105 protein-coding genes and 1 pseudogene (2 of these 106 running past the window's edge) are annotated in these 115,343 nt (G+C 45.3%); 64 read left to right on the top strand and 42 right to left on the bottom strand.

Annotation, left to right across the window (positions count from 1 at the left end):
• The 7 genes in view from ACO0KZ_RS10435 to ACO0KZ_RS10405 are tightly spaced (at most 18 nt apart) and all read right to left on the bottom strand, a layout consistent with a single transcriptional unit that may run on beyond the window.
• On the bottom strand, positions 1 to 124 hold the 5' portion of the coding sequence (locus ACO0KZ_RS10435; protein WP_422995096.1) for an SDR family NAD(P)-dependent oxidoreductase. It extends 692 nt beyond the left edge of the window; only the first 124 of its 816 coding nucleotides appear in the window; the start codon lies at positions 122 to 124; its stop codon lies off the left edge, out of view.
• The gene (locus ACO0KZ_RS10430; protein WP_422995095.1) at positions 124 to 651 is read right to left on the bottom strand and encodes a DUF3833 domain-containing protein; all 528 of its coding nucleotides are present in this window, start codon (positions 649 to 651) and stop codon (positions 124 to 126) included. The genes ACO0KZ_RS10435 and ACO0KZ_RS10430 overlap by 1 nt, the downstream gene beginning before the upstream one ends.
• Entirely contained in the window at positions 648 to 1,928 is a 1,281-nt protein-coding gene (locus tag ACO0KZ_RS10425; protein ID WP_422995094.1) for an MFS transporter, read from the bottom strand. The genes ACO0KZ_RS10430 and ACO0KZ_RS10425 overlap by 4 nt, the downstream gene beginning before the upstream one ends.
• Positions 1,929 to 2,486: a chalcone isomerase family protein gene (locus ACO0KZ_RS10420; protein ID WP_422995093.1), complete on the bottom strand. Its 558-nt coding sequence runs from the start codon at positions 2,484 to 2,486 to the stop codon at positions 1,929 to 1,931. It lies immediately after the preceding gene.
• Between the two features lie 18 nt (positions 2,487 to 2,504).
• On the bottom strand, positions 2,505 to 3,725 hold the full coding sequence (locus tag ACO0KZ_RS10415; protein ID WP_422995302.1) for a class I SAM-dependent methyltransferase: 1,221 nt from the start codon (positions 3,723 to 3,725) through the stop codon (positions 2,505 to 2,507).
• A gap of 14 nt (positions 3,726 to 3,739) precedes the next feature.
• The gene (locus tag ACO0KZ_RS10410) at positions 3,740 to 4,555 is read right to left on the bottom strand and encodes a DUF1365 domain-containing protein (protein ID WP_422995092.1); all 816 of its coding nucleotides are present in this window, start codon (positions 4,553 to 4,555) and stop codon (positions 3,740 to 3,742) included.
• A gap of 1 nt (position 4,556) precedes the next feature.
• On the bottom strand, positions 4,557 to 5,843 hold the full coding sequence (locus tag ACO0KZ_RS10405; RefSeq protein ID WP_422995091.1) for an NAD(P)/FAD-dependent oxidoreductase: 1,287 nt from the start codon (positions 5,841 to 5,843) through the stop codon (positions 4,557 to 4,559).
• Positions 5,844 to 5,979: 136 nt separating this feature from the next.
• Here ACO0KZ_RS10405 and ACO0KZ_RS10400 point away from each other — a divergent pair, with 136 nt between their 5' ends.
• On the top strand, positions 5,980 to 6,588 hold the full coding sequence (locus ACO0KZ_RS10400) for a TetR/AcrR family transcriptional regulator (RefSeq protein WP_422995090.1): 609 nt from the start codon (positions 5,980 to 5,982) through the stop codon (positions 6,586 to 6,588).
• 68 nt (positions 6,589 to 6,656) lie between these two features.
• Here ACO0KZ_RS10400 and ACO0KZ_RS10395 read toward each other — a convergent pair whose 3' ends face one another.
• The 11 genes from ACO0KZ_RS10395 to ACO0KZ_RS10345 all read right to left on the bottom strand — a co-directional run bounded on the left by ACO0KZ_RS10395 (position 6,657) and on the right by ACO0KZ_RS10345 (position 21,096).
• The gene (locus tag ACO0KZ_RS10395; protein WP_422995089.1) at positions 6,657 to 8,918 is read right to left on the bottom strand and encodes a putative bifunctional diguanylate cyclase/phosphodiesterase; all 2,262 of its coding nucleotides are present in this window, start codon (positions 8,916 to 8,918) and stop codon (positions 6,657 to 6,659) included.
• A gap of 247 nt (positions 8,919 to 9,165) precedes the next feature.
• Entirely contained in the window at positions 9,166 to 10,878 is a 1,713-nt protein-coding gene (locus ACO0KZ_RS10390) for a PhoH family protein (protein WP_422995088.1), read from the bottom strand.
• 135 nt (positions 10,879 to 11,013) lie between these two features.
• Positions 11,014 to 11,508, bottom strand: coding sequence for a peroxiredoxin (locus ACO0KZ_RS10385; RefSeq protein WP_422995301.1), 495 nt, complete (start codon positions 11,506 to 11,508; stop codon positions 11,014 to 11,016).
• A 67-nt stretch (positions 11,509 to 11,575) separates the two neighbouring features.
• Positions 11,576 to 12,520, bottom strand: a complete 945-nt coding sequence (locus ACO0KZ_RS10380; protein WP_422995087.1) for a polysaccharide deacetylase family protein — start codon at positions 12,518 to 12,520, stop codon at positions 11,576 to 11,578.
• A gap of 86 nt (positions 12,521 to 12,606) precedes the next feature.
• On the bottom strand, positions 12,607 to 13,647 hold the full coding sequence (locus tag ACO0KZ_RS10375; protein ID WP_422995086.1) for a bifunctional UDP-4-keto-pentose/UDP-xylose synthase: 1,041 nt from the start codon (positions 13,645 to 13,647) through the stop codon (positions 12,607 to 12,609).
• Positions 13,648 to 13,764: 117 nt separating this feature from the next.
• Positions 13,765 to 14,676, bottom strand: coding sequence for a formyltransferase (locus ACO0KZ_RS10370; RefSeq protein WP_422995300.1), 912 nt, complete (start codon positions 14,674 to 14,676; stop codon positions 13,765 to 13,767).
• 40 nt (positions 14,677 to 14,716) lie between these two features.
• Entirely contained in the window at positions 14,717 to 15,673 is a 957-nt protein-coding gene (locus tag ACO0KZ_RS10365; protein WP_422995085.1) for a glycosyltransferase, read from the bottom strand.
• Positions 15,674 to 15,693: 20 nt separating this feature from the next.
• Positions 15,694 to 16,821, bottom strand: a complete 1,128-nt coding sequence (locus ACO0KZ_RS10360; protein WP_422995084.1) for a DegT/DnrJ/EryC1/StrS family aminotransferase — start codon at positions 16,819 to 16,821, stop codon at positions 15,694 to 15,696.
• A 58-nt stretch (positions 16,822 to 16,879) separates the two neighbouring features.
• Complete coding sequence (locus ACO0KZ_RS10355) at positions 16,880 to 18,556, bottom strand: glycosyltransferase family 39 protein (protein WP_422995083.1); 1,677 nt, start codon at positions 18,554 to 18,556, stop codon at positions 16,880 to 16,882.
• Complete coding sequence (locus ACO0KZ_RS10350) at positions 18,553 to 18,930, bottom strand: Mth938-like domain-containing protein (protein ID WP_422995082.1); 378 nt, start codon at positions 18,928 to 18,930, stop codon at positions 18,553 to 18,555. The genes ACO0KZ_RS10355 and ACO0KZ_RS10350 overlap by 4 nt, the downstream gene beginning before the upstream one ends.
• Before the next feature lie 150 nt (positions 18,931 to 19,080).
• On the bottom strand, positions 19,081 to 21,096 hold the full coding sequence (locus ACO0KZ_RS10345; RefSeq protein WP_422995081.1) for a recombinase: 2,016 nt from the start codon (positions 21,094 to 21,096) through the stop codon (positions 19,081 to 19,083).
• A 394-nt stretch (positions 21,097 to 21,490) separates the two neighbouring features.
• Between ACO0KZ_RS10345 and ACO0KZ_RS10340 the strand changes: the two genes are divergently transcribed.
• Positions 21,491 to 22,747, top strand: coding sequence for a pyridoxal phosphate-dependent aminotransferase (locus ACO0KZ_RS10340; RefSeq protein ID WP_422995080.1), 1,257 nt, complete (start codon positions 21,491 to 21,493; stop codon positions 22,745 to 22,747).
• Between the two features lie 36 nt (positions 22,748 to 22,783).
• Positions 22,784 to 24,094 carry a homoserine dehydrogenase gene (locus ACO0KZ_RS10335; protein WP_422995079.1) on the top strand — a complete coding sequence of 437 codons (1,311 nt, stop codon included), beginning with the start codon at positions 22,784 to 22,786 and terminating at the stop codon, positions 24,092 to 24,094.
• Between the two features lie 120 nt (positions 24,095 to 24,214).
• Here the strand turns inward: ACO0KZ_RS10335 and ACO0KZ_RS10330 are convergent, their stop codons facing one another.
• Positions 24,215 to 24,517 (bottom strand): DUF4936 family protein, encoded by a 303-nt coding sequence (locus ACO0KZ_RS10330; protein WP_422995078.1) that lies wholly within the window; start codon positions 24,515 to 24,517, stop codon positions 24,215 to 24,217.
• A gap of 9 nt (positions 24,518 to 24,526) precedes the next feature.
• On the bottom strand, positions 24,527 to 25,546 hold the full coding sequence (locus ACO0KZ_RS10325; RefSeq protein ID WP_422995077.1) for a YgfZ/GcvT domain-containing protein: 1,020 nt from the start codon (positions 25,544 to 25,546) through the stop codon (positions 24,527 to 24,529).
• A 103-nt stretch (positions 25,547 to 25,649) separates the two neighbouring features.
• On the opposite strand from ACO0KZ_RS10325, the gene mltG reads away from it, so the two are divergent.
• The 12 genes and pseudogenes from mltG to ACO0KZ_RS10265 all read left to right on the top strand — a co-directional run bounded on the left by mltG (position 25,650) and on the right by ACO0KZ_RS10265 (position 38,032).
• Positions 25,650 to 26,645, top strand: a complete 996-nt coding sequence (gene mltG / locus ACO0KZ_RS10320; protein ID WP_422995076.1) for an endolytic transglycosylase MltG — start codon at positions 25,650 to 25,652, stop codon at positions 26,643 to 26,645.
• Between the two features lie 70 nt (positions 26,646 to 26,715).
• Positions 26,716 to 27,357 (top strand): dTMP kinase, encoded by a 642-nt coding sequence (gene tmk, locus ACO0KZ_RS10315; protein ID WP_422995075.1) that lies wholly within the window; start codon positions 26,716 to 26,718, stop codon positions 27,355 to 27,357.
• A gap of 33 nt (positions 27,358 to 27,390) precedes the next feature.
• Positions 27,391 to 28,434, top strand: a complete 1,044-nt coding sequence (holB, locus tag ACO0KZ_RS10310; RefSeq protein ID WP_422995074.1) for a DNA polymerase III subunit delta' — start codon at positions 27,391 to 27,393, stop codon at positions 28,432 to 28,434.
• Between the two features lie 85 nt (positions 28,435 to 28,519).
• Positions 28,520 to 28,909, top strand: coding sequence for a PilZ domain-containing protein (locus ACO0KZ_RS10305; protein WP_422995073.1), 390 nt, complete (start codon positions 28,520 to 28,522; stop codon positions 28,907 to 28,909).
• Positions 28,910 to 29,039: 130 nt separating this feature from the next.
• Complete coding sequence (locus ACO0KZ_RS10300; RefSeq protein WP_422995299.1) at positions 29,040 to 29,588, top strand: GNAT family N-acetyltransferase; 549 nt, start codon at positions 29,040 to 29,042, stop codon at positions 29,586 to 29,588.
• Between the two features lie 189 nt (positions 29,589 to 29,777).
• Positions 29,778 to 30,659: pseudogene (locus tag ACO0KZ_RS10295) on the top strand (23S rRNA (adenine(2030)-N(6))-methyltransferase RlmJ); the annotation flags it as partial.
• Positions 30,660 to 30,984: 325 nt separating this feature from the next.
• Positions 30,985 to 32,223 carry a branched-chain amino acid ABC transporter substrate-binding protein gene (locus ACO0KZ_RS10290; protein WP_422995072.1) on the top strand — a complete coding sequence of 413 codons (1,239 nt, stop codon included), beginning with the start codon at positions 30,985 to 30,987 and terminating at the stop codon, positions 32,221 to 32,223.
• Between the two features lie 108 nt (positions 32,224 to 32,331).
• Entirely contained in the window at positions 32,332 to 33,222 is an 891-nt protein-coding gene (locus tag ACO0KZ_RS10285; RefSeq protein ID WP_422995298.1) for a branched-chain amino acid ABC transporter permease, read from the top strand.
• A complete protein-coding gene (locus tag ACO0KZ_RS10280) occupies positions 33,215 to 34,465 on the top strand; it encodes a branched-chain amino acid ABC transporter permease (protein ID WP_422995071.1) in 1,251 nt (416 codons plus the stop codon). Before ACO0KZ_RS10285 ends, ACO0KZ_RS10280 begins: the two co-directional genes overlap by 8 nt.
• Entirely contained in the window at positions 34,462 to 35,223 is a 762-nt protein-coding gene (locus ACO0KZ_RS10275; RefSeq protein WP_422995070.1) for an ABC transporter ATP-binding protein, read from the top strand. Before ACO0KZ_RS10280 ends, ACO0KZ_RS10275 begins: the two co-directional genes overlap by 4 nt.
• Before the next feature lie 5 nt (positions 35,224 to 35,228).
• Positions 35,229 to 35,927 carry an ABC transporter ATP-binding protein gene (locus ACO0KZ_RS10270; protein WP_422995297.1) on the top strand — a complete coding sequence of 233 codons (699 nt, stop codon included), beginning with the start codon at positions 35,229 to 35,231 and terminating at the stop codon, positions 35,925 to 35,927.
• Positions 35,928 to 35,989: 62 nt separating this feature from the next.
• Positions 35,990 to 38,032, top strand: coding sequence for a 3-hydroxyacyl-CoA dehydrogenase NAD-binding domain-containing protein (locus ACO0KZ_RS10265; protein WP_422995069.1), 2,043 nt, complete (start codon positions 35,990 to 35,992; stop codon positions 38,030 to 38,032).
• A 292-nt stretch (positions 38,033 to 38,324) separates the two neighbouring features.
• Here ACO0KZ_RS10265 and ACO0KZ_RS10260 read toward each other — a convergent pair whose 3' ends face one another.
• Positions 38,325 to 39,566 carry an HD-GYP domain-containing protein gene (locus ACO0KZ_RS10260; RefSeq protein ID WP_422995068.1) on the bottom strand — a complete coding sequence of 414 codons (1,242 nt, stop codon included), beginning with the start codon at positions 39,564 to 39,566 and terminating at the stop codon, positions 38,325 to 38,327.
• A 765-nt stretch (positions 39,567 to 40,331) separates the two neighbouring features.
• Between ACO0KZ_RS10260 and ACO0KZ_RS10255 the strand changes: the two genes are divergently transcribed.
• Positions 40,332 to 41,933 carry an ABC-F family ATPase gene (locus ACO0KZ_RS10255; protein ID WP_422995067.1) on the top strand — a complete coding sequence of 534 codons (1,602 nt, stop codon included), beginning with the start codon at positions 40,332 to 40,334 and terminating at the stop codon, positions 41,931 to 41,933.
• Positions 41,934 to 41,994: 61 nt separating this feature from the next.
• On the opposite strand, the gene ACO0KZ_RS10250 is transcribed toward ACO0KZ_RS10255, so the two are convergent.
• Positions 41,995 to 42,663 carry a hypothetical protein gene (locus ACO0KZ_RS10250; RefSeq protein WP_422995066.1) on the bottom strand — a complete coding sequence of 223 codons (669 nt, stop codon included), beginning with the start codon at positions 42,661 to 42,663 and terminating at the stop codon, positions 41,995 to 41,997.
• A gap of 502 nt (positions 42,664 to 43,165) precedes the next feature.
• On the opposite strand from ACO0KZ_RS10250, the gene ACO0KZ_RS10245 reads away from it, so the two are divergent.
• From ACO0KZ_RS10245 to ACO0KZ_RS10230, 4 genes are all read left to right on the top strand, one after another.
• Positions 43,166 to 43,429, top strand: coding sequence for a hypothetical protein (locus ACO0KZ_RS10245; protein ID WP_422995065.1), 264 nt, complete (start codon positions 43,166 to 43,168; stop codon positions 43,427 to 43,429).
• 158 nt (positions 43,430 to 43,587) lie between these two features.
• Positions 43,588 to 44,970 carry an FHA domain-containing protein gene (locus ACO0KZ_RS10240; protein ID WP_422995064.1) on the top strand — a complete coding sequence of 461 codons (1,383 nt, stop codon included), beginning with the start codon at positions 43,588 to 43,590 and terminating at the stop codon, positions 44,968 to 44,970.
• Between the two features lie 266 nt (positions 44,971 to 45,236).
• Positions 45,237 to 47,303 carry a hypothetical protein gene (locus tag ACO0KZ_RS10235; RefSeq protein ID WP_422995063.1) on the top strand — a complete coding sequence of 689 codons (2,067 nt, stop codon included), beginning with the start codon at positions 45,237 to 45,239 and terminating at the stop codon, positions 47,301 to 47,303.
• Between the two features lie 159 nt (positions 47,304 to 47,462).
• Positions 47,463 to 48,824 carry a protein kinase domain-containing protein gene (locus ACO0KZ_RS10230; RefSeq protein ID WP_422995062.1) on the top strand — a complete coding sequence of 454 codons (1,362 nt, stop codon included), beginning with the start codon at positions 47,463 to 47,465 and terminating at the stop codon, positions 48,822 to 48,824.
• A 179-nt stretch (positions 48,825 to 49,003) separates the two neighbouring features.
• Here ACO0KZ_RS10230 and ACO0KZ_RS10225 read toward each other — a convergent pair whose 3' ends face one another.
• The 6 genes from ACO0KZ_RS10225 to map all read right to left on the bottom strand — a co-directional run bounded on the left by ACO0KZ_RS10225 (position 49,004) and on the right by map (position 57,459).
• The gene (locus ACO0KZ_RS10225; protein WP_422995061.1) at positions 49,004 to 51,268 is read right to left on the bottom strand and encodes a molybdopterin cofactor-binding domain-containing protein; all 2,265 of its coding nucleotides are present in this window, start codon (positions 51,266 to 51,268) and stop codon (positions 49,004 to 49,006) included.
• 45 nt (positions 51,269 to 51,313) lie between these two features.
• Entirely contained in the window at positions 51,314 to 51,772 is a 459-nt protein-coding gene (locus ACO0KZ_RS10220; protein WP_422995060.1) for a (2Fe-2S)-binding protein, read from the bottom strand.
• A 145-nt stretch (positions 51,773 to 51,917) separates the two neighbouring features.
• A complete protein-coding gene (locus tag ACO0KZ_RS10215; protein WP_422995059.1) occupies positions 51,918 to 52,910 on the bottom strand; it encodes a threo-3-hydroxy-L-aspartate ammonia-lyase in 993 nt (330 codons plus the stop codon).
• 378 nt (positions 52,911 to 53,288) lie between these two features.
• Entirely contained in the window at positions 53,289 to 54,035 is a 747-nt protein-coding gene (locus ACO0KZ_RS10210; RefSeq protein ID WP_422995058.1) for a pseudouridine synthase, read from the bottom strand.
• A gap of 32 nt (positions 54,036 to 54,067) precedes the next feature.
• Positions 54,068 to 56,629: a [protein-PII] uridylyltransferase gene (locus ACO0KZ_RS10205; RefSeq protein WP_422995057.1), complete on the bottom strand. Its 2,562-nt coding sequence runs from the start codon at positions 56,627 to 56,629 to the stop codon at positions 54,068 to 54,070.
• Entirely contained in the window at positions 56,629 to 57,459 is an 831-nt protein-coding gene (map, locus tag ACO0KZ_RS10200) for a type I methionyl aminopeptidase (RefSeq protein ID WP_422995056.1), read from the bottom strand. Before map ends, ACO0KZ_RS10205 begins: the two co-directional genes overlap by 1 nt.
• A 365-nt stretch (positions 57,460 to 57,824) precedes the next feature.
• Between map and rpsB the strand changes: the two genes are divergently transcribed.
• The 16 genes from rpsB (at position 57,825) to ACO0KZ_RS10120 (ending at position 73,740) form a co-directional block, all read left to right on the top strand.
• Complete coding sequence (rpsB, locus tag ACO0KZ_RS10195; RefSeq protein ID WP_395009447.1) at positions 57,825 to 58,568, top strand: 30S ribosomal protein S2; 744 nt, start codon at positions 57,825 to 57,827, stop codon at positions 58,566 to 58,568.
• A gap of 134 nt (positions 58,569 to 58,702) precedes the next feature.
• Positions 58,703 to 59,584, top strand: a complete 882-nt coding sequence (gene tsf, locus ACO0KZ_RS10190) for a translation elongation factor Ts (protein ID WP_422995055.1) — start codon at positions 58,703 to 58,705, stop codon at positions 59,582 to 59,584.
• Positions 59,585 to 59,800: 216 nt separating this feature from the next.
• Positions 59,801 to 60,517, top strand: a complete 717-nt coding sequence (gene pyrH, locus ACO0KZ_RS10185) for a UMP kinase (protein ID WP_422995054.1) — start codon at positions 59,801 to 59,803, stop codon at positions 60,515 to 60,517.
• A gap of 109 nt (positions 60,518 to 60,626) precedes the next feature.
• Positions 60,627 to 61,187, top strand: coding sequence for a ribosome recycling factor (gene frr / locus ACO0KZ_RS10180; RefSeq protein ID WP_186942319.1), 561 nt, complete (start codon positions 60,627 to 60,629; stop codon positions 61,185 to 61,187).
• Positions 61,188 to 61,228: 41 nt separating this feature from the next.
• Positions 61,229 to 61,984: a polyprenyl diphosphate synthase gene (gene uppS / locus ACO0KZ_RS10175; RefSeq protein WP_422995053.1), complete on the top strand. Its 756-nt coding sequence runs from the start codon at positions 61,229 to 61,231 to the stop codon at positions 61,982 to 61,984.
• A gap of 73 nt (positions 61,985 to 62,057) precedes the next feature.
• On the top strand, positions 62,058 to 62,882 hold the full coding sequence (locus ACO0KZ_RS10170; protein ID WP_422995052.1) for a phosphatidate cytidylyltransferase: 825 nt from the start codon (positions 62,058 to 62,060) through the stop codon (positions 62,880 to 62,882).
• Positions 62,883 to 63,005: 123 nt separating this feature from the next.
• Positions 63,006 to 64,193, top strand: coding sequence for a 1-deoxy-D-xylulose-5-phosphate reductoisomerase (gene ispC, locus ACO0KZ_RS10165; RefSeq protein ID WP_422995051.1), 1,188 nt, complete (start codon positions 63,006 to 63,008; stop codon positions 64,191 to 64,193).
• A gap of 11 nt (positions 64,194 to 64,204) precedes the next feature.
• Positions 64,205 to 65,566: an RIP metalloprotease RseP gene (rseP, locus tag ACO0KZ_RS10160; protein WP_422995050.1), complete on the top strand. Its 1,362-nt coding sequence runs from the start codon at positions 64,205 to 64,207 to the stop codon at positions 65,564 to 65,566.
• A 104-nt stretch (positions 65,567 to 65,670) separates the two neighbouring features.
• On the top strand, positions 65,671 to 68,025 hold the full coding sequence (bamA, locus tag ACO0KZ_RS10155; RefSeq protein WP_422995049.1) for an outer membrane protein assembly factor BamA: 2,355 nt from the start codon (positions 65,671 to 65,673) through the stop codon (positions 68,023 to 68,025).
• 85 nt (positions 68,026 to 68,110) lie between these two features.
• The gene (locus ACO0KZ_RS10150; RefSeq protein WP_422995048.1) at positions 68,111 to 68,629 is read left to right on the top strand and encodes an OmpH family outer membrane protein; all 519 of its coding nucleotides are present in this window, start codon (positions 68,111 to 68,113) and stop codon (positions 68,627 to 68,629) included.
• A gap of 11 nt (positions 68,630 to 68,640) precedes the next feature.
• A complete protein-coding gene (gene lpxD, locus ACO0KZ_RS10145) occupies positions 68,641 to 69,726 on the top strand; it encodes a UDP-3-O-(3-hydroxymyristoyl)glucosamine N-acyltransferase (protein WP_422995296.1) in 1,086 nt (361 codons plus the stop codon).
• Between the two features lies 1 nt (position 69,727).
• The gene (fabZ, locus tag ACO0KZ_RS10140) at positions 69,728 to 70,243 is read left to right on the top strand and encodes a 3-hydroxyacyl-ACP dehydratase FabZ (protein WP_422995047.1); all 516 of its coding nucleotides are present in this window, start codon (positions 69,728 to 69,730) and stop codon (positions 70,241 to 70,243) included.
• A 2-nt stretch (positions 70,244 to 70,245) separates the two neighbouring features.
• A complete protein-coding gene (lpxA, locus tag ACO0KZ_RS10135; RefSeq protein ID WP_422995046.1) occupies positions 70,246 to 71,034 on the top strand; it encodes an acyl-ACP--UDP-N-acetylglucosamine O-acyltransferase in 789 nt (262 codons plus the stop codon).
• A 5-nt stretch (positions 71,035 to 71,039) separates the two neighbouring features.
• Positions 71,040 to 72,200, top strand: a complete 1,161-nt coding sequence (gene lpxB / locus ACO0KZ_RS10130) for a lipid-A-disaccharide synthase (protein WP_422995045.1) — start codon at positions 71,040 to 71,042, stop codon at positions 72,198 to 72,200.
• A 44-nt stretch (positions 72,201 to 72,244) separates the two neighbouring features.
• Positions 72,245 to 73,024 carry a TatD family hydrolase gene (locus ACO0KZ_RS10125; RefSeq protein ID WP_422995044.1) on the top strand — a complete coding sequence of 260 codons (780 nt, stop codon included), beginning with the start codon at positions 72,245 to 72,247 and terminating at the stop codon, positions 73,022 to 73,024.
• A gap of 26 nt (positions 73,025 to 73,050) precedes the next feature.
• On the top strand, positions 73,051 to 73,740 hold the full coding sequence (locus tag ACO0KZ_RS10120) for an ankyrin repeat domain-containing protein (protein WP_422995043.1): 690 nt from the start codon (positions 73,051 to 73,053) through the stop codon (positions 73,738 to 73,740).
• Between the two features lie 65 nt (positions 73,741 to 73,805).
• Here ACO0KZ_RS10120 and ACO0KZ_RS10115 read toward each other — a convergent pair whose 3' ends face one another.
• Positions 73,806 to 74,756 (bottom strand): MBL fold metallo-hydrolase, encoded by a 951-nt coding sequence (locus ACO0KZ_RS10115; RefSeq protein ID WP_422995042.1) that lies wholly within the window; start codon positions 74,754 to 74,756, stop codon positions 73,806 to 73,808.
• A 257-nt stretch (positions 74,757 to 75,013) separates the two neighbouring features.
• Here ACO0KZ_RS10115 and ACO0KZ_RS10110 point away from each other — a divergent pair, with 257 nt between their 5' ends.
• Genes ACO0KZ_RS10110 through ACO0KZ_RS10100 form a run of 3 tightly spaced genes read left to right on the top strand, consistent with a single transcriptional unit; the run spans position 75,014 to position 78,564 of the window.
• Complete coding sequence (locus tag ACO0KZ_RS10110; RefSeq protein ID WP_422995041.1) at positions 75,014 to 76,267, top strand: sensor histidine kinase; 1,254 nt, start codon at positions 75,014 to 75,016, stop codon at positions 76,265 to 76,267.
• Positions 76,260 to 77,042: a LytR/AlgR family response regulator transcription factor gene (locus tag ACO0KZ_RS10105; protein ID WP_422995040.1), complete on the top strand. Its 783-nt coding sequence runs from the start codon at positions 76,260 to 76,262 to the stop codon at positions 77,040 to 77,042. Before ACO0KZ_RS10110 ends, ACO0KZ_RS10105 begins: the two co-directional genes overlap by 8 nt.
• Before the next feature lie 7 nt (positions 77,043 to 77,049).
• Entirely contained in the window at positions 77,050 to 78,564 is a 1,515-nt protein-coding gene (locus ACO0KZ_RS10100; RefSeq protein ID WP_422995039.1) for a DUF4407 domain-containing protein, read from the top strand.
• A gap of 155 nt (positions 78,565 to 78,719) precedes the next feature.
• Here ACO0KZ_RS10100 and ACO0KZ_RS10095 read toward each other — a convergent pair whose 3' ends face one another.
• Both ACO0KZ_RS10095 and ACO0KZ_RS10090 read right to left on the bottom strand, forming a co-directional pair.
• Positions 78,720 to 79,526 (bottom strand): alpha/beta fold hydrolase, encoded by an 807-nt coding sequence (locus ACO0KZ_RS10095; protein WP_422995038.1) that lies wholly within the window; start codon positions 79,524 to 79,526, stop codon positions 78,720 to 78,722.
• A gap of 1 nt (position 79,527) precedes the next feature.
• Positions 79,528 to 80,838, bottom strand: a complete 1,311-nt coding sequence (locus ACO0KZ_RS10090; RefSeq protein ID WP_422995037.1) for an O-acetylhomoserine aminocarboxypropyltransferase — start codon at positions 80,836 to 80,838, stop codon at positions 79,528 to 79,530.
• Positions 80,839 to 81,119: 281 nt separating this feature from the next.
• Here ACO0KZ_RS10090 and ACO0KZ_RS10085 point away from each other — a divergent pair, with 281 nt between their 5' ends.
• The 3 genes from ACO0KZ_RS10085 (at position 81,120) to ACO0KZ_RS10075 (ending at position 83,477) form a co-directional block, all read left to right on the top strand.
• A complete protein-coding gene (locus tag ACO0KZ_RS10085; protein ID WP_314862372.1) occupies positions 81,120 to 81,572 on the top strand; it encodes a CBS domain-containing protein in 453 nt (150 codons plus the stop codon).
• Between the two features lie 138 nt (positions 81,573 to 81,710).
• Positions 81,711 to 82,703: an NAD(P)/FAD-dependent oxidoreductase gene (locus tag ACO0KZ_RS10080; protein WP_422995036.1), complete on the top strand. Its 993-nt coding sequence runs from the start codon at positions 81,711 to 81,713 to the stop codon at positions 82,701 to 82,703.
• Positions 82,704 to 83,207: 504 nt separating this feature from the next.
• A complete protein-coding gene (locus tag ACO0KZ_RS10075) occupies positions 83,208 to 83,477 on the top strand; it encodes a hypothetical protein (protein ID WP_422995035.1) in 270 nt (89 codons plus the stop codon).
• A 139-nt stretch (positions 83,478 to 83,616) separates the two neighbouring features.
• Here ACO0KZ_RS10075 and lysS read toward each other — a convergent pair whose 3' ends face one another.
• The 4 genes from lysS to ACO0KZ_RS10055 all read right to left on the bottom strand — a co-directional run bounded on the left by lysS (position 83,617) and on the right by ACO0KZ_RS10055 (position 89,339).
• A complete protein-coding gene (gene lysS / locus ACO0KZ_RS10070; RefSeq protein ID WP_422995034.1) occupies positions 83,617 to 85,149 on the bottom strand; it encodes a lysine--tRNA ligase in 1,533 nt (510 codons plus the stop codon).
• A gap of 55 nt (positions 85,150 to 85,204) precedes the next feature.
• A protein-coding gene (gene prfB / locus ACO0KZ_RS10065) for a peptide chain release factor 2 (RefSeq protein WP_422995033.1) occupies positions 85,205 to 86,309 on the bottom strand; the annotation gives its coding sequence in 2 pieces (ribosomal slippage) (positions 85,205 to 86,227 and positions 86,229 to 86,309; 1,104 coding nt in all).
• A gap of 174 nt (positions 86,310 to 86,483) precedes the next feature.
• Positions 86,484 to 88,700 (bottom strand): YgiQ family radical SAM protein, encoded by a 2,217-nt coding sequence (locus ACO0KZ_RS10060; RefSeq protein WP_422995295.1) that lies wholly within the window; start codon positions 88,698 to 88,700, stop codon positions 86,484 to 86,486.
• 267 nt (positions 88,701 to 88,967) lie between these two features.
• Entirely contained in the window at positions 88,968 to 89,339 is a 372-nt protein-coding gene (locus ACO0KZ_RS10055; RefSeq protein WP_422995032.1) for a hypothetical protein, read from the bottom strand.
• Positions 89,340 to 89,806: 467 nt separating this feature from the next.
• On the opposite strand from ACO0KZ_RS10055, the gene ACO0KZ_RS10050 reads away from it, so the two are divergent.
• Together ACO0KZ_RS10050 and ACO0KZ_RS10045 are read left to right on the top strand one after the other, a co-directional pair.
• Positions 89,807 to 90,451 (top strand): hypothetical protein, encoded by a 645-nt coding sequence (locus ACO0KZ_RS10050; RefSeq protein ID WP_422995031.1) that lies wholly within the window; start codon positions 89,807 to 89,809, stop codon positions 90,449 to 90,451.
• A gap of 171 nt (positions 90,452 to 90,622) precedes the next feature.
• Positions 90,623 to 92,158 carry a trypsin-like peptidase domain-containing protein gene (locus tag ACO0KZ_RS10045; protein WP_422995030.1) on the top strand — a complete coding sequence of 512 codons (1,536 nt, stop codon included), beginning with the start codon at positions 90,623 to 90,625 and terminating at the stop codon, positions 92,156 to 92,158.
• Positions 92,159 to 92,255: 97 nt separating this feature from the next.
• On the opposite strand, the gene ACO0KZ_RS10040 is transcribed toward ACO0KZ_RS10045, so the two are convergent.
• Positions 92,256 to 92,867, bottom strand: coding sequence for a hypothetical protein (locus tag ACO0KZ_RS10040; protein ID WP_422995029.1), 612 nt, complete (start codon positions 92,865 to 92,867; stop codon positions 92,256 to 92,258).
• 203 nt (positions 92,868 to 93,070) lie between these two features.
• On the opposite strand from ACO0KZ_RS10040, the gene ACO0KZ_RS10035 reads away from it, so the two are divergent.
• Both ACO0KZ_RS10035 and ACO0KZ_RS10030 read left to right on the top strand, forming a co-directional pair.
• Positions 93,071 to 93,580, top strand: a complete 510-nt coding sequence (locus ACO0KZ_RS10035; protein ID WP_422995028.1) for a hypothetical protein — start codon at positions 93,071 to 93,073, stop codon at positions 93,578 to 93,580.
• 11 nt (positions 93,581 to 93,591) lie between these two features.
• The gene (locus tag ACO0KZ_RS10030; protein WP_422995027.1) at positions 93,592 to 93,828 is read left to right on the top strand and encodes a helix-turn-helix domain-containing protein; all 237 of its coding nucleotides are present in this window, start codon (positions 93,592 to 93,594) and stop codon (positions 93,826 to 93,828) included.
• Here ACO0KZ_RS10030 and recJ read toward each other — a convergent pair.
• Together recJ and ACO0KZ_RS10020 are read right to left on the bottom strand one after the other, a co-directional pair.
• Positions 93,825 to 95,519, bottom strand: coding sequence for a single-stranded-DNA-specific exonuclease RecJ (gene recJ / locus ACO0KZ_RS10025; RefSeq protein WP_422995026.1), 1,695 nt, complete (start codon positions 95,517 to 95,519; stop codon positions 93,825 to 93,827). The genes ACO0KZ_RS10030 and recJ overlap by 4 nt on opposite strands.
• 48 nt (positions 95,520 to 95,567) lie before the next feature.
• Entirely contained in the window at positions 95,568 to 96,623 is a 1,056-nt protein-coding gene (locus ACO0KZ_RS10020; RefSeq protein ID WP_422995025.1) for a hypothetical protein, read from the bottom strand.
• A gap of 113 nt (positions 96,624 to 96,736) precedes the next feature.
• Between ACO0KZ_RS10020 and ACO0KZ_RS10015 the strand changes: the two genes are divergently transcribed.
• The 4 genes from ACO0KZ_RS10015 to ACO0KZ_RS10000 all read left to right on the top strand — a co-directional run bounded on the left by ACO0KZ_RS10015 (position 96,737) and on the right by ACO0KZ_RS10000 (position 100,868).
• A complete protein-coding gene (locus ACO0KZ_RS10015) occupies positions 96,737 to 97,993 on the top strand; it encodes a lipoprotein-releasing ABC transporter permease subunit (protein WP_422995024.1) in 1,257 nt (418 codons plus the stop codon).
• A complete protein-coding gene (gene lolD / locus ACO0KZ_RS10010) occupies positions 97,986 to 98,672 on the top strand; it encodes a lipoprotein-releasing ABC transporter ATP-binding protein LolD (protein WP_422995023.1) in 687 nt (228 codons plus the stop codon). Before ACO0KZ_RS10015 ends, lolD begins: the two co-directional genes overlap by 8 nt.
• A 76-nt stretch (positions 98,673 to 98,748) precedes the next feature.
• On the top strand, positions 98,749 to 100,383 hold the full coding sequence (locus tag ACO0KZ_RS10005; RefSeq protein ID WP_422995022.1) for a serine hydrolase: 1,635 nt from the start codon (positions 98,749 to 98,751) through the stop codon (positions 100,381 to 100,383).
• Between the two features lie 257 nt (positions 100,384 to 100,640).
• The gene (locus ACO0KZ_RS10000) at positions 100,641 to 100,868 is read left to right on the top strand and encodes a hypothetical protein (RefSeq protein WP_422995021.1); all 228 of its coding nucleotides are present in this window, start codon (positions 100,641 to 100,643) and stop codon (positions 100,866 to 100,868) included.
• 116 nt (positions 100,869 to 100,984) lie between these two features.
• Here the strand turns inward: ACO0KZ_RS10000 and ACO0KZ_RS09995 are convergent, their stop codons facing one another.
• Positions 100,985 to 101,626 (bottom strand): protein phosphatase CheZ, encoded by a 642-nt coding sequence (locus tag ACO0KZ_RS09995; protein WP_422995020.1) that lies wholly within the window; start codon positions 101,624 to 101,626, stop codon positions 100,985 to 100,987.
• A gap of 226 nt (positions 101,627 to 101,852) precedes the next feature.
• Between ACO0KZ_RS09995 and ACO0KZ_RS09990 the strand changes: the two genes are divergently transcribed.
• Complete coding sequence (locus ACO0KZ_RS09990) at positions 101,853 to 102,026, top strand: hypothetical protein (protein ID WP_422995019.1); 174 nt, start codon at positions 101,853 to 101,855, stop codon at positions 102,024 to 102,026.
• Between the two features lie 167 nt (positions 102,027 to 102,193).
• Here ACO0KZ_RS09990 and ACO0KZ_RS09985 read toward each other — a convergent pair whose 3' ends face one another.
• Positions 102,194 to 102,775, bottom strand: a complete 582-nt coding sequence (locus ACO0KZ_RS09985; protein ID WP_422995018.1) for a hypothetical protein — start codon at positions 102,773 to 102,775, stop codon at positions 102,194 to 102,196.
• A gap of 287 nt (positions 102,776 to 103,062) precedes the next feature.
• On the opposite strand from ACO0KZ_RS09985, the gene ACO0KZ_RS09980 reads away from it, so the two are divergent.
• The gene (locus ACO0KZ_RS09980) at positions 103,063 to 103,404 is read left to right on the top strand and encodes an ArsR/SmtB family transcription factor (protein ID WP_422995017.1); all 342 of its coding nucleotides are present in this window, start codon (positions 103,063 to 103,065) and stop codon (positions 103,402 to 103,404) included.
• 108 nt (positions 103,405 to 103,512) lie between these two features.
• On the opposite strand, the gene ACO0KZ_RS09975 is transcribed toward ACO0KZ_RS09980, so the two are convergent.
• Positions 103,513 to 104,088: a DUF302 domain-containing protein gene (locus ACO0KZ_RS09975; RefSeq protein WP_422995016.1), complete on the bottom strand. Its 576-nt coding sequence runs from the start codon at positions 104,086 to 104,088 to the stop codon at positions 103,513 to 103,515.
• Positions 104,089 to 104,419: 331 nt separating this feature from the next.
• On the opposite strand from ACO0KZ_RS09975, the gene soxC reads away from it, so the two are divergent.
• From soxC to ACO0KZ_RS09915, 12 genes are all read left to right on the top strand, one after another.
• Positions 104,420 to 105,754 carry a sulfite dehydrogenase gene (gene soxC, locus ACO0KZ_RS09970; protein WP_422995015.1) on the top strand — a complete coding sequence of 445 codons (1,335 nt, stop codon included), beginning with the start codon at positions 104,420 to 104,422 and terminating at the stop codon, positions 105,752 to 105,754.
• 11 nt (positions 105,755 to 105,765) lie between these two features.
• A complete protein-coding gene (locus tag ACO0KZ_RS09965; RefSeq protein WP_422995014.1) occupies positions 105,766 to 106,869 on the top strand; it encodes a c-type cytochrome in 1,104 nt (367 codons plus the stop codon).
• A 104-nt stretch (positions 106,870 to 106,973) separates the two neighbouring features.
• Entirely contained in the window at positions 106,974 to 107,429 is a 456-nt protein-coding gene (gene soxY / locus ACO0KZ_RS09960) for a thiosulfate oxidation carrier protein SoxY (RefSeq protein ID WP_422995013.1), read from the top strand.
• 94 nt (positions 107,430 to 107,523) lie between these two features.
• Positions 107,524 to 107,835, top strand: coding sequence for a thiosulfate oxidation carrier complex protein SoxZ (gene soxZ / locus ACO0KZ_RS09955; protein WP_422995012.1), 312 nt, complete (start codon positions 107,524 to 107,526; stop codon positions 107,833 to 107,835).
• Positions 107,836 to 107,930: 95 nt separating this feature from the next.
• Positions 107,931 to 108,740 (top strand): sulfur oxidation c-type cytochrome SoxA, encoded by an 810-nt coding sequence (soxA, locus tag ACO0KZ_RS09950; RefSeq protein WP_422995011.1) that lies wholly within the window; start codon positions 107,931 to 107,933, stop codon positions 108,738 to 108,740.
• A gap of 45 nt (positions 108,741 to 108,785) precedes the next feature.
• A complete protein-coding gene (gene soxX, locus ACO0KZ_RS09945; protein WP_422995010.1) occupies positions 108,786 to 109,409 on the top strand; it encodes a sulfur oxidation c-type cytochrome SoxX in 624 nt (207 codons plus the stop codon).
• A 137-nt stretch (positions 109,410 to 109,546) separates the two neighbouring features.
• Entirely contained in the window at positions 109,547 to 111,271 is a 1,725-nt protein-coding gene (gene soxB, locus ACO0KZ_RS09940; protein WP_422995009.1) for a thiosulfohydrolase SoxB, read from the top strand.
• Positions 111,268 to 111,801, top strand: coding sequence for a GlcG/HbpS family heme-binding protein (locus ACO0KZ_RS09935; RefSeq protein ID WP_422995008.1), 534 nt, complete (start codon positions 111,268 to 111,270; stop codon positions 111,799 to 111,801). Before soxB ends, ACO0KZ_RS09935 begins: the two co-directional genes overlap by 4 nt.
• Before the next feature lie 180 nt (positions 111,802 to 111,981).
• Positions 111,982 to 112,242, top strand: coding sequence for a hypothetical protein (locus tag ACO0KZ_RS09930; RefSeq protein ID WP_422995007.1), 261 nt, complete (start codon positions 111,982 to 111,984; stop codon positions 112,240 to 112,242).
• Between the two features lie 153 nt (positions 112,243 to 112,395).
• The gene (locus ACO0KZ_RS09925; protein WP_422995006.1) at positions 112,396 to 113,316 is read left to right on the top strand and encodes an MBL fold metallo-hydrolase; all 921 of its coding nucleotides are present in this window, start codon (positions 112,396 to 112,398) and stop codon (positions 113,314 to 113,316) included.
• Positions 113,317 to 113,439: 123 nt separating this feature from the next.
• Positions 113,440 to 113,844, top strand: coding sequence for a DsrE family protein (locus ACO0KZ_RS09920; protein WP_422995294.1), 405 nt, complete (start codon positions 113,440 to 113,442; stop codon positions 113,842 to 113,844).
• 38 nt (positions 113,845 to 113,882) lie between these two features.
• Positions 113,883 to 114,581 carry a YeeE/YedE thiosulfate transporter family protein gene (locus ACO0KZ_RS09915; RefSeq protein ID WP_422995005.1) on the top strand — a complete coding sequence of 233 codons (699 nt, stop codon included), beginning with the start codon at positions 113,883 to 113,885 and terminating at the stop codon, positions 114,579 to 114,581.
• 25 nt (positions 114,582 to 114,606) lie between these two features.
• Here ACO0KZ_RS09915 and ACO0KZ_RS09910 read toward each other — a convergent pair whose 3' ends face one another.
• On the bottom strand, positions 114,607 to 115,343 hold the end of the coding sequence (locus tag ACO0KZ_RS09910) for a Tn3 family transposase (protein ID WP_422995004.1). 2,245 nt of this gene lie beyond the right edge of the window; only the last 737 of its 2,982 coding nucleotides appear in the window; the start codon falls outside the window, past its right edge — the gene reads right to left on this strand; it ends in the stop codon at positions 114,607 to 114,609.

Genomic DNA, 115,343 nt, shown 5'->3' with positions numbered 1-115,343 from the left:
CAGCGCCAATGCCGCTTGACGCTCCCACTAACCAGACGGTTTTATTGTGCCAGCTTTCTATTGGCTGGTTGAGCGTACCAAATAGTTTTCTTAAAACTTTAGTAGGCCAGTTGACGTTATGCATTATGTTCTCCGGCGGAAGAACAGCGTAACTTCACCTACATCTATGCCGAATTTACTCATGCGGGCGCGATTCACCATTGTTTGTTCATCGATTAAATACATCCAGTCGTCCATTTGCATCGCATAGGTCGTGCCATCGACAGGTAGCAATAGTGTGTATTGCCACTTAAACGCATTGCCCGCAGCTTCACCGATCGCGTCGCCTTGCACATCGCCGGCATTGCCTATCCATCGACCATCAGGATTTTTTTTAAGTTTCCAAATACGCTGCTGCTTAGTTCCGTCGTCGTACACGAATTGTTCATCGAGAATCAATTCGTCAGCGACTTTCTTACCTTCGATAACCACATGAAAGCGTTTAACCACTGCACCATTGCGTTGTTGGAACATTCCCCAGGCATCCGTGGTGCCGGTAAAGTATTTTTCTAAATCTAACTTTGGTTTGACGTCCTTATAGTGATTGACATCGGTAATCGCACAGGCACTTAATGCAAAAGCGACTAGCAGCAGCAGACATTTCTTGATCATGATCTTGACCTTCTAAGGAGTTGAAATGCGATGAGTTTGCAAAGACAAGGTATCAATGCGTAGGTGATGATGAGAGCCAATTGCGACTGGTCTTTTATCGCGTTTGTTGAAGACTGAAGTGCTGATTGAAATCCTAACAAATGCAGGAGTGGTAAACTTAAACCCGCCAAAGCCAAGCTTAATTTGCCGATGAGAGACCAAACGCCGTAATAGCTACCTAAACTACTTTTGTCTGCAACACTTTCCGCTAGCAAAACCGGAGGTAGAGCTAAATCTGCGCCAAGCACCAAGCCAGAAACAATGCAAACGAAAAGGAAAGCCGTGCTATCACCAGCACCTAGAAATGCTGCGCCAACGAAACTGCAAACCGCCAATAACATACTGCTTTGCCAGGCGAATCGGGTGGTGTATTTTCTTGCAAATTTAATCCATAGCGGCAAACCGCAAGCCCCTGCAAAAAAGTACCCAGCCAGAAAGAGGCCGGTTTTCTCTGGTGTGCGAATTTGGTCATTAATGAAAAATAACAACAAGGTCGCGGGGATTGCAACAGACAATGAATTAAAAAAATAGACGATGGCTAATCTGCGAAAAATGGGTGCAGCGAGTATTTGTTGTAAGTGAATTTTGGCTTGTAACATGTGGTGTGCTGGCTTAGGAGACGCGCCAACTAAAGTCCAAATTGAGGCCGTCAAGATAAAACCAAAACCTAAGCTGTATTGCCAGAGATAATCTTGTCTCTGATCTGCAGGCGTTTGTAGAATCCATGCTGGCAGAATACTTGCCAAAATGACGCCAATCAGACCAAACCCCTCGCGCCATGCGGCGGCACCTAATAGCGATGGGTTTTCCCCTGTTAAATTTATTTCGGTGGCTTGGGTTCCGAGACCCGCACCCCAGGTCAGGTAGGCAATGTTTAACATACTGTGCGCGGTATAAGCAAGAATCAGCATCAAGCCCAGCCATAGTAGCAAAAGGAATTCTTGTTGACGTACATACTCAGGCGGTAGCCATAAACCATAAAATGCAGCACACAACAACATACCAGAAGCGACCAACCAATACGGATTGTCGGATCTGATTTTGTCGACTATTTTTCCCAGAAAAGGATCTTGTACCGTATCGATTAAGCGCGCAAAAAATAACATTAAGCCCGTTCCAGCTAAAGGCAATCCCAATTGCGTTGTATAGTAGTTAGGGATCTGCACGTAGACAGGTAGTGCCGCCATCGCCAGCGGCAGTCCTAAAAGTCCATAACACAAGAGGGCTGTGATTTTCACTTATTTGCTTCCATTACTCTGTCCGGTGAGTTTGGTCCGGAGTTGATTATCTTTACTGCGTGGATCAAGCCAGATTGAGAAAAAAGCTTTTGAAAATTTCTCATCAGGTATCTCGGCCAAAAGTTTTGATTGGCTATAGAAGCGGCATCCGAATTGGGGTATGTGTACGCCAATCAGCTGATCTCCAATTTTTACATCGGTAAATGCTTTGGCCATGTAGCTGCGCCATTGCTGCATTTGTTCCGCGTTGAAACTGTCACCATGGAGTCGCTTAATTTCATCTATGCTGGTATCAACAAAACGTTCGCGACTTATTGACTTGTGATAAGTAATTTCCAGTGCGAAGCTTTGCTGTGGGTTGAAAGTGATCGGACTAATGCCAGATTCTTGCCACAATCGAGCTGAGTATATTGACAATCCCCACCAGGTAAATTCTCCACTGCCGACCAGCTTGGCCTGCGGTAGGTCTTTTCTCCAGACATCTGCTTGCGCTGATAGAGCTGAGCAGATAACTACTGTTGCGGTGATCAACTTGATCAGCTTAATAAATAATTTCATAGGTATTTTTTGTTTGAATTACGACTGCTTTTGCAACAGAAATTGATAGACGTCAGTGCGCCCTTCATCAAATCCTGCTTCACAGTAAGAGAAATACAGCTGCCAAATGCGCTGGAAGGCTGTTCCAAATCCTAGCTGTTGAATACTGTCTTTGCGATCCTCAAAATCCTTATTCCATCGACGTAAAGTTTCCGCATAGTCTTTGCCGAAAGCAAATTGATCTAAAGTTTGCAGTCCATTTTTTTCCGCTAACTGCGTGAAACGCACCGGACTAGGTAGCATCCCACCAGGGAAAATGTATTGTTGAATGAAGTCGGTACCTGCGCGATAGCGCTCAAAACGAGCTTCATCGATGGTGATGGTTTGGACCAGTGCTTTGCCCTGTGGTTTTAGCCGCGATTGCAAGCATGAGAAATAGGCTGGCCAATATTCTTCTCCTACAGCTTCAAACATTTCGATAGAGACGATGGCGTCGTAGGTTCCGGTCAAGTCGCGATAGTCACAGAGCTCCAGTTGAACTAAATTTTGCAAGTTTTTTTCTTTGATTCTTTGCTCGGCAATTTCTAATTGAGCTGTGGAGATGGTAATTCCGTGTACAGAAATACCGCGGCTCGCCGCATGCTCTGCAAATCCGCCCCAACCACATCCGACTTCAAGAACGCGATCGCCGGTCTTGAGATTTAAGACGTCAATGATGCGTTGATACTTGCGATACTGCGCTTCTTGTAAGCTGATTTGATAGTCACCAAAAAACACGGCACTGGAATATGTCCAGCTGGGATCTAGCCATAACTGATAAAACGGATTGCCAATATCGTAGTGAGCGTGAATATTCTTACGACTGCCCTTGCGGGTATTCGGACGCATAAGATGCTTTAACTTGTACCACAGCCCCATTAATTTTCCACCGAAAATGGCTTTGTCCAGGGCAGCTTCGTTTTTAATCGCTAGGCGGAGCAGGGCGGTTAAATCGCTGGTGCTGAGCCATCCGGCTTCAAAGCTTTCCGCAAAACCTATATCCCCACCTTGCAGGATTTTTTTGCAAGCTTGCCAGTCATGTATGTATAAGCTGACTGCTTGCGCTAGATTCTGCTCGCCAAATTTATGTACGGCACCTGAAGGCGTGATTAAATGCAAATTGCCGTATTTGATCTTCGCCAGCATGCGCATAAATAGCTGCGCACTGGCGGGTATCGAAGTGGATGCTCCTTGCTCGTTTGAGCCTATTGAAGTTGCCATGTCGGGAAGAGAACTCACTTTATCTGCTCCTGTTTGCTAGGAATGCCTATGGTTAATTGAGAAGGTGATGCAGGTGCTTGTCGGAAAAATGGAACCCGTTTTCGCCATAAAATAAGGGCTTGCCAATGAATGCGAAAAAATACCCCAAAGGTAAGGAAGGGTTGTTTAATAAGTGCGGACAATAAATTGGCATTGGTTAAGGCCATCTTATGTCCAACGATTGCCGTGTGAATCAACGCAGACTGATGTTCGGCATTTTGAATCTGATCGTGATAGTCTATTTTTACAGATAATCTGTTCACCGATTCTTTGAAGTTGAACTGGTAATGACCTTTCACTTCACAAAATGGTGAGACGTGCATCATCTTTTGGCTGATTAAGACGGTGCCTGACGTGATCAACTGATGGTTTTCTGCATATAACAGATAAAAGTGGTGCTCTCCAAATGTGTTGTTCACTTCCGCTAATATAGCTTTCAGGCCCAGCTGTTTGTCATAGCAATACCACAGGCAAATTGGATTGAAGGCATAACCAAACACCCTAGGAAAACTTTGTAGCTCGATTTCTGTGATGTCGTTGATGGATTCTGAGTGCAGAATTTGCTGTAACCAATTGATTAAATTGCTGCCATCGCGCGGCCCATAATCTTTGAAATAAATTGTCAGTGGTCGCCACTGATTTAAACCGAGCAAAAAGCTCTTAAATGGGACTTTCTCGCTGTATGCCTCACGCAAGTTAATTCTGAGCATAAACACGGGATAAACAAAGCGATGCCAGACTGGTCTCAGTCGCAGGTGCATCACATTCGCTTTGATTAAAAGTGATTTCATTTCAGCGCGCCGTCGACCAAAAAGGTGCAGCGTCAAAGTCGCGTAATACCCGCAGTGCGGACTTCAAACCATCTTCGTGAAAACCATAGCCAGTCCATGCTCCAGCAAACCATGTGCGTTGTTGACCTTGTATCCTGTGCAATTCTTGTTGTGTATCGATCGCGGGTTGGTCGAATATCGGATGATCGTATTCGAAGCGCGCCAATTGCTTTTCGACCGAGGGTGCCTCAGGCGGATTGAGTGTCACCATGACCGGCGTTTGTATCTGTAGGTCTTGCAATTGATTGAGTAAATAGCTGACACAAACTGGCTGTGCACCTGTATCGCCGTTTTTCTTGGCGCTTAGATAATTCCATGCTGACCATACTTTGCGATTGCGTGGCATCAAATTAAGATCAGTATGCAAATAAGCGATATTCGCTTGATAGCGTACTTGTGATAGCAAACGGTTTTCGTCTTTACTCGCATCTGAAAGCATACGCAAAGTGTCTGGTGCATGAGTGGCAAAAATCATCGCATCAAATTCTTCGCTGCCTTGAACGCTATTAATAACGACTGAATGGTCGTTGCGTCTTACAGTGTGAACTGGGCAATTGAGGCGCACATCAGTCAGCGTCGCGGCAATTTTACGCACGTAATTTCTCGCACCACCCGACACTGTTCGCCATTGAGGACGATCATTGACCTGTAGTAAAGCGTGATTCAAACAAAAGCGTAAGAAAGTGCTAGCAGGGAACTGCAAAATGTCTTTTGGTGAGCTCGACCAGATTGCCGCCGCCATTGGTATCAAGTATTGATCGCGGAATGCCTGATTGTAATTTTGTTGATCGAGTAGTGTACCCAAACTAATTTTACTATTTTCACTTTCCGTTAGATTTTGTTCAGCATTGCGATTGAAGCGCAGTATATCTTTTAGCATTAGTAAGAAACTCAAAGAAAATAAGTTCTTTCTTTGCGCGAAAACAGTATCTAAACTCGTTCCAGCCCATTCCAACTTGGCGTCGTCTAGCGAAACGCCAAAAGACATATCAGTAGCGTAACTGGGGACATCAAGTTCTTTAAATAAAGCGATTAGGTTAGGATAGGTTTTATCGTTAAAAACAAGAAAACCGGTATCAACAGCCTGTGTTTTACCTTCAAGTTCAATCTCCACGGTATTAGTGTGTCCACCTAGATAATTCTTAGCTTCAAATAGCGTAACTTGATATTTTTTTTGTAAAAAATAAGCACTCGCCAAGCCAGAGATGCCGGATCCAATCACTGCAATTTTTTTGACTTGATGCTTCATATGGTCTACTTTCTGATCCCTTAATCTCTGGCAAATGCGTAAGAATTCATCTGATTTAATTGTCCCTATCGTACTTCAGTGTTAATATTAATACCGATCCGATAAAAACGCTACTAATTAGTAGATATTAATACTTATGAGTATCTTTAGTAAACTAAATTTTAAAGATCAGGCATTTCGCCTGAGGGAAGATGCAATTCTTGATGCGACGACGACAGTGCTCGCAAGCAAGGGTTTTGATTTGATGACCATGGATGATGTTGCCAATCTGATCGGCATTTCCAAACCTAGTTTGTATAAGCATTTTAAGTCCAAGGAAGATTTGGTTGGTGCAGCAATGATCCGATTGTTGGAGGGGGCGACAACTCAATTGGACTCCTTTCCTGCAGAATACACTGCCAAAGAAAAGCTATCTGCCTTGTTAGAATGGGCTCTACGTGTACGTTTGGATGGTGGTTTACCGTTTCTACCTTCGACTAGCAATGCCGTCCGTGATATGTTGATGCGTAATCTTAAATATGTCGGCAAAGTGATTAAGCTAAATTCACAGTTGGAGAAATTGGTAGTCATGGCACAGAAAGAAGGCGCGTTAAGTAAGAATTTAAGCGCTGATGTCATTCTGTATAGTTATTATGCACGTAGCTGTGATCCTGCTGTTGAATATTTACAACGTTTTAGCAAAATGGATAGTGACATGATTGTAGAGAACATGTTGCGCATTTGCTTCCAGGGCTTAGAGGATTAATTCAGCAGTTGGTTGTTTTTTTAGGTAGTGGCGCAAAAGACTAACAATGTACGTTTGTCGTCTGATTTCTATTTGGGGAGTAATTGAGCGCGACTTAACCAATCCTTAAATTCTGTGTGGATTTTTGGCTTGGAGTAGTAAAATCCCTGTGCAAAAACGCAACCAAAAGACATTAGTAAATCAGCTTGTTCTTGGGTTTCTACACCTTCAGCAATAACGTCAATGTTGAGACTTTGACTCAGTTGCACAATCATTTTGGCAATACTAGCGTTGTGGCTGGTGCTGCTCATTTGATTGACAAAAGTGCGGTCGATTTTCAATTTATCGACTTTCAGCTTTTGTAAATGACTTAAGGACGAGAAACCTGTGCCAAAATCATCGATTGATACTCTTACTCCCATCGTTTTTAATTTTGCGATACTTTCTATCAAAACTTCAGGATCGGTCATCGCCATCGATTCCGTTATTTCAAGTTCAAGACGATCAGGTGGAATATTTGAATCAACTACGGCACGAGCTACACTTTGTAAAAATAAAGGATGTGAGAATTGTGCTTGGGATACATTGACTGCGATCCTGAACGAGGCGTCTGCATGCTCGCTCAATTGCTTCCATTCAAAGCACGCACTACGTAATACCCATTCACCAATATTTACAATTAATCCAGAATATTCAGCGATAGGGATAAACTGATCTGGGGGAATGAATGAGCCATCCTCGGCGCGCCACCTTAACAGCGCTTCAGCACCCACAGTCTTGCCTGTTTGCATGTTGACTTGCGGTTGATAGACCACGAACAGTCGGTCTCTTTCGAACGCAGCGCGCAAGGCGTGCATCATCCGAACCCGTTCACGGATTTCGACTCCGAGATCCTTGGTAAAGTAGGTGTATCTCGACCTGTTATGAATTTTTGAGCGTTTTAAGGCTATGTTGGCATCTTTTAATGCATCGGCTGCTTGCAGTTCGTAATCAGAAAGTTTAATTAAGCCTAAACTGACAGAAATCTGCATCTTTTGCCCATCGACCAAAAATGGCTTGGTGAACAAGCTCAAAATCATTTCGGGTGCAACCATTTCCTCGTGGCCTAACATGCCGAAAATATCATTCCCTATACGTGCGATCTGACAGGCATCTCCGAAATGATCCAATAAGCGACGTGCGACAGCACATAGTAAAAAGTCGCCAAAATGATGTCCCAATGCATCATTCGTTTCAGAAAAATGATCGATGTCGACCAGAACAAGCACACTGTCATATTTCTTATGCGAACGTAAACTGGCGCTCAAAGTTTGTAGAAGATGTAAGCGATTGGATAGACCGGTAAGAGGATCGAAAAAAGCCAAGTTATGCATGCGAGAGCTCAAGGCAACATTTTCTAGGCAAACGGAGGCGTTGCTACAAAACATATCAAGCAAGCGAATCTGGCTGGTTGTTATATCGAAACCAGTATCAAAGTACATCCCCATGCTAACGCTCTCGTGATTGCTAAAGTACAGCACTACACTATCGACTTCATATACATGTTTACGTTCGAACAGGGCTTTTTGCACCATCGCTTGCTGCTTGCGTTCGGCGACTTGCACGAATGCTTGATTATTCCAATCCAAATATTTGCCTTTGCTGGCGATAATATGGGCGCCTTTACTCAGGTCCTCTCCACCATGAGAAAAATCAGAGAAATTAATAGCACAAATAAATGCATCTGCATCATGTAAGATTAAGTCTAAGACTTGCTCTAAAATGGTTTCGGCAAATTCTTGTATGTCGCTAAGTGCCATCAACCGCGCACTTGCTTTGATAATTGCCTCAAGCCCTAACCTATTAGACGAAACCGTGCAGATTTGTTCATAGGAACGGATCGCGGAGGTGACGGTAGTGAAAAGTTTTGCCTGCGTTAGTTCAGTCTTATTTTTGTAGTCGTTAATGTCGTAATCGCGGATCGCTTCCACCTCAGGTGCATATCCAGCCTGACCTGTTCTTAAAATAATCCGTACATCTCTCATAAGCAAGTCTTGCCGTATATAACTTACCAATTGAAGCCCAGCGTTTTCATCTGTCATGACCACATCAAGCAAAATGACGGCAATCGCTTCACTATGTATAAGCAGGTGTCTCGCTTCCGAGGCTGAATAGGCGTGCAAGTAATGTAGATTTCGATTTTGAATTTTTAAGCCGTTCAGGGCAAACATGGTGGCAGTATGAACATCCGGATCGTCATCGATGATTAGGATATTCCAATCGGGCAATTGCGTATTTTGAGAAACATCACTTGGTATCGTATCGTCTTCAACGAAAAAAAGTGCGTCATCTTGCTGGGTGTGGTCGCTCATCGCTACTTGTATCTCGGTTAATATGACTAAACTACTCGAGTTTGAGGTGCCAAAATTTCGACTTAATCTACGGTGTTTTTTGTTTAAGTATAGGATCGGAACGAGCAAGCTCAAATTTAAATACTAAAACCCTTCGGAAATTCTTACTTATCATCAGTGAATTGTAAAGTTTATTTCTCTAGATAAACTAGCAGGGTAAAAATAAAGGCGCATTACGCGCCTTTATGTTGTTTAATTTTTAGGTTTGTTAGAGAATTTCGCTGGCATGATCCGCCAGTCTAGATCGCTCACCTCTGGCTAAAGTCACGTGTCCGCTATGGGACCAACCTTTGAATCTGTCCACTACATAGGTCAAACCACTAGAGCCTTCAGTTAAATACGGTGTGTCAATTTGAGCGATGTTACCTAGGCAAATAATTTTAGTTCCAGGGCCGGCACGGGTTACCAATGTTTTGACTTGTTTCGGCGTAAGATTTTGTGCCTCATCAATAATTAAGAATTTATTGACAAAGGTACGACCACGCATGAAGTTAAGCGATTTAATTTTGATTTTTGAACGTATCAAATCTTGGGTTGCTGCACGCCCCCAATCACCTGCGTCGTTATCGGATTTGTTCAAAACTTCGAGATTATCGTCAAAGGCACCCATCCAAGGTGACATTTTTTCTTCTTCCGTGCCTGGCAAGAAACCGATATCTTCACCGACAGGAACGGTGACGCGGGTCACGATGATTTCGTTGTAAGTCTTGGTCTCCAATACTTGAGCCAAGCCAGCTGCCAACGCCAATAAAGTTTTGCCGGTTCCAGCCTGACCCAGCAAAGTGACAAAATCACACTCAGGATCCATCAGTAGATTCAGTGCAAAATTCTGTTCACGGTTGCGTGATGTGACGCCCCAAACGCTGTGTTTGGAGTGGCCATAATCGCGCAAGGTTTGTAGCACAGCGGTCTTGCCGTTGATTTGGCGAACTTGTCCATAAAATGAGGCTTCACCGTTGTTCGGCTCCATGTAGACAAATTGATTCACCAAAAGGCTGGGAATGAGCGGCCCTGTAATTCGATAAAAAGTGGTACTGATACCATTACGATTTTCTTGCCAGGTTTCTATCCCTTTTCCATGCTTGCTCCAGAAATCGTTGGGTAATTGCACAATGCCCGTGTAAAGCAAATCGGAGTCTTCTAACACATGATCGTTGAAATAATCTTCTGCAGGTAAGCCCAAGGCGCGTGCTTTAATGCGCATATTGATGTCTTTTGATACTAAGACGATAGGGCGCCCCGGGAATTCAGCTTCTAAGGCCCGGACCACACCGAGAATCTGATTATCTGCTTTACCCTGCGGCAAACCTTGCGGCAGCGAGCCTCCTTGTAATTTGGTTTGGAAGAATAAACGACCTTTGGCGTCTTTGTTGCCGAGCTTAGACAACTCTATGCCTTGCTCAATGTCTTCGTTCTCGATTTCGCCTACCAACGCATCGAGTGAGCGGGAAATTTGACGAGCATTGCGGGCAACCTCTGACATACCTTTCTTGTGATCATCGAGCTCTTCCAAGGTAATCATGGGAAGATAGATATCATGTTCTTCAAAGCGGAATAATGAGGTTGGATCATGCATCAAGACATTAGTATCCAAGACAAAGAGCTTGGCAATGCCCTTTTTATCGGCCGCTTTGCTGACAGGTGATTTTGCTGGATTGTGCTTTGATTTGTTAATAGTTGTCGGTTGTTGTGTGGTTTTTGTTAAGGTAGTGGTAGCAACCCTCGCCACTTCTTTAGCTGGTGATACAGGTGTTTTTAAGTTTGGTACTGGTAACACTTTGACATTAACTTTAGACTTACTATTGGTTGCCGTTTTTAATTCAGATTCTGTCGTTTTTTTATGTGTTCCCTGGCTTGCTTTTGGATAGTCTTTTGGAGAAAGCAGGGCCGCTGGTTTAGTCGGCAATTTTGGTAAAGGCATTCGAACCTCTTAATAAAGTTGAATTACGAAGTAAAAAAAGACGGAAGTAAAATAACAAAAACAAAAGCCGCTTAAGAAGACTGCTTGGTCTTCTGAAACGGCTTTCCTTTGATTCTGATAGATAATGACGTGATTTCAATTAGGTTTGCTACTCACAAAATCTAACACAGCTTGAGCGTGGTCGGCGACCTTCACTCCACGCCATTCTTTCACTAATCTGCCAGATTCGTCAATAACAAACGTGCTGCGTTCGATGCCACGGACTTGTTTACCGTACATGTTTTTCATTTTCATCACATTAAACATCAGGCAAAGTGTCTCATCTGGATCGGAAATCAGTTCAAATGGAAGTTCCAATTTGTTCTTAAAGCCTTCATGTGAACGCAAACTGTCTCGGCTAATGCCAAAAATCACCGCATTACTGGCTAGCAATTGAGAGTGAATATCGCGGAAGGCAATGCTTTCTGTTGTACAGCCAGGCGTATTGTCTTTTGGATAGAAATAGAGAATGATTTTTTTGCCCGCATGAGCGCTTAACTTAAATTCTGTCGCACCAGTCATCGCTGCGGAAAATTGCGGAACCTCACAACCTAACGCACTAACTGCTTCGTTGTTGGTGTTATTGAGGATACTGAGATTTTCTGACACAAGGTTCTCCTGGAAAATGATTTGTGGAGAAATCTAAACGCCTAGTCGCTTATTTGGCATCTAGTGCGAGCAATTCTCCTGAGCGTCCGGGGAGCTCAGCCCATGTCAATGGATGAACCGGTAGTTCTTGCTCACGAATATTGGCAAAATATTGCCCCATCGAGATACACAAATAACCTTGTTCGCTCCAACCATTGAGCAATTCGACTAATATGGGGGCAAGTTTTTGCCCTTCAAGCTCTGCATGCATCGTAAACACATGATTTTTCGGTTCAGCCGTCAAACCCAAAATAACCGAGGCAATGGTGGATTCGGTAACGACAGCCCCATCAATTTCTACGCCGAGCAATTCGTCTAGGGTGGGTAGGGTGGTTGGCAATTGTACGCAGTCAAAAACCTGATCACCATGACTTAGGCGATACGGTCCCGCAGCCGGGTTCGCCAGGGATCCATCTTCCTTTAACAACGCCCGCGTGTCGGACGAATAGTGCATACCAAATTGATCCAATTGCGCGAAAGCATGCGGATTCATCTGCCAGCCTGCCGCACCATATGTTTTTGGCGGTGCACCAAAAATCTCGTTGTAGCGCTCGTAAGCAGCTAGCATTTGCTTTTTTGTCCATGCCTCGCCACGATGACGGACATTGTCTTGCCACACGACATGATCCCAACAGTGAATTCCGCATTCAAAGCCAGCACGTTTCGCGGCACGCATTTCTTCGACACACTCCTTGCCAATATCTGGAGCAGGCAAAAATACACCGTACATTAAAGTTTTAGGACCGTAATGTTCGAGCACCGAAGTTCTAGAGACTTTCTTGAAAAAACCTGGGCGAAATGCGCGGCGTAAAGCCCATCCTGTGTGATCCTTACCCAAGGAAAACAAGAACGTGGCATTAGCTTGGTGTTGCTTAAGGATGCGCACCAGATTCGGCACTCCTTCACGAGTGCCTCGGTAGGTGTCCACATCAATCTTTAATACGATAGTGGGCATCAATGACTTTTTTTGTTTAAGACAGTATTCGAATACAGAAAACGTCAGGACTCGCTGATTTTGCAAATCCTGGCGCGGACAGAAACTTAGTCCATCAAGGCGCGTGCTTGCGCCACTTGACCGCGGTAAGCATCAAAAATATGACGCATAGAGTCTGCCATCGTCGTGGTTGGTGCCCATCCTAATTCTTCGCAAGTATTGGTGATTTTCGGCACGCGATTTTGTACGTCTTGATAGCCACCGCCGTAATAAGCTGCAGAAGTAGTTTCAGTCAATTGCACTTTTTTCGCCGACTCAGCGTACTCGGGATACTCTGCCGCCAAGTCCAACATCATGTGTGCCAATTCACGGATAGAGTGATTATTGGTTGGATTGCCGATATTGTAGATTTTTCCGGAAGCGACACCGTCTTTATTGGCGATGATACGTACCAATGCGTCAATTCCATCGTCGATATACGTGAACGCACGTTTTTGCGCACCGCCATCGACTAGGGAAATATTCTCACCACGAACGATGTGACCGAAAAATTGTGTCACCACACGTGAAGATCCTTCTTTTGGTGTGTGAATGGAATCCAAACCAGCTCCGATCCAGTTAAACGGGCGGAACAGTGTGAAATTCAAACCTTCCATGCCATAGCCCCAGATGACACGATCCATCAATTGCTTAGCGCAAGAATAAATCCAACGTGGTTTATTGATAGGGCCGCAAATCAATTCGGAATTTTCCGGATCAAATTCTTCGTCATGACACATGCCATACACTTCGGACGTGGATGGGAATACCAAGTGTTTGCCGTATTTCGCTGCGGAACGGACGATAGGTAAATTCGCTTCAAAATCGAGTTCGAACACACGCAAAGGTTGTTTTACATAAGTCGATGGTGTTGCGATCGCGACCAAAGGCAAAATCACATCACATTTTTTAACATGGTATTCAACCCATTCTTTGTTGATTGTGATATCGCCTTCGAAGAAATGCATACGTGGATGGTTGAGTAAATCACCCAAACGTTCAGTTTGCATATCCATGCCATACACTTCCCAATCCGTCGTTTCGAGAATGCGTTTGGACAGGTGGTGACCGATAAAACCATTCACGCCAAGGATAAGGACTTTTTTCATAGTAGTTTCTCTGAGAAATTAATTATAGTAGATTCGTATAGTAGATTCGGATATTGGATTCGGCTAGCGTCATGCTATATAAACGATGCATCATCGATTCGTAGCGAGGTCAAGGATTTAGGCAAACAGAAGCTTCAAAGCGGCTTCGTCCATCGTTTTACCTTCGTGCTGTAAGGCCAAAATCTCAATCGCCTTACCATCACCACAGACGCCAAAAATGACATTATCCACTACAGATAGTCCTTGCGGCAAATTTGCAGGAACTTTTGTGGTGGAATGATTAATTAGACGTGCTTTTTCTATAATGAAACGTTTGCCATTGATGTCGGTGAAAGCGCCGGGATAAGGCGGTGCTACAGCCCTGTGCAAGTTATAGACGTCTTGTGCAGATTTAGTCCAGTCTATGCGCCCGTCTTCAGGTTTGCGTCCGCCAAAATAGCTGCCTTTGCTTAAATCATTGGGAATGCGTGGTGCATTTCCTGCAATCATCGCTGGCAAAGCATTCCATAAAGTTTGCTCAGCGGCGACGGTTAATTTGCCAAATACTTCAAATGCCGTGTCATCGGGCAAGATCGGTACTGCTGTTTGTCCAATAATTGCGCCGGCATCTGGTTTTACCGTCATTTCGTGCAGAGTCGCACCGGTTTCGGTTTCGCCATGTAGCACTGCCCAATTTACTGGGACACGACCGCGGTACTTCGGCAATAAAGAACCGTGTAAATTGTAAGCGCCGCGTTTTGCAAGTGCCAAAATGTCGTTTGACAACATATTGCGGTAATAGAAGCTGAAGATGAAATCTGGCTGTAATGCCGCAATTTGCGCAATCACCTCAGGTGTATTCGGATTGTCCGGCGTAATGCGTGCAATGCCACGCTCTTCGCACAGTGCTGCGACTGATTCAAACCAGATAGTTTCCGTCGCACTGTCTTCATGACTGACGACCAATTTGATATCGATTCCGCGCGCCAGTAAGGTTTTGATGCTGCGCACACCAACGCTGTGGTAGGCGAAGACGACTGCAGACGGCATTGCCGGATTAGCGGCATCCTTAGTTTCGGAGGCAATCATATTAAGCTTGATCTCCGGACTTTTCTTCCAAAATAGTTTGTACCACAAAGCGCGGTCGGCCTTGTACTTGCTGGTAAATGCGGCCAACATATTCGCCTAACAAACCAATGCCGAACAAAATCACACCCATCATAAAGAAGGCAATCGCGAACAAAGTGAACAAGCCTTCGGCTTCTGCACCGAGCAAAAAGCGGCGGATCAACAACAGAACCACCAAGCCGCCTGACAACCCCGACAAAATCATCCCCATCATAGAAAACAACTGCAAAGGCATGATGGAAAAGCCCGTCATCAAGTCAAAATTCAAGCGAATCAGACTGTAGAAAGAATACTTAGATTCACCCGCCGTGCGCTCTTCATGCTCCACCACAATTTCGGTCGGCTTACGCGCAAAGGTATAGGCGAGGGCGGGGACAAAGGTGTTGACTTCGGTACATTGATTAATCAGATTAATCACATTGCGACCGTAGGCACGCAACATATTGCCTTGATCCGTAATTTTAATGCGGGTGATTTTTTCACGAATGCGATTCATCGCTTTTGACAAGTAAGTGCGCCAAGCGGCATCCTGACGTTTGCGGCGAATTGAGCCAACATAGTCGTAGCCTTCTCGCATCTTGTCGACCAAGGCACCAATTTCTTCCGGCGGATTTTGTAGATCAGCATCTAATGTGACTACGATTTCACCGCGACTAGCCTGAAAACCTGCCAAGATCGCCATGTGCTGACCGTAGTTGCCATTAAATAAAACAGCGCGAGTCACATCAGGGCGCAAGCGAAATTGATCCGCCAGGATTTCAGCGGATCGATCACGACTGCCGTCATTAACAAAAACAATTTCGTAAGTGATGCCGCGCTCTGCAAGTTTATCCAAAGCTGGGTAAAGTCGCGCATATAAATTGGCAAGGCCAGCTTCTTCGTTGTATACAGGAATGACGACGGAAAGTTCAGGATGCATTGTGATTTTCTGTCCGGAAATTAAAGTAGGCAGGATTTTACCGCAGACACCACGCGTTCGACATCACTTTCGCTCATGGCTGGGAAAAGCGGTAGTGTTACAATTTGCTTGCCAACACGTTCTGCGATCGGGAACATACCATCGGTAAAGCCGCGTTCACGGTACAAGGTGAACAAATGAATAGCGCGATAGTGGTAACCAAGTCCAATCCCCATATCCAACATTTTTTGCATAAATTCCGCGCGATTGACGCGCTCAGGCAAAACAATGTGGAACATGTGCCAGTTCGAATTCGTAAAATCAGCGACCGGTAATTCAGCGCCAGTCAGTGTTTCAAAATCGGTACCGAAGCTTGTGAAGTAATGATGCGCGAGTGCTTTGCGCTTAGCATTGAACTCTTCCAAGCGCTTCATTTGCCCAAGACCGATCACGGCTGAAATATCCGTCATATTGTATTTGCCACCCAAGACATCGACGTCAATACCGTCGAGTCCTGTGCGTGAAACACCTTGCAGGCGATATTTTTCAGCCAATTTCGCTTCGTCTTCGTTATTCAATACGAGGCAACCACCTTCGGCCGTCATCACGTTTTTATTCACTTGAAAACTGAAGGACGCGAAATCACCGAACGCGCCTATGCGTTGGCCTTTCCAAGTTGAACCGATAGCTTGCGCCGCGTCTTCGACGACACGTAAATTGTGTTTCTTTGCAATGGCGTACAACTGATCCATGTCGCAAGGCAGGCCGCACATGTGAACCGGAATAATGCCTTTGGTGCGCGGTGTAATCGCTGCCTCGACTTTGTTCAGGTCAATATTGTGTGTTTTCGGATCAATATCCACAAACACAGGCGTAGCCCCAACTTCGATAATTACGTTGGCAGTGGCAACCCAGGAATTTGGCGTCGTAATGACCTCATCGCCAGCGCCGATACCCGCAATACGCAAAGCGATCTCCATCGTGCAAGTGCCGGAGTTAAAGGTGCGTACCGGACGACCGCCAAAGTAAGTCGACAATTGTGCTTCCAAGGCTTTTACATTGGGACCACTCGTGAGCCATCCCGAGCGCAGTACTTCAGCCACGGCACTGATGGTCTCTTCGTCGATTGTTGGCTTAGTAAATGGAAGAAATGCCTGGTTAGTGCTCATAGTATTCTTTCGTAAAACAAATAGTGTTGATCAGTGCGGACGTGAATGACAACTTAGATTAAGGAATTGCGACGATAATCCGCTTAGGGTCTTCACCGATAACTTTCATCGGCACCGCTTCATCTTGCATCGCTTTATAGACAGTGGGATTCAGGAAAGCTACTGCCTTTTCACCTTTTGCATGCATCGCTCGCCACTTGAGAATGAAGTCAGCGCGTTTTGGTATCCATAATTCTGGTTGTATGCCAACGCCAAATTGCATTTCGTCTGGATGCTCAACCAAAATTGTCGTACGGCGCAAGTAAAATGGTAGTGATTGTTCGTAGCGACCCACCGCAAAAATCGGTGTGTCAGCTCTTAATTCAGCTTGAATGGCAGGTAGGTGATAGACACCCGCACTGTATTTGCCCCATTGATCGTGACCGATGAAAACCACTTGGCCGCCGAGATAGCCACCAATTGCTATCGCGAGTACAGCTATATCTTTATTGCGTTTCGCGAACAGGATGCCTACTAAGCCACCAGCTAATGCAATGGTGGCAGCGGCATAGGCCCAAGGTATCATTGCTTCGTAAAATGGTAGCTCGTATGGTGCTTTAGCAATATCTGCGATTTTTGGAGAGAACAGCAACGAGGCCACGCCAATTAGAGCCAATAGACCTGCATTGATGCGCAAACTCATCACAGATATTTTCTCTAATTCACAGGCAATCAAAATCGCCAAGGCTGGAAATACCGGCAAAATATAAGACGGTAATTTTGAACCTGAAACACTAAAGAAAAAGAAAATAAAGACTGTCCAGATCGTCAACATTTTTTTAGCTTGGAACTGACTTTGTTCTTTGCGCACCGATGCCAATAAGCTTTGTAATAACAAGCCTAGCCAAGGCACGATACCGATGATCAACAATGGAAAGAAATAGTACCAAGCGCCACCGCGTTTATGCACGGTGCTGGTGAAGCGTTGAAAATGTTCGTGGATAAAGAAGAAGTGTGGGTGCTCAGGATTCGCTTGCCACACTAATATAAACCATGGAACGGTAATCGCAAAAAACAGAAGCAAGCCTTTGCCCAAATGTAGACGTAACCACAAGCCAAAATCGCGTGTCCAAACCGTATACAAAACCAGCACAGCGCCCGGTAACACAAAGCCGATTAGGCCTTTAGACATCGTTGCTAGAGCCATACCCGCCCAGCACAGTAGCATGCCATTTCTTTGCTCTTTGTCGCTAGCACCATCACGTTGTGCTAATAACAAACCGCACAATGCCAAGGTCATCATGCCGGATAAGCCCATATCCAAGGTGTTGATGTGTCCCATCGCAGCCCAGTAAAAACTAGAACCCAAAATCAAAGTCGTACTAATTGCTACTCGACGGCCATAGATTTTGAATGCCGTATAACTCGCCGCTAAAATGCCAATCAGACCGCACAGGCCCGTCCACAAACGTGCTTGCCAATCGCCTAGGCCGAATAGGCTAAACGTCAACGCATTCATCCAATTTTGTAGTGGTGGCTTTTCGAAATATTTGATGCCGTTTAAGCGTTGCGTAATCCAATCACCAGTCGCCACCATTTCACGCGCCATTTCAGCGTAACGACCTTCGTCGGTTGGTACTAGCGTACGTGCACCGAGCATGTAAAACCAGATAACTAAGAATCCTACCAATATTGTCCAAAGTGTTCGAACTGAGTCATAAGGAGTCTTTAAGTAAGAGGATTGTGACTGATTCATAGTTTCTCCAGAATCAAAGCTAACGCAACTTTACGACCTTCGGCCATCAAAATATTGTAGGTGCGGCAGGCGGCTTGGTTGTCCATGCATTCGACGCCCTTGTGCTTAGCGCTGAGCGCGGTGATTATTTTAGGATGGATGAATTTTTGTTTTTTTCCTGTGCCCAAGATGACGACATCAGGTTCGGTAGCTGCGATTTGCTCAAAATGCGCAGCAGTTAATGCTTCGAAGTTCGCCACATTCCAAGCAACAGGCATTACTTCAGGCAGAACGATCAGGCTGTGTTCATAGCGAATCGCATTAAATTCGACACCAGCGTCATCATAGGCGGTAACAGTTTGATATTGTTGGGTATTGGTCGCGTGGAGCTTCATGTAATTTTATGTTGAAGTTTGAAAAATGCGCGTTAAGCAGCGCTTCTGGAATAACACTTAAGTACCAATTTTAGTGTCACTTAAGAAAGCTGCGGCATTGTAGCTTTTTTCTTGTATTTGCTCAAAGGAAAGGCATACTGCAAGAAATAACTAAATCTCTTTTCTTGGTGGTAACAGGAACTCTCTGGGACTCTTAATAAAGCGACGGCCTAGCGCTTTGCCCAAACTCAATCGCTGGGTAAAGTCGACGCCGCGGGCGCGTAAAGCAACTGAAAGGGCCAGATAAAAACTCACACCTAGATTCATAATGCCTATTCCCAAAAAGCCGAGTGCCGTAGTAAGAATTAATTGCCAAGGCAGTTGAAAATCGAGCGCAAACAGGGAGTAGCCCCACATGGCGGATGATAGTGTTGTATGACGTACATCCAGCGGCAAACCTAACAATGCTCCCAGGCCCGCCGCTCCACCTAATAAAAAACCTAGAAAGAAATTGCCAGCTAAAACACCAAGATTATTGCGTATGTATTCGCTGACACGTCCCCAGCGCGCTTTGCCGAATAGTTTTTGTGCCCATTGCAGGCGGTTCAAGCGTTCAGGAATGCGACTATAGCTACAAAGGTTGTCGTAATAGCCAGCGATTAAACCTGCTAAGAATAAACAAACGCCTGCGATGCCAGCGAAAATTAAGGTTCCAGCACTGAGCAAATCAATGTCATGCAATAAATGCTTGGCTTTCGCGGGCGTGATGAAGTGTGCACCACTGACCTGTTGCACCAAATAAGCGATTAGGAGTGCAACGGGAATGGCTAAACCTATATTGCCCGCAATGGCAGCTAATTGTGTGCGTATGGTGCGTGCGATCAGGGTAACTAAAGGCTCCAGGTCTCGTTGTCGTTCGCGTGTGTTTCCTTGTATCTCGCCAATTGCCGCCGCGATCGCGTTGGCGGTCATTGCCGGTTGTTTAGTCGCGACCGAGAAATGCAGCAAATGTATTAAGACAAAACCCAATCCATAATTGAGGCAATTGGCCAATACTTCAGCCAAAGGTGCCAAACCACGAGTTCCAATATTAATCTTAATCGCAGCTACCAAGGCAACTGCAAGACCGCCACCGGCAGCCGCTTTTAACATGGCAAAGTAGTCACTGCGTGTTTCGGTAATGTAGTGTTCACCGCTACGACCTGCGTTTTCGGTGACACGCAAGGCAACCAGTTCGGCATTCTGACGCCAAAATTGACGAATATTATTTTGACTACACTCAGCGATCGCGAGTTCGCACCATAAATCGGCTATTTGGGTGCTGATTTCTTCATCGTTCTGACTGATGTAGGCGGCCAGTAGCGCCGTAAGCCTATCTAATCTATCTAAATGTTGTTGCAATCGACGTAAGCGAAAGGTTAGGTAAAAACTAGCACCTTGTTGCTGTGCACGGCGACGTACGCGGTCTATTGTGGCGCTGGCCTGATTAATTAAAACGTCAAGATGACGCGCGTCAATGTGTTGCATGTCTGCGCTGTCGCCCCTACTGATCTGATTTTCTATCTCCCTACTGAGTTGTAGTGCTTCTTCGCAGACGCCGAGAAATGGGGATGCATGGTTTTCCAGACTGGGATCAAGTCGCAGCATTTCTGGCTCTAAGCCAGCTGCTGCGATACGATGCGCGACAACACGCAAAGCCTCGAGTACGTCTGAGAGCAGTGGTTTTGTGGTGCTGGTTATCTGAATTTCCTTGGGTGCTTGGGAGAAATTCAGAAGCATGACCAAATCTTTCCAGTCTTTCAGGTCGCTGCTCGCGAGCCAGTCTGCATCGCTGACTTTGAGCATTTCGCGCAGTGCATCCTTCAATTGTTTGTCGTTGTCGACTTCCGGTAATAGTTTGTGCGAAAGTCGGCGTAGCGTTTCAGCGAAGACGCCAGTTCCAGGGTAAATGCCTGAGGTCGCCAATAGCAAAACAGAATGACGCTGACCTAACAACAACAAAATATGGGTGCGCAAGCCGTTTGCCAAAGTGGGTTCCGTTTGCAATAGTTGGTTTAAGACTGACAATTGCGATGGTCTTGATGTGGAAGTTGGCCGGATCGCATCTAATAAAAGCATTAAATTTGGTAAAGGGTCAAAATTTTCTTCCTGTGGCGCTTGCAGTTGTAGTAATAATTCTCTGAGCATTTAATCGTCCTGGCTTGTGTTGTTCGTGCTTGTTGGTGCTCATCGGTGCGGCTCATTCATGCTTATACCAGCTCTTACAGTTGAATGAAGGAAGGTACACACGTCTTAGAGGTGCTGCAGAAACGCAATCATTAAATTGAGCCTTGTGTCGAATCTTGCCTGATTTATCAAAAAATGGTTGATAGAATTCGCTTGTAGCCTTGAATAGGACAAGCAATGTTCTTATTTCCTGTGGAAAATCATCAAATTTTGTTCATTTAATTGTGCCGTAAGCGCAGGAAACAAGACTTAATTGAATATTTTGCCAAAACACATTGATAAAATAGGGCGCTTTGGGCAGAATGGATCATTCGGCAGTGCAGCATTTTATAATTTACCTTTTGAAAGCAGTCTCGTGCGCCCCATCCAAAAATCCCAAAAACTTGCAGACGTTTGTTATGACATCCGCGGCCCCGTTATGGAAAAGGCCAAGCAGATGGAAGACGAAGGTCATAAAATCATCAAGTTAAACATCGGCAACCTGGCCGTGTTTAACTTTGGTCCACCGGACGAGATCGTCCAGGATATGATTTTAAACATGCAAAGCGCCGCGGGTTACACGGACTCAAAAGGCATGTTTGCGCCGCGCAAAGCGATTATGCATTACACCCAGGAAAAGAAAATTCGTGGTGTCACGATAGATGATATTTACATCGGCAATGGCGCGTCAGAGTTGATCGTGATGGGGATGAATGCCCTGTTAAATTCAGGTGACGAAGTCTTGGTGCCTGCGCCAGATTATCCATTATGGACAGCAGCAGTGAGCCTATCTGGTGGCAAACCAGTACACTATATCTGTGACGAGAGTGCCGATTGGATGCCAGATATTGAAGATATCAAGCGCAAAATCACGCCCAATACTAAAGCGATAGTCGTGATCAATCCTAATAATCCAACTGGTGCTTTGTATCCCGTTGAAATTCTGCAAAAGATTATTGATGTTGCCCGCGAAAAACAATTAATTGTTTTTGCAGATGAAATCTACGACAAAACCTTGTATGACGACGCTGAGCATGTCTCGATCGCGTCTTTAGCGGATGACGTGTTGTGCTTGACGCTCAATGGCCTCTCAAAAAATTACCGGTCTTGCGGTTATCGCGCAGGTTGGATGGTGATTTCTGGTGAAAAACGCCATGCCAAAGACTATATTGAAGGTCTAAATATGTTGGCGTCTATGCGCTTATGTTCAAATGCGCCCGGACAATTTGCGATCCAGACTGCACTGGGCGGATATCAAAGTATCAAAGACTTAGTCGGCCCAGGCGGTCGACTTTTGAAGCAGCGCGATCTGGCGCACAAACTATTAACAGCAATTCCCGGGGTTACATGCGTTAAGCCAAAAGCTGCACTGTATATGTTCCCCAAGCTTGATCCTGCTATTTATCCAATCGTAGATGATCAGTCTTTTATCCAAGATCTTTTGGTTGAGCAACGCGTCTTATTAGTGCAAGGCACAGGTTTCAATTGGATCGCGCCGGATCATTTCCGCGTCGTCTTCTTGCCAAATACCGATGATTTGACTGACGCCGTCGCGCGCATTGCGAGATTCCTCGAAGGCTATCGCCGTCGCCATGGAACGGGCGAATTTGCAGCCAAGCAGACAAAAGAATAATTTATAATCAATCTTTTCACATTAATTTAAGCATATATGAAACCCATCAAAGTTGGCCTATTAGGATTAGGCACAGTCGGCTCCGGCACCTTCAATGTTCTCAAGCGCAATCAAGAAGAGATTATGCGCCGTGCCGGTCGTGCGATTGAAATTACGATGGTGGCCGTACGCAATGTTGAGCGTGCAAGAGAAATCGTCAAAGACGAAGTGGAAATTGTGACTGATGGCAATCTGGTTGTGAATCATCCTGACATTGATATTGTGATCGAACTTATTGGTGGTAACGATGTGGCCAAAGACCTGGTATTAAAAGCGATCGCGAATGGCAAACATGTTGTGACTGCGAATAAAGCTTTAATTGCCAAGCACGGCAATGAAGTGTTCACAGCTGCGCAAGATAAAGGCGTGATGGTCGCATTCGAAGCTGCGGTAGCAGGTGGTATTCCTATCATCAAAGCCCTACGCGAAGGTTTGACCGCGAATCGCATTCAATGGATCGCAGGCATTATTAATGGCACTACGAATTTCATCTTGTCCGAAATGCGTGATAAAGGGCTGGATTTCGCCACTGTTTTGAAACAGGCACAAGCGCTCGGTTACGCTGAAGCAGATCCGACTTTTGATATCGAAGGGATCGATGCTGCTCACAAGTTGACCATAATGGCGTCCATCGCATTTGGTATTCCTACGCAATTCGACAAGGCCTACGTCGAAGGCATCACCAAATTAGAAGCGACTGATATCGAATACGCAGAGCAACTTGGCTACCGCATCAAACTCTTGGGTATTACTAAGCGTAGTGAGGCAGGCATAGAGTTACGCGTTCATCCAACCTTGATTCCAGAAAAACGTCTGATCGCGAACGTCGAAGGCGCAATGAATGCAGTGCTGGTACAAGGCGATGCTGTCGGCGCCACTTTGTATTATGGTAAAGGCGCAGGTTCAGAGCCAACAGCGTCTTCAGTGATTGCGGACGTTGTCGATATCACGCGCTTGGCGACTGCCGATCCTGAGCATCGTGTTCCTTACTTGGCATTTCAACCAAATTCATTGAGCGACTTAAAGGTATTGCCGATCGCTGAAGTATTCACTAGTTACTATCTGCGTATGCGTGTAGAAGACAAGCCTGGTGTATTGGCCGATGTGACCAAGATACTTGCTGAGTTTTCGATTTCTATCGATGCCATGCTGCAAAAAGAACCTGCAGAAGGCGAATCACGTACTGACATCATTATGTTGACACATCAGACGCAAGAGAAAAATGTCGATGCGGCGATCGCGCGGATTGAAGCTTTGCCTTCGGTGACGGGTACAGTTACCAAGTTGCGTTTGGAAGAGTTGAGCTAATGAAGTCTTTTGATTGAAATTGAGGATGAAAGGAGAGATTGTCTTGATCTCTCCTTGTAGAAAAATGCTTGTTTCAAGTTATGTAGGTGCTGGCGAGTGTCATCAGCGTTGTTCCAGAAACTAAGCGTCAGCATCAATAAAATACTCCAAGCGACGTTCACCAATTAAACATTCAAAGACGCCAGAAGAAACACTCGCATCTTTGACTACCTGCTCAAATTGAGCGGGTACATTTCGATAGATCTCCATCCAGGTATGAAGTCCATCTATGGCTTCCGGGCGTCGCTGCAGTTGCGGCTGTGCCATAGCAAAATCACTAGTCGCCCATAAATTCTCAACAACATAGGTTTGCAGCCGCTTAACGCAAACCTGAACTTGCCTCGCATGCTCCACTTTAGCTTTGTAATAGATATAGCAGTCCATTGAATCACCTCATTCAGTTACATCAAGGTAGGCGTACGGTAAAGGTAAAAAATTGAAAACGGGCCCATCACTAACGCCCAAGTGTACTTTGCCTTGTTCTTGATCGGCCAGTTTAATTTCAACCAGACAGGCGAATTCATCACTTAAGTTGCGCTCGGCATTGACTATCATTCCACAAGGCTGAGTTGGGTCATTATCAGAAAAAATCTCCATCGCTACATCAACCGTATCTGCTTTAACTAGGGCAATTGCCATCCTGCGTTTGAGTTTGCCAAGGTACTGACTGCGCGCTACGATTTCTTGACCTGGATAGCAGCCTTTTCTGAAGTTCACACCACCAATCAGTTCAAAATTAATCATTTGTGGCACAAATTTTTCTTTGCTTTGTTCGAGCACTTGCGGCAAACCTGCATGGATGTTGCCCAAGCGCCAGATGCTGTCATCTACTTTCTGTAAACTTGCATCAATCTGCGAACTTATTTCTGCAAATTTTGCATGAGAGACGAGCCATTGATAGCGCGCAGTTTCAAAGGCATCATGCAAGCGAATTAAAGTACCCGCCGCATTGCTCAATTTGTCGTTAATTGCACTTGGTAATTTGCTAAATTGCGTCAATAAAAATGCTTCTGCTGCGTTACCGCTCAGGCCGAGAAGCGCAAATTGCTCAGAGACGTCTTCTAACTTCACTTTGGAGCGCATTACAAACATCTGTAAGCGTTTTTGTAGCGCCGGTTGCAAACTGGCTGAACATTGAAGCACGATATTGTCATCTGTTTTCCAGTATAAAAAACTGGCCAACATGCGTCCTTTCGGTGTGCAGTAAGCGGCATACCGTGAATGGGTGTTGTTGAGGTGTTCAACGTCATTGCTGAGTTGGTTATGCAGAAAGCTAGCAGCATCATCGCCATTGGCTTGTATCAGACTCTGATCTTGTATCAGACAAATATACCCATTTTGTAATTGTTCACTGGTGAGTTTGCCGGCATCCATTGTTTTTGATGTTTCGAAAAATTGCTGTGTTGTGCTCATATTGTGCTCATTTTTTCCAGTTTTTATGCCAATGCAGAATGCTTCCCTTTACAATGGCAACGATTTTTCGTGATTATCGCAGTAAATTGAGATTAGTGTTCACATGGCTTCTTTGAAAAAATTCTTTGTATTTTGTACTTTGTTGAGTATGTTGCTCGCGGCGCTCGGTACTTGGGCTTTTGTGCGCTGGATGGATACCCCTTTAGATAATGATAAAGGCATAGAGTTTACGATCAAGCCAGGAAGTAACGTACGTAGTGCGGCGCGGCAGTTGGTCGATGCAGGTGTGCCTATACAACCGTATTTTTTTGAGATGCTAGCGCGCGTCACGGGTAGGGCTGCTAGTTTAAAGGCGGGCTCTTTTGAATTGGCGCCACAAGAGACACCACAACAGTTATTAAAGAAAATCGTTGAAGGTAAATTTAGCTTTAGCAGTCTGAGCGTTATTGAAGGATGGAGCTTTAGGCAGATGCGAAATGCGATTGATGCACATGCATCAATTCGTCATGATACGACCGGACTATCTGATCAAGATTTACTAAAAACAATAGGTAGCAAATATCAACATCCAGAAGGCTTGTTTTTTCCTGATACTTATTTGTTTGCGAAAAACAGTAGTGATATTCAAGTCTATCTGCAAGCGCACCAAGCTATGCTTAATAAACTGGATGAAGCTTGGAATAAGCGCCAGCAAAATTTGCCGTATAAAGATCCTTATCAGGCTTTAATCATGGCCTCCATCGTTGAGAAGGAAACAGGTCAGGCTTCAGAGCGTGGCATGATCGCCTCGGTTTTTGTGAATCGGTTGCGCGCTGGCATGTTATTGCAAACCGATCCAACTGTTATTTACGGTATGGGCGATAAATTTCAAGGCAATATCCGAAAACGCGATTTGACGACGGATACCCCTTACAATACCTACACGCGTGCAGGTTTGCCGCCAACGCCGATTTCCTTGCCAGGGCGGGATGCGATCAAAGCAGCTTTAAATCCAGAGCCCAGCAATGCCTATTATTTTGTAGCACGCGGCAACGGTACTAGCCAGTTTTCAGAGAATTTAAACGATCACAATAATGCGGTGAATAAGTATCAACGCTAGTCCATGACTGATAGAAACTCAATCGCTTAACATGAGGCTAGAAAAGCTACTTTAAAAACGAGAATAAAGTATGACGAACAAAGAACATTCAAAAGGTCTGTTTATTAGTTTTGAAGGCATTGACGGTGCTGGTAAATCTACCCATATCAGTTTTGTGCAAGAAGCATTGAGACAGCGCGGCATTAGGGTTATAAGCACTAGAGAACCTGGCGGTACACCGTTAGGAGAAGCTTTGCGAGCCTTGTTGCTCAAAGAAAAAATGCATCTGGAAACCGAAGCTTTGCTAATGTTTGCGTCACGACGTGAGCATATCGCTCAAGTGATACAACCCGCATTGGATGCAGGCACTTGGGTGATTTCGGATCGTTTCACTGATGCGACTTTTGCCTACCAAGGTGGCGGGCGAAAATTAGATTTGAATAAATTGAACGCTTTAGAGCAATGGGTGCATCCGGATTTGCAACCTAATTTGACTTTACTATTTGACGTTCCGATTGATGTGGCCCGCACACGTTTGGATGCGACACGTACCTTGGACAAGTTTGAACAAGAGAAGAGTGATTTTTTTAGTGACACTCGCAACGAATACTTGCGTCGTGCTACAGAATTTCCGCACCGGTTTAAAGTAATCGACTCGACCCGAAGCATAGAGACGATACAGCATGAATTATTGGACATTATTAATGAAATTTGCACCAAAGCCGCGAGCTAAAAAACATCCCGTGAACAGCATGAAAATCAAACAATGAGTCAAGCTTTATTCAATTGGCAGCAAGATACCTGGTCGCAGATTATGTCTATGCGCGGCCGTATGCCGCATGCCTTTTTGCTGTATGGTGCCGAAGGTATAGGTAAAGCGCAATTTGCTGAGTATTTGGCCAAGTCCCTGTTGTGTGAATCACCTGCGGGCGATGGTCATGCATGTGGGGCATGCTTGTCTTGCAATTGGTTTGATCAGTACAGTCATCCTGATTATCGTCGGGTACGTCCAGGTCTTTTAGATGAAGAAGATGCGGCTGACGCCGAGGCAGGTGAGGGCGCTGATGAGCCCGAAAAGAAATCTGCAAAAACCAGTAAAGCGCCATCGAAGGAAATCGTGATTGATCAGGTACGAGCTTTATCTAACTTCATGAATATTTCCACTCATAGGCAAGGGACGCGTGTGGTTGTGATGTACCCAGCAGAGGCTTTAAATACGCCCGCTGCCAATGCCTTGTTGAAATCCTTGGAAGAGCCCAATCCGAATACTGTGTTTATTTTGGTCTCACATAAAGTGGATAGGCTGTTGCCAACGATATTGTCTCGTTGTCATAAATTGCCCTTGACCATGCCAACTAAAACACAGGCTTTAGATTGGTTAAGCACGCAAGGTGTAAAAGAACCAGAAAGCTGGTTGGCACTACAGGGCGGCGCGCCTTTGCTGGCATTGGAAATGGCCCAATCAGATGACACTAAAGATCTGGAGGAGTTTCTGCGAGGCCTAAGCAAGCCCGACATCGAAGTGAGCTTAAAGTTGGCCGATAAAATGCAGAAAATGGACATGCCAAGAACCGTATCGTGGCTGCAGCGTTGGTTGTACGATATTTTTTCTTTTAAGCAAAGCGGTAAAATCCGGTATTATCCAAAGTATCAATCAGATATCAGTCGACTAGCGGCACGCAGTAACAACGATATATTGATGAAATTGATCAAAAACAGTCAGGATAGGCAGGCCATTGCGTCTCACCCCCTGTCTGGGAAGTTATTTTTAGAAGATATGCTGTTAGAATATTCTTCGAGTTTTATCTAAGTGGTAGCGGTGCGTTTGCAAGCTATCGTGCTATATCGTTTCTTGGATCGAACTATCCAATTGAAGCTTATTACTGGAATTTGTTATGGCTGATTTACCACAAGATCCTAGTGTTCCTTTGAATATGCCATCGCCTTCGCGACCATCGGTATTGTCATTGGCGATTAAAGAAAAGTCTGCTTTGTTTTCGGCCTATATGCCATTTTTGAAAAATGGTGGGATTTTCGTTCCCACTAACAAATCCTATAAGTTAGGTGAAGAAATCTACGTTATTTTGACTTTGTTGGATGATCCAAGTAAGTACCCTATTGCGGGCAAAGTGGCTTGGGTCACCCCAGCAGGTGCTGGAAACAACAAATCGCAAGGGATAGGTGTACATTTTCCGAATGATGAAAGCGGTGTTCGGGTTAAGCTAAGGGTTGAAGAAGTATTGGGTGCTAGCATTCGTTCTTCTCGTGCTACTCATACTTTGTAAAAACATCTTAAATATTAAAAATGACCTCGCCTGATTGTCGCTGATCACAGTGTGGCGAGCGCGGTTTTTTTACGCGTAGCATCTTTCCATGTTACGTGCTTCTTCAATATCACTTTCTTACTCTTTCTTTATGTCGTCTTCCAACTTATTAGACAGCGCATTGCCAAGTGCTCCCCAATTTGTACATCGCATTGCTCGCTTGGAAGACTTAACTGACATCGTTGGTATCTACAACTCCACAGTAGCTTCACGTATGGTGACCGCTGATACAGAAGAGATTTCGGTGGAGTCACGCTTGAACTGGTTTCACGAGCATACGCCAGAGAAACGGCCATTGTGGGTGGTTGAAAACGAGGAAGCACAAATCGTTGGGTGGCTCTCATTTTCCAATTTTTATGGACGCCCAGCTTATTCAGGTACCGCGGAATTATCGATCTATTTGCATGAAAGCATGCGCCGTAAAGGTTTGGGACGTTATTTCCTTGAGCAAGCAATAGCATTTGCACCGCAAATTAAGGTGCATACCTTACTTGGCTTTATTTTTGGTCACAACGTGCCGAGTATGAATTTGTTTGCCTCCTTCAATTTTGAAATCTGGGCCAATATGCCTAAAGTGGCCAATTTAGATGGCATAGAACGCGATTTGATTATTTTTGGTAAGCGGGTTGATGGCGTTTAAATCGCTTTTGCTTTGTTCGTAGAAAGTTAAAATGCCGCGCTATCCTTTTCAATATTTAAGGTGGTAGCTAATAAATTGCTGCAAAATCAAACGCTTATGTGTTAAACAGAGTAAAATTCGGGCTTATCTACATCTCTATGTGTGGCTCAATTCGATTGAGTCAGCATCAATCAATTAGGAATCCCTACTATGCTGAGCTATCGCCATGGTTTTCACGCTGGCAATCATGCTGACGTTCTCAAACATTTTGTTTTAATCGAGTTACTAAACTATTTAGGTCAGAAAGATACTGCCTATACCTACGTCGATACGCATTCTGGTGCTGGTTTATACTCTTTGGATACCGGTTATGCGATGAAAAACGCTGAATACGAAACCGGTATCGCGCCATTGTGGGATAGAGATGACGTTCCAGCTGCTTTACAGATCTATTTGGACTTGGTCAAAGCGATGAACCCTAGCGGCAAGATGCGTTACTACCCGGGTTCTCCGTATTGCGCGAATGAAGTCATGCGTTCACAAGATCGATTGCGTCTGTTTGAATTGCATCCTAGTGAAATCAAAATCCTCAGCGAAAATTTTCGCAAGTTAGAAGCGCATAAAGCGGAGCAGGGCGAGCGCCAAACTGTACGTGGAAAACGTATCATGATCAATGCGGGTGACGGCTTTGAAGGATTGAAAGCGATATTGCCGCCGCCGTCGCGCCGTGGTCTGGTTTTGATCGATCCACCGTATGAAGTAAAAGACGATTATCGTCGCGTCAAAGTGTGTTTAGAGGATGCTTTGGTGCGTTTTCCAACGGGTACTTATGCCGTTTGGTATCCCGTCTTATCACGCATAGAATCAAAACAATTACCTGATCGTTTAAAGCGTATTCCTGCGAATGGCTGGTTAAATGTGACGCTGAGTATTAGCGGCCCAACACCCGATGGTTTTGGTTTGCACAGCAGCGGCATGTTTATCATCAATCCTCCTTGGACTCTAGAGGCGACTTTACGTGAAGTAATGCCGTATCTGGTGCGCGTCTTGGGTAAAGACGTCAGCGCTAAGTTTGAAATTGAATCAGGTGAAACAGAAACGGTTCGTATGAAAGGTCCTGTACGCGTACCTGTGGATCGTAGTATTCAAGGTCAGGGACGCACTCCGGTTGCAGGTGGTGCACGTTCGCAAGTTGGTAGTTTGCGTACAAAAGCGGGTCTTAGCACAGGTCGAGGCACCGGCACAAACGCAAGCACAGGTGCAAAAGTGAGTCGCGATGCCGGTCAGGGAAAACGCGTTGCACGTCCTGCCAATCTATCTAAGGCGCGTTCACGTTAATTCTGTACGAAATCGGCGTGTGGCCTTAGATCCATCTAGGCCTGCGCCAAACTTGTTGGTATTTCTCATGGAGAGGCTTATGCAAAAAATCTTTTTCGCATTCGTGTTGAGTCTTGCAGCAAGCAGTCATTTTGCGCATGCCGATACGATCAATAATACGATTAAAATCGCGGTCATCGATCCCATGTCTGGGCCATTTGCGCCTATCGGTCACAATACCTTCAATTCCTTTACTTATCTTGCAGAACGCGCGAATGCCGAAAAATGGGCGGGTGAACATCGACTAGTATTCGACGCATTTGACAATAAAGCTGGTGTGCAGGAAAGCTTAAGTCTGCTGCAAACGGTGATTGACAAAGGCTACCGTTTTGTTGCGCAAGGAACAGGGTCGGCCGTTGGACTAGCGTTGATCGACGCCATCAATAAACACAATCAACGCAATCCTGGGAAGGAAATTGTTTATCTGAATCACGGCTCGATTGATCCAGACATGACCAATAGCAAATGTAGTTTTTGGCATTTTCGATTTGATGCAAACTCGGACATGAAAATGGAAGCGCTCAGCAGTTTCATGGCAACGGATAAAAAAATTAAGAAAGTGTATCTGATTGGTCAAAACTACTCACATGGCCAGCAAGTCGCCCGCGCGGCGAAGTCTTATTTAGCGCGTAAGCGACCTGATGTGCAGATCGTGGGTGAAGACTTACATCCACTCGCAACGGTTAAAGATTTCGCACCTTACATCAGCAAAATTAAAGCCTCAGGCGCCGACTCTGTCATCACTGGCAATTGGGGAACTGACTTGGCGCTATTGATTAAGGCAGCGAAAGAAGCGGGCTTGGGCGCCAATTTCTACACCTATTACGCCAGCTCAACGGGTGTGCCAACCGCGATGGGTGCTGCTGGAATCGACAAAGTAAAGCTGATCGGCTACTGGCATCCGAATAATGCGTCAGCACTAGGCGCGCAATTGACTAAAGGTTTCAAGGAAAAATACAAAGATGATCTGTCCTCTGTTTCCACGTATTCCTTGATTGCCAGCCTGAGTAAAGCTGTAAAAAAAGCAGGGACGATAGACTCTGTCAAAGTCGCCTTTGCGCTCGAAGACACGCAAATTGATTTCTTCGGCAATCCAGCCAGTATGCGTAAGAGCGATCATCAATTTCAACAAAGCTTATATCTGTCTAATTGGGTCAAGCTGAATGGAAAGGATGTTCTGTTCGATCAGGAAAATACCGGCATGGGCTGGCAGACTTTACAAAAAATCGACGCCTTCGTGGCAGCGCAACCAACTTCTTGTCAGATGAAACGGCCTTGATTTCTTCTCGACTGTTAACGAATGCTTGAGACAACGTGAAAACATAGATCCGTGGAATTTTTCCTCATCAATTTGTTAAATGGCTTGAGCTACGGCCTATTGCTCTTCATGCTATCAGCAGGACTGACTCTGATTTTCAGCATGATGGGCGTTCTTAATTTTGCGCATGCCAGTTTTTATATGTTGGGTGCATACCTTGGGTATACCTTTAGTGGTTTGTGGGGATTTTGGTGGGGCTTATTGCTGGCTCCGGCGATCACTGGTTTGCTTGGCGTCTTTGTCGAACGCTTTGCACTTAGACGATTACATGCGCAAGGTCAACTTGCCGAACTTCTTTTTACTTTTGGTCTCGCTTATCTGATTGTCGAGGTGGTTCAATTAACCTGGGGCCGCCTGACGGTTCCCTATGCGATTCCGGAAAGTTTGCAAGGCGCGCTGTTTCTAGTCTATTCCAGTACTTTTTCACTTTATCGCGCATTCATGGCGTTGATTGCTCTGGTAATGCTAGCAGTAATTTATCTATCGATTACGCGAACGCGTATCGGCTTGGTCATACAAGCTGCATTGACACAGCCGACCATGGTAGAAGCCTTAGGGCATAACGTGCCACGTATTTTTATGTGGGTGTTTGGCACGGGTTGCTCGTTGGCGGGTTTGGCTGGTGCTGTGGGTGGCAACGCCTTTGTCACGGAGCCGGGTATGGCGGCCAGTGTAGGCAGTATTATCTTTGTGGTCGTGGTGTTGGGTGGTGTGGGATCTTTGGCAGGAGCATTTTGGGCATCCTTATTGATCGCATGTGTTCAGACGTTTGCTGTGACTCTTGACGTCTCATTGCTCAGCCTCATTCATCGACTTGGAGGAGAAATTCAAACAGATCATTTTGCTTATGGCTTACTCTCTTTAAATGTGTCGCAAATTGCGCCGATCTTACCTTTTTTGATGTTGATCTTAATGTTAGTCTGGCGACCTCGAGGCATGATGGGGACGCACAATGCTTAGCAATACTCAACTGCGATTTCAGTCATCACTGTCAATGGTTTGTATTGCAGTGGCGTGTCTCGCAATCTTATGTTTGCCTGGTTATTTTTCTTCCGGCAAAGCCTTAAATTTCGTTTCTCAAGCTTGCATAGCCGCTGTGTTCGCATTGTCCTTTAATATGCTACTCGGCCAGACTGGGATGCTGTCTTTTGGTCACGCGGCCTATTCAGGCTTGGGTGGATTTGTCGCCATCCATGCTATAAATAAAATTAGTGACGGTAGTTTGAATTTGCCGCTTAGTTTAGTTCCCATGGTAGGTGCTTTTGCTGGCGCATTGTTTGGCAGTATTTTTGGATGGATATCGAGCAAGAAATCAGGCATTACTTTTTCTATGATTAGTTTAGGTATAGCTGAATTAGTGTTTGCCAGCGCGTTGATGTTTCCTGGATTTTTTGGTGGTGAGGGGGGCATTAGTGCCAATCGTGTTTCGGGCGAGCCTGTCTTTGGCGTCACGTTTGGCCCGCAGGGTGAAGTTTGCTATCTGATTATTTCTTGGACGATCATCGCTGCGCTGGCTATGTACTTTATTCAAAAGACACCCTTAGGCAAACTGGCAGAAGCAGTACGAGACAATTCCGAGCGCGTCGCCTTTATTGGCTTTGATCCACGTTGGATACGTTTCTTAATGTTGGTCTTATCCAGTTTCTTTGCCGGCATCGCTGGTGCCTTATCGGCCATTAATTTTGAAATTGTGAGTGCGGAAAATCTGAGTGCCGTGCGTTCCGGTACAGTTCTTCTATTTACCTATATCGGTGGCATTAGTTTCTTCTTAGGCCCTGTTGTTGGCGCTGTGCTTGGTGTTTTTATGTCGGTATTCCTATCTGAGTTGACGCCGGCCTGGCAGTTATATATGGGCATTTTGTTTATCTTAGTTGTTGTAAAGGCGCCGCAAGGTTTAACAGGATTGGCTGTGGATTTTTTCCAAGCCTTTCAGCAAGCCCGAATACAGGCGAGATTGCAAAATTTGTTTTCGCGCTGCGCTGTCTATGCACTTATTGGCAGCCTTTTTTCTATCGGGGTAATTCTGCTTGTTGAAATGCTGTATCGTCTGCGTTTTCAATCGGGAGATGAGCAAATACTTCGAGTGTTTGGCTTGGAGCTGAACCCACATAATCTGTTTGCTTGGGGTATGGCGACGCTATTCATGGGCGCGAGCATCTGCATTAAGTCATTACTTAAAGCGAAGCTAAGAGGGGACCTATGAGTTTGTTGTGTCTGCAGCGTGTGACGCTTGAAATCGGCAATACTAAGATACTTCGCAGCGTTGATTTGGCGTTGCAAGCAGGGGAACGACTGGCTCTAATCGGCCCAAATGGGGCGGGGAAATCTAGCCTATTTGATTTGATTTCAGGGCGAAACTCTGACAATGCGAAAATAAGTGGTCATATATTTTTGAACCAGAAAGAGATATCCGGTCTGCCACCGCATCAAATCGCACGACAAGGTTTGGCGAGGAGTTTTCAAGTCAGTAATGTATTTACCCACTTAAGTGTAATTGAAAATTTATCTTGTGCTGTCATGTGGCATCTAGGTTGTCGTTATAGTTTTTGGCGAAGATTTTCGCAACAAAAACAGATACATGAGCAAACTGCACAGTTATTGGACGCGATAGGATTAAACTCACAGAGAAACTGTATTGCAGGAGAATTGAGCTATGCCGAACAACGCACTTTAGAAATGGGTATGACGGTTGCTAGCGGTGCACATTGCATCTTGTTGGATGAGCCCACGGCTGGCATGAGTCGCTCTGAGACAGAAAAAACCATAGCATTAATTCGTGCGTTAAGTACAGGCAAAACTCTGTTGATGGTGGAGCATGATATGCAAGTAGTATTTGAACTGGCCGATAGAATTGCAGTGATGGTGCATGGGGAGATTATCGCTTGCGATACGCCGGAAAAAATCCGCCTTAATGCCAAAGTCCAAGAAGCCTATTTAGGTCATTTGGAGCACGCAGCATGAGTGCTTTGCTATACGTAGAAAATTTGCACGCCTACTATGGTAAAAGCCATATTTTGCATGGCCTTAATTTCGAAATCAAATCTGGTGAAGTATTGGCGTTATTAGGCCGAAATGGTGTAGGGCGCTCAACGACTTTGAAGGCGATTATGGGGATGGTCAGCGCTAAGGGAAGTATTCGTTTTAGGGGGCAAACTATACTCGGCATGCCAAGTTTCAAAATAGCACAATCTGGCATTGCTTATGTCCCCGAAAACCGCGAGATCTTCGCCGAATTAACTGTAGAGCAAAATCTGCATATAGGGCAAAAGTCTGGTGTGACAGATCAAACGCATTGGCACTTAGATGAGATGTATGATTTGTTTCCTATCTTGAAGGAACGTAGTCGGACAAAAGCAGGCGTATTGTCGGGCGGCGAGCAGCAAATGTTAAGTCTGTCACGCAGCTTGCTAGGAAATCCTGATTTAATATTGATTGATGAGCCGACTGAGGGGTTGGCCCCTAAAGTCATAGAACTTTTGCGCGGTTTCTTTCTCAAGATTAAGCAACGTGGTATTGCGATTCTATTGGTTGAACAAAAACTGAATTTGGCTTTAGAAGTGGCGGATCGTTTTCTGATAATGGGGCATGGGCAGGCTGTGTTTGAAGGCGATCAACAGACATTGTTGGCTAATGAATCGATTCGCCGAGAATGGTTGGAAGTTTAATTTAGAAAGCGATCCACTTTAAACCAAGTTAATTTTAAACATAAAAATAAAGAGACAAAAACATGAGCGCATCTATGCAGATAAATGGCAGCCTAGCCATTATTACTATTGATAATCCACCAGTGAACGGACTCGGCCACGCAAGTCGTTCTGCCATCGCAGAATGCTTAAAGATAGCTGAAGCAAATGTAGAGGTGCAAGCCATCTTGGTTACGGGTATCGGCAAAGCTTTTTCTGGTGGCGCAGATATTAAAGAGTTTGGTACAGATAAAACCTTTGCCCAACCGTCTTTACCCGCTTTGATTGAACAGATGGATGCCTACACCAAGCCGATTGTTGCCGTCATCAATGGTGTGTGTATGGGAGGCGGTTTGGAGTTGGCCTTGGCTTGTCATTATCGCGTCGCAAGCAGTGGCGCGCAGATCGCTTTGCCCGAAGTGAAATTAGGGCTATTGCCAGGCGCGGGCGGCACACAGCGTTTGCCGCGCTTATTAGATATGGAGAGCTGCGCCAGCATGATCAGTAACGGGCAAATTGTTTTGTCTGATAACTTGGCTCAGAGCGCTATGTTTGATGTTTACGAGACCGATCGGGAAAAACTACTCGCCAGCGCTCAAGATTTTGCACATAGTATTGCTGACGTACGACCAATTCCACGCGTACGTGACAGGCCCGCGAATGCTCCCAAGAATGCTGATTTGTTTGCAGCCACGCGTAGTGCACTAGTAAAAAAAGCTAAGCATTTCCCTGCGCCTTTTGCTTGTCTCGAGGCTTTGGAAGCGAGCCTTGTACAAACTTTTGATGAGGGCGTTAAAACTGAACGCGCTATCTTTCAGCGCTTATTGCAAAGTCCGGCATCACTAGCATTGCGGCATATTTTTATGGCAGAACGCGCTGCTGGAAAGATTGCGGGCGTGGATGCAAATACGCCCTTACGCAATATCAAAGCGGTGGCAGTGATCGGCGCTGGAACCATGGGTGCGGGAATTGCCATGAATTTTGCCAACGTTGGCATACCCGTGCAAATTTTGGATCTGCAAGCAGCGTCATTGGAAAAAGGCCTGGAGAGAATTCGACATAATTATCAAAGCGCGGTCAGTAAAGGCAAGCTCACGCATGAACAATGTGAACATCGGTGTGCATTGATAGTCGGTGTCGATCATTACGCTGCGGTTGCCCAAGCTGATCTGGTGATAGAAGCCGTGTTCGAAGAAATGCAAGTGAAACAAAGTGTGTTTGAACAGCTCGATGAGGTGATGAAGCCGGGAGCTATTTTAGCGTCGAATACGTCGACTCTGGATTTGAATCAGATCGCGCGTTTCACCAATCGTCCGCAAGATGTCATTGGCTTACACTTCTTTAGCCCTGCCAATGTGATGGAGTTGCTAGAGATAGTTCGGGGTGAGGAAACAGCGGCGGATGTGCTGGCGACTTGTTCTGCATTGGCGAAGAAGATAAAAAAGACTGCGGTAGTCGCTGGTGTTTGTGATGGTTTTATCGGCAATCGCATGTTAGAACAATACACCAAACAGGCTGCGTTTTTGTTGGAAGAGGGCTGTACGCCGCAGCAAGTGGACAACGCCATCGAAACCTTTGGCTTTGCGATGGGACCATTTCGCATGAGCGATTTGGCGGGGAACGACATTAGTTGGGTGATTCGAAAACGCCGCCTTGCAGCAAACCCTCAAGCAATTTATTCCAAGCTCGGCGATTTGCTATGTGAGCGGGGGCGATTTGGTCAAAAGACCCAAGCTGGTTGGTATGACTATCAAGTCAATGACAGAACGGCGCATCCATCTGAACTAGTAAATCAGTTAATCAAGCAACATGCACAAACGCTAGGCGTAGTGCAAAGACAGATCAGCGATCAAGAAATCGTTCAAAGATTGGTGTTGGCACTCGCAAACGAAGGCAGAAAAATCCTGCGCGATGGCATTGCGGCGCGCTCTTCGGATATCGATATCGTGTATTTAAAAGGCTATGGTTTTCCGATGCATCGTGGTGGCCCTATGTTTTATGCAGACTGTTTGGGCTGGGATAATGTGCTCAACCTCTTGCAGCAGTTTCAACAAGGGTATCAAGGTGGAACCTGGATGGATTGTTAAACCAAAAACTATGATAGCGGAGGCATCTAGAACTAACCGATTTTATGAAATTCAGGATTTCATTTTTCAAATCTGCTAAATTAGGAACAGACTCGCGGCTATGCAGCGACGATTGAAGTAATTAGGACGAAAAGAAGGGATTTGATCTGACTTCAACTATAGTGCTGGCGCCAATATGATTTGCCCAGAAGCTTGAACAATCTTCAAGATGAAAATTCGCTTTGACAGTTACCCAAATAGGCTAACAACTCACAATGAGGAGCGGTTTATTTCTAAGCTTACGATATTCATTCTATCCAGCCCACATTTCATTAAAATTCTTAAATGCCCACTTATGCACGTCTTCGTGCGCAACGATCTTCTCGCCCTTGCAATCCATCGTAGGACGAGAAAGATCGACGATTTGCGGGGGAACGTAAGTCTTTGATTTGGTCGAGAAAAATATTTTGACTATGGGTTTAACTAGAGATTTGGATTGTTCCAGCACGACAGCAAGACGTCCAGAGGAGAGTCTGACAAGCGATCCAACTGGATAAATTCCTACACTACTGATAAACGCTTGAAAAACATCTTTGTCGTATTGCGCCTCACACCACTCGCTCATTCTCTGTATCGATTCGACGGGTTCCCATCCCGCTTTATAAGGGCGATTAGACGTTATGGCATCGTACACATCGCAAACAGCGCCCATTTTGGCAAATAGTGAAATCTCGTTTTCCGCCAAGCCGTGCGGATAGCCACTACCATCAATGCGTTCATGATGGTGTAAGACGACATCTAAGGTGATTTCTTGATGAAACCCATTCTCCGTCAGTAAGCGATGACCTTCCTGAGGATGGGTTTTCATAATGTCAAATTCTTCCTTTGTCAGCTTTCCTGGTTTCAATAAAATTTCAGTCGGTGTGACGGCTTTTCCCAAATCATGTAATAGACCGGCGAGACCTGCCTCATGGGTATGTTCGTCATCTAGATTCAAATGATGAGAGAGCGCGACCATCAGTGCGCATACCGCGACGGAATGCATGTAGGTGTAATCGTCAGCGGTTTTTAGACGTGCTAGGCTAATCAACGCGTTTGGATTACGCATCACCGAATAAGAGATTTCCTGAACGATCTCACCCGCATGGTCAACCGAAATGGCTTTACCCATACGGGTTTCTTCAAACATAGATTGCACTGACTTTTTTGCCTTCGCACATATCTTTGCTGCGCGCTGCATTTCATCAGTCATGCTGCTGGCTTTTGGTTTTTCTTTTGCGCTCGGTGTGGCAATGGCGGAGGTATTCTCGGCAATTGGCGTCTGTGACAGGGAGAGCGTTTGTTGGTGTTCTAACTTTGATTCAGCAATGACGTCCGAACCTTTATCAAGATTGATCCAAACTTCTGAAATGCCACTGTGCTCAATGAGCGTAATGTCCTTAGCATTGGTAATGACGAACTTGGATCGCCAAAATGGGTGATCGATCCAGGAACCACAAAGCGATTGTAGGTACATACCAACTCGCAGTTGCTCGACAGGGATTTTTTTAAGCATGCGCACTCCCTCGGTATTTACAGAATTTACGAGAAGTTGGTTTCTTTTTGGGAATTCATTGTAGCGGTTTGTGCCGCCAAAATGGTGGCTTAAAATCCAAACCAGTGATAATTTTTTCTCTTCGTTCTATGCGGACATTTATGGATAAGTAGGGGCGGAACAAATTGAGATAAGTGTAAGAAAAATGGCTTAGAGTAAATTGAGAAGTAATTTAATCTGACATCATTTTTTACAAGCTGGTTGGTACAAATATCAAACCAATGACAGAAAGGCGCATCTATCAGAACTCGTAAATCAATTAATCAAGCATCATGAACTAACCCTAGGCGTAGTACAAAGACAGTTAGCGATGAAGAAGTCGTTCAAAGATTAGTATCAGCATTCGCAGATGAACGCAGAAAAATCCTGTGCGACGGCATTGCAGCGCGCGCTTCGGATATTGATATCGTATATTCAAAAGGCTATCGGTTCCCTTTACATCTTCGCGGCTCTATATTTAATGTCGATAGCTTAGGTTGGGGAAAAGGCGATAGTCTTTTGTAACTATTCCGACAGGGACATTAGGGACGCACCTAGACTCTTTGAATCGTGATAAGTTGGCTTGTTATGTGATTAAAAAACGGTTTGCCACTGAATCAAAGGTTTTGCTGAGATTTATTTTAAGAATCTTCTCTTACTCCGCGTGTACGGGCGAAAAAACGCAGTAGGCACTATGGACGATGATATAATGCGCGGTTAATTTAATTCCATGCAAAAGGTCTCAACGTGTTAGCAACAGCAAATATCACCATGCAGTTTGGCCCTAAGCCACTGTTTGAAAACATCTCAGTTAAGTTTGGCGAAGGCAACCGTTATGGTTTGATCGGCGCCAATGGCTGCGGTAAATCCACTTTCATGAAAATTTTGGGTGGTGATCTGGACCAATCCTCTGGTACTGTCATGCTTGACCAAAATGAGCGTTTAGGTAAATTGCGTCAGGATCAGTTTGCGTTTGAAGACATGCGTGTGCTCGATGTAGTGATGATGGGCCATACCGAAATGTGGGCAGCAATGGCTGAGCGCGATGCGATTTACGCGAATCCTGAAGCGACTGACGACGATTACATGAAGGCCGCTGATCTGGAAGCTAAGTTTGCTGAGTATGATGGTTATACTGCGGAAGCGCGTGCAGGTGAATTGCTATTGGGCGTCGGCATTCCTACCGATCAGCACCAAGGTTTGATGAGTTCTGTAGCCCCTGGTTGGAAATTGCGCGTGTTGCTAGCACAAGCTTTGTTTTCCAATCCAGATATTCTCTTGCTCGACGAACCAACCAATAACTTGGACATCAACACAATTCGCTGGTTAGAAGATATTTTGAATCAACGTAATTCAACCATGATTATCATTTCTCATGATCGTCACTTCTTGAATCAAGTTTGTACGCACATGGCGGATATGGATTACGGTACCTTAAAGGTCTATCCGGGCAATTACGACGAATACATGCTCGCGTCTTCTCAAGCGCGTGCACAGCAGTTAGCGAATAACGCGAAAGCCAAAGATAAAGTCTTGGAATTACAAGATTTCGTACGCCGTTTCTCAGCAAACAAATCGAAAGCGCGTCAGGCGACATCACGTGCTAAACAGATAGAAAAAATTAAGATCGAAGACGTTAAGCCATCGAGTCGTCAAAATCCATTTATCCGTTTCGACGGCGAGAAAAAATTGCATCGTTTGGCTGTCGAAGTCAAACATTTATCTAAAGCCTATGATCAAAAATTGTTCGACAGTTTTGACATCATGATCGAAGCAGGCGAACGCATCGCTATTATTGGTGCCAACGGTGCGGGCAAGACGACTTTATTGCGTTGTATAGGTGGAGCTGATCTGTGCGGCTTAACGGCGGATCGCGGTGAAGTGAAGTGGGCTGAGAATGCCAACCCAGGCTATATGCCACAAGATCCTGCCGAAAATTTTGCGTCAGACAAAAATTTGACTGACTGGATGGGCATGTACACGCAAGAGGGCGACGATGATCAGGCAGTTCGTTCTATCCTCGGTCGTTTATTGTTTAGTGGTGACGACGTGAAGAAGTCAGTTAAAGTTTTATCCGGTGGTGAAAAAGGACGTATGACTTACGGCAAATTAATGCTGGGGCGCCATAACGTGTTACTGATGGATGAGCCGACGAATCACATGGATATGGAGTCGATTGAATCCTTGAATATCGCCTTGGAAAAATATGCCGGCACTTTGGTATTTGTATCGCATGACCGCGAGTTTGTCTCTTCGCTAGCAACTCGTGTTTTGGAAGTGAAAGACGGCCAGATCATTGACTTCCGCGGCACGTATGAAGAGTATTTGACCAGCCAGGGTATTGAGTAATTGCTCACCAGACTAAAAAAAAGACCAGAAAGTTTCTGGTCTTTTTTTTTATTTTTTTCATTTAATCTTCTAAGAATTCAGGATCATCTATAGAAAATATGACGTACATACGGCCATCAAATTCATCGCGTAAGGCAATTGCTTTGTCTTTGCCTTTTGCGTGTAGGATTGCCGAAATATAGGGCTGACGGAAGGCATGGATGTCATACAGTGTTCCGGCTTTCAGGAGTTTTCTTTGCAAGAAAAATCCCTTTATACCTAGATTTTCTTTAATTAATTCAGCCAGATAGCGTTTCATCATATCAACCCGGCTTTCTCTAGGGTTGTCCTCTTCATTCGCTTTCAGCAGAGCATCAAGATCGGCACGCCAGGCAGCAGTTTCTTCCTCGGATGCCTCAAAAATGGTTTGAGATTCCTCTATGGAGCCTAAAGTACTGTCGGCGAGTTTGCTGTTGGTGGCCGGGGAAGTTGAATCCAAAGTATCGTTACCATCAAACAGCTCAGGTTCTGCTGCTTCTATCGAGACTCTTTGAATGAAACCATTTTCTTGCAACTCTACTAAGCTTTGTTCACTTAAGCCTAAACCACCTGTTTTCTTGACCAATTGCGCGTCGCTTTGTTTGCCATCAATCAGCACCAACAAAGAACGCATGCGCGAAGGAAGATGCCACTTTCGCGTGGCGATTTCTTCTCTACCTTTGTCGGTTTTGTCGTAAATAATGATTTGCATAAAGCGTCTGCCTTTTTTCAATTCCGAATATTTTAGCGCGAATTAGGGAATTTGCCTGAGAGAATGTTTTTTTATTGTGTAAATTTCGTGATTCCTTGTATATTTATCCGCATCTTAATAGGTGTCGCATAATCAAAGCCTTGGAAAGTTCGCGGACTTTTGTGCTGAGTTTTCCGCTAAATTCCACTAGCTAGCAGTGTCAACTCCTACATTAATTAAAGAAAGCTAATTGCAATCAATAGATAAAGTGTCTATAAGCTAACGTATTCAGTCAATAAGCGAACTTCTCGAATGGCTTTTTCACCTATTAGTCGGGTGCTCTGATAACATCAGCGCCTATTCTAATAGCCCTCTTTTCATTCTCATTATGCGAATTCTCTTTTCCCTAAGTCTTTGTCTAATTTTGTTTGGCAGTTACTCAAGTGCCAAGGCAGATGCATTTGTCTGCACCAATCAACACGGTAAGAAAATATTCTCTAGCGAGCCTTGTGAAAAGAAGGGTATGACGGCGGCAAGCGTAGATTTTTCCGTGAAGTCTGGTCAAGCAATCAGTGCAGTCGTTATCGCCCCCCAAATAATTTCGTCAGACAATGTCGTTTTACCAGGCGGAACCGTTGTCAAAAAACGAGCGCCAGGTGAATGGCCTTTAGAGAAACCGGTGGTGTATTTTTTAATCGTGATGTTAATTGCAATGGGTGCGTTGTTTTCCTTGATTTTTTACCGCTTTTTTAAAGCCCATCATCGCAAGTTAAGTTTGGATCGTTAACTTTAGCGTTTTAGTTAAATTAAGCTTTTATATATTGCAAAGAAGTACATCGAATCCTGGATCGACTTGGAATTAAACTGCAAACAGCCATCTGTTCCATGGATTCGATTATGTGACTTGGTAATAAAGTGACTGTATGCGGAGTCCATTAAGTCACTATGAATAAGTTTGATGCCTTTGATCTAACACCAAGTCAGCTAGCGACGACTTTGTGTAAGCCATCAACAGAGCCAACCACTCACTTGCACTTACGCTTTAGCGGCTACGACCCGCGTGCCGTAGGTGGACGCCAAACGCTCAAGCTAGAACTCCATGGAGAACTGTCTCCGACGATCAGGGAAGTCGGTTTTTGTTTTCGTTCAGACTTATTCTTGCCATCGCAGAGCGAACAATCCTTGTCGCGAACCCCAACTGGTTTTTGGCCACCTTTTATACTAAGTTTTTCTAGTAAGAATAGAGAGCACGGTCAGTACCCCCTTGAAGTTCAATTACATTACATAGACGAATTTGATGTACCACATCTGTGGACCTGCACGGCGACCTTGTTTTTACCTCGCCCTAACGCGAGTCTTAGTGAAATTCATCAAGTATTTTTAGCCACGCAAAAGCAGGTGAGGGTGGTTGCAGAAGATGGCGCAATCGCCAAACTCAGTGGCCTGCAACAGGCACATGACTCTCGCCATACCAATCTGGACATCGCTATCTATGCTAAAGATGCCGCCATTGCGCAACTTGATATGACAGGCACTAGGGCAAATGAGGGCGGTAAGTTTGATATAGGTTTGAGCAGTATCGCGTGGGATGAAACCTTACTGGAAGTTGCTGTCCCTAGTATTCAGAGTTTGACGGGTAAGCGCGTGCCCGCAGTGCTGTCTGAGCCTATTCCTACTGAGCGTCAATTTGCAAGCCTAGTTATTAGGTCATCAGCAAAAGAGACTTCAGCACTCCCAGCAATTCGCTTATTCGCCTCCAAAGAATGGCTATTCGGTCGCATGGACATGCACAACTCAGTTGCAGACGTATTGCTGGGTCATAATAATCCCGTATTCGTGAGGCGTATTAGTGCCAAGCACGCCATACTGCGGCGCAATGACGAGGGTGGCTTAGAACTAGTCGACATATCGCGCTATGGCGTGATGGTCGATGGTGTTATTTTGGAAAAAAATCGAGCAATTCTATTGCTCCCTGGGATGCAAATAGAATTTTGCGCTAGTTTTAAAGGCATAGTACGGCTACGAGTCGCGCAGATCTTGCCACATGCGGCTGTTTTGCAAAGATTAAACGAAACTCGCATCGTAGAAATGCTTTACTTAATGACGCCGGAATCACATCCGGGAGCTGGGCAGTGCGATCAGAATCAATCCTTGCATCTGCCGATTTTTTTTCATCGCCAGCGTCAATTTTGGTATCACCATGCTCAGACTAAGCAAGATCGCCCACTTGCGGTGGACGTGAACCTGTCTGAATATCAACTTAGTCTACGTAACTATCGTTACTACGGCGAGCCATATCCTGAAAGCATCCCTAGCGCAAAATCTTGATAAGGACGATTTGAGCTACTTTAGCCCTTCTATTTAGCCCACTCAATAAAAGGCTGAATGCTATTCTTTTCATCAGTCGATTTTTTTGAATTCAATTTGCTTTTTTGTTTGTTTCCAAGGCGATGCCTAGGTGGGAGTTTGGTATGCGCAAGCTTTTTTCTTATACAAAGATCCGATGTGTCCGTTGTGAGCATGATAATCGGCAAGATTCTGACTACTGTGCCCAATGTGGCTTAATGTTAAACAGCCCAGACCATGAAGCAATTATGCGCCAACATCGATGGCTGCCTGCTGATGATGAAGTGGCGATTTTTTTTGCGGTGAAATCTATCGACCAGATTGCAAAAGATAATTTCCTGATTCCAGCCCGTGCCCGTGCTTTTGTTCTGCAAAATCAATGCATCGTTGAGTTGCTTGCCGGCGATTACGATAGTGCTAGCTTACGCGATAAGACCAAGCATCTGGCGAGTGAACAAGCCATAGAAATTTTGATCACTCGTTCATTGCCTTTTGCCTTACATTTTCAATTTGAGAATCTGCATACGATAGAATTTTTGCCGATGCGAGCGAAGTGTTTGCTGCGCATTAAAATTGAAAACATCGCAGTTTTTGCTAATCATTTCATGGCAGCGCCAGGTAGCCTCACCACCTTGCAACTACAAGAACTATTTGAAGCGACAGTAAGACATTCTTTACAAAACTGGCTTAGCACCCAGTCACTGCGAAGTTTGCAAGATCAGGTTGATCTGGCTGCAAAATTAGATACGCATTTACTGACTGATGTGAATTCACAATTGGCTCAGTACGGACTCACAGCGACACAAACAACGGTGCAAGAATTGCGCCATGAAAAATTGTTTAATGAGCGAGAAAAAAATAGTGAGCAAAGCATTAGCGCGAACTTGCAGCTTGAGTCAAAGCGTATGCAACTAGAGCAAGCGACCCAAGCTGACAGCTTGTACAGTGAACGTGAATGGCAAAAAATAACTAAGCAAGAAGAGCAAGTGCGTGTGCGTTATCGCGACGAAGAGATGCGCCAACAATTTGGTAAAGATCTTGGATGGTTGTATTTGAAGGGGGAACATGATAAGGCAAATAAACGCCTGTCTCGCGCTAAGTTACAACAAGATGAAGCAGAGCGCCTACAAACCATACGATTGCGTGAGATTGAACTCTATGGGCAAATCGCGGAAGCACATACGAGGAAGCACGCCTTTAGCAGAGATACCGCAGAAACTATACGTGAGCTTGAACATAAGCTAAAAGAGACATCTGAAACACGTCAAAACGAAGCGGATCAGTGGCTGCATATACGCACTTTAGCGCGTATTAAAATGCGTTCCGAATCTGAGCTTTGCCAACTCCATAGCAAGCAAGCGGCACAACTATTGCAGCAGCAAATCGAACAACAACTTAAGAAAAATCAACTTGAGCATGAAATTGCCCAAAGCAACTTGATAGCCGATCGCGATGAGCAAAAGTACCAAAAGCAGCTATTAAAAGAGAAGCAAGAACGATTTGAACTGCGCGAACAGGAGCTGGAAGATGAACGCCAGAAAAATCGATTAATCAATATCGGTATTGAGACCGAAGTTCGCGCGCGTGAATTTCAACGTATGCAAGCTTGGGAAGAAGAGTTGCATCAACAACGAACGCGTGATCTCCAAAGGGAAGAGCGGATCAAGGTAAAAGATACTGATTTAAAAGTTGCTCAAGTCGAAGTAGAAATTAATAGCTTGGAGAGCAAGGCTGAACTAGCACGGATTGTGGCGCAACAAGAAAAGCTCATGCGAACGCTGGAAATACATCAGCGCTTAGAGCAGCAAGAGCAACAAAAGGCGAAGCAGTTGGTAGAGCTTGAACAAAGTCGAATGCAAATCAGTCAAATCGAAGAAAATAGTAGATGGCAGCGACAACAACAAAGCGCGCAAGCTGAACAGCAGCAGCAAGTTGTTATGGCGAAGATCGAAATCGAACGTCTAAGTGCAATCGCCAATTTTAGCGAGACTGGAAAGATCGCTACTGCAGAAGTGCCGAATGCGACAGCGCTTGCTGAAATCATGAAGATGCAAACTCAAGCGAGTATGAGTGCCGAACAAATCCTTGCGACGCAAGCAGGACTCTCGATGCATGCGGCTCAAGCCATAAGTTCTATGTCCCAAATTCAGCAGGGGATGAGTTTAGAACAGGCGATGAAAATGCTACAAGAGCGACTGCGTGAAGAGCGTGAAGAAAGGGAAGCCGATCTACAACGACGCCATGAGATTGACTTAAACAGGGCGCAAAATTTGGGGCAGCATCGGTTTCATTCGCCTTCCAATGGCAGAAAGTAATGCGCTTGCAAGTCTATGCTGACGCTTTGTGTCTTATATGAAATTCCTTGGGCAAATTATTGGTTTGCAACCGCTCTTCAACAATGGAAAAAATGTTTTTTAGCCAGAATTTCTCAACATCACCAAGCAGCAAAACCATTCGGTAAACCTATCAAGATCATGCAAAAGCCATTACAAAGAATCCGAGAATTGCGTGATCTACTCAATGAAGGTCTATTGACCGAACAGGAATTTTCTCAAAGAAAAAATGCTATCCTCGACAATGCTTTCGGGCCTAACGGTAAACTCAGCGCATCCAACGAGCATCATGAAATGCATGAAGGCACTGACTTGGGTTTTATCCCAGGTCAGGAAATTGGTGCTCAAGCAAAACGCTATAAATTAGAACGCTTGTTAGGTGAGGGAGGCATGGGTCAAGTCTGGCAAGTCACTGATCTAGCAACGCAAGCGGCATTAGGACATAGCGAAAAACTCGCGTTAAAGATATTACCCCCACAATTTACACAAAGTGCTTTACATACCCGTTTGCTGATTGAAGAGGCTTCTTTGGTGCGCAGGCTAGCGCATGAAAATATTGTCAGGGTCTATGATTGGGGACGTGATCCGGCAACCAATAGTTATTTCATTATGATGGAATATCTGGATGGGCAAGATTTGAACACCTATCTCAGCAAGCATCAACGCTGCGAATGGAAACAAGTGCTGAAAATGATGCTGCCCGTTGCCCATGCCTTGCAGTACGCTTGGGATAAGCACAAACTCGTGCATCGCGATCTGAAACCAAGTAATTTACTATTGACCCAACAAGGCGAAGTAAAACTGCTTGATTTCGGTATCTCCGCACGCTTGCGTAGTCACACTAATGCGGGTCTCAGTACAACGGGATTTGCCAGCACGCGCTCACCCAACGCGGGCACTGCAGGTTATCGTGCACCTGACGCAGGCAGCCAACAGGCGCATTACACCCCAGCCTTAGATGTGTATGCAATGTCCATCATGATTTATCAACTGTTGGAAGGTGCCTTGCCTTTTGGTGACTTTCGACATCATCAACAAGTCGTTAAGAAGCCAGCCGCTTTAAGCACCACTCAGTGGCAAGTCTTGCAGAGCGGTTTTGCTTTATCTGCTGAACAAAGACCCACCAGCGCCTTGGCGCTACTACAAGCGATGGTAAAAATTGCGGGAGCCACTGAGACAGCTGTAAAGCAGCATAAGCAGCCACCATTACTACAATTAGACGCTGCAGCACAACAACGTGCCGAGCAAAGGCAGCAACGAAAAGAATATGAGCAACAAAGACGGCAACAAGCTTCACTGGCATTGCATGCGCTAGTGGAAAAACAACGGCGTTTACTAGAAACACAACAGGACCAAGAAAACGCTCGTCTGCGTCAGGCTAAAATGGTACAGGCTATCGAGGAAAATAGAGTCAAAGTGAGCGATATTAGTTGGGAAGAAGCACAACGTTACTTGGTTTCGATCACACAAGAACGCGGCGAGAACGTAAATAAATTTGTGTAGATCGGATATTGAGCTGTCATTCCCGCGCAGGCGGGAATCCAGTGTCTTTAGGCTTTTATATCGCTCGATTCCCACCTGCATGAGAACGACAATCTTGAAACTTATCCGCTGTTCTGAACTAAACAGAACGTCATCAGGGCAAGATTGCCCCGATTTTCTGTTCATTGCTACGCTATAAACTATACCTTCAGATTAAACGGCAAACTACGCGGTGCTGCTCCGGTCAATTTTGCAATCGCGTTCGCAAATGCTGGCGCCAGCGGTGGTAATCCTGGTTCACCCATGCCGGTTGGAGGATCGGCGCTAGGGACGATGTGTACGGTCATCTGTGGCATATCGGTCATTCTGGCAAGCGCATAATCGCCAAAATTGCTTTGCTCTACCACACCATCCTTTAAAGTGATTGCTGCGTTTTGCAAACACATACCTAATCCCATCAAGGCGGCACCTTGAACTTGGGCTTCGATAGTTTTTGGATTGACCGCAAAATTACAGTGCACACCCGCAGTGGCCGTATGCAATTTCGCCTGTCCATCTTTGATCGAGGCTGTTACAACATAAGCGACGACAGTCTCAAATGATTCATGGACAGCGACACCCCAAGCCTGGCCTTTCGGTAGACGACGTTTGTTGTATCCGGATTTTTCTACCGCTAACTTTAACGCGGCTGTATGACGCGGATGTTTGTCGCCAAATTGTTTGAGGCGATAGGCAACGGGGTCTTGTTTTGCGTTGCGGGCGATTTCGTCGATCAGTGTTTCCATCACATAAGCGGTATGGGTAGAACCGACACTACGCCACCATAATACGGGCACATTGACTTTTGGGTGATGTACGGACAGACGCATCGGTATTTGATAAGGATCGCGCATACCTTCGACGGCAGTGCCATCAATGCCATCTTTCATCAAAAAGCCTTCGAACGGTGTCCCCGCTACGATAGATTGCCCAACGATCACATGATCCCATGCCTGCACCTGGCCTTGCTCGTCGTAGCCGATTTCTGCGCGATGCACATGCATAGGGCGATAGTAGCCGCCTTTGATGTCATCTTCACGACTCCAAATAGTGCGAATTGGCGCTTGAATTCCAGCGCTACGCGCTGCTTTAGCAACATTACAAGATTCAACGACATAATCACAATTTGGCACTGCGCGTCGCCCAAAACCGCCACCCGCCATTTGTACGTGCAGATTAATATTTTGCGGTGGCACTCCCAAGGCTTGCGCTGCCGCCATACTTTCCACTCCCGGCATCTGGGTTCCGACCCAGAGTTCCGCTTTACCGCCATCCGCACTCAAATGCACAGTACAGTTCAGCGGCTCCATTGCTGCGTGGGCTAGGTAAGGAAAGGAAAATTCTGCTGTAATTTTCTTTGGTGCCGAAGCAAGTTTGCTGACGTCGGCTTTGAAATGGAATTTGCCTGGTGTTTTGGCTAACTCTTGATATTGCTTTAATTGCGTTGCGCTATCCACTTTCTCAACACCACTGGTATCCCAATCTAGTTTCAGTGCTTCGCGTCCTTGCTTTGCTTGCCAGAAGCCGTCTGCGATAACAGCAACGCCTTCGCCGCCGCGATCCACTGCGATTTTAAGAATGGCACGTACACCTTTGATCTGTTTTGCAGCGCTATCATCGAACGACTTGAGTTTTGCTCCAAATACAGGAGGATGTGCGATCAATGCCGTTAACATGCCTGGCAGACGCACGTCTATGCCAAAATTTTGTTTGCCACTCGACTTATCAGATGCATCGAGGCGACCTACTTGTTTGCCAATAATTTTAAAAGTCTTAGGATCTTTTAAACTGACTTTTTCTGGTACGGCTAATTTCATCGCCGCTTCAGCCAAATCGCCATAACTCAAGGTTTTGCCGTCGGCACGGATCACCATGCTGCGATCGGTACGCAAAGTATCTGGATTGACCTTCCATTCTGCAGCAGCTGTAGCAATTAGCATAGCGCGCGCGCGCGCACCTAGTTCGCGATACTGAGTGTAAGAATGTTTGATCGAGCCCGAGCCGCCGGTAAGATGCATTCCAAACATAGGATCGGCATAGGCTGGATCCGCACTACCATGCACTGCACTGACTTTACTCCACTCTGCATCTAACTCTTCCGCCAAAATCATAGGCAGGGCAGTGTGTACGCCTTGACCAAATTCCAAACGGTTAATCGTCACGGTGATCTTGCCGTCTTTGCCGATTTGTACGAAAGCTGCCGGTTGTTGGAAAGGTTTTAATCCTGCTGCTGGTTTGTCCGTCTGTGCGATGGCGGGGAACATACCCAAAGCAAAGCCGCTGGCCGCACTCATCTTTAAGAAGTTGCGGCGAGAGAATGATGCCGCCTCATGACTACTAGCATTGTTCTTTTGCATCATTGCCGCGATCCCTTTTGGGAGTTGGCTCAGATCACTCATCATGTTATTTTTTGAATAGAAATGCATGGCTGTATCCTTGTAAGTGGAAAACTGTGCTGTGAACAAACTTGATTAGGCCAGAGCGGCGGCTGCCGCTTTGATTGCACCGCGTATCCTTTGATAAGTGCCACAGCGGCAGATGTTGCCGGACATCGCAGCATCAATATCGGCGTCGCTGGGTTTTTTGTTGGATTTCAACAAAGCGGTCGCACTCATAATCTGTCCACTCTGACAATAACCGCATTGCGCTACATCGTGGGCGATCCATGCTGCTTGTACCGCTTTACCTACTTTGTCGTTGGCAATGGCTTCTATCGTTGTGATCTTACGACCAGCGACGGTAGAAACTGGGGTGATGCAAGAACGAACTGCCTGTCCATCGACATGCACAGTACAAGCGCCACATTGCGCCACACCACAACCATATTTGGTGCCGCTTAATCCCAAGCCATCACGCAGCGCCCATAAGACTGGCGTATCAGGCGCCAGATCAAGCGTATTTTCTTTGGTATTTACATTCAGTTTTAACATAGCGATGTCCTTAATGAAATGCGGTGAAGGAGGGAGACGTCTTTAATTCCTAGAAACTTGAATTTATCAATGATAGTACGACAAATCAGAAACTCACGAAAAATTTCACTACTTTTGTTTTATTGGAAATAAGCTAGGTCCACAGTTAGTTTGACTCTGTGTCTAGTATCAACTTGGCAAAACGACTTAGATCAATATTGCCTCCCGAAATAATGATGCCGACACGCTTGTCTTTAAGATCAATCGCACCGCTCATCGCTAACGCCGCTGCTAGGCAACCAGTTGGTTCTACCATGAGTTTCATTCGGCTGGCAAAGAATCTCATTGTGTCGATCAACTGAGCGTCAGTCACTGTCAGAATATCATCCACATGTTGCTGGATGACGGGGAAGGTATGTTGACCCAAATGCTGTGTTTGCGCACCGTCGGCAATCGTGTTGGGCGTGTCGATATGCACTATCGTGCCACTGCGCAGGCTGCGTAGTCCGTCGTTACCGGCCTCAGGTTCCACACCGATGACCTTGCAATTAGGATTTAAGGCTTTTGCGGCAGTCGCGCAGCCTGAGAGTAAACCGCCACCACCCAAGCATACAAATAAATAATCGAGTGGGCTAGCTCCTGATCCTACTGCTTCAATAAGCTCTTTGGCACAGGTGCCTTGACCCGCCATGACATGCGGATGATCGTAAGGAGGTATTAGAGTTAAACCTTGCTGCTCAGCCAATTGACGTCCGATTGCTTCGCGGTCTTCCGTGTAACGATCATAGAGAACCACATCGCCGCCATAACCGCGCGTCGCGGCGACCTTAATAGCTGGCGCATCTTTTGGCATCACGATCACGGCGCGCATGCCAAATTGTTGCGCCGCTTTGGCTATTGCTTGGGCATGATTGCCGGAAGAAAAAGTCACTACCCCACGAGCTTTTTGTTCTGGTGTGAATTGCAATAAGGCATTGCAGGCACCACGAAATTTGAAAGCACCGCTCGCTTGAAAATTTTCGCATTTAAAGAACAGTTGAGCGCCCGTCAATTGATTCGCTGTTTGTGATGTCAGAACAGGTGTGGCTTGGACAAAAGGAAAAATACGTTGATGCGCACGTTCGATGTCGGCGTAAGAAAAAGCAGAATTGGTCGTCATGAAATTGATCGTCTTATTGGTTAAAATTCGTCAAAAGTGAAGCGACTATTTTAAGCGAGTTAGAAAGTGATGACGAAAAAAATCACCTGCAATTCGGTAAAGAATGCAGGTGATGGTTTTTTGCAATTGACGAACAAAACTGCGCTCTATATTCCTTCCTATCACTGTACTGGTCGTAGTTAGCACTTGGGCGATTTGTACATCCTGAGCAGGTAAGTCTGGTACTGTCACTAAGATAAAAAGAGGCTCCAAAATGGTTTGTTGGTCGGTCCGATTCGCTTTGAAAGGCTCTCCGCAGACTTACTAGTTTTAATTTGTAGAAACAAAAAAGGAGCAAACCAATAAAGGCAGCTCCTTCAAAAATCAAATTAAAAAAAATTAAAACGGCTCATCATCCCGCAAATACCGCCATTGCCCCTCGGGCAAATGCCCAAGACGCACTTTCCCAATTCGCACACGCTTCAGACCAATAACCCGCAAGCCCACCATCTCACACATACGACGAATTTGGCGTTTTTTGCCTTCTTTGAGGATAAACTGTAATTGGTCTTCATTCATCCAGCGTACCTTCGCGGGAATTAGTTTCTTCCCATCCAAGCTTAAACCATGATTGAGTAAGCGCAAATCGCCAGCAGGTAATTTACCTGGCTTGGTGTACTCGACGCGAACCAAGTATTCTTTCTCAACATCGGTATTCTCACCAATCAAGATCTTCGCGACGCGGCCATCTTGCGTCAGTACCAGCAATCCAACTGAATCAATGTCTAAACGTCCCGCAGGTACCAGGCTACGCAATTGTGTCGGGTGAAATTCGTTTTCGACTTTACATTCGCTCCAACGATTCTCTGATTTGACTAAAGCAATCGCAGGTTCATAGCCGTCTTCGGCTTGCCCGCTGACATAGCCAACGGGTTTGTTGATGAGTATCGTTACTCGCTTAGATTGCTCGGCTGCAGCTTGACGTTCTACCGTGACTTTTTGATCGGGAAAGACTTTGCTGCCCAACTCGGACACGACTTTGCCATCTACGCGAACCCAACCCTTGGCGATCCATTCATCGGCTTCGCGGCGTGAGCAGAGTCCTAATTCGGACATGCGTTTGGAGAGTCTTAATTGTTCTGTCATAGCTAATTTTTTTTTTGATTTTGATGGTTCATTTAGATGCGCAGCGCATCTAGTAATTCAGATTCAAATTGAATTTGATTTTTAGGATTCTGTAATGCTGCTCCGTCGACCAAAAAGACATCCTCCACACGCTCACCCAGCGTCATGATCTTGGCAGTATGTAGATTTATTTTGTATTTAGCGAGCACACCAGCGACTGAGTATAACAAGCCGTTCCTATCGTTCGCAGAAATCGATAACAGGAAATATTGGCCTTTATCATCTGGCCGCAATTCGACGGTTGGCACCAAAGGAAAATTGCGCGATAAGCGTGATAATCGCCCTTGATTTGGAGTGCTCAATGGCACCTGCTTCGCTAGGACTTCTGCCAATTCATGTTCGATCAAATTGATGATGTCGCGGTAATTGCTGGCAAATGCTGGCTCTGTGACTAAGAAAGTGTCGAGTGCATAGCCACTTTTTGTAGTGTGGATCTTAGCATCGAGAATCGCGAAATTTTTGCTGTCAAAATAATTGCAAATGCGCGCAAAAAGATCGGCTTGATCTGGTAAATAAACAGTGACTTGCAAGCCTTCACCGATAGGTGCCACGCGACACTTAACGATGGGACTAGGGCTACTGATTTTGTCGTGTAGTACACGCGTTTGCCAAGCAATATCTGATGCGTCATGACGCAAGAAGTAGACGATATCGAGTTCGTTCCACAACTTAGTATGGGCGTCATGTTCTATGCCGACTAGACGCAAAGCTTTGAGCGCTTCTTCCTGGCGATTTTTCAGTTCACGATCCGCGGAAGGGGTTTCTCCGCCAAGCACGCGCAAGGTGATTTTGTAGAGGTCTTCTAGTAATTTGCCTTTCCAAGCGTTCCATACTTTCGGGCTTGTGCCACGAATATCGCAAACCGTGAGTAGGTACAGGGCGGTCAAGTGGCGCTCATCTTTGACCAGGTTTGCAAATGTCTGAATCACGTCGGGATCCGATAGATCTTGTTTTTGTGCCACTTGCGACATCGTGAGATGTTGTTGGACTAAGAAGATAACTAATTCGGTATTGTCTTTGGAGATGCCATGATCGAAGCAAAATTTGCGCGCATCAGCCATACCCAATACTGAATGATCGCCATTACGTCCTTTTGCGATATCGTGAAATAAGGCAGCAATATACAAGACCCAGGGGTGATTGAAGTTCGCCATCAGTTGGCTACAGAACGGATATTCGTGCGCATGCTCGGTCATCGTGAAGCGACGCAGATTGCGTACGACCATCAAGATGTGCTGATCGACAGTATAGGCGTGAAACAGATCGTGCTGCATTTGTCCGACGATGCGACGGAAATTCGGCAAATAGCGACCCAGAATACTGGTTTGGTTCATGCTACGCAGCACATGCGTTATTCCACGTGGAGATTGCAGTATCTGCAGGAAAGTGCCGCGATTGAAAATGTCATGACGGAATTCTGCATCGATCAGATTGCGAGCATGCCAAAGCGCACGCAACGTTTTGGCGGTCATGCCTTTCAAATTAGCGTTTTGAGACAACAGTAAAAATACTTCTAACATCGCAGAAGGCGTTTGTTCAAATACATTTTCTTCGACGATATCGATTAATGCGTTGACTTCATTAAAGCGTTCATTAATGATCTTTGCCTGATGCGGTAAAGGAAATAATACGGCTTCAATATTTTGCAATAAGATGGTATTGAGTTGGGTGACCGCCTTTGCCGCCCAATAATAGCGCTGCATCAAATATTCGCTGGCGCGGCGTGATTCGGTCGTCTCAAAACCAAAAGTGGCTGCGATCGCAGTTTGCAGATCAAAAACTAAGCGATCCTCGCGACGACCTGCTTGTATGTGCAGACGCACGCGTATGTCTTTGAATGCGCGTTCATTGCGTTTCAGTTGATGTGCTTCTGTGGCGGTAATCAAGCCGCGTGCTGCGAGCTCTGCCCAAGAATCGCCTAGTTTGGCAGCTTTTGCTACCCACAAGATGACCTGCAAATCGCGTAGTCCACCCGGACTTTCTTTGCAGTTCGGCTCCAGGCTATAAGGGGTGTCTTCGTATTTGACATGACGCTGATGCAATTCCAATAGTTTCGCTTGAAAGAACTGTTGAGGATTCATTGCCTCATCGTAGCGGGTCTTAAGCTCGCGAAAACTATTCCGACTACCTGCCAATAAGCGCGCTTCGAGCAATGCTGTTTTGACCGTGATGTCGGCTGCTGCTTCGGTCATACATTCGTCTATCGTGCGTATGCTATGCCCAATGTCTAGACCGATATCCCAGAATATTTGCACCAGACTTTCGAGTTTTTCACGAAGATCCTTATCCGGATGATCTGCAAGAAGAATCAAAACATCGACGTCAGAATGCGGAAACAGTTCACCACGCCCATAGCCCCCGACTGCCACTAAAGCGAGTTCTTTTGGAAAGTTAAAACTCTTCCAGATGTCGCTTAAGTTAGCATCGACGCAGCGACATAAATCCTTCAGTAGCGTTTCAGCCTTCGGTTTATCTTTGAAGGATTGAATGATGATTTGCTGTTCGGCCTTCAGCTTTGCTTTGAAAGCCATGGCATTCGCGATGGCTGTTTTCATTAGACTGTGGCTGGAGTTGAAACTTGTTTCGTGATGAATGCAGGCGGCGGCGGAGATCCAGCGGACAAAGTTAATACTTCATAGCCAGTTTCTGTGACTAAGATCATATGTTCCCATTGAGCTGACAGGCTACGATCTTTGGTCTTAATGGTCCAGCCATCATTCATTTCACGAATTTCACGGCGGCCTGCATTGATCATAGGTTCAATCGTAAAAATCATGCCTGGTTTCAATTCATCTAAAGTACCAGCGCGACCGTAGTGCAAAATTTGTGGCTCTTCATGAAAAACTTTGCCAATACCATGGCCGCAGAATTCGCGTACCACGCTATAGCCCGCTTTTTCCGCGTGCTGTTGAATTGCATGTCCAATATCGCCTAAATGATTTCCGGGCTTGACTTGTTGTATACCTAGCCACATACATTCATAAGTGATTTCGCTCAAGCGTTTCGCCAAAATTGACGGCTCGCCGATGAAAAACATGCGGCTATTATCGCCGTGATAGCCGTCTTTAATGACCGTGATATCTAGATTGACCACGTCGCCATTTTTCAATACTTTATCGCCAGGAATGCCGTGACATATGACATCGTTGACGGAAGTGCAAATCGCTTTTGGATAGGGTGTGTAGCCAGGTGGGCAATAATTTAATGGCGCAGGTATCGATCCCTGCACGTTTGTCATGTACTCGTGACACAAGCGATCGAGTTCGCCAGTAGTGACGCCTGCTTTGACGAAAGGGGTAATATAATCAAGGACTTCAGATCCCAAACGACCGGCAATGCGCATGCCAGCGATATCTTCAGCGGTTTTGATGGAAATAGATGACATGCGTTCTCTGCAATCAGAAGGTAAATAGGTATTGAAGCGGATAAGGGTGAATTATAGTCGAGGCGCGACAAGCGCGCTGTTGTAGCTATGGAATATTTCAGGTACTTCACTGATTTTCAGTCAATTATTAACTCTACTTTGCCTGCTGCGTCGGCGAATCCTGTCTGAGTTCGTCGTCAGACTTGATCAAAGCCCATATTTCGGGTTAGAATAGATGGTTAGCTTGAATAAATTGCATGCTAATTAAATGTAGTAGTAAATATTTTGTTTCTTAAAGATCGAATCTGGTCGAAAAGGGTGTTTCTCTTCTAGTATAAAAGCAGAGGAATCACTGACTCGATTCAAGACCTAACCCTGGAGTTATTATGTCTGTAACAATGCGTGAAATGTTAGAAGCTGGTGTTCACTTTGGTCACCAGACCCGTTTTTGGAATCCAAAAATGGCACCGTACATCTTCGGTCATCGCAATAAAATCCATATCATGAATTTGGAAAAAACATTGGCGATGTATCAAGAAGCAATGAAATTCATCCGCCAATTGTCCTCTAACCGTGGTACGGTTTTGATGGTTGGTACTAAGCGTCAAGCGCGCGAATTGATCGCTGCTGAAGCAAACCGTGCTGGTATGCCTTTCGTGGATCAACGTTGGTTGGGTGGTATGTTGACTAACTTTAAAACAGTTAAAACATCTATCAAACGTTTGAAAGATATGGAAGCTTCTATTCAAGACGGTTCTGTAGAGAAATTGTCGAAAAAAGAAGGCTTGATGTTCGAACGCGAAATGATTAAGTTGCAAAAATCTATCGGCGGCATTAAAGATATGGGCGGCGTTCCTGATGCAATTTTTGTGGTTGACGTTGGTTACCACAAAGGTGCGATCACTGAAGCGGCTAAATTGGGTATCCCAGTGATTGGTGTAGTTGATACTAACCATTCTCCAGCTGGCGTTACTTACATCATTCCTGGAAATGATGATTCTTCTAAAGCAATTGCTTTGTACGCTCGTGGCGTTGCAGATGCAATTTTGGAAGGCCGTGCAAATGCAGTGAATGAAGTGCTTGAAGCTATTAAGCCAAGCGATGAGTTTGTTGAAGTAGAACAGGCTTAATTTCGCGCCGGTGCTTTTAAAGTAAGCTGGGCGTTTGAAAAGTAAAAAAGGGGCCAACGCGTGTTTGCCCCTTTTTTTAAATCGAATTTATATTGAAATGTGCATCTTGTGATGCAATGAATTAGGAGAGAAACATGGCAGCAGTTACAGCAGCGATGGTAGGCGAATTACGTGCAAAAACAGATGCACCAATGATGGAATGCAAAAAAGCATTGACAGAGGCAGAAGGTGATATGGAACGTGCGGAAGAGATTTTGCGCGTCAAATTGGGTAGCAAAGCTTCTAAAGCAGCTTCTCGTATCACTGCAGAGGGCGTGGTTGCCTCTTTCATCTCTGGTGGCGTTGGTTCTTTGGTAGAAGTTAACTGCGAAACTGACTTCGTAACTAAGAATGATGACTTTATCGCTTTTGCAAATAAAGTAGCGAAATTGATCGCTGATGCCAATCCAGCTGATTTGGCTGCATTGGCTGCATTGCCATTGGAAGATGGTACAGTTGAAAGTATTCGTGCTGGTTTGATCGGTAAGATCGGCGAAAACATGTCTATCCGTCGTTTCCAACGTTTTGAATCTGCAGCAAAAGTTACTTCTTACTTGCACGGTACACGTATCGGCGTGGTAGTCGAATTTGATGCGGCTGATGAACAAATCGGTAAAGACGTAGCGATGCACATTGCAGCGATGAAGCCAGTGTCTTTGTCTATCGAACAAGTGCCAGCTGAATTGATCGAAAAAGAGCGTTCAGTAGCTTCTTTGAAAGCGGCGGAATCAGGTAAGCCAGCTGACATCGTTACTAAGATGGTTGACGGCTCCATTCAGAAGTTCTTGAAAGAAGTTTCTTTGTTGAATCAACCATTTGTTAAGAACGATAAGCAAACAGTTGAGCAAATGTTGCAAGCTGCTGGCGCATCTGTGAAAGCATTCACAATGTTCGTGGTGGGTGAGGGCATTGAGAAGAAGCAAGATGACTTCGCTGCAGAAGTGGCGGCGCAAGTTGCTGCTGCTAAACAAGCGTAAGCTGAATTAAAAAGAAAACGGGCCGTAAGGCCCGTTTTTTTAAGAGCAGTATTTAAGCGTAGTATTTGTGATATTGGCAGTAAAATGAAAAATCGTGCTAGTGCAAGCGATTATCGCAAATGTTTTATATCGGGCTTATCTTTGCTCTCTGAACTCAGAGCAGGCCCCACAGAATTTTTGCAATAATCCCTTCCCAACTTTAAAGGAGCCCAGATCGTGACTAAACCAGCTTATAAGCGTGTGCTTTTAAAACTCTCTGGTGAGGCTTTAATGGGTGATGATGCCTATGGCATCAATCGCGCTACCATTGAGCGTATGGTGGCGGATGTCGCCGAAGTTTCCCGCATGGGTGTTGAATTGGCTATCGTGATTGGTGGCGGTAATATCTTCCGAGGCGTTGCACCTGGCGCGCAGGGTATGGATAGAGCGACCGCAGACTATATGGGTATGTTGGCCACGGTGATGAATTCACTCGCGCTGGGTGATGCTATGCGTCAAGTTGGTATCACGGCTCGTGTAATGTCAGCTATCGCAATTGAACAAGTAGTTGAACCTTACGTGCGTCCTAAGGCCTTGCAATATCTGGAAGAAGGTAAGGTCGTTATTTTTGCTGCCGGCACAGGCAATCCTTTCTTTACTACGGATACAGCTGCTGCCTTGCGTGGTTCGGAAATTGGTGCCGAGTTGGTCTTGAAAGCCACTAAAGTAGATGGCGTCTATACTGCCGATCCGAAAAAAGATCCAACCGCAACTCGCTATACGACCATTTCTTTTGACGAGGCGATCTCGCGTCATTTGCAAGTGATGGATGCAACGGCCTTTGCTTTATGTCGCGATCAGAAGTTGCCGATTAAAGTATTCTCCATTGTTAAACCAGGTGCTTTGAAAAATTTAATTATGGGTGGAGACGAAGGTACCTTAGTCCACGTATAATGCGCGGTTTTGGATCGTTTTGCGATCCTTAGTTGGTGCCGCAAACTTAATTTGTTTTGAGGCCAATGGGAGCGTAAGCTCTCATTCTCATTTAGTTCAGGAGTACATCATGACAGTTGCCAGTGTTAAAAGTAGCGCCGATCAGCGCATGCAAAAATCGATTGAAACCTTAAAGGCAGATTTGTCCAAGGTTCGTACCGGTCGCGCTCACCCAGGTATTTTGGATCATGTAATGGTTGATTACTATGGTTCCCCAACTAATATCTCACAAGTTGCGAACATCACTTTGATTGATTCTCGTACTATCGGTGTACAACCGTGGGAAAAGAAAATGTTGAACGTGATCGAAAAAGCGATCCGTGAATCTGATTTAGGTCTGAATCCAGCCTCACAGGGCGATTTGATTCGCGTGCCAACGCCCCCATTGACAGAAGAGCGTCGCAAAGAAATGGTAAAGTTGGTTAAGACTGAAGGCGAAGACGCTAAGATCGCTGTGCGCAATATCCGCCGCGACGCGAACGAATCATTGAAAAAATTGTTGAAAGACAAGGACATTTCTGAAGATGATGAGCGCCGTGCACAGGATGATATTCAAAAATTAACAGACAAGTTTGTAGCTGAAGTTGACAAGCTATTGGCTGAAAAAGAGAAAGAAGTGTTGACTGTTTAGGTCGAGCTAAACTTTCTTTCTTTAGTCAATTCTGGAGTTTCATGAATCATTCAAGCTCAACGAAAACAGTCCCTGATGCGGGACTGATGCCAAAGCACATTGCGATTATTATGGATGGTAATGGGCGTTGGGCTACCAAGCGTTTTTTGCCGCGTGTCGCTGGACACGTTAAAGGTGTAGATGCGGTGCGTGGCATCGTTGAAGCCTGTATTAAGCGCGATATTCAGTTTCTAACTTTATTTGCGTTCAGTTCTGAGAATTGGCGACGTCCTGCCGACGAAGTGTCTTTGTTGATGCGTCTTTTTGTGACTGCTTTGGAAAAAGAAGTTAAGAAGATGCACGACAATAATATCCGTTTAAAAATTGTCGGCGACCTGTCGCGCTTTGACCTTCCATTGCAAGAGGCAATTGCTCAGGCGCAAGTGTTGACCGCAGCAAATACACGTTTAACGGTAACGATTTGTGCTAATTATGGCGGCCGCTGGGATATTGTTCAAGCAGTCAATAAGTTGACTTCTAGTGGACGAGATTCAACTGAAATCACTGAAGAAATGTTGGAGTCTCAGCTGTCTATGGCGTATGCGCCTGAGCCTGATTTATTTGTCCGTACTGGTGGCGAAACCCGTATTTCTAACTTCTTATTGTGGCAGTTGGCTTACACAGAACTGTATTTTACTGACACCTTCTGGCCTGATTTTAATGCCAAAGCACTAGATGAGGCGATACATTCTTATCAAACCAGAGAGCGCCGTTTCGGGCGTACTAGCGCTCAGGTCTCGGCTGAGGCAGCGACATAATTCGTCAATGCTCACGCGACTAGTTTTCAGCACATGATTAAATAATTCAACTTAACGAGTAACATTCGCCACTATGCTAAAAACCCGCGTTATTACTGCTCTTGTCCTGCTATGTATATTGATTCCGATTTTAATGTCGGGCTCTCCTATGGCCTTTACCGCAGCGGCTGCGCTATTTTTGGCTGCTGCAATGTGGGAGAGTCAGCGATTGTTCAATAAGCCCGGAGCGATTCCGATTTCCGTAGTGTGGTCTTTGGCGTTCGCCTATTTGTCCTTACAAACTACCACTTTTTCTCTACCGACTTTATTCACTGTCTGTGTGCTTTTTTGGGTGTTTGGTTTAATTCCTAGCCTGAAGTTTGGTTTGCCTTCGATTACCAGTTTTGCCAGTGGTTTAATTAGCGGTGTATATGCAGTGGCTATCTTCGGTTGCTTTATCGCGATGAGTTTTTTGTTTGGCAAATCAACTAAATTGCTGTTATCGACTCTGGTTTTGGTTTGGATCGCTGACAGTGGCGCTTATTTTGTTGGTAAGGCTATTGGAAAACGTAAGTTAGCGCCAAGTATCTCACCCGGAAAGTCCTGGGAAGGCGCAATCGGCGGCGCAATCATCGTGATTCTGTTTGCTGTGCTTTGCGTTTTTGTTCCTGCATTAAATGACACCTTACCGCACAGAATTTATGTCAGCCAAGGCGGCTTAGTTATGGTCTTAAGTATATGCTTGATATCAGTCGCGAGTGTCATTGGTGATTTGTTTGAATCTTTGCTCAAGCGTCGTGTTGGATTTAAAGATAGCAGTCATTTGTTGCCTGGTCATGGCGGAGTTTTGGATCGTATTGATGCTTTAATTCCAGTTTTGCCATTGGCGGCTTTGATGGTGTCGGTGTGGAGTCTATAAGTAAGCTGCATGGCAGACCATTACAAGCGATAACTGAAATCGCTAGATTCAAAATAACAGTCAGAGAATTCTTCGCACCAGATTTAATGATTCAGAAAATGATAGCAAAATACAGCGAGATTTATGCTTAAACAACAAATTTGCATCTTGGGCGCTACTGGGTCTATCGGCGTTTCTACCTTAGACGTGATTGCCCGTCATCCTGAGCGTTATCAGGTTTTTGCTTTGACGGCGCATACACAAATCGAAAAACTGGCACAACAATGTGCTGCATTTCAGCCAACTTATGCGGTGGTTGCGACGGTCGAATTAGCGCAACAACTGGAACACAGTTTGCGTCAAGCTTCACCAAAGACTATCGTTTTATTCGGTGCTCAGGCGCTGTGTGAGGTAGCTATTGCAACTGAGTGTGACGTGGTGATGGCCGCGATCGTCGGTGCTGCCGGATTGCCAGCATCTCTAGCTGCAGCTAGAGCAGGCAAACGAATTCTGCTGGCGAACAAAGAAGCGCTGGTGATGTCAGGGCAATTATTTATCGATGCAGTAAGACAAAGTGGTGCGACTTTGTTACCGATTGATAGTGAGCACAATGCGATTTTTCAATGTTTGCCGAACGGTTTTCAGCGAGATCTTGCCAGTAGCGGAATTTCTAAAATAATACTTACCGCCTCTGGTGGCCCCTTCTTAAATCGTGACGTCGCTTCATTACACAATGTCACGCCAGAGCAAGCCATTGCGCATCCGAATTGGGTCATGGGACGTAAGATTTCAGTCGATTCAGCTAGCATGATGAACAAAGGCTTGGAAGTTATTGAAGCACATTGGTTGTTTGGTGCTGCACCTGACAAAATCGAAGTCTTGATTCATCCGCAAAGTCTGGTGCACTCTATGGTGTCTTATGAGGATGGATCCTTGCTTGCGCAATTAGGTAATCCTGATATGCGCACGCCGATTGCATATGGGCTGGCTTATCCAGAACGCATTGCGTCAGGTGTGGAGGCTTTGGATTTAAGTAAATTTTTGCAGCTGAATTTTTATCAGCCTGATTTACAACGCTTTCCATGCTTGCGATTGGCCTATGAAGCATTGCGCGCCGGTGCGTCGGCGCCTGTGGTATTGAATGCGGTCAACGAAGTCGCGGTCGATGCGTTTTTGAACTCTGCGCTGGGGTTTATGCAAATCGAAACGGTCATAGCGCAGGCACTAGAAGAAATTCCCCTGCAAGGTGTTGATACCTTAGAAGCCATTTTTGAGATTGATAGCCAGGCAAGACGGGCAGCTCACACTTATATTTCTAATTTGAGGCATTAAGCAATATGCAGATGATACAGACCGTACTGGCATTTGTCTTTGCCCTTGGTAGTTTGATTATTTTTCACGAACTGGGTCATTTCTTGGTAGCTCGTTGGTGTGGCGTCCGTGTCTTACGTTTTTCCATCGGGATGGGAAAGCCCATTTTTGTTAAGAAATTTGGCAATAGCCCGACCGAATGGACGATTTCAGCAATTCCCCTTGGTGGTTATGTGAAGATGTTAGATTCACGTGAAGTGCCTAAATCGGAGATGACTGACGATGATTTACGTGAAGATTTTTCTGGTAAGTCGGTTTGGCGGCGTATCGCCATTGTGGCGGCAGGGCCGATCGCTAATTTCTTGCTGGCGATAGTCTTGTTTTCTGTGCTGTTCATGGTAGGCATCGCTGATCCAATCGCGAAAATTCGCGTCGCTTCACAGACCTCGACCGCCTATCAATCAGGTTTTCGCCATGGTGATCATATTCTTCGTATTGATGGTGAAGCGGTGCAATCGTGGTCTGATATGCGTTGGAAGTTGATGCAAAAAGGATTAAATAAGCAGGATGCAATTATCGCTTTTGAACGTCCGAATCGCGATCGTGCCACCAGCATGGATCAGCTAGAGATTAAATTACCGACTAGCCAATTGAGTGCAAGCGATCTGGAAGCCGATTTCCTAAATAAGATGGGTATTGGACTCTATCGAGGGCTTGCGACTATTCAAGAAGTATCGCCAAATGGTCTGGCGGCAAAGGCCGGCTTGCAAGCCGGTGACCAGATTCTTGAAATCGACGACCATAAAATACTTGATGGGCGTGAATTAGTCGATATTATTAGTGCTTCGCCTGGCAAAACTTTAACTATGCTCGTAAGTAGCGCCAAGCAAGAATTCGAAGTGCAAATTACACCCGATTCCGTACTTGAGAATGGTAAGAGAATTGGTCGTATCCAAGTACCTTTAGCTAGCAATATGGAAATGACCACAATCACTTATAGTGGACTTGATGCGATTGCTAAAGGCGCATTCAAAACTTGGCAAACTAGTGTGCTGACATTAAAAATGATAGGAAACATGTTACTCGGCGATGTCTCTTGGAAAAACATTACCGGTCCACTGACCATTGCTGATTATGCTGGTCAAACCGCAAGAATTGGTCTGATTAGCTATATTAGTTTCATTGCACTAATAAGTATTAGCCTTGGTGTAATGAATTTGCTGCCTATACCTGTGCTAGACGGGGGGCATTTGTTGTATTATTCGCTGGAAGTTTTAACTGGAAGGCCAATTCCAGATAAATATGCAGAAATGGCGCAGCGAGGAGGGCTAGCTGTATTGTTGTGTTTGATGGTTGTTGCTTTTTTTAATGATATTGTCCGACTAATGTCATAATACTCAGTTTGGTGCGAGCACTAATCTAAATTCAAGTTCACAGGCTTGATTTTTCGACAAATGAGTAGCAACCAAGTAGAAATATTGAGACTGAAAAAACCCCAATGAAATTACAATTTGAGAAATTTACTTTGCCAGCTTTCCCTCGTCATCTCCTTGCACTTGCTGCATTAGCTCTGTGTTCCGGTCAAGCCGCCGCGATCGAACCATTTACAGTTAAAGACATTCGCGTTGAAGGTCTGCAAAGAACCGAAGCCGGTACCGTTTTTAGTTACTTACCAGTGCGTGTTGGTGAAGTCTTTAATGATGCAAAAAGCGTTGCGACAATTAAAGCCTTGTTCGCAACTGGTTTTTTCAAAGATGTACAGATTGAAGTGGAAGATGGTGTACTGATCGTTTTGTTAGATGAGCGTCCGACTATTTCTACTGTGGACTTTACAGGTACCAAAGAATTTGAAAAAGACCAGCTTGTCAAAGCTTTAAAAGATATCGGTGTCGGTGAAACCCGTATTTTTGATAAAGCGACAGTGGATCGTGCTGAGCAAGAATTGAAAAAGCAATACTTGTCACGCGGTTTATATGGCGCTCGTATTACGACCACAATTACCCCAATTGAACGCAATCGCGTCAATGTTACTTTCGCGGTGGATGAAGGCGATGTCGCTAAGATCGCACAAATTAATATTATCGGTAATAAAGCATTTTCAGATGGTGAATTAAAAGAATTGTTGGCATTGAGTACGCCTACTTGGTTTAGTTGGTATTCAAAAGCAGATCAATATTCTAAGCAAAAACTTTCCGGCGATATTGAGACGATACGTTCGTTTTATCAGAATCGTGGTTACCTGGAAATGCAAATTTCCTCTACACAGATTTCCATTACGCCTGATAAAAAACAAATTTACATCACGATTAATATCGATGAAGGTGATAAATACACCGTCTCTGACGTTAAGATTGAAGGCGAAACTTTTGGTCGTGAAGAAGAATTGTCATCTTTATTGTTACTGAAAAAAGGCGACACGTACAACGCAGCACGTTTGACGGATAGTACTAAGCGCATTACCGATCGCATGGGTAATTTTGGATATGCGTTTGCGAACGTCAATCCAAATCCTTTGATTGATAAAGAAAAGAAAGAAGTCGCGTTTACTGTCTTTGTTGACCCAGGTAAACGCGTTTATGTGCGCCGTATTAATTTGGCAGGTAATACACGTACTCGCGACGAAGTGATCCGTCGTGAATTCCGTCAATTTGAAAGCTCATGGTATGACGGTGAGAAAATTAAAATTTCACGTGATCGCGTTGAATATTTGGGTTTCTTCAAAGAAGTCACTATTGACACGCCCGAGGTTCCTACCAGTACGGATCAGGTTGATGTAAATCTGACGGTAACGGAGAAACCTACCGGCAATATCATGCTGGGTGCAGGTTACTCCAGCGCTGAGAAAATTACGATTACTGGCTCGATTCAGCAGGTCAATGCTTTTGGTAGCGGCGACACAATTGGTCTTGATATCAATACCAGTAAATACAACCGTACAATTGCCTTAACCCATGTCGATCCGTATGCCACCGATGATGGTATTAGTCGTAGTATTGATGCTTATGTGCGTACCTCATTACCACCAATTGGCTCGTATGGTTACTACCGTATTCAGTCGTCTGGCGGTAACATCCGTTATGGTGTGCCTTTCTCAGAACTAGATACCGTATTTTTCGGTATCGGTTTGGAACGCTCCAAGATTGATACTTATACCGATAGCCCGTATCGCTACTTAAAATATGTGGCTGACTTTGGTGGTAAGGATGTGATTAAAGACACAACCAATCCTTTGTGGGGTGTCGGCTCCGCTACTAATAATTCGATTCCTCTGTCGGCTGCGTGGCAGCGCGACAGCCGTGATAATGTATTGACGCCATCGATTGGTCGCTATCAAAGGATTAATCTCGAGGTTTCTGCATTTGGTGAGTTTAAATACTATCGAGCTATTTATAAACATGAATACTTCAAACCTATCTACCGCTCAGTGATTTTAGCGATGAATGGTGAGATCAATTACGGTCATGGCCTAGCTGGAAAACCGTATCCTGTGTTTAAGAACTTCTACGCAGGCGGTATTGGTTCCGTCCGTGGCTATGAGCCAGGATCTTTAGGCACTAAAGATCCGCGGGGAGACACCTTGGGCGGTGCGACACGTCTGGTTGGGAATGTCGAATTGCAGATTCCATTCCCAGGTGCAGATAAGTCTTTACGTTGGTTTACTTTCTTTGACGTTGGTAACGTCTTTGATGAAGGACAAAAAATCCGTCCGCAGGATTTGAGAACCTCGGTTGGTATGGGTATTAGTTGGATTTCTCCAATGGGGCCATTAAAATTGAGTTTCGGTAAGGCCTTAAATGCGAAACCAGAAGATAGGCGCCAGGGCTTCCAGTTTACTATGGGTACCGGTTTCTAAGTGGTATCTGCTTGCATTGTTAGTTTGGCTCAAGCTCGTCTTTTTTGTAGTTCGCAATTTTGAAGTTTGTAATGTGGAGAATATTTTGAATCAAATATCTTATCCGTCCAAATTCATACGCCGTGGTTTGTTCGCGGTGGTTTCTCTGGTGGCGATGGCTCAGGTGCAGGCACAGGATTTCCGCGTTGCTTTCTTCGATGGCCAGCGTGTTTTGAATGAATCTTTGCCAGCCAAAGTGGCAACTTCAAAGATTGAGCAAGAGTTTTCTCGCCGCAAAAAAGAATTAGATGAAATTAATGAGCGCTGGCGTGGTTTGGTGCGTCGCTTTGAAAAAGATGCACCAGGCTTATCGGATTCCGATCGCATTAAGCGCCAGCGTGAGTTGACTGATCTTGATCAGGAATTTAATCGTAAGCAGCGTATCTTCAATGAAGACCTAGGTCAGCGTAAACAAGAAGAATTAAATGCTTTAGCCGAGCGCGCGCTTAAAGTTGTTAAGCAGATTGCTGAAGCAGAAAAGATTGATCTGGTGGTACAAGATGCTGCCTACATTAATCCTCGTATCGATATCACAGATAAAGTACTGAAAGCACTTTCCAAATAAAAATGACAGATATAAGCATTCGACTAGGGGAGTTAGTCGATCGCATCGGTGGTCAGTTAATTGGTAATCCTGATATTCAGGTCGTCGGCATTGCCCCATTAAGTGATGCGAGCGATCGTCATATCACCTTCCTCTCTAATTCTAAGTTCAGATCGCAAGCGGAAAAAACGCAGGCGATCGCTTTGATATTGTCCGAACAAGATCATCAGCAAATCGGTGATGTTTATCAAGGTGTACGCATCATCGCGGCAAACCCGTATGTGTATTTCGCTAAAGCTGCGCAATATTTTTTTGATTTGAATTCTAATAGTGCAGTGCATGGTATTCATCCTTCAGCATGGGTGAGTCCACAAGCAGAGATTGCTGCGACTGCTAGTATCGCTGCCCATGTGTCCATCGAAGCTGGTACTGTTATTGGTGAGCACGTTACCATCTCTGCTGGTGTATCAATAGGCCGTGGCGTGGCGATTGGTGATCATAGCCAAATCAATGCGAATGTCAGTATATATAATGACTGCATTATCGGTCAGCGCTGCATTATTCATTCTGGCGCTGTCATCGGCGCCGATGGTTTCGGCTTTGCTAACGAAAAAGGTAAATGGATTAAGATTCCGCAAACTGGTCGAGTGGTGATTGGTGATGATGTCGAAATTGGGGCCAATACCAGTATAGATCGCGGTGCATTGGCCGATACGATCATCGAGAATGGCGTTAAGCTCGATAATCAAATTCAAATTGGTCACAACTGCCACATAGGTGAAAACACCGCGATGGCCGGCTGTGTCGGCGTTGCAGGCAGTGCTAATATCGGTAGGAACTGCACCTTTGGCGGGGCCGCAATGGTACTGGGGCATTTGACGATAGCCGACAATGTCCATATTTCATCCGGCAGCATGGTCTCGCGCTCTATTTTGGAACCTGGTCAGTACACTGGTTTTTATCCTTTGGCGAAGAACTCCGATTGGGAGAAAACGGCTGTGATTGTGCGTAATCTCGATAGCATGCGCGACAAACTTAAACAATTGGAGAAGACTGTTAAAGCACAGACCTCTGCATTGGGATCAACAAATTTAAATAACTTAAATTCAGAAGAATAGTATGGAAAACATTGATAAAACCTTGGATATTAATCAGATTAAGCAATATCTTCCACATCGTTATCCTATGTTGTTGGTTGATCGAGTCTTGACATGGGAAAGTGGCAAGACGATTACTGCAATCAAGAACGTCACCGCCAACGAAGAGTTCTTCAATGGACATTTTCCAAACAAGCCGGTTATGCCTGGCGTATTGATGGTCGAAGCGATGGCACAAACTGCAGCGATACTATCATTTCTGACCATGGGAAAAAAACCGGATGAAAATACGATTGTGTATTTCGTCGGTATCGATAGTGTTCGTTTCAAGCGTCCAGTAGGCCCTGGCGACCAGTTGAAAATGGATGTGGAAATTTTGCGCGTGGCACGCGGTATTTGGAAATATAAAGCGGTAGCGACAGTCGACGGTCAATTGGCGGTAGAAGCTGAATTGATGTGTACTTTGCGTAGCGCTGAAGATGCGAAAGTCGCAGCGGCAACTGCAGAAACACCTGGCGAAACTCCCGCAGGAGCATAAACATGGTTATTCATTCCACCGCAATTATCGATCCTAAAGCGCAGCTCGATTCCAGTGTGGAAGTCGGCGCCTATTCGATTATCGGTCCCAATGTTCGTATTGATGCGGGTACTAAGATAGGCCCGCATGTGGTGATTGAAGGTCATACTACTATCGGCAAAGATAATCAGTTCTTTCAGTTTTCCTCCATTGGTGCCGCGCCACAAGATAAGAAATATGCGGGCGAAGCGACTTTGTTGACAATTGGTGATCGCAATGTGGTGCGTGAGTTTTGTACTTTTAATCTAGGCACGGTGCAAGATGGTGGTGTGACCAGTATTGGTGACGATAACTGGATCATGGCTTATGTACATATAGCGCATGACTGTCACGTCGGCAATCGCACCATATTTGCAAACAATGCAGCATTGGCGGGACATGTGCAGATAGGAGACTGGGTTATTCTCGGTGGTTTTTCTAACGTCCATCAATTTTGCAAAATTGGTGCACATGCGATGGTTGGTATGAGTACCAGCCTCACGCAAGACGTGCCGCCGTTTGTGATTTTGAACGGCAATCCAGCTGCAGCGCATGGTATCAATATCGAAGGTTTGAAGCGGAGAGGTTTTAGCCGTGAGCAAATTTCCGCGATTCGTCAGGCGTATAAGACTTTATACAAATCCGGTTTGACCTTGGATGAAGCAAAAGCGGCGTTAGATGAGGAAATCGCTGCACAAACGCCTGAGATTGCCGAACATATCTTATCTTTGCGCAGCTTTCTTGAAGTCTCAACGCGCGGCATCGTGCGTTAATCATCGTGACTCGTCCCATCATCTCTATGGTCGCCGGAGAAACCTCTGGCGACATGTTGGCAGCCCGTCTTTTGTCGGGCTTGCGGCCGCAATTGCCAGACTCCTTGATGCACGGCATCGGTGGCAAGCACATGGCTGAATATGGCTTTCAGACCGACTTTCCTATGGAAAAGTTGTCCGTTCGGGGGTTGTTTGAAGTATTAATGCATTACCGTGAAATTTCTGGTATTCGCAAACAATTGATTTCGCAATTACTAGATGAAAAGCCAGATGTCTTTATAGGTGTCGATGCACCTGACTTTAATCTGGATATGGAAATTCAATTGAAGCAGGCAGGGATACCAACCATGCATTACATTAGCCCATCGATCTGGGCTTGGCGTGGTGGTCGTATAAAAAAGATCGCTGAAGCAGTCACGCATATGCTGGTTATTTTTCCTTTCGAAGAGGAAATTTACCGTAAGGCGGGTATTCCCGCCACGTATGTCGGGCATCCGCTGGCGCAGGTCATTCCCATGGAACCTGATGTCGAAGCGGCGCGTGAAGAGCTTGGTTTGGAATTGGATGCGCGTATCGTGACCATTTTGCCTGGTAGCCGCCTATCTGAGATCAAATACAATACCGCAGCTTTTGTCGCGACCGCGAAGTTACTCCTTCAACGTGATCCCCACTTACAATTTTTAGTACCTATGGTGGGGCCTAAGCAGCGTGCGCACTACATTGAATTAGTGGTCGCCGCGAAGTTGGAAGATGTGCCTATCCTGTTGATGGATGGTAAATCGCATACAGCCATCGCTGCGGCTGACGCGGTTTTAGTGACGTCCGGTACCGCATCTTTGGAAGTCGCTTTATTTAAAAAGCCTATGGTCATTGCTTATAAAATGATGACCGCTTCTTGGCATGTGTTGAAGCATATGGGCTATCAGCCTTGGATCGGTTTGCCAAATATTATGGCAGAGGAGTTTTTGGTGCCCGAGTTTTTGCAGTCTGCCGCAACACCTCAAAATATGGCAGATGCGCTTTGGCAGCAGCTTAATGACATAGCATTGCAAAAGCGATTGAAGCAACGATTTACCGATATGCACCATGAGTTGTTGCGCGATACTGCTGTGATTTCAGCGCAAGCTGTGCTAGACGTGATTGCCACCAATCGGGTTATACGTTAATTTTTTTATCTACTAGTTTTCAAATCAGGCCAGGTTATTTCAGCATGTACATCGATTCACATTGTCATATTAATTTTCCAGAACTCGCAGAACGCATGCCTGAATTGCTGCAGCGAATGCAAGACAATGGTGTCACCCATGCCTTATGTGTTTCTGTCGATTTACCGGATTTTCCTCAAGTGCTGGCACTAGCTGAACAGCATGCGCACATTTACGCATCTGTTGGCGTGCATCCTGATTATGAAGAGACGGAAGAGCCAAGTGCTGAGCAATTATTCCAACTTTCTCAGCATCCCAAAATTATCGCGATTGGTGAGACAGGCTTAGATTACTTTAGACTCAAAGGCGATTTGGAATGGCAGCGCGAACGTTTTCGTCAGCATATCCGTGCTTCACGTCTGAGCCGAAAGCCCTTGATTATTCACACCCGTGCTGCTGCGGAAGATACCATACGGATATTGCGTGAAGAGGGCGCTGGTGTTGATCAAGGAGGCGTGGCGGGTGTTATGCATTGTTTTACCGAGTCGCTAGAAGTGGCGCAAGCTGCGGTGGAAATGGGATTTTATATTTCCTTCTCCGGCATTTTGACGTTTAAGAGCGCTAAAGACTTGCAAGCAGTAGCGAAAGCGCTTCCGATAGAAAGAATCTTGATAGAAACCGATTCGCCCTATCTCGCACCAGCACCGCATCGTGGCAAAATGAATGAGCCTGCCTTCGTAAAACATGTAGGTGAGTTTTTGGCGGATTTAAAAGAACTCCCACTGAAGCGGGTACAAGAACAAACTTCAAAAAACTTCTTCGATTTATTTCGTTTCGCCCAATAGTAGGTCTGCATAATCAGGGGAACAAGGTGCGCCAGCGTTTAAAATCCACCATAGTATTGTTGATCCTGAGTTGCTCCATGCTGTTCACTGCGGCTTATGCTACTCCACAAACAAGCGAAAAAGCATTAGCCGAAAAAATCATCTATGCCACGCGTTTTGACGATATTCAGACAATCAAGCAATTTGCGCAGCAGGACGGCAATGTCAACCTCACAGAACCTGACCGTGGTGAATCATTACTGATGATTTGCGTCCGAGAAAACTCAGCTAAGGTTTTTGATTTCTTGCTTCAACATCCCCAAATTGATTTGGATCAACGTGCAAAAAATGGCGATACTGCCTTGATGCTTGCTGTCTATCTCGAACAAAAAGACTTGGTGCAACGCTTGATTAATGCAGGAGCGCAAGTCAATCAAATAGGCTGGACAGCACTGCATTACGCGGCTGTCGTCGGCAACCATCAAATCATGGCGCGACTTCTAGAGCAGCACGCCTATATCGATGCAGAAACACCCAATAAAACGACACCACTTATGCTGGCAGCACGGCGAGGTGAGATGGTGCTCGTTAAATTATTGATCCATGAGGGTGCTGATATTTCCCTGAAAAATATGTTGGGATGGACTGCTTACGACTTTGCAATCGAAGCCGAACGACGTGATATTGCTGCACTATTACAAGAACTCATGCAGGCTAAAAATAGGGAACGCAAGTAAATTGAGTAGATGGTGATGAAAACTAGGTATCTGGAACCAATCAATTAATACTTGTGCGTGGTGATTTAAATCTGAATCTCCATCAAATCGCTACCAACAATAATTTCCCCATCAAAATAGGGCCGTACGGCATCTAGCCAAAGCTTATCGTCCAAATAGGGATAACCACCCGGGACGAAATGCGATAAAACCAATTTTTTAACTTTGGCACGTGTTGCTACTCGCCCGACCTGTTCTGCGGTGCTATGGCTGGCCAGTAAGTGTTCTTTCAAACGCGTTGCATTGGGTTCGGTTGCTAGCAATTGATCTAAGGACGCAGTGTGCATAATTTCATGTACTAAAACGTCTGCGCCGTGAGCTAAGCGCACCAGATTGTCTGAGTAAGTTGTGTCGCCAGAGATCACAATAGATTTATCTTGATGATCAAAACGGTATGCAAACGCTGGTGTTACTGGTGGGTGAACTACGCGTGCGGCGCTCACCTTCATGCGTTCGTTTTGCATGACAACACCATCGTGTCGCAACTCATGTGAGTGAATCAATTGTTTAAGGGGTCGACGCCCTTCATCATGTATACGAGTTTGAATATCGTAATCGTTTAAGGCCAAAAATTGCTGGGTCATTCGCTTTATAGGTGGTGGGCCGTAAGTATCGATACGATGGTTTAAGTCTGCAGCCCATGCTAATAGCATTAAATTACCATAATCCGCATTATGATCAGAGTGATGGTGAGTTAAAAATACATGGCGTATGGCTGATAGTTTAATACCCGCTTTGACCACTTGTTGGGCTACGCCATTGCCGCAATCAATGAGATAGGCTTCGTCATTGGTCATGATCATTTGCGCGGGTGCAGCGCGATTTTTCTTAGGTGTGGGACCACCAGCGGTGCCAAGTAAAATTAAACGCATCCCACTTGTGCTTTCTGCTTGTGCCAGACCCGTTGTTAAACTAATTGATGTGCTTAGGCTAGCTAATGCAGTTTGTTGCAAGAAGTGGCGGCGACTTAGTTTCATGTTGATGATAGATAGGTGATCATTTGTACATTACATTGTCGGGCAGTTTAACTTGGTAGTGTTTAAAGTCAAATCAATCGGGTGTTTTTGCACCGTCAATTTTCGGTTTTATCTCTATTTTTTGTCTTTCATCGGATAATACGAGTGGGTTCAATGTAAGTCTTTTATTCTTCATTTATTGCAGGTGTCATTGAAAGCACCGGATCAATCAGATTAATCGTATCTATTGGGCTAATAGAACTTTTCAGGAGAATAAAATGTGGAGTAGCTTAGTGTTGGTTGCACGGACAAGCGTGGCGTGGGGCGGGCTTGGTTTATTGATTGTGTTATTCATCTTCGAAGGCCTCTTTAGAAGTAGCCCACCTAATATCGTTCCCTTCTTTTTGATGGTAGGGACTCTTTTTGCCGCCATGACTGCTTTTTCACATATCCATCGGGTACGCTTGATTAATCAACCAGTAAATTCGACCACACTGGCAAATCGTCATCGTCGCCAAATTGAATTACCTTTGGATGCGAACGCCGCATTTGCTTTGATTGAGGCATCGATTCGCGAATTGCCTGGGGCGGAGCGAGTCGATAGTGCTGCAGATAGCCTGCAAGTGCGCGCTAAGATCAATCGTATTGCACCATTTCAAGATGAATTTTGGCGTAAATGGCCGGTCACACAATGGCTAACCGGTGGTGATAACCAAATCTACGCGACGGTATCACCTGGTGTTGATGCTTGTAGCGTCATGATGATTTGTGAACCAACTCGTGCTGGCTGGACTGATTGGTTTCTTTTAGATAGTGGGGTTAATTTAGAAAACGCTTTGGCACTTGGACGTGCGATCTCGCGCCGTGTTGCTGAAGTACGTAAAAATGAAAAAGCTGCTACACAACAAACGGTGACAGAGAAGGAATTGACGGTCGCGAAGTTAAATCTCTTACACGCTCAAGTTGAACCCCATTTTTTGTATAACACTTTGGCGAGCGCACAAATTTTGACGCGCTCTGATCCCGCCAGTGCCGATCAAATGTTAGGTAATTTAATTACCTATCTGCGCCACTCTTTACCAAAAACCGAGGATACGCCATCTACCATCGGCGTCGAGTTAGATAGGACACGTGCTTACCTCGATATTATGAAAATTCGTATGGGATCGCGTCTGCAAGTACAAATCGAAGTGCCCGATTATTTAAAACCAGTATTGTTCCCGAGCATGATGTTGCAAACCCTGGTGGAAAATGCGATCAAACACGGATTAGAGCCACAAACGGGAGGCGGGACCATTTGGATTTTGGCGCGGGCACATGAAAACAATGTAGCCTTAACTGTGGCAGATGATGGTCGTGGGTTTAGTGTGGAAGGGGCAGGTACAGGTATCGGTCTACGCAATGTGCGCGAGCGTTTACGACTTGCTTATGGAAATACCGCTAGTTTTGGTATCGTAGCAAACTTCCCGAACGGTGTTGCCGCCACAATTAATGTGCCCACCACCTTTATCCAGGGAGAACATCATGCCTAAATGTGTCGTCGCCGAAGATGAAAGCTTGTTGCGAGAAGCGCTCTTAGAGCAGCTTGGCAAAGTTTGGCCGGGATTGGAGATCGTAGCCGCTTGTGATGATGGCGCTAGTGCGCTGGAAGCGATTATTGAAAGCCAGCCGGATGTCGCGTTCTTGGATATTCGCATGCCAGGCTTAACTGGTATCGACATTGCTGAGGCAATGAAAGACCATAGTCCACATACGCAAATCGTCTTTGTTACCGCGTATGATCAGTATGCGATAGACGCGTTTGAAAAAGGTGCTGTCGATTACTTGTTAAAACCCGTCACTTACGATCGTCTTTCTGCCACCGTGCAACGTTTGCAAAATCGTGCGACGAAAGAATTGAATGCGGTTGCTGACTTGTTGCAACAGCTCAATCTCGGAAACGGCCGAAGCATCGCCGCATTTCAAGGCGCTCCAAAAAATGAACCGTTGGTTTGGCTCACCGCAAGCTCTGGAAGCGAAACCAAATTGATCATGATTGATGACGTTGCCTACTTCAAAGCCGATAATAAATATACGGTCGTGATGACCGCTGAAGGTGAATCTCTGCTACGCAAACCCATTCGTGAATTACTGGAATTGCTAGATGCGAATATTTTTAAACAAATTCATCGTTCCACCATTGTCAATCTCAGAGCAATTGCCTCGATTGCACGTGACGATACAGGTAAGGGCATCGTCAAGCTAAAAACACGCCCCGAGACTTTAACAGTCAGCCAGCCTTTCATGGTCTTATTCCGTAATATGTGAGGTCATCATGCATTCATCAGTCAACCCTGCCATTGCATCTGACAGCTGGCAGTGGCGGCGCGCCGCCTTGAGTTTTCTTGCTTTATCTGCTGCGGCTCCCTTTGAGGTATTGGAAGAGCGTGATCAGCAAGGACGTTATCGCTTTATTCGCGGTCGCCACAAGTATTACGGAATTGGTTCTCTAGTCATTTTCTTCGCTATTTTTTCTGGCTACGGCATGGGGCATATGCTGGCGACCATGAGCACAATTTCCAGTTGGGGTGCTGTCATAGCTGGTTGCATCTGGGCAGTGTTTCAATGGTGTTTGGAACGGCAAATGTTGATTAGTATTCGTGCTGATGCGGCATGGTGGAATAAGTTATTCGGATTAAGCTGGCGTGCATTACTCGCGCTGTTATCGGCATCGACTATGGTGTATCCCTTCTTTGTTGAGAGCAATCGCGCAGAGATTGATGTCAAAGTAGGCGAAATGGCTCGCACGCGCTTGATCGATAATGTGCAGTCGGCACAATTGGCGGTTGGCTTGCCCGCTTTACGTAACGACGCAATGCGTTTGGATGGTTCCATTAAGCAAGTTGATTTGCTGCTTGCTACGGATCCACTTGATTTGGCAGCTTATCGTCAAAAAGCCAAGTTGTGCTGGCAAGCTTTTGCTAGAACAGATTTAGTCTTGCAACGCCAATTGCGTCCCTTACTGGCGCAGAAAACCATCAACACATCAGATGCCTTATTAGACGCGAAGATCGACGCATTGAATCAAAAACTGAATGCGGCCAAAGCACCATGTCAAAATGCCGATAGCTTAGTGATGAGTAGAATACTGGAGTGGAAACAACAAAAAAACGCGGAGAAGAAAGTTCTGCTCTCTGAGCAAAAACAAGTACAAACACATATCAGTGAAGCGAAGCAGAAAGGAACCGCTCTAAGCGAAATGCAAGAGAAGAAAATAACCCTAGCAGCGCAATCTGGATTCGCTGCTGACTTTACTGCGGTGGCTGATTTAGTTCGTAATGATCCAAACCGGCGCTTTCAATTGATCTGGTGGCTGACCTGGTTTTTTGCGATTGAAATGGTGGCAATTTTGGTGAAATTTACGTCGACCACCGATGCCGATCTACAATTCAATAGCATGGAAATGGCAACCCAAGAGCAGATCAACGCGCAACTGCAAACTCGACAAGAGCAAATCGCGACTAGTCGTTTGCAGTCGAGTATGCAAGCGAAAGGTGAGCAAGCAGTGTGGCTGACAGATGATGGCCAATTAGCACAAGCACGTATGCGTATGGAGCGGGCGCTTGAAACGCAATTGCATCAGCAACTAAAGGAACTCGATGTTGATTTGCGTTTGAATGTTGAGGCATTGAAACTGCATTTATTGCATCTAGAAGCGATTCAGCGATTGAAGAAGGAATCTGCTATTTTGAACGCTGGAGGAGTTGATCCGCGCATAGAAAGTATGGTGCAAGAAACGATCGCGAAGATCGTGAATAGCCTATCCAGCTTGCAACGATTAAGAGTATAAATTCAAGCGTGTAAATTTGACTAAGCTTGATTGCGCAATTTGTGATTCTCGCGAAAGCGGGAACCTAGTGACTTTACTCCGAACCGAACTACAACACTGGGTTCCCGCTTGCGCGGGATCAAAAGGAAAATTTAATCTGAGAATTGAATTATGGTTTAATTCTTCATAAATCCATATAAAGCATCGAGCACTGCATCAGCCTGTTCACTCATCATCGAATGCCCACAATTTTCTATGATGTGTATTTGTTTATTGCTAATCGCATTTGATAGCAAAGTACTGGCTTTGACAGGCGTCATCATGTCTTGACGCGCTAGCAAAAACAGCGTTGGACACTGTACCTTTTTCGCCGCTTCTTCACCATTCAAGTAAGTATTGCAAGCGGTGAAGTCGTTAAAGAAAACTTGGTCAGGATTGATTGTGGAAATTCTTTGCATCAAGCGCATACTGCCGTTCATCACCGAGAAGCCAGGTCCGGGACAAGATGGTTTATGCGCCATGCTGCTGTGGGAGAAAATATTCACCATATCAATTGCCGATTGTTCATCATGCTGAGCTGAGAATAATAGGGTGTCAGAGACTTTCATAGGTGAAGCAGTGCCAAGCAGGGCCAGTTTTTGTATGCGATCTGGCGCCATGCTGGCAGCTTCTAATGCGATCAATGAACCCATGCTGTGACCAGCGACATACGCCTGTTGTACGCCGCTGAGCTCTATCAATTCCAATAACCAACTCGCTAGTTCTTCTACACTACTTAAAACTGAACCAGCGCTACGACCGTGGCCTGGCAGATCAATAGCTAAGACACTAAAGCCATGATGTGCTAAATAGCGTGATTGCATTGCCCAGACCGAATGATCGTTTTGCGCACCATGCACTAGAATGACGGTTGGCAGGTTAGGATTAAAGGCCTTACCACCGGTGTAGGCGTAGACTGCCTTATGCTGTATCGTCAGGTGCATCTTATTTGCCTTTCTGGACCATTTTCAAACTACGTGCAAGATCTTCGATTAAGTCATCGACACTCTCTAGACCTACTGAAAGTCGTATCGTACCTTCGCTAATGCCTGATGCTGCCAACTGTTCGACGGGCACGCGGAAGTGTGTCGTGGAAGCGGGATGAATGACCAAGGACTTGGCGTCGCCGACATTGGCTAGATGCGAAAACACTTTTAGGGATTCGACAAAACGTTGTCCCGCCGCGCGATCTCCTTTGATGTTAAATGAAAATACCGAACCACAACCTTTTGGTAATAAGGTTTTCGCGAGTTCATAATCGGGATGAGATTCCAGCTCTGGAAACGCGATAGCTTCCACAGCGGCATGCGAGGACAAAAATTCAACGACCTTGCGTGCATTTGCTACGTGTCTGTCCATACGCAATCCCAATGTCTCTATTCCCTGCAAAATAGCGAAGGCGTTGTGTGGACTCATGCAAGCACCGAAGTCGCGCAAACCCTCACGGCGTGCGCGTAGTGAGAACGCACCGACAGTCGACTCTTCGCTAAATACCATGCCGTGAAAACCTTCATATGGTTCACAGAGTTCTGCGAATCGTCCGGTTTTCTCGTAAGCCGCTTGCCAGTCAAAAGTACCGCCATCGATCAATACGCCGCCTATCGCGGTGCCGTGCCCGCATAAAAACTTGGTCGCAGAGTGATACACCAAATCGGCGCCATATTCAAACGGGCGCAATAAATAAGGCGTAGTAAAAGTGGAATCCAACATCAATGGCAAATGATTGTCATGGGCGATTTCTGCGATGGCCGGAATGTTGAATACGTCTAAACCGGGGTTGCCTAAAGTTTCTCCGAATAAAACTTTGGTGTTGGGACGAATCGCTCCGCGCCAGGCATCAAGGTCACGTGGATCGACAAATGTGGTTTCTATCCCAAAGCGTTTCATGGTGTAGGCAAGCAAATTATGCGAGCCACCATACAGCGCACGTGATGCAACGATATGCGAACCTGCTCCGGCTATCGTTGATAAACCGAGATGCAGTGCAGCTTGTCCACTGGCGACGGCGATGCCAGCAACGCCGCCTTCTAAGGCGGCCATGCGCTCTTCTAACACAGCATTGGTTGGATTAGTAATGCGGCTATAAACATGACCTGCGCGTTCCATATTGAATAAGGAAGCTGCATGATCCGAATCTTTAAATTCAAACGAGGAGGTGAAATAAATTGGGGTAGCTCGCGCGCCTGTTGCTGGATCTGCTACGGCACCGGCGTGTAATGACAAAGTGTCAAAGCCTGGGTATTTTGGACCGCTCATAAACTGGTATTCTCCCTAATTGGATGACCACATCCTACGCATTTACTATGTTTTTGAAAAGACCTGACGTAAGCTTCGTTTGTAGAACAAGCATCAAGATAATGTGCAAAATCAAAAATACTTGTTCTTAATCACTAGATTTTTCCGAATGCTTGCGATACATTAGATGAAAGAAAGCAAAGACTGCGATAGTTCATGTTACGTGTTTGTCAGCATGTTTATCAGAACCTCAGCCTTTATTGCGCGATAGCACATAAAGCACCTCTGATCGGAGATATAAAATGAAGGTTTCAGAAATTCTGCAGGTAAAAGGAAATATTCTTTTTACGATTACCCCTGATACGCCGATGACAGAAGCTGTGAGCTTCATGGAAGAGAAAGATATTGGTTCTTTGATTGTCATGGAATATGGTGATTTGGTCGGTATGTTGACTTTTCGCGAGGTGATTCGCGCCGTGCATAAGAATGGTGGTGCTTTGGGTGAAGGAACCGTGCGCAAATACATGGATGATCACCCGATGACTGTTACGCCCGATACGGAAGTCAATGAAGTACGTCGCATGATGCTGGAAAAGCATTCACGTTATTTACCAGTCATGAATGCCAAGACGTTGATGGGCGTGATTTCTTTCTATGACGTTGCGCGTGCCGTCTTGGAAGCCCAGAGCTTTGAAAACAAGATGTTGAAGGCGTACATCCGCGATTGGCCAGTTGAAGACGAAAAAGAACAGTAATTGTGCGAAACCCACGATGTGAATTGTGGGTTTTTTTTTGTCTGGCACTTTTTACTTGATGCAGTTGTGATGTCGGTTATTTGATTTTTGCGTTGGATGAAAGTTTGATTAAAATTCGATAAAAACAAGGAGAAGAGTATGCAGGTAGCCATCATCGGTGCAGGTTTAGCTGGTTTAACCGCCGCCCGTCAATGTCAGGCACAAGGACATCATGTCACTGTGTATGAAAAAAGTCGCGGTGTGAGCGGACGCATGAGTACACGACAAACCGAACTCGGTGGCTTTGATCACGGCGCGCAATATTTTACAGCGAGCTCAGATCGATTCAAGAAAGAAGTCGGAGATTGGCGTAAATTAGAATGGGTAGTCCCTTGGGAAAGTAAGTTGGTGAATCTCGATCATGGCACAATCAGTGCGGCGGGAAGTGATACTCAGCGTTATGTGCCCGTGCCAGGTATGAGCTCATTAGGCAAACAATTAGCGCATGGTTTGGATGTGCGCTTAGAACAGCAAGTAGTCGCCTTAGAAGCACATGGTGAACAGTGGATCTTGTCAGTAAAAACAGAAGAAGTACCGGTCGCTGCATCAGCGGGACCTTTCGATGCAGTAATTATGGCAATTCCGCCAGAACAAGCTTCGATATTGTTGAAAGACCACGCTAACTTCGCTAAGAAAGTCGCTGAAGTACGTTTGCAACCATGCTGGGTCTTGATGTTAGGCTTTCAGCATCCATTAAATCTGGATTATGACGGCGCATGGGTTACTAATTCACGCTTAGGTTGGATCGCACGTGATACGTCCAAACCTGATCATCGTGCTGGTGAACGATGGGTCTGTCATGCGACTGCAGCATGGAGTGTGGAACATTTAGAAGACGATCATGAACGTGCTAAAGAGAAATTATCTAAAGCGTTCCACGAAGCCACGGGCTCTCCAATTCAAGCAATTCATGCGGTGACGCATCGCTGGCTTTATTCTCAGGCTGATTCGCCTTTGTCAGAGTCGTTCTTGTGGGATGCTAAGGCGAAGATTGGTGTTTGTGGGGATTGGTTTGCTGCTGGATTGAGCGGTGGTGGACGAGTTGAGAATGCGTTTTTGAGCGGTTTGGGGTTGGCGCAGGAAGTTGGATGATTTTTGTTTGTGTTGAGTTTTAATCTTAAGAGGTGAGTTCGCGATGGCGTAACTTACCTCTTTTGTTTTGTGTCCCGTAATTGCTTCGTTTTAAATTTGCTTGAAAATTGTCTTTATGCTTGCTCGGTGTTTAAAGGTCGGGTGTTGCCCGACAGCCAATTAGCTTTTTTGCTTCGCAAAAAAAGTAATCCAAAAAAAGCGACCGTAGACTCGCCCTGCGGGTGCTTACGCTTCGCTTCAGCATAATTGGTGCATCACAAAAAATGGAAAAGTGTTGAAACTCGCTTCGCTCAGACAGCAACACTTTCTTATCCATTTTCTGTGAGGTACAAATTACATCGTCTCGAACGGTAGCAGATCAAAAGCAAAGTCAAAAGCAAAGTCAAAAGCAAAGTCAAAAGCAAAGTCAAAAGCAAAGTCAAAAGCAAAGTCAAAAGCAAAGTCAAAAGCAAAGTCAAAAGCAAAGTCAAAAGCAGCGACCTGCAACTGCTAATTGAAAAATGAATGGCCGTAGATACTGATTGTTTTGGTGTTGCCGTTGATTTTGACGCTGCTTTTGACTTTCATCCACTTCTGACACTGCCAATTGTGCAAGACAGAAAATGGATAAAGAAAGCCTTGTGTGTGAGCGAAGCGAGTTTCAAGGCTTTCCCATTTTTTGTCTTGCACAATTGGGAAGCCGAAGGCCAGTGGCAGCGTGGTCGCCTTTCTTTGCATCCTTTCTTTGGCGAAGCAAAGAAAGGATGTGGCTGTCGGGCCACCCCCGACCTGTAAACGATGGGATTGAATGATGCAAAAGTTAGAAGCGTGTTCGTAGAGCCAACGAACCAGTAAGGTTCAAGAAACAATCGAAATAAAAAAAGGAGGAAACACGTAATGTCTCCTCCTCGTATTTTTCTTGAATCAGAAAAACTTATTCCTCACGACGCAAATGCGGAAACAAAATCACATCCCGAATGTTCGGTGAATCCGTAATCAACATCATCAAACGATCAATCCCAATTCCGCAACCACCAGTCGGTGGCAAACCGTATTCCAACGCACGGATGTAATCTGCATCGTAATACATGGCTTCTTCATCGCCAGCATCTTTGGCGGCAACTTGCGCCATGAAACGTGCTGCTTGATCTTCTGCATCGTTCAATTCAGAAAAACCATTTGCAATTTCACGACCTGTCATGAACAACTCGAAGCGTTCTGTAATACCTGGAACGGTGTCAGAAGCACGTGCTAAAGGCGATACTTCAGCGGGGTAGTCGATAATGTAAGTCGGCTCCCACAACTGCGCTTCTGCCGTTTCTTCAAACAGGGCTAGTTGCAATGCACCTAGACCTGCTGTGGCAAAAGGTTTAACGCCAAATTTTTTCAATTCCGCTTTAATAAATTCTGCGTCGGCCAACTGTTCTGCTGTGTAATGAGGTGCATATTTGTTAATCGCACCGACAATGGTCAAGCGTTGGAATGGTTTGGACAAGTCCAGCTCTTTACCTTGGTAAGTCAAGACTGCAGTACCGTGTGCGTCAACTGCTGCTTTGCGAATGACTTCTTCGGTAAAGTCCATTAACCACTTGTAATCAACATAGGCCGCATAGAATTCCATCATCGTGAATTCCGGATTGTGGCGTGGTGAAACGCCTTCGTTACGGAAGTTACGATTGACTTCAAACACGCGATCAAAGCCGCCGACGACCAAGCGCTTCAAATACAATTCTGGCGCGATACGCAGATACATTTCCATATCCAGCGCGTTGTGATGCGTGATGAAAGGTTTTGCTGCAGCGCCGCCAGGAATCACATGCAACATCGGTGTTTCCACTTCCATGAAATCATGGCTGTTCATGAAACTACGAATGGAGTTCATCGCCGCTGTACGTGCTTTGAATGTGCGACGTGTTTCTTCGCTCATGATCAGGTCCACATAACGCTGGCGGTATTTGGTTTCTTGATTGGATAAACCGTGGAACTTATCAGGAAGAGGGCGCAGCGATTTGGTCAGTAAACGCAACTTCGTCACTTTGACAGTCAGTTCGTCGGTCTTAGTTTTGAATAATACGCCTTCAATTCCCAGAATGTCGCCTAAATCATAATGACGGAAAGCTTCCATTTCCGCTTCGCCAGTTTTATCAGTCGTCACATATAGCTGAATACGGCCGTCTGCTTTCAAACCCGACGCGTCTTGTAAAGTCGCGAACGCCGCTTTTTTTCCAGCTTCACGTTTGAGCATCATACGACCAGCAACTACGACTTCTACATTTTGTGCTTCTAAGTCTTCACGGCTGATATCGCCGTATTGCGCTTGCAGATCAGCAGCCTTATGTTGAGGACGAAAATCATTCGGAAAAGCAACGCCTTTCGCACGAATCGCGTCGAGCTTGGAGCGGCGCTCAGCGATGATCGAATTTTCGTCTTGTGGCAATTCTGCAGCTGTATTTTGTTGGTCAGACATGATTGTTCTCTAAAATTGAAATTGAATTTGTGTCGTTCGCTAGTGCAGTCTAAGACTACACACCTTGCTTGAGCGACGCTGCAATGAATCCGTCTAAGTCGCCATCCAATACCGCTTTGGTATTGCCCATCTCGTAATTGGTACGCAAATCTTTAATCCGAGATTGATCGAGTACATACGAACGAATTTGATGGCCCCAGCCGACGTCGGTCTTGGTATCTTCTAAATTTTGCTTCTCACTCATGCGCTTACGCAATTCCAACTCAAATAATTTCGCCTTCAACATTTCCCAAGCTTCTGCGCGGTTACGATGTTGACTACGATCGTTTTGACATTGCACCACGATACCGGAAGGAGCGTGTGTTAAACGTACCGCAGAATCGGTTTTGTTAATATGCTGACCACCGGCTCCCGAAGCGCGGTAAGTATCCACCCGCACATCAGCAGGGTTGATGTCGATTTCAAACGATTCGTCGACTTCCGGATAGACAAATAGACTGGAGAACGAAGTATGACGGCCATTCGCAGAATCAAACGGTGATTTGCGCACTAAACGATGTACGCCAGTTTCTGTGCGTAAGAAGCCATAAGCGTATTCGCCTTCGACTTTTAATGTTGCCGTCTTAATGCCTGCAACCTCACCATCGGATTGCTCGAGGATTTCGACTTTAAAGCCTTTGCGTTCGCAATAACGTAAATACTGACGCAGCAGCATGGAAGCCCAATCTTGTGCTTCAGTACCGCCAGCACCGGCTTGAATATCGATAAAGCAGTTATTCGCATCCATAGGATTATTAAACATCCGGCGAAATTCCATGCCTTCGACTAATTCTTTTAACTGTGCAGCATCGGCCTCGATGGCCTCTAGTGTGTCTTCGTCGTTTTCTTCACGCGCCATCGCGAAAATTTCGTTCGCGTCTTTCAGATCGGCGTCGATCTTAATGAGAGTGTGAACAATGGCTTCCAAGGATTTCTTTTCCTTGCCAAGTTCTTGTGCGCGTTTAGGTTCTTCCCAAACTTTAGGGTCTTCTAATTCACCGTTAACTTGTTCGAGTTTCTCTGACTTGATATCGAAGTCAAAGATACCTCCGAAGTTCGGCTTCACGACTGGTTAAGTCGACAAGCAGGTTAGCAATACTATTGAGGCGTTCGGCTTCCATTTGGGCTTCTTTAGGTGAGATAAATAAACCCTAAATTATACCCGAGTGAAGCCCTGCCTGACGTAAATCGCTTGCTAGTGCCACCTAAAATTCCAAATTAGTTGTCAATTTTGATGTCGTGTAAGCGAATTTCAGTATATTGCCAAACTAAATTAGCCTAGTTATTTGAAGAAATTATCGGCTGCCCGCTTTAGCCACCGATTTCTTCGGTTTGGCTGAATTGTAAGATAAACCAGTTTTGGCAGTATTTGGAGCGACTTTGGATGCCAGCCTATGCGCGGAGTTTTTACCAAAAGTATTTAACTTGGGTGCAGCGCCACGTTTAATCGGAACTGTTCCCGCACTTACCAAGCTTGCTACCACAGGTGCGCGTGATGGGATCAGATGACGTTCGCTGCTTCCAATCAAATCCCCACGCCCCATGCGGAGTAGACCTTCTTTGACGACCTCGTAATTTTCCGGTGCGTGATAGCGCAACAAGGCTTTGTGGAATTTTCGAATTTTCCCTGAGCGAGCGGTTTCTACTACTTCAGAATCCGCTGTAACTTTTTTTAGCGGATTTTTGCGGGTATGGTACATGGTGGTGGCCAGCGCCATAGGCGTAGGCATAAAGGTCTGTACTTGATCTAGCTTAAAGTCATTTTTCTTCAACCACAAAGCCAGATTTACCATGTCATCATCGGTTGTGCCAGGATGTGCTGCGATAAAGTAGGGGATCAAATACTGTTCTTTACCGGCTTCTTTGGAATACTTATGGAACATCGCTTTAAATTCGTCGTACGCACCGATACCAGGCTTCATCATCTTAGACAAAGTATTGGTTTCAGTATGTTCCGGCGCGATCTTTAACAGACCGCCCACGTGATGCGTGACCAGCTCTTTGACATATTCTGGTGAGCGTACTGCGAGGTCGTAACGTAAGCCTGAACTGATGAGGATTTTCTTCACGCCAGGAATCGCACGCGCTTTGCGATAGAGCGAAATTAGTTTGCTGTGGTCAGTATTTAGGTTGCTGCAAATACCCGGATAAACGCAGGATAAGCGACGGCAAGATTCTTCAATCTTCTTGTCTTTGCAAGCGAGCCGATACATGTTCGCGGTTGGCCCACCGAGATCAGAAATGGTGCCAGTGAATCCTTTGGTCTTATCGCGAATTTCTTCAATTTCACGCAAGATCGAAGGTTCAGAACGACTCTGAATAATTCTGCCTTCATGCTCGGTAATTGAACAGAAAGTACAACCACCAAAACAACCGCGCATAATATTCACGGAAAAACGGATCATCTCCCAAGCAGGGATGCGCGCTTTGCCGTAACTAGGATGCGGTGCGCGTGCATAAGCACGGTCATATACGCCATCCATTTCATCCATAGCCAATGGTAATGGTGGTGGATTAATCCATACATCACGCTCACCGTGTGCTTGTGAAAGTGCTTTGGCGTTCCCAGGATTAGCTTCCAGATGGAATACCCTAGATGCATGCGCATACATTACTGGATCATCTTTGATCGCATCAAAAGACGGCAAGCGGATTACGGACTTATTGTGTTTGTCGCGCAGCATCGCCTGGCGCTCCTCACGACTCATAATACGGATCGCTTGCTGCTTGATAGCATCTGGCGCAGGGACTTGCGCTGCAGTATTAGTAATGCCAGCGTTTGCATCAACCGCGCCAGTGGAACACTTGGCATCTTTCTCCGGCATCATTTCATACGGATTGGTATGTACTTCTATCTTGCCAGGTGTATCTATCTTGATAGATTGAATTTCAGTCCAGTCTGTATCTGGCAACCAATTCGATGGTGTCATAAATGCAGTACCGCGCAAATCACGGATCGCCTTGATTGGCTCTCCGGCAGCGAGTCTGTGCGTGAGGTCGACGATTGCGCGTTCGGCATTGCCGAATAACAAAAGATCGGCTTTGGAATCGGGCAACACTGAACGTTTTACCTTGTCCGACCAATAATCGTAATGTGCAATGCGACGCAAACTAGCTTCGATACTGCCAATCACGACATTCACTTCAGGGAACGCTTCACGTGCTCTTTGCGCATAAACGACGACAGCGCGATCAGGGCGCTTATTGGGATCACCATCCGGAGTGTACGCATCTTCAGAGCGAATTTTACGGTCTGCAGTGTAGCGATTCACCATGGAATCCATATTGCCAGCAGTAATACCAAAATACAGATTGGGCCGTCCTAATGCACGAAAATCTTGAGCAGAATGCCAATCAGGCTGACTGATAATCCCAACACGAAAACCTTGTTGTTCCAGCAAACGACCTATTAATGCCATGCCAAAGCTTGGGTGATCGATATAGGCATCGCCCGTGATGAGGATAACATCACAACTATCCCATCCAAGAGCCTCCATTTCGGCACGTGACATAGGGAGAAAAGGCGCGGCATTTTTTCCGCCAACATCGGGGCGGTAGCGCGGTGAAGCAAATAGATTTTTCGGTGCAGGATTCATGGTCGCGATTTTACCTGAATCCGGGGGGCTTCGCCTGCGTGTGCGTGTTTATTGCACTTGAGTTACTTTTGCTGTTGATCCACCACCTTTTCAGAAATGCAAGGAATCAATCTTCTGGTTCGGCTTGGTTTCTAATTTGGTGGTGGCAAAACGGTAAATCCTGTACCGCAAATTGTTTGTAAATTAATTGAGTGTTTCGCTATAAGTCGCGTTAACTTTGGTTGATTTACCATCGTTTACCGCTTGAAATTGAAGTTTGATGGAATTGTCCGCAGCTACAAATAAAAAGTTACTGCGAGGAATAATTTGGACCACACTTTGACCAGAGATTTCCGCATAGTAGCGGCTTTGTTTTTGCGTAATCGTTAATGTTTTGCCGTTGTCAAGTAAGTAGCTGCCGCCGAGTTCACGAAAGTCATCGGGACCAACATAACTTGCTTGAATTTTTTGTGTGCCTTTGACTGTGACCGTAGTATCGACATCGGGATTCATTGCAAAAGCGGAACCCGCGATGCTGAATGCGCCGAAAAGGAGGAGGTATTTGGAAAGTTTCATGATGTTCTCTCTTAAGTAGATTGGATACGAAGGCAATAAATTGCAGTAATAAAAAAAGCTGTTCTTTGATCGCTTAACATTTGAAAGTCTTGATACGCTGAGCGACATGGACACTGTAGGTTTCTTTTTGAAGAACAAGGTCCGAAATCCGACGAAGTGTCATATGGGGGGAATTAAATGCAAAAAAACGCCTATAAAGAGAGGACAGGGCGCGCTTAAACCGCCTATGCTGAAGTGAGTGATTTCTTGTTGATATCCAGATTTCATTCGGGGTTTTTAGGAAAAGCCGCATTATCAAGAATTGAAGCGTCGATTAATTACTGCAATCTTCTTAATGTTGGTAAAATGAAAATTGCTTGGTGAGGTAAAGTTCAAACAAAAAGCCTTACAGAATTTTGATAAATACAGGTGAGAAAGTGAAACAGATGAGAGTTTTACGTGAAAGACAGCAGAGCTGGCAAACAAGCATGAAAACGATAGGATGCATATTTTTTGTCGTAGGTTTAAGCGCCTGCGCCAATACTGGAGACAAGCATAAGATTGAGCAAGTGTCGGTAGATAAAGCCGCTGAACAAACTAAAGTACCAAATTCTGCTAACGACAAAGTCGGCACAAAAAGTAAAGCAGAGGCTGACGCGGGTTTTGATTCTCGCGTAGGTTCAGCGATCACTTCGCCGCTTAGCGATTTTAATTTGATGCGTACCGAGATTCCAGCTGTGCTGATAAGTGCCCGTAAAGCACCGTATGCGTTCCCCCCCGATGCTGGCTGCATTTGGTTTACGACGGAAATTCAAGGCTTGGACTTTGTACTAGGACCGGACTTAGACGCTGTCAAACTCGATGCCAATGGCAATGTGGTAGAGCGAGAACTGGGGAATGCCACAGTAAATGCATTGAAAAGTTTTACGGAAGGATTTGTGCCGTTTCGTGCTTGGGTGCGACGTCTGACTGGCGCTGATAGTCATGCACGCGAAGTTGCTGCAGCGGGGATGGCTGGTATCGTCCGTCGTTCCTACTTGAAGGGTGTGGCGCATGCCAGAGCCTGCCGTTTAGAGCCAGTGCCTGGCGGTATTTCGGATAAGACATTGAGTCCAGATACTGTCGAAAAGTAATCGTTTGCTGGCAAAGTCTCAGGAATCTAGAGGCTTTGCTGCATAGCGTCATAAGTATTCCCTGTCTTGATAGATATGCACCTATATAATGCATTCCCGCAATGTGGTGCTAATAACTTGCCCTGATACTTCATTTTTTTACTTCACTAGATTATGCAAAGATTTTCTCGAGTGCTTCAATTTCTATTACTTGCTGTTTCTGTTTCTGTTGTGAGTCTTTCTTGTTCTGTAGCGCAAGCGCAATCTACAAGTGGTGCTACAAAATCCGCTCCTCAAAATTCCACCAACAATCTAGAGAAGTCAGTCGTTAAGGTGTTTTCGACTTTGCGCGGTCCTGATCCTTTCAAGCCTTGGGGTAAAGCCTCGCCGCAAGAAGTGACAGGCTCGGGCGTGGTGATAGAAGGGCGTCGCATTTTGACCAATGCACATGTGGTGGAATACGCTAGCCAAGTTCAAGTGCAAACGGGGCAGGAAGGCGATAAAGTCTCCGCGACTGTCGTTGCCATTTCGCGCGGTATGGATTTGGCGGTATTGAAGCTCGATGACGATAAGTTCTTTGATACGCATGCGGCAGTTCAGCGCAGCAATAAATTGCCAGAAATTACCGACGCCGTATTTGCCTATGGTTATCCGACAGGCGGCAATTCTTTATCTATTACCAAAGGTATCGTTTCACGAATTGAATTCGTTGATTACGATGGTAGTGTCGGTGGTTTGCGTATACAAATCGATGCAGCGATTAATCCGGGTAATAGCGGTGGTCCGGTGATCGCCGCCGACAAAATGATAGGACTAGCATTTTCTGGATTGATGAATGCGCAAAATATTGGTTACATCATTCCCAATGAAGAAATAGAATTGTTCTTAAAGGATATCGCAGACAAAAAATACGATGGCAAGCCTATCTTGTTGGATGTCACGCAAACCTTTGAAAATCCCACCGTGCGCGACTATCTGAAGCTCGATAAATCAGTAGAGGGCTGCATTATTCATTTGCCCTACCAAGCGAACGCAGAAAATGGACTGAAAGAGTGGGATGTAATTACGCATATCGGAGATACACCGATTGATAATCAATGTATGGTGAAATTAAAGCCAAATGTGCGTGTAATGTTTAAGTACAAAGTGCAGCAAATTGCCCAACAAGGCAAAGTTCCTTTGACCATAGTTCGCGCTGGGAAAATGATGAAGATTCAGGCGCAAGTGTATGGAGGGCGTCCACATTTGATTTCTGATTTGCAAGGAGGCTACCCGTCTTATTTTATTTATGGACCTATAGTTTTTTCACGGGCCACAGTCGAATACTTAAGCTTTCTGAGTAATAATGCGCCTGCATTGAATGGCTATGCCTATAACGCTAGCCCCTTGGTCACCTTACGTGGTGCGGCACCGACCAAAGAACGCGAAGAGTTAGTCGTAGTCAGCTCTCCGTTTTTTCCACATAAGTTGGTTACTGGGTACAGCAACCGATTTGGCTCGGTAATTTATTCGATTAATGGAACGCCGGTAAGAAGCTTGAAGCATCTGGTTGGTTTATTGCGTGATTTGAAAGATGAACTAGTCGTCATTCATTATGACCAACGCTATGGCGAAACGATGGTGTTGCCGCGCAAAGCGATGATGTCCGAAACAGAAGGAATCTTGTCGGATAACGGGATTCGCTCACAAGGATCTGCCGATATGATGGCGATCTGGAATGCCAAATAGAGACTAACTGGTCGTGCAGTTTAAAAGTAAAAAGCACCGAATTTTTATCGGTGCTTTTTTTCGATTTAAAACTGAATAACTGAATCAAGCACTATCTTTAATCAAAGCGAATATCAATTAAAAAATAACGCGGTATTTTGAATTTTTTTCCTAATTCTTCAGGTGTGGCACCGGTCTGATTGACATCTATATATTTGATCACGCCATTCTTACTTTGGTAAGGCGTCATAAAACTCAAAATGGTTTGTGTTTTATTGAGTGAGATCGATGTTTCGTTGTTTTCGGTTTGCAGACTCTTTAGCATGAAATCTTTTTGGTCTGCTCCCAAAGCAATTTCTTTTACCACGCCAAAACCTAAGAAACGAAAATCAAATTTCGCTTTGTTGTTGGCGGTGCGTTGCACCAAAACGTTGAAAGCAAACTCTTGCTCCTTAACTTTGAAAAATTCATCTTCGGTAGAATCAAAAATCTCATAGGTCTTCACTAATTTGTTTTGATTAAAGTCGCGTAGATAAATCTTAAAATTTTTGCCCCACAAATCGGTCCCAGTAAATTTCACTTTGGTGTAATTGATACCTTGAAACCGTAACACATTCATCAAATCTTCGTTTTCGACACCATTGGACGTACTCAGCTTGATATTTGATTGAGCGCTCGCAATGCTAAATGGTAATAAAAGTGTGGTGAGTAATAGGGTAAGTTTACGCATCAGGATTCCAGTCAAATTGGGATGGCTCGTGTTTGGTTTTTTGAAGTAATCATTAGCCACCGAGCAGAAAACCTTGTCACTCGTACAGCTTTCTCAATTCTAACTCAGATTTTATACCAAAATAAAACGATATACTTTAAGTTTTACTTAAATTAATATGCGTTTTAACGATATTTTTCATTTCATATTACTCGGAGATAGTGATGAATCCAAATAATGGTACTACTACCGTCGGCGCAGGCAAATTGACTGTATTTATCAAAGTTATGATAGTTGTCTTTGCTTTGAATTTAATGATAGATAGGGGCGCTCAATTGCTTCCAGTGTATACCTTGGGCGGCAATTTTGATTTACTCAATACTTTGATGATGTCATTGAAACTGCCATTTTTTTGGACAGGTCTTTTGGTGCCTGTCACATATTTATGTGCGTTATGGGCTGCAGCCAATTTCTTAAAGAAATTTGAACACAGCAAATCTTTTGATCATGACTCACTCAAGTGTTTGCAAACGATAGGCGCCAATTTGATGTATGCAGCGATGGCGGCTATCTTGTTTGTGCCGACGATCGAAGCCTGGATTAATCAAGGCTCGCGCTCAGTCAAAACGCATTGGGATATTGAAGCCGTGACGATAGGAATGATAGGTTTGATACTTAAATTTGTGTCACAGCGTGCCCAAAGCCTGCAAGACAAAGTTGACAGTTTTGTTTAAGGTTACCCTAGATGCCTATTCGCGTAAACTTAGACGTCATGCTAGCCCGCAGAAAAATGCGGGCGAAGCAATTGGCAGAACAAATTGGACTGTCTGAAACCCAGTTGTCGATGCTGCGTACCGAGAAAGTGCGCGGCATACGCTTTACTACCTTGGCAAAAATTTGTTTGATATTAGATTGCAAGCCCGCTGACATTCTTGACTACGACATCGACCATGCCGACTTACATCTGACAGATGAGGATTAGGCCTGCTCTACGTGCTCCACCAATAACTGCACTTTAGTAACGCCATTGTATTCATTCGCGTCTAGCCTGAATGCGACTTTGATCGACTCTGCAAAACTATCTGTGTGACCAAACCAAATCGCGTCATAGCGCATGTTATTTTTTTCCAAGACCATTTTCAGATGACGCTCTTTTAGAATGCGTTGCGATACCAGCTTGAATTCATCGCAGAAGATCGGCGGCGCAAACCCTTGACCCCAGACTTGGCTATCGAGCAATTCAATAAAATCGGTCGTGTAATAGGCTTCTTCTAAGACACCATCAGTTTCGACGATGCGTTCTAACTGTTCTTGGCGTAACCAAGACTTACCGACTACCTCAAAGGCTGTTTGGAATGCAGCAAAATCTTCGGCACGGATGGTTAATCCCGCCGCCATTGCATGCCCACCGAATTTTTGTATCAGGCTAGGCGCATGTTTTGATACCAGATCGAGTGCATCACGTAAATGAAAGCCTGGAATCGAGCGTCCCGAGCCTTTAATTAAACCTTCGTCTCCCGGTGCAAATGTAATTGTGGGACGGAAGAATTTATCTTTTAGACGCGATGCGACGATACCGATCACGCCTTGATGCCAGGATTCGTCGAATACCGTAATAGTATGCGTTTCTTGCGCCTGAAAATCATCGAGGTGGAGCAGGGCGACATCTTGCATTTCTCTTTCTATGTCTTTGCGATCGGCATTGATGCTATTGAGTTCTTGTGCAATTTGCCAAGCACGACCTTCATCATCGGTAGTTAAACACTCTATACCCAAAGACATATCCGCTAAACGACCCGCAGCGTTCAATCGAGGCCCTACCGCAAATCCTAAATCGAAAGGACTGGCAAGGCGTGGCTCACGTCCCGCGACACGAAATAGTGCGGCAATCCCTGCATGCATCCGACCCGCGCGCATGCGTTTTAAGCCTTGTGCGACAAGAATTCGGTTATTCGGATCTAGTTTGACGACATCGGCAACGGTACCCAGCGCTACCAAGTCAAGCAGGGTATCAAGCTTAGGTTGATTTTGTTGCTCGAAGACACCGCGTTGACGCAATTCGGCACGCAAGGCCATCAAGACATAAAACATGACCCCGACACCTGCCAGATTTTTACTAGGAAAATCACAGAAGGGTTGATTCGGATTCACGATCACACTTGCTTGCGGTAAGCTATCAGCTGGCAAATGATGATCAGTCACGACGACTTGGATTCCACGCGCATTAGCCGCCGCAACACCCTCTATGCTGGCAATGCCATTATCGACAGTGACAATAATATCGGGTGCTTTTTCACGCGCAGTAAGTTCGACGATTTCTGGCGTTAGCCCATAACCATACTCAAAACGATTCGGTACGATGTAATCGACATTCGCTCCCAGCATACGCAAACCGCGCAGACCTACCGCACAGGCGGTTGCACCATCACAGTCATAGTCGGCAACAATGACCAGCTTCTTCCCTGCAGCAATTGCATCTGCAAGAAAGACGGCCGCCTTCTCGCTATGAAGCAGTTGGGTTGGGGGAATTAAGGCGGGTAGTTCAGTACGCAGCTCTTCCGCAGCTTGAATGCCACGGGCGGCAAATAAGCGTGCCAACACGGGATGCAAACCACTTTGTTTGAGCATTTCGGCTTGGCGAAATGGATAAGAACGGGTACTGATGCGTGTCATAGAAAGTTCAATGATAAAGTTTATGTCGATACTGTCGCTAGGCAACGATTAGCGCTTAGAATCTGATGTGGTACCTGCTAGCTCAAGTAAGGGTTGCAAGGATACTTTGCGCCAAAACTTCCAAGCTTTTGGTGCTTTACATTCAAAGACGTTGAGGCGGTGCGCATCGCTAAATATCAGATTTGTCGCTACTATTTTTTTGCACTCTAAAGCCTGCAAAACTGGCAAAAAACAGGATTGTTCGAGTTGATTCATTGCAGCCAACCAACTACCCCAGTCATTGTTTAAAGCAACTTCTGTCAGATCTTCCAAGACTACGCCTTGTGCATGAAATTGCGCGGGTGCGGCTAATGCTTGCTGGATCTGGGCAATGCCAAACGCGTAGTTGGGAACTTGCAATCTTGAACTGCCACTATGCAACCACACTGAATTAATAGTGTTGAGCCCTTGTTCTTCGCGTTGTTGATTAACAGCATGGATATGCCATTGCATCTGTATTTCGTTTTGTAGTTTGCGCCACGCAACTTCGTGCTCGCCTTTGGCAATCCAAATATCCATATTGTGCCCGCACGCAGCGGTCAAACTCGCGGTTGACAAGTTTTGCCACTGATCAGCTCGCAGGAACCAGGTTTGCTGATCGCCATAGATTAAGCGATACCCCAATTCGGTACAAAGACCTTCAGCAGCAGCGAACAAGGCGCGCGATTCCGCTTCACTGATATGTAAGCGCCGTGGATCGGTCATCACCAAATGGTCGCGGGCCACATGGATGTGCACCGGACTTAAAGTGAACCAATAGCCGTCATCAGGCAAAACCCCAGCTTGTTGCATAGCAAAATGCGTAAGCGCGGGACTAGTACTGCGTTGATCACTCACCAACGTTGGATGACTTGTGCTGTCGAAATCCTTCGTCAGCCAATATTCATGGGGTAATTGCCTGGATAATTCTTCGAACTCATGCAAAGCAGTAGTTCGCGCGTGTCCGAGCAAAGTTGCCAGGGACGGAGTTCGCATCTGCTTGATCAACTCTTTGGCGAGTGATTGTGGAGGGATACCGAAAGGTAAAATAATTTCTAAATAGCTCATACCGTCATTGTATGGCAAACTAGCGCCCTGTTAGAAAAATCCTCACTATTCACATAGTTGATTTGTAATTGGTTACTATGTGGCCACTTGGATTTCTCCTTCCCTATGTTTTGAATGGAATTACCCGTTTCGTGAAAAATCTCTCTTTTGAATGGCTAGTCGGTCTGCGCTATACGCGGGCAGGGCGACGCAGTAGCCGTAATAGCTTTATCTCTTTTATTTCCTTAATTTCCATGGCGGGCATTGCACTTGGTGTCGCCGCTTTGATTATCGTGCTCTCGGTGATGAATGGATTTCAAAAGGAAGTTCGTGACCGCATGCTGTCAGTCCTGCCGCATATCGAAGTATTTGATGCCAGTGGTGTTATCCCAGATTGGAAAGCCACTGCAGCCGAAGCAAAAAAAAATCCAGCGGTACTTGGTGCAGCGCCATATGTTGATGCACAGAGCATGATTGTGAACGATGGTGTTATGCGCGGCACTATGCTACGAGGTATTTTGCCGGAAGAGGAACCGAAAGTATCTATTGTCGCGAGCAAAGTAAAAAGCGGCAAGCTAACAGATTTACGTGAGGGCGCATTTAACATTATTTTAGGTGTGGATTTGGCGCGTGCCATGCATGTTGGCATTGGCGACAAGGTGACTTTGGCGGCACCAGAAGGTCAATTAACACCCGCAGGTACCATTCCTCGTTTAAAAGCATTCACCGTGGTTGCTGTGTTTGAAGCGGGCCATTATGAATTTGATTCTGGCATGGCATTCATTCATATCGTTGATGCGCAGAAGTTTTTTCGTCAAGAAGGACCAACAGGTGTGCGTTTGAAAATTAAAGACATGTTGCAAGCGCCGCAGGTGGCTTTTGAACTGAGTCGCACCTTAGGCGGCAATTTAATTACACGCGATTGGTCTCAGCAAAATAGCAATTACTTTGCCGCAGTCAAGACAGAAAAAACCATGATGTTCATTATTCTGACGCTGATCATTGCAGTAGCAGCGTTTAATTTGGTCTCGACCTTAGTCATGACGGTTACTGAAAAACAGGCAGATATCGCTATCTTACGAACCCTTGGCGCATCACCCATGTCGATTATGAAAATTTTCATGGTGCAGGGCGGTTTAGTCGGTTTATTTGGCACGGCACTCGGCGTTATATCCGGCATCATTGTCGCACTCAATATCGACGTCATCGTGCCATTTATCGAACGTGTTTTGGGCATACAATTTTTGGCAAAAGAAGTGTATGTGATAAGCAGTTTGCCGTCCGATTTGCACTGGTCTGACGTTTACACAATTGGTGCGATTGCCGTTGTACTCGCTTTTCTGGCGACGATTTATCCTAGCTGGCGTGCAGCCCGCGTGAAACCAGCGGAGGCCCTGCGATATGAGTAAAGTTCAAACTGTTTTATCTTGCAAAAATCTAGCCAAGACTTTTGGTCAAGGCGAGCAGGCTGTCAAAGTATTGCAGGGTGTAGATTTTTCAATAGCTGCGGGTGAGCGCGTTGCAATTGTCGGCGCGTCAGGCTCAGGTAAATCAACCTTATTGCATCTGCTCGGTGGCTTAGACACGCCGAGCAAAGGTGTTGTCAACTTATTGGGTAATGATTTCGCCAATATGGGTGAAACGGCGCGCGGTGATTTGCGCAATCAATCGCTAGGATTTGTCTATCAATTCCATCATTTGTTGCCTGAATTTTCTGCGCTAGACAATGTCGCCATGCCACTGTTAATCCGTCGCATGAAGCGCGCCGAAGCGCATGCGCTCGCAAGGACCATGTTAGCAAAGGTAGGTTTGGAACATCGAATAACACATGTGCCAGGGGAATTATCCGGCGGGGAAAGACAAAGGGTTGCCTTAGCCCGCGCTTTAGTGACAAATCCCGCTTGTGTATTAGCAGACGAACCAACGGGCAATCTTGATCGCGGCATTGCCGATCAGGTATTTGCGTTGATGTTGGAGTTGTCACGCACTTTGGGCACGGCGTTTGTGATTGTGACCCACGATGCTGAGCTGGCGAAACGTTGTGATCGTGTGTTGCGTTTGACCTCGAAAGGTTTGGTTCAAGATTGACCTTGCTGTACTCGTAATCGTTGCTCTGTGCGAAGCATGAAGTACACAGGTGATTAACAATAATGATGGAGACACTATGAAAAATTCCACAGTAAAAATGAGCATATTGTTTTTGAGTGCGGTTGTGATGCTTAATGGCGTTGCATTTGCGAGGCCACATGCATCAAGCAATCAGGCCGCAACAGTGGCCTCAAGCTCTCCAACGACAGTCATCACTGCCGCACAGATTGATGCCTTAGTTGAAAAAACGATGAAAACCTTTAATGTGCCTGGCATTTCTCTGGCGGTGATTAAAGACGATCAGATCGTTCATAGTAAAGGCTATGGCGTGCGCTCCATCAAAACGAAGCTGCCGATGGAAGCAAATACCTTAGTTGGTATTGCGTCCAATTCCAAAGCCTTTACTGCCGCGGCGCTAGCGATCTTGGTCGATGAGAAAAAGCTTCAATGGAACGACAAAGTGACCAACATCATTCCCGAATTCAAACTCTACAACCCCTATGTCACCGAAGAATTCACCATCATGGATTTGATGACGCATCGCAGCGGCTTAGGCTTGGGTGCAGGTGATTTGATGTTCTTTCCTGATGGTAGCGATTTCACTCTCAAAGATGTCATTCATAATCTGCGTTACCTAAAGCAAGTATCGAGTTTTCGCAGTAAGTATGACTACGACAATAATCTATATATCGTTGCTGGCGAAGTGGTAAAACGTGTTTCTGGTTTGAGTTGGGAAGAATTTATTGAACAAAAAATTATGAAACCGCTTGCTATGCAGGATAGTGCGGCATCAATTACACGCCTTAAAAATCACGATAATGTGGTTGATCCTCATGTGCCGGTAGACGGCGTATTGCAAGTCGTGCCATTTCGACCCAATGAAGTGATCAATGCTGCGGGCGGCATTTATAGCAATATCGTTGATATGAGTAAATGGGTGCGCATGCAATTGAATAAAGGTAGTTACGGCGCAGAGAACAAACAACGTCTGTTTAGCGAACGTGTACAACATGACATGTGGTCGCCTCAAACTATCTTGCAATCCGGCCCGAATACTGGCCCTTACAATACACACTTTTCAGCATACGGCATAGGCTGGGGTCTGAGTGATGTCAAAGGCTATAAACAAGTAACGCATACAGGTGGCCTACTTGGCATGGTGACGCAAGTAACTTTGATTCCTGAATTGAAGCTTGGCATTATCGTACTGACGAATCAAGAAGCAGGTGTTGCTTTCAATGCGATCACAAATACGATCAAAGATAGTTACTTCGGCATGCCGGCAGTCGACCGTGTCGCTGAATACAATGAACGCTTGCTCAAACGTAATACTGAAAATGATAAGGAAGTCGCCGAGATTTGGAAGGCGATAGAGGCGCAGCAAAAGGTCAGTGTCAACATAAAAGTTGATTACAGTAATTACCTAGGCACCTATAAAGACGATTGGTTTGGCGAAATCAGCATTCGATTGGAGAAGGGCAAAATGATATTCGCTTCCAAACGTTCACCTGCGTTGACGGGTGAAATGCGCTTCTACAAAGGAAATACATTTGTCGTGAAATGGCATGACAGAAGTTTGAATGCCGATGCCTTTGCGAACTTTAGTTTGGATACCGAGGGTAAGCCAAATGGTCTAACGATGAAGGCGATTTCCCCCGCAACTGACTTCAGTTTTGATTTCCACGATCTTGATTTCAAGCCAGTAAAGTAAGTTGCTATCTATACGAATAGTGGAGCGTGCCAAGCGCCGCTTTCCTTTTGAAACTACTAAGATACAAGTCTATTTCTATTATTTTTGCACTCTTAAGTGGGTTTTGAGTAGAAACAAGAGCCTAAAAAAACAAATCGAAAATACTGATTGCATACACAGTATTTTTGATTTACATTACTAACTACTGGATGTGCATACAGCACTTCAATAAACGTAAATACTGGCTAGGTCAACATCAAACTCATGGAGATTTCAAAATGACTAACTTAGAACAATCTTTTGATACACGTTTTACCGTGCAATTTTCGCCCAGCGCGTTTTTGATGCGCTTCGGCCGTCGTGAAATTTTCGTTTGTAAAGATTTCAGAAACCGTCACTACCGTGTGAACCCTGTGATCGATTGCTCAACAGGGATACAAGCTGGCCATTTAGAGGTTTTATTATTCCGTAAATGGCTGGTGATCTTGTCAAAAGCGAGATGGTGATAGTCCCCCAGCTTTAAAGCATTCTTGGCCGATTTCTTAGAATATGACGCGCTCATATCCGCTGATTTAGGTATTTTGAATAATATTGAACCTGTTAAGTCGTTTGCTTACTTTATTTAAAATCCTAAATCAGACAATAAATCATCGACGTTTTCCTGACTCATTTTGACACCGCCAATCGCGCCAGGACCTGCCAGCAAATCGTCTTTTTTATGTTCCTCAATTGCACCTTCTGGTGCGCCACTGATTAGCAAGGCTAACAGATCTTTCTCTGTTCGCTCTATCACGGTAATGACTTTCTTGATTAATTGCCCAGTCAAATCTTGAAAATCTTGGGCCATCATAATTTCTGAAAGTGCTTTTTCCGTATGAATACTCGTTTGTTCGGTTTCGCTGATAAATCCGCGCGTTTGTCCGGCAAGTATTATCAAATCTTCTTTTGATAGTGTGGCAATCGTATTGGCATCCCATTTTGTTAATAACTGACCGGCATCTTTAGTCATTTTATGATGTAAGGGGAGGGTTTCTTCGACTGCATTCAATACTTTATTTGCAGCTTGCTCGGTAAGTGCTGCAATATGACTAAGGCGCTCACGGGCGGAGGGGAATTCAATTGAGGCCTCTGCCAAAACTTCATTTGCACCGACCCAGGTCAAAGCATCGTGCAACGCTCGGATAACATGTCCTAAACCCTTATACATTAATTCGGGATCTTCTTCTTTTGGTGCCGGGATGCTATTTGCAGGTATAGAACTCATGATCCGCCTTTATTGTCCAGATTAATTGATGTAATAGAGAGTGTGTAGGATTGAATTAAATTTGAATCCATACTAAATGATAAAAATGAATCATTCAATAAATGAATATTGTTTTGTAGCAAATTCTCTAAGCATGTTTTTCCTATACTTCCGGTTTAGAATCGCACTGAAACCGAAGAAACTGCCTTGCACTGTGTTACAGTGTTAAAAAAACTGAAAGAAGAATGTGGCCACACCAAATTACGGATACGAAAAACGTCAAAAAGAACTGGCGAAAAAGCGTAAGAAGGAAGAAAAATTAAAGAATCGTGCTGAACGAGGTCCGGGAGCAGAGGGCGATCAAGACGATTCAGATACTGACACGCCAAAAGATGATACGAGTGAGCCTACGTCTTCTTAAGTTTTGCATATTTAATACGAAGAAGTTATTCGATTATAAACTTGGCGAATACAGTGGGTTTAAGAATGCAAAAAAAAGGGCGTTTAACGCCCTTTGTCTTTAGCAAATCCCTAAGATGCAATGAATCAGTTTTACATCTAAAGCTGATTACCAAACACACATTTACTTTAATTCAAGTATTTCTCTGGCAAAGTCAAAGTTGGACGTTCCGCTTCGAACAATAAAGAAATAATCCACCAACGCGTACCGTCGTACATCAGTTGGACGCTGTTAATGCCACGTTTTGTGGCCTTATCTTTATCCATCACCGTTTCGTAAGTGGTAAAAACTTGTGCCAGTTCACCCCATTGCTCAGTTTTTCTGCTGATTTCTTTTTCCCGAAATCCAGTTTCTATCAGTACTGGTCCAGAATTCGCAATATAGTCACTGATACTCAGAATTCTTAAGCCAAGATCTTTGCTGTCACGTTTAGGGCTAATTGCCATAATACGAGCTTCCGGTATAAATAAAGAACGCATTCGATTCCAATCACGTGGCTGCCCTATACCACCAGAAATAACATCATAAAGTGCAGCGACTATCCCATCAATTGACTGAACGTCAGCAATCCGCGCTGCTGGGGACGATGTGACGACAGGTGAAGCTTGTTGAATCATACCTGTTGAGTCTGCAGCTTCTGCCGTTGCCCCAATTCCTATAACGGCGGCAACTGCGAAACTGCTTTTTATGAGCAGGTGGCGAATTTTCATATTGTGTCTTCCTTTATCAATATATGGTCTAGGCAATTTCACACCAAGATTAAGCAATGTGGGCTGCATCGCGGTATCCGAAGCAATTATTCAAGTGGATTCGAGTCTTTTTGTTCCAGAAAGTTCATTGAGAAAAAAATCATGCTTCCGCTTATTCCTATAGGGAAAAGTGGTTGAATAGAGTCTTTGACAATAAGTTGGCTTTCATGGCAAAAAAACTGTGAAGCTCGAGGTCTACACTTTATAATATCGTTTATCCATACTTAACTATAAAGTGATTTTCAACCGTGAACGACAATTTGCGTAAAGAACAAACAGAAGAATTGTTCGAGGAAGTTGCGAATTATTTTTCTTTGCTATGTGAGCCAACTCGATTAAAAATACTCAACTCTGTTTGCAAGGGGGAAAAATCGGTTGGTGAAATTGTGATTGCCGTTGATTCGACGCAAGCGAACGTCTCGCGGCAAATTAACTTGCTCTATCGCGGAAAAATTCTGGCCAGGAGAAAAGAGGGTACTCAGGTCTTCTATCGCATTGATGATCAAAAAACCCTAACCATGTGTCAAACGGTCTGTGGCGAGATTTCTGAACGTTTGGGATTAAGTACGACGCTAATGGATGCGCAGTAGCTTTGTCACAGCGCATTTAAATTGGGCAAGGTTTTCTGCCGATGCGCCGCGCCTAGGTCTCTTGTCAATTGTCCCTATCATAGCGTGCATCGCCATCAAGAAACTTGGTTAAAATTCTCCCTGTGAAGCTTGTTCCATCATTTTCCAAATGGTATTTCGGACTTTCATTGCATCAAGCGCCAAGTCATCCGGCAATTTTCTCCCCATTTTAATCATCATGTCCATGTTTAAGGTGTACATCCAAAGGCCATCTTCTTTTTCCACAACGGTAATACGGCAAGGCAAGTAGGCCGCCATGTGCGGGCTGAAATCTACCATTTTGCGTGCAGTTGCTGGTGAACAGTATGAGTAGACTTTCAAAAATTTTTCTTTTTTGCCTGAGCGCGCCTCTAATTCCTTAGATAGCGGTAACTCACCTACCGCGCGCATATTGTCTTCAATTGCAACGTTCTGCAAAGATGATTCAATTTGTTCTATCGTTACGCCCTTTTTTACTTTGCGTTCCCAAGTAGTGGCTACGGCGATATCACCTTTTGAATCGACCCACCGATCCCACATTTTCATTGATTCTGATCCGGCACCTTCTGCCAGATTGTTGACAGCGCTGATCGTACCACATCCACTTAGGAGGGCGATAGTTGCGAGACTTAGGATGGACAATCTGATTGTTTTATTAAATTTCACAGTGCGTTCTCCTAGTAATTTTTTGGCAGAATCAATCTTATCGTGCTAAGTTTTTGATGCATTGGGCTTATGTTTCATCTCTTCGCAGCAATATATCCTTATATCGCTAATTAGTTATTTAGTAAACTATAAGCGATTTAGCGTGGATCTGCGTCATCATTCTCAAAAAAACGACACGATACGCACTGAGCCAACGGCAGAAAGATTTCGATAAGCATCGTTGTTGCACTGCAAAACCAAAAGCACTTGAGGTTTTTCAATGTATGTATGATTATATGCGCATGTAGCGAATTATTCGCTTTGATGTATTTGTCCTGCAAGAGGTGAGCTGGTGTCGAACGAACTACAAAAAATCATAGGCCGTATCATTAAAGCACCTGAAGGTTTTCTTGATGATGCTCGCGTTGAAGAAGCTCGCAAAGCGCGCCGTGGCTTTATGGGGAAAGCTTTAGCGATAGGCGCAGGCGTTGCGACTAGCGTCGCGGGGGAAGCTAAATCGACCGATGATGATGCGATCCTCAAGCTGCCAGAACATAGTAAAACTTTGGGGAAACCTGTTGCTTCCACTGGCTACGGTACGCCATCCCAATGGGAAAAAAATCTTCAACGCCGAGAAAGTCCTGGATTGACTCGAGTTTCTCAGGCTTCCGTCAGTTTTACGCCATTACAGGGACTATTTGGCATTATTACACCGAGCGGTTTGCACTTTGAACGTCACCATCAAGGCTGGCATGACATCGATCCTAGTGAGCATCGTTTAATGATCAACGGTTTGGTCAAAGAAGAACGTGTTTTTACCATGGATGACTTAATGCGTTTGCCAAGCGTGTCACGTATTCACTTTATCGAATGCGGAGCAAACACGGGAGCCGAATGGGGTAATGTTGCCCTGCCGACCGTACAGTATACGCACGGTATGTTGAGCTGTTCAGAGTTCACAGGTGTGCTTCTCTCTACCTTGCTAGAAATGTGTGGTTACGACAAAAAGCAAGGAAAATACATACTAGCGGAAGGTGCAGATGGCTCTAGTATGACTCGCACGATCAGTATCGATCGTGCGATGGATGATGTGCTAGTCGCTTGGGCCATGAATGGTGAAATGTTGAGACCAGAAAATGGATACCCGTTGCGTTTAGTCGTGCCGGGTGTGCAGGGAGTGAGCTGGGTCAAATACCTACGCCGCATTGAAGTTGGTGATGAGCGCTATGATACAAAAGACGAAACCATACATTACATTGACATGATGCCGAATGGCATGCACCGTCAATACACCTCCGTGCAGGAATGTAAGAGTGTGATTACCACGCCTTCTGGCGGTCAAACCTTGTTGGATCAGGGATTCTATAACATCACTGGATTAGCCTGGTCGGGACGCGGCAAGTTAAAGCGCGTCGACGTCAGTGTAGATGGTGGTCGCAATTGGCGCAGCGCCAGACTGGAGACGCCCATACTTAGTAAAGCACTGACACGTTTCAATATCGATTGGGTTTGGAACGGTTCGCCAACCATATTGCAAAGTCGTGCGATTGATGAGACTGGTTATGTACAACCAAAATTAAATCAATTACGGGCCGTACGAGGTACGAAATCCATTTATCACAATAATGCAATTCAATCATGGAAAGTTTCCAGCAATGGTGAAGTTTCCAACGTACAGGTGTCGTGATGCAGAAAATCATGCTTAAAAAAATTGCTCTAACTGGTTTTTTGATGATGCTGGCAACGACCGCATTTTCTCAAGATAAACCATGGAGTCATATAGGACGTAAAGCAACGCCGGCCGAAGTCAAAGCCTGGGACATCGATGTCCGTGGCGATTTTAAAGGTTTGCCAAAAGGCCGAGGTTCCGTGGCCCAGGGGGAGCAAATTTGGGAAGCCAAATGCGCAAGTTGCCACGGTTCTTTTGGCGAATTAAATGAAGTATTTCCACCGCTAGTAGGAGGTACTACGGAAGAAGACATCAAGAATGGCATTGTGGCTGCCAATGCCAAGGGGGGCGTAGCGCAAAAAACGACAATGATGAAATTGGCTAAGCTATCGACGATGTGGGATTACATCAACCGGGCGATGCCATGGACCGCGCCAAAATCTTTGCAAACAGATGAAGTCTACGCTGTAGTCGCGTACATCTTAAATCTCAGTGCCGTGGTTCCCTCGGATTTTACTTTGTCCGATGCAAATATTCGCGAAGTTCAACAAAAGCTGCCGAATCGAAATGGTTTGGTGCGCTTCGAAGGATTATGGGATACCAAAGGCAAGCCAGATGTTCACAATATCGCCTGCATGAAAGACTGCAAAGTGGAAGATGTTAGTTCGAGCTTGCCCGACTTTGCTCGAAACGCGCATGGCAATATTCAGGAGCAAAATCGTGAGGTAGGTGGTGTTCGCGGCACAAATACGAGCTTGCCCGCACCGACCGCATTGCACACTAATGGAACAGCCAAGCCGATCTCCGCGCCTCAGGTTAGCGCTTCAGCGGTCACGCCCGTAAGTAAAGAAAATACATCGCGCGCCGAAGCGCCAGCGGTGGATGTTAAGTCTTTGCTCGCTAAAAACTCCTGTACCGCATGTCACGGCATGAAAGGAAAAATTGTCGGCCCTGGCTTTAATGAAATATCGCTTAAATATAAAGCCAAAGCGGATGTTGAGGTGTATCTATTTGGCAAAATAAAAGCAGGTGGTTCAGGAACTTGGGGCGCAATTCCAATGCCACCTCAGGCGCAACTGAAAGATGCCGATGTAAGAGCCATTGCGGCCTGGCTGGTAGCAGGTGCAAAGTAAGTCTATAGTGAGTTAAGCTTATGCTCACTCAAGATATTGTTTGACAAAATTACGATAAATTTTTCAGAGTAATTCTGATTTTTGGTCTACACAAAGGAGACATTATGAATACAACACGTCGTTCGCTATTGAAGTCGGCAAGTGCATTTGGCATATTGCTCGCGGCAGGTGTCATTAGCATCGAACAGGCAGTCGCCGCAGACCTGCGTTCAGGATTTGATGCCAAGAGTTTGACCGATGCATTAAAAGTGCTCGGAGGTAACGCAGCCGATAGTAAAGACATTATGATCACCTCACCCGATATCGCCGAAAACGGTGCGGTGGTGCCGGTCACAGTAAATAGTACGATTCCGAATACGGAAGAAATCTTTATCTTTGTGGAAAAAAATCCCTATCCGCTCGCAGCGATATTTATGATTCCAGCCGATACCGAGAGCATGGTTCAAACCCGTTTGAAGATGGGTCAAAGCACGAATGTTTTGGTTGTCGTCAAAGCAGGCGGCAAACTGTTTAGCGCAAGCAAAGAAACCAAAGTTACTTTGGGTGGCTGCGGCGGCTAATGGTTTGGTCAAAAAAGTTCAATGACCACATGAATAGATCGAATTTAGCACACACAAATGTGCGCAAAATAAATGAAGCAAAAAGGAGAACACCATGGCAGATCCAATGAAAATTCGCGCAAATCACAATAATGGCGTGACGGAAGTTAAAGTTTTAATGGCGCACCCGATGGAGGGGGGTATGCGCAAAGACTCACAAGGCAATCTTGTTCCTGCACACTTTATTAAAGAAGTGAAGGCGACATCGGGTGGCAAAACTGTGATGCAGTGTATGTGGGGTCAATCGGTATCCCAAAACCCTTATCTTGCTTTTAAATTTAAGGGCGGCGCAAAAGGTGAGAAAGTACAGCTTAATTGGGTAGATAATAAGGGTGATTCACGCACCGATGAAGCTACTATTGCATAAGTAGTTTGCCATTCGCTTTTGCTTTTAATGTGAATGAAATTCGCTCATTTTTCTCTTTGTTCATCCCTTAATCACAAAATATAAACGAGACAAGCATGAAAAAATCTTATATCTACCTAGGTCTTTTGGTACTGTGTCAGCTCACATCTAATCTGGTTTTCGCGCAGTCTGCATCGGATGAAATCGCTAAGTACAGGGCGATGCTGGCAGACGGAAATCCCGCTGAATTAGTCGAAGGCCAAGGCGAGGTTTTATGGATGACTAAGCGTGGGCCGAAAAATGTTAGTTTGGAAAAATGTGATTTTGGTAAAGGTGCGGGCGTCATCAAAGGCGTTTATGCTGAGATGCCCCGTTACTTTAAAGATGTTGATGCGGTGATGGACTTTGAATCGCGTCTAGTGCACTGCATGGTGAGTCTGCAAGGATTCACGCGCGAAGAGGTCATCAAAAAGCCTTTTTCTGCCCAAGGTGATAGGGCTACCGATCTAGAAGCCTTAACGTCATATGCAGTCGCCGAATCGCGAGGCACTAAGATCAATGTGCCGCAAAATCATCCTAAAGAAAAAGAGGCCTACGCACGTGGCGAAAAAGCGTTCTTCTATCGTGGCGGCCCCTTCGATTTTAATTGCGCCTCATGTCACGCCTCGGATGGAAAGCGAATTCGTCTACAAGATTTACCTAACTTACTCAATGGTACACAAGCGCAAAAAGCCTTCGCGACATGGCCCGCTTATCGCGTCAGCCAAGGTGCTGTAAGAACGATGCAATGGCGTTTGAATGATTGTTTTCGCCAACAACGCTTTCCTGATTTGAAGTACGGATCTCTGACATCGATAGACCTGATTACCTTCTTAGGTGTCATGGCGAAAGATGGAACGATGGATGCCCCAGCTTTAAAACGCTAATAAACTCACGCGTATCCACCTATCTTAAAATCATAGAGAAAAATCATGAAAACAAAATATAAAATTTCTGCGTTAGTGACCGCCACGGTATTAGTCAGCGCATGCGCCACCGTGATGACAGTGCCGGATGCAGCACAAGATTTAGCCGCATTCAAAGCCTCTTTTGCGGAAAAAAGTATCGCCAGACTGGATCGATTAGATCAATCTGAGTTGCAAAAAAACTGTTCCGAGTACGCGCAAAAAGAGATGCCTATAACGCTTCGAGATAAGCTAGAAAAAGCTGAGCTAGATGCAGTGAAGTTTCCCGCTGATGGCAAGTATTTAGGGGATTGGAAAGAGGGCGAAAAAATTGCACAAAATGGTCGCGGATTACAGTTTTCAGATGACATAAAAACAGTGAATGGCGGTAATTGTTATGCGTGCCACCAAATCTCAAAAACCGAAATCGCCTATGGAAACATCGGTCCTAGTCTTTCTGAATACGGTAAATTGCGTGGCGGACCAACTGAAGACATTGTGAAATACACTTGGACCAAACTGTATAGTTCACATGCCTACAATGCTTGTTCAGTAATGCCGCGCTATGGTGCTGGTGGCATTCTGAATGAACAGCAAATGAAAGACGTTATGGCTTTGTTGCTTGATCCACAGTCACCTATCAACCAGTAAGTCAATTACTAGCTTATCCAAGTCTAGGTAAATAGGTCAGTCAATACGAAAGTTTGTAAAGTGCACCTGTTGCTGAGCATGCTGCGCATGTCCAGCAGATGCCGCAACGCATGCAGAAAAAGCAAAAGGAATTCAAAATGAGTATTAGTCGACGTGAATTTTTACAAGTGTTAGCGGTGGCAAGTGCTGGCGGCATGGCAATTGGTAGCGAAGATATATTGGCGGCCCAACCTGGTGCGAATGAGCGCATTTATGACTTGCCAGCATTCGGTAATGTGAGCGTCATGCATTTTACTGATTGTCATGCGCAGTTAATGCCTATTTATTTTCGTGAGCCTAATGTCAATCTTGGCGTAGCAGGTGCCTTAGGAAAAGCGCCACATTTAGTCGGTGAAAATTTATTAAAACAATTCGGTATTAAAGCGCATACAGCACAAGCGCATGCTTTCACGTATCTCGATTTTGAACGCGCCGCTAAAACCTACGGCAAAGTAGGGGGCTTCGCTCATTTGGCAACCTTGATTAAACAGATACGTGCCAGTCGCCCGAATGCCTTGCTATTGGATGGTGGTGACACTTGGCAAGGATCAGCGACGGCATTGTGGACTAAGGGTCAGGATATGGTGGATGCTTGTAAATTGCTGGGGGTGAATTTAATGACTCCGCATTGGGAATTTACCCTAGGCGCGGATCGAGTCAAAGAAATTATCGACAAGGATTTTAAAGGGCAAATTAATTTTCTTGCACAGAACGTCAAGACCACGGATTTTGGTGACCAAGTTTTTGAGCCTTATGTGATTCGCGAAATGAATGGCGTGGCCGTAGCGATTATCGGCCAAGCCTTTCCTTACACCCCGATTGCAAACCCTCGTTATATGGTGCCCGATTGGTCGTTTGGTATCCAAGACGATAACATGCAAAAAATGGTTGACGAAGCCCGTCAAAAGGGCGCGCAAGCGGTCATTGTGTTATCGCATAACGGCATGGATGTTGATTTAAAAATGGCATCACGGGTCACCGGCATCGATGCCATTATGGGCGGCCATACCCATGATGGAATTCCGATTCCAAGTGTCGTACATAATGCAAAAGGACAAACCCTGGTGACCAATGCTGGCTCCAATGGTAAATTTTTGGGCGTGTTAGATCTTGATGTTCGACATGGAAAAGTTCAAGGTTTTAAGTATCGTTTATTACCCGTTTTTTCTAATTTATTACCTGCCGATAAAGAAATGCAAGCGCTGATCAATAAAGTTCGCGCACCCTATAAAGACAAGCTCGAAGAAAAACTGGCCGTTAGTGAAGGCATGCTGTATCGACGAGGTAACTTTAACGGTTCTTGGGATCAACTCATTGTCGATGCCTTGATGGAAGTGAAGGGCGCAGAGATCGCTTTCTCACCGGGCTTCCGTTGGGGGACGACTATACTGCCGGGACAAACAATTACTCGTGAACACTTAATGGATCAGGTTGCCATCACCTATCCATCCACTACGCTTACCGACATGTCAGGTGAGACTATTAAAACCGTGTTGGAAGATGTCTGCGACAATCTTTTTAATCCTGACCCTTATTTTCAACAAGGCGGCGATATGGTGCGGGTTGGTGGTTTGCACTACTCTTGCACGCCCAATGCGAAAGCGGGTGCACGTATCAATAACATGATGCTGAACGGCAAAGCCATCGAAGCGAATAAAATCTATAAGGTTGCGAGCTGGGCTCCGGTTGCAGAAGGCGTAAAAGGTGAGCCGATTTGGGATGTAATGGAAACTTATTTGAAATCACACAAAGTGATCAAAGCCAGAACCTTAAATCAACCAACAATTATTGGTATGGACGGTAACCCAGGGATCGCACTATGAAAACCACTACTACATCATTGATTGCCACCATCGTCACGATTTCATGGCTAGGTACTGCGGCTCTTTCACCCACGGTTTTAGCTGCGAATGATCTCAAGGCAAGCACGAAATCCTCAAGTTTAACTTTGGAGGCTGCACAAGTGGCAGCCAATGCGGCGCTCAAGACCTGCCAGCAACGCGGCGCTATGGTTGCGGTGACCGTGGTGGATCGATCTGGTCTTGTGTTGGTCACGTTACGTGATACCTTAGCGGGTATGCACACGCTCGATGCCGCAACACGCAAGGCATGGACGGCGGTGAGCTTTAAAAATTCCACTACAGAGTTGGTCAAGCTCACGGCCTACAATCAAGCCAATAGCGGCATTCGAAACTTGCCAAACGTGGCCATGATCGGTGGCGGTTTGCTGATACAAGAGGCCGGCAGTATTATTGGTGGCATCGGTGTATCCGGCGCGCCGGGTGGCGATATGGATGATGATTGCGCCAAGGCGGGTGTGGCTGCGATTCAAGACGCTATTGATCTCAATTAACCCCCAATTTTCTATTCGGACATGAGCGAGCCAAAATCACTTTCATCTTTGAAAGACTTACGTACAGAATTTGCTCACATCAAAAAATTCAAAATACCACTGATCTTGTTATTGTCGCGCTCAGACTGCCGTTTCTGTCATGAAGTTAGCACTAATTATCTATCTCCACTTTCCAGAACAATGGGAGAAAACCGAATCGTGATTCGCGAGCTAGTGACCGACATCGCAAACAATCTGATTGACGGAGATGGAAAACCTATGCCAGTGAAAGAATTTTTAAAGATTTTAAAGGTCAACTTTTTTCCAACGGCGGTCTTTATCAACCACCAAATGCAGGTAATGGCAGAGCCATTAATTGGTCTAAATCAATCTGGATTCTACGGTGCCTATTTGGACCAACGTATAGAGATTGCCATACGTAACGCAGCGCTCAACGAATAAATTAACGCTGTGACTAGCGAAAGTTAAATAATGATACGACCAAACCAATCGATGAATAACGTAGCGAGTAAGGTAACGAGGAATGCAATTATTCAGCGAATCAATCAACTTGCTTTTTTGTGTGCGGCGTCGCTGTTGTGCGCAGTCTCATTTTTGGCACACGCTGGAGTCGTCGCACCAGCAATAACTTTAACGCCAATTCAGGTATCGCCTCACGTCTATTATTTTCAAGGCGAATCCGGTGTGGCGAGTGCCGCCAACAAAGGCTTTATGTCAAACGCCGGCTTCGTCGTGACTAAGGCTGGCGTAGTGGTTTATGATGCCTTAGCAACACCGGTACTAGGTGAGGCGATGATTACTGCCATCAAAAAAGTGACATCGCAACCGATAAAGAAAGTCATCGTCGGGCACTACCACGCCGACCATATTTATGGATTACAGGCTTTAAAAAAAATCGGTGCTGAACTAATCGCTCACGAAGGCGGCAAACTCTATATATCTTCCGACCTGGCGCTGCAACGATTGGAACAAAGAAAAGCAGAACTATTTCCATGGGTCGACGACAAAACCAAAGTACTGCCCGCAGATGTTTGGCTCAATTTTGAAGACAAGAAACCTTATGCCTTCAGCTTGGGCGGTATGAACTTTCAAATTATTGATAGCAGCGGTGCGCACTCATCTGAGGATATCTTGCTATTTGTAGAGAATGAAAAAGTCTTGTTCGCAGGTGACATTTATTTTTCCGGTCGAATACCTTTTGTTGGCAATGCCGATAGCCGTGTTTGGTTATCAACGCTCGACCGCTTGCTTGACGTCAAACCTGTCGTAGTCATCCCAGGTCATGGAAAACACTCGATCAATACCATTGAGGACATTCAAATGACCAAAAAGTACCTTGAGTTTCTACGTGAAAAAATGGGAGCCGCTGTTCAAGAGTTAATGAGTTTTGAGGAGGTCTATCAAAAAACTGATTGGTCGCTGTTTGAGAAAATGCCTGCGTTTCAAGCCGCCAACCGTTTGAACGCATTTGGCACCTATATATTGATGGAAAAAGAAAGTTTAGAAAAAAAGTGAAGTCGCATTGTGCTTCTCGTCCCTATCTCGCTCTCTAGATCCAATTAACATACGCAAGTGATCAAAGCACTACCTTTATCAACGTACTAGTAAGGAATCGACATGAAAATCTTCACAAAATGGATGAGCGCTGCGATGTTATGTGTCATCGCCATCACAGGATTTGCCGCAGAGCGCGAAGAAAAAGTGATTTATCACGTCAGCGATAGCGCTAACGCAACGGCAGCATTGCGCAACGCTCGCAATCATTTGGATCAAAGTCCCAAAGCAAAAATAGTATTCGTAACGCACGGGCCTGGCATAGATTTTTTACTCGAAGGTGCGGCCGATAAAAATGGCAACCCTTACGAGATTGCAGTGCAGGAGTTGGCGGCGCGTAAAGTTGAGTTTCGGGTCTGCAACAATACCTTGGTCAGTCGCAAGATCGACAAATCTAAGCTACTACCTGAAGCCTCTCTGGTGCCATCAGGCGTTGCCGAAGTAGCTCGCTTGCAGATACACGAAGGTTTCGCTTACATCAAACCCTAAATTGTTTCTGAAATGAGTCAATCTGCATGGGAGCTTACTTGGATCTCGCAACACTGTTTGAACGCTTTGGCGAACCTAAGGTATTGGCCTGGGGTGGCGCATGCATCGGTCTGATGTTTGGTTTTTTTGCCCAACGTTCAAAGTTTTGTCTTCGTGCAGCCGTCATCGAGTTCTGGCATAGGCAATTCGGTGAAAAACTATCAGTTTGGTTGCTTGCATTTTCTAGTGCTGTTGTGACCATACAAGTATTGATTCTCAATCACAGTATTGATCTCAGCAGTGCTCGTCAATTGGCGTCAAAAGGAAGCATCTCAGGCGCCTTAGTCGGCGGTCTCTTGTTCGGTGCTGGAATGATTTTGACACGAGGCTGTGCTAGTCGTCTCTTAATACTATCTGCCAATGGTAATTTACGTGCACTGTTATCAGGGTTAGTCTTTGCGGTCGCTGCGCAAGCGTCCCTATCAGGCGCCTTGGCACCTCTGCGCAACATCATCAGCGGCTGGTGGACAGTGGAGGGTGGTAGTTCACGCGATCTCTTAGCGATCCTTGGTGTGGGTAATTGGGGTGGTGTCGTCTTTGGTCTTATTTGGCTTTGCGCAGCGCTATTCTTTTCAATACGCAGCGGTGGAACCATTTGGAAATGGCTAGGTGGTATCGGTGCCGGCCTATCGGTGACCTTGAGGGTCGGCCGGGATTCCTTAAAATTCCGCAGAAATGCACCTAACTTATTGAATTAAATAAGGAATTCAGAATTTTTTCAAATCATCGGTTCAATTTGAAATCAATCTTGTAGTCAATTGGAGGAACTTTTCGATTTACATCTAGTGTGTAGTCTCCAAATCGATTGATATGGCTGAAACGATAAGGTGATAGGCCTTTTAGTACGTCATCATCTACAGGGTATCCCTTCTCCTGCATTTCTTTAAGCTTTTTAGACATCCAATGAACATTGTTCAATATCACCATATTGGCGACAAGTTGATTGTATTTGATGACTTTCCTTTGTTCATGGCGAATATTTTCCGCAATAATTCCATCACCGCCAAAAAATAGCCATTTGGTGAAGTTATTGAACTCTTCACTTTTATTGGTTGCCGCATGAATAGTCCTGCGCAACTCTATGTCGTTAATGTACTTTAAGAGAAACTGGGTACGCACAACCCTGCCAAGTTCTCGAAATGCAAAATACAGTTTATTTTTACGGCTATAGGTACCTAATCGCCTCAATATCATTGATGGAGTGATCTTCCCTGCTTTAATTGAGATTGCCACACGTAGCATGTCAGGGTAATGTAATTCAATAAGTTCCCAGTCGATATTACCTCTAAAAAGACTATTAATATGTGGGAATTGTTCGCCTTTCTCAGGCCGGAAAAATGTTAGTTGCTTAATGTTCCGAATGCGCGGCATTAAATTTATTCCAAGCAGATAGGCCAATCCAAATACTGGTGCACTTTGAGCCTGTGTATCTCCATGGACCGTATCTGGCTGGATATCCG

Origin of the sequence: Undibacterium sp. Di24W, from assembly GCF_049340325.1 — a bacterium.
In the GTDB taxonomy this organism is placed as follows: domain Bacteria; phylum Pseudomonadota; class Gammaproteobacteria; order Burkholderiales; family Burkholderiaceae_D; genus Undibacterium.
This window is presented reverse-complemented; position numbering and strand designations above follow the sequence as displayed.

Excerpts from the sequence above, each read along its gene's own strand:
- ACO0KZ_RS10430 (WP_422995095.1), bottom strand. The coding sequence starts at position 651 with ATGATCAAGAAATGTCTGCTGCTGCTAGTCGCTTTTGCATTAAGTGCC.
- ACO0KZ_RS10420 (WP_422995093.1), bottom strand. The coding sequence starts at position 2,486 with ATGAAATTATTTATTAAGCTGATCAAGTTGATCACCGCAACAGTAGTT.
- ACO0KZ_RS10415 (WP_422995302.1), bottom strand. The coding sequence starts at position 3,725 with ATGGCAACTTCAATAGGCTCAAACGAGCAAGGAGCATCCACTTCGATA.
- ACO0KZ_RS10410 (WP_422995092.1), bottom strand. The coding sequence starts at position 4,555 with ATGAAATCACTTTTAATCAAAGCGAATGTGATGCACCTGCGACTGAGA.
- ACO0KZ_RS10405 (WP_422995091.1), bottom strand. The coding sequence starts at position 5,843 with ATGAAGCATCAAGTCAAAAAAATTGCAGTGATTGGATCCGGCATCTCT.
- ACO0KZ_RS10400 (WP_422995090.1), top strand. The coding sequence starts at position 5,980 with ATGAGTATCTTTAGTAAACTAAATTTTAAAGATCAGGCATTTCGCCTG.
- ACO0KZ_RS10395 (WP_422995089.1), bottom strand. The coding sequence starts at position 8,918 with ATGAGCGACCACACCCAGCAAGATGACGCACTTTTTTTCGTTGAAGAC.
- ACO0KZ_RS10390 (WP_422995088.1), bottom strand. The coding sequence starts at position 10,878 with ATGCCTTTACCAAAATTGCCGACTAAACCAGCGGCCCTGCTTTCTCCA.
- ACO0KZ_RS10380 (WP_422995087.1), bottom strand. The coding sequence starts at position 12,520 with ATGCCCACTATCGTATTAAAGATTGATGTGGACACCTACCGAGGCACT.
- ACO0KZ_RS10375 (WP_422995086.1), bottom strand. The coding sequence starts at position 13,647 with ATGAAAAAAGTCCTTATCCTTGGCGTGAATGGTTTTATCGGTCACCAC.
- ACO0KZ_RS10370 (WP_422995300.1), bottom strand. The coding sequence starts at position 14,676 with ATGCCGTCTGCAGTCGTCTTCGCCTACCACAGCGTTGGTGTGCGCAGC.
- ACO0KZ_RS10365 (WP_422995085.1), bottom strand. The coding sequence starts at position 15,673 with ATGCATCCTGAACTTTCCGTCGTCATTCCTGTATACAACGAAGAAGCT.
- ACO0KZ_RS10360 (WP_422995084.1), bottom strand. The coding sequence starts at position 16,821 with ATGAGCACTAACCAGGCATTTCTTCCATTTACTAAGCCAACAATCGAC.
- ACO0KZ_RS10355 (WP_422995083.1), bottom strand. The coding sequence starts at position 18,556 with ATGAATCAGTCACAATCCTCTTACTTAAAGACTCCTTATGACTCAGTT.
- ACO0KZ_RS10350 (WP_422995082.1), bottom strand. The coding sequence starts at position 18,930 with ATGAAGCTCCACGCGACCAATACCCAACAATATCAAACTGTTACCGCC.
- ACO0KZ_RS10345 (WP_422995081.1), bottom strand. The coding sequence starts at position 21,096 with ATGCTCAGAGAATTATTACTACAACTGCAAGCGCCACAGGAAGAAAAT.
- ACO0KZ_RS10335 (WP_422995079.1), top strand. The coding sequence starts at position 22,784 with ATGAAACCCATCAAAGTTGGCCTATTAGGATTAGGCACAGTCGGCTCC.
- ACO0KZ_RS10330 (WP_422995078.1), bottom strand. The coding sequence starts at position 24,517 with ATGGACTGCTATATCTATTACAAAGCTAAAGTGGAGCATGCGAGGCAA.
- ACO0KZ_RS10325 (WP_422995077.1), bottom strand. The coding sequence starts at position 25,546 with ATGAGCACAACACAGCAATTTTTCGAAACATCAAAAACAATGGATGCC.
- mltG (WP_422995076.1), top strand. The coding sequence starts at position 25,650 with ATGGCTTCTTTGAAAAAATTCTTTGTATTTTGTACTTTGTTGAGTATG.
- tmk (WP_422995075.1), top strand. The coding sequence starts at position 26,716 with ATGACGAACAAAGAACATTCAAAAGGTCTGTTTATTAGTTTTGAAGGC.
- holB (WP_422995074.1), top strand. The coding sequence starts at position 27,391 with ATGAGTCAAGCTTTATTCAATTGGCAGCAAGATACCTGGTCGCAGATT.
- ACO0KZ_RS10305 (WP_422995073.1), top strand. The coding sequence starts at position 28,520 with ATGGCTGATTTACCACAAGATCCTAGTGTTCCTTTGAATATGCCATCG.
- ACO0KZ_RS10300 (WP_422995299.1), top strand. The coding sequence starts at position 29,040 with ATGTCGTCTTCCAACTTATTAGACAGCGCATTGCCAAGTGCTCCCCAA.
- ACO0KZ_RS10290 (WP_422995072.1), top strand. The coding sequence starts at position 30,985 with ATGCAAAAAATCTTTTTCGCATTCGTGTTGAGTCTTGCAGCAAGCAGT.
- ACO0KZ_RS10285 (WP_422995298.1), top strand. The coding sequence starts at position 32,332 with ATGCTATCAGCAGGACTGACTCTGATTTTCAGCATGATGGGCGTTCTT.
- ACO0KZ_RS10280 (WP_422995071.1), top strand. The coding sequence starts at position 33,215 with ATGCTTAGCAATACTCAACTGCGATTTCAGTCATCACTGTCAATGGTT.
- ACO0KZ_RS10275 (WP_422995070.1), top strand. The coding sequence starts at position 34,462 with ATGAGTTTGTTGTGTCTGCAGCGTGTGACGCTTGAAATCGGCAATACT.
- ACO0KZ_RS10265 (WP_422995069.1), top strand. The coding sequence starts at position 35,990 with ATGAGCGCATCTATGCAGATAAATGGCAGCCTAGCCATTATTACTATT.
- ACO0KZ_RS10260 (WP_422995068.1), bottom strand. The coding sequence starts at position 39,566 with ATGCTTAAAAAAATCCCTGTCGAGCAACTGCGAGTTGGTATGTACCTA.
- ACO0KZ_RS10250 (WP_422995066.1), bottom strand. The coding sequence starts at position 42,663 with ATGCAAATCATTATTTACGACAAAACCGACAAAGGTAGAGAAGAAATC.
- ACO0KZ_RS10245 (WP_422995065.1), top strand. The coding sequence starts at position 43,166 with ATGACGGCGGCAAGCGTAGATTTTTCCGTGAAGTCTGGTCAAGCAATC.
- ACO0KZ_RS10240 (WP_422995064.1), top strand. The coding sequence starts at position 43,588 with ATGAATAAGTTTGATGCCTTTGATCTAACACCAAGTCAGCTAGCGACG.
- ACO0KZ_RS10235 (WP_422995063.1), top strand. The coding sequence starts at position 45,237 with ATGCGCCAACATCGATGGCTGCCTGCTGATGATGAAGTGGCGATTTTT.
- ACO0KZ_RS10230 (WP_422995062.1), top strand. The coding sequence starts at position 47,463 with ATGCAAAAGCCATTACAAAGAATCCGAGAATTGCGTGATCTACTCAAT.
- ACO0KZ_RS10225 (WP_422995061.1), bottom strand. The coding sequence starts at position 51,268 with ATGCATTTCTATTCAAAAAATAACATGATGAGTGATCTGAGCCAACTC.
- ACO0KZ_RS10220 (WP_422995060.1), bottom strand. The coding sequence starts at position 51,772 with ATGTTAAAACTGAATGTAAATACCAAAGAAAATACGCTTGATCTGGCG.
- ACO0KZ_RS10215 (WP_422995059.1), bottom strand. The coding sequence starts at position 52,910 with ATGACGACCAATTCTGCTTTTTCTTACGCCGACATCGAACGTGCGCAT.
- ACO0KZ_RS10210 (WP_422995058.1), bottom strand. The coding sequence starts at position 54,035 with ATGACAGAACAATTAAGACTCTCCAAACGCATGTCCGAATTAGGACTC.
- ACO0KZ_RS10205 (WP_422995057.1), bottom strand. The coding sequence starts at position 56,629 with ATGAAAACAGCCATCGCGAATGCCATGGCTTTCAAAGCAAAGCTGAAG.
- map (WP_422995056.1), bottom strand. The coding sequence starts at position 57,459 with ATGTCATCTATTTCCATCAAAACCGCTGAAGATATCGCTGGCATGCGC.
- rpsB (WP_395009447.1), top strand. The coding sequence starts at position 57,825 with ATGTCTGTAACAATGCGTGAAATGTTAGAAGCTGGTGTTCACTTTGGT.
- tsf (WP_422995055.1), top strand. The coding sequence starts at position 58,703 with ATGGCAGCAGTTACAGCAGCGATGGTAGGCGAATTACGTGCAAAAACA.
- frr (WP_186942319.1), top strand. The coding sequence starts at position 60,627 with ATGACAGTTGCCAGTGTTAAAAGTAGCGCCGATCAGCGCATGCAAAAA.
- uppS (WP_422995053.1), top strand. The coding sequence starts at position 61,229 with ATGAATCATTCAAGCTCAACGAAAACAGTCCCTGATGCGGGACTGATG.
- ACO0KZ_RS10170 (WP_422995052.1), top strand. The coding sequence starts at position 62,058 with ATGCTAAAAACCCGCGTTATTACTGCTCTTGTCCTGCTATGTATATTG.
- ispC (WP_422995051.1), top strand. The coding sequence starts at position 63,006 with ATGCTTAAACAACAAATTTGCATCTTGGGCGCTACTGGGTCTATCGGC.
- rseP (WP_422995050.1), top strand. The coding sequence starts at position 64,205 with ATGATACAGACCGTACTGGCATTTGTCTTTGCCCTTGGTAGTTTGATT.
- bamA (WP_422995049.1), top strand. The coding sequence starts at position 65,671 with ATGAAATTACAATTTGAGAAATTTACTTTGCCAGCTTTCCCTCGTCAT.
- fabZ (WP_422995047.1), top strand. The coding sequence starts at position 69,728 with ATGGAAAACATTGATAAAACCTTGGATATTAATCAGATTAAGCAATAT.
- lpxA (WP_422995046.1), top strand. The coding sequence starts at position 70,246 with ATGGTTATTCATTCCACCGCAATTATCGATCCTAAAGCGCAGCTCGAT.
- ACO0KZ_RS10125 (WP_422995044.1), top strand. The coding sequence starts at position 72,245 with ATGTACATCGATTCACATTGTCATATTAATTTTCCAGAACTCGCAGAA.
- ACO0KZ_RS10115 (WP_422995042.1), bottom strand. The coding sequence starts at position 74,756 with ATGAAACTAAGTCGCCGCCACTTCTTGCAACAAACTGCATTAGCTAGC.
- ACO0KZ_RS10110 (WP_422995041.1), top strand. The coding sequence starts at position 75,014 with ATGTGGAGTAGCTTAGTGTTGGTTGCACGGACAAGCGTGGCGTGGGGC.
- ACO0KZ_RS10105 (WP_422995040.1), top strand. The coding sequence starts at position 76,260 with ATGCCTAAATGTGTCGTCGCCGAAGATGAAAGCTTGTTGCGAGAAGCG.
- ACO0KZ_RS10100 (WP_422995039.1), top strand. The coding sequence starts at position 77,050 with ATGCATTCATCAGTCAACCCTGCCATTGCATCTGACAGCTGGCAGTGG.
- ACO0KZ_RS10095 (WP_422995038.1), bottom strand. The coding sequence starts at position 79,526 with ATGCACCTGACGATACAGCATAAGGCAGTCTACGCCTACACCGGTGGT.
- ACO0KZ_RS10090 (WP_422995037.1), bottom strand. The coding sequence starts at position 80,838 with ATGAGCGGTCCAAAATACCCAGGCTTTGACACTTTGTCATTACACGCC.
- ACO0KZ_RS10085 (WP_314862372.1), top strand. The coding sequence starts at position 81,120 with ATGAAGGTTTCAGAAATTCTGCAGGTAAAAGGAAATATTCTTTTTACG.
- ACO0KZ_RS10080 (WP_422995036.1), top strand. The coding sequence starts at position 81,711 with ATGCAGGTAGCCATCATCGGTGCAGGTTTAGCTGGTTTAACCGCCGCC.
- ACO0KZ_RS10075 (WP_422995035.1), top strand. The coding sequence starts at position 83,208 with ATGGCCGTAGATACTGATTGTTTTGGTGTTGCCGTTGATTTTGACGCT.
- lysS (WP_422995034.1), bottom strand. The coding sequence starts at position 85,149 with ATGTCTGACCAACAAAATACAGCTGCAGAATTGCCACAAGACGAAAAT.
- ACO0KZ_RS10060 (WP_422995295.1), bottom strand. The coding sequence starts at position 88,700 with ATGTCACGTGCCGAAATGGAGGCTCTTGGATGGGATAGTTGTGATGTT.
- ACO0KZ_RS10055 (WP_422995032.1), bottom strand. The coding sequence starts at position 89,339 with ATGAAACTTTCCAAATACCTCCTCCTTTTCGGCGCATTCAGCATCGCG.
- ACO0KZ_RS10050 (WP_422995031.1), top strand. The coding sequence starts at position 89,807 with ATGAAAACGATAGGATGCATATTTTTTGTCGTAGGTTTAAGCGCCTGC.
- ACO0KZ_RS10040 (WP_422995029.1), bottom strand. The coding sequence starts at position 92,867 with ATGCGTAAACTTACCCTATTACTCACCACACTTTTATTACCATTTAGC.
- ACO0KZ_RS10035 (WP_422995028.1), top strand. The coding sequence starts at position 93,071 with ATGAATCCAAATAATGGTACTACTACCGTCGGCGCAGGCAAATTGACT.
- ACO0KZ_RS10030 (WP_422995027.1), top strand. The coding sequence starts at position 93,592 with ATGCCTATTCGCGTAAACTTAGACGTCATGCTAGCCCGCAGAAAAATG.
- recJ (WP_422995026.1), bottom strand. The coding sequence starts at position 95,519 with ATGACACGCATCAGTACCCGTTCTTATCCATTTCGCCAAGCCGAAATG.
- lolD (WP_422995023.1), top strand. The coding sequence starts at position 97,986 with ATGAGTAAAGTTCAAACTGTTTTATCTTGCAAAAATCTAGCCAAGACT.
- ACO0KZ_RS10005 (WP_422995022.1), top strand. The coding sequence starts at position 98,749 with ATGAAAAATTCCACAGTAAAAATGAGCATATTGTTTTTGAGTGCGGTT.
- ACO0KZ_RS10000 (WP_422995021.1), top strand. The coding sequence starts at position 100,641 with ATGACTAACTTAGAACAATCTTTTGATACACGTTTTACCGTGCAATTT.
- ACO0KZ_RS09995 (WP_422995020.1), bottom strand. The coding sequence starts at position 101,626 with ATGAGTTCTATACCTGCAAATAGCATCCCGGCACCAAAAGAAGAAGAT.
- ACO0KZ_RS09985 (WP_422995018.1), bottom strand. The coding sequence starts at position 102,775 with ATGAAAATTCGCCACCTGCTCATAAAAAGCAGTTTCGCAGTTGCCGCC.
- ACO0KZ_RS09965 (WP_422995014.1), top strand. The coding sequence starts at position 105,766 with ATGCTTAAAAAAATTGCTCTAACTGGTTTTTTGATGATGCTGGCAACG.
- soxY (WP_422995013.1), top strand. The coding sequence starts at position 106,974 with ATGAATACAACACGTCGTTCGCTATTGAAGTCGGCAAGTGCATTTGGC.
- soxZ (WP_422995012.1), top strand. The coding sequence starts at position 107,524 with ATGGCAGATCCAATGAAAATTCGCGCAAATCACAATAATGGCGTGACG.
- soxA (WP_422995011.1), top strand. The coding sequence starts at position 107,931 with ATGAAAAAATCTTATATCTACCTAGGTCTTTTGGTACTGTGTCAGCTC.
- soxX (WP_422995010.1), top strand. The coding sequence starts at position 108,786 with ATGAAAACAAAATATAAAATTTCTGCGTTAGTGACCGCCACGGTATTA.
- soxB (WP_422995009.1), top strand. The coding sequence starts at position 109,547 with ATGAGTATTAGTCGACGTGAATTTTTACAAGTGTTAGCGGTGGCAAGT.
- ACO0KZ_RS09935 (WP_422995008.1), top strand. The coding sequence starts at position 111,268 with ATGAAAACCACTACTACATCATTGATTGCCACCATCGTCACGATTTCA.
- ACO0KZ_RS09930 (WP_422995007.1), top strand. The coding sequence starts at position 111,982 with ATGGGAGAAAACCGAATCGTGATTCGCGAGCTAGTGACCGACATCGCA.
- ACO0KZ_RS09920 (WP_422995294.1), top strand. The coding sequence starts at position 113,440 with ATGAGCGCTGCGATGTTATGTGTCATCGCCATCACAGGATTTGCCGCA.